Raw genomic sequence first — 115,343 nt, 5'->3', positions numbered from 1 at the left:
ACAGTTTGACTTGCCTTAACACGGCATTTTCAAGTGAAGGCGCATATATCCATATTCCAAAAAATAAATTGGTTGAGAAACCTATTCAGATTCTTCACTTTTCTTCAGGGAATGAGTCGGCATTAATGCTACAACCTCGTAATTTAATTGTTGTAGATGAGAATTCTCATGTTCAAATTATAGAGCGTCATCAAAGTTTAACAGACAACCCTGTATTAACTAATAGTGTTACTGAAATTTATGCCAATAAAAGAGCCATTGTTGATTATTATAAGGTTCAAAATGATAACGAAAATGCATCCTTAATTGATAACACGTTTATCAACCAAAAACAAGAGAGTGTAGCTTCAGTCCACACTTTTTCGTTTGGCGGAAAATTGACAAGGAACAATCTTAACTTTTTCCAAAATGGTGAACGTATTGATTCTACATTAAAGGGAGTCACTATCATTGGAAACAAACAGCACGTAGACCATAATACTTTAGTGCACCATATAGAACCTAATTGTGAAAGTCACCAAGACTACAAAGGAATATTTGGTGATACAGCGACAGGTGTATTTAATGGAAAAGTTGTTGTAAATAAAGAAGCTCAAAAAACCAATGCCTTTCAAGCAAATAACAACATTTTAATTAGTGATAAAGCCTCCATCAACACAAAGCCTCAATTAGAGATTTTTGCCGATGATGTAAAGTGCTCTCATGGTTGCACTATAGGACAGCTGGATGAAAGCGCAATGTTCTATTTGCGTTCTAGAGGAATTCCTGAAAAAGAAGCCAAAGCCCTTTTAATGTACGCATTCAGTAACAATGTATTGAGTTCTGTGAAAATCCCAGAAATCAAACAACGAATCACAAAAATCATTGCTACTAAATTAGGAGTGAAAATAGGTTTTGATTTATAAATTATGTTTGATGTTCAACGCATAAGGCAAGACTTTCCAATACTTTCGCGCAAAGTCAATAATAAACCCTTGATTTATTTTGATAATGCCGCAACCTCTCAAACCCCTAAACAGGTAATAGATGCTATAGTTGATTATTATAGTAATTACAATGCCAATATTCATAGAGGCGTACATAGCTTAAGTCAAGAAGCCACAGATAAATACGAAGAAGCCCGATTAAAGATAAAAGATCATTTTAATGCAAAACATAGCCATGAGATAATTTTAACCTCTGGCACTACTCATGGCATTAATTTAGTGGCACATGGATTTGGATCTATACTAAATAGCAATGATGAGGTTTTGGTTTCAGCTTTAGAGCACCACAGTAATATTGTCCCTTGGCAAATGTTATGTGAAGCCACTGGGGCAAAACTGAAAGTAATCCCAATGAATAACGAAGGTGAACTTGTGATGACCGAGTTTGACAAATTAATTTCTAATAAAACAAAATTAGTGTTTGTCAATCATGTTTCAAATGCATTGGGAACTATCAATCCAATTTCATACATCATTGCGGAGTCTCATAAGGTTGGCGCCGCTGTTTTAATTGATGGTGCACAGGCTTGTCCGCATATAAAACCCGATGTACAAAACTTAAATGTCGATTTTTATGTGGCCTCAGCTCATAAAATGTGTGGACCAACGGGTGTTGGAATGCTTTATGGGAAAGAAGAATGGTTGAGAAAACTACCGCCGTACCAAGGTGGTGGTGAAATGATTGCAGAGGTGACCTTTGAAAAAACCACTTATGCCGATTTACCTCACAAGTTTGAAGCCGGAACACCTAATATATGTGGAGGTATTGCTTTTGGTGCAGCCTTAGATTATATGAACACTATTGGTTTTGATGCCATCGCAAATTATGAACATCAGCTTCTCAAATACGCTACAAAAAAATTGAAAGAGATTGAAGGCCTTAAAATATATGGGATATCTGCTCAAAAAACCGCAGTGGTTTCATTCAATTTAGAAGGCATACATCCTTATGATATAGGTACAATTCTAGATAAAATGGGAATTGCGGTTAGAACAGGACACCATTGTGCTCAACCTATTATGGATTTCTTCAAAATTCCAGGAACCGTAAGAGCCTCATTTTCATTTTACAACACCATTGAAGAAATTGATTGTTTGATTGATGGTGTAATGAAAGCAAAGGACATGCTTTCTTAATAGCTCTCCCGATTAATCAGTTTTCATTTGAATTTAATTTGGTAATGCACTTTATCGAAAAACCAGTATGTTTATTTATGAAAAGTTAAAATTTTCTTAAAAAAATTATATATTCGGCAATATCTTAATTAAAAACTTAAATAAATGAAAAAATTATGTTTTAGTATGGCTGCACTCGCCCTGCTATTTTCTTCATGTGAGAGCGATCAAAATCAAAAATTAGATCAGGAGGCCGAAGTTGACATGAGCGACTTTTATGTTTATACTGATAGCGATGTTGAAGAATCTGGGAGATCGATTAATAATTCAAAAACATGCTACGCCATGGTGAACCTTAACCGTGATTTAAACGAAAATCCAGGGTTGGAAAAAAAGATGTATGATATTGAGTATCATACCAGAAAATTTATTGCTAAAGGCAAACCTAGCGATAAGGGTAAGCCAGGGGGTGGAGATTCAGGAGATGCTGATGTTGACGTTTTACCAATTGCCGATAATCTTGGTATCATAAACATTCCGGTCTACGTACATATCGTTTACCCAGATGCTAATGTGATTTCTAACAATCAGGTGCAATCACAAATAAATGTTTTAAATGCCGATTTTAGAAACCCAAACACAAATTTGCTACCTGAAGGCACTACTTTTGCCAATGATGCTACAGATGCTGGTTTTCAATTTACTTTAGCAGGAACGTTTAGGCATAATGATTCAAAATCGTCTTGGGGGACTAACAATTCTGTTAAATCTGCCTATCCACCAATTACTCCTGAGACTCATTTAAACATTTGGGTGTGTAATATTGGCGGAGGTATTTTAGGATATGCACAGTTTCCAGGTGGTAATTTAGCTACTGATGGTATTGTGTTAGGTGGAAATTATTTCGGAATCACGAGCGGATCTTACGGTTTAGGAAGAACAGCAACTCATGAAGTTGGCCATTACCTTAATTTACGTCATATTTGGGGAGATGGAAGATGTCGTCAAGATGATTTCGTGTTAGATACGCCAGATTCAGACGGGTCAAACGGAGGGTGTCCTACGTTCCCATCTGTAAGTTGTAAATCTGCAGATATGACTATGAATTACATGGACTATACTTATGACCAATGTATGTATATGTTCACAGATGGACAACGAAATAGAATGCGTGCAATTTTTGCGTCTGGAGGACCAAGAGCAGCTATGGTTGGAAATTAATTTTCTCATACTTTATAAAAAAAAGGCTCCATTTGGAGCCTTTTTTTATTTAGTTAACCATACCTGCCATGGTATTTTTGCCAAAATTAAAATTAAAGCCAGCGTATAAAATATAGCAAACGATTTAAATTTCGGTTTTGAGGTAAGTTTCTTTTTATGTTTAGAGTATCCCATAGTTATAAACACCAAGGCGATAATCATCGTTAAGGGATGTTCAATAATATTAGATCTTAAAAGTGAATTTTTCATCACTTCGCCCATACCTAGTTCACTTATAACGGTTAAATAATCGGCTGCAAAAAACAAAACAATGCCTATAAGTAATTGAATATGTGAAACAATAAGTGTGAACAAAGATATTCTAAAATCGAAAGCTCCAAATTCCTTATTTCCAAAGTATTTAATTAAGGCATTAAAAGTGGCTATTACTAGCATAAGTAATACAAGATAGGCCCAATAAGAGTGCAAAAATTTAACGGTTTCGTACATGATTATATTTTGAAATGTTAGTCTAGCAAATGTACTAATTTTAATTATCTAATGAAGAAAACTCATATTCGTGCTCAACTTTACAAATTCTTATTTTATACCAACGGTACCATTTAGTTTTCCCTTGCTTTTGGGCTTCAAGATGATCTGCTTGTTGCTTCCAATTTTTAATGGCCTCTAAACTTTCCCAATAGCTAACGGTAATACCAAGATCACTTCTCGAACTTTCTATACCCAAATATCCAGGTTGTTTTTTGGCAAGTTCTTCCATTTTATTGGCCATTTCGGCATAACCAGTAATGTTCTCTTTTTGAGTTGAAGTAAAAATAACGGCATAATAAGGCTTGAAATTTGGGCTCATATCCTGTGCCTTTTTTTACTCCATGTTAAAACTTTTACACCGGGAGAATAATGAACTCTTGTAGGAGAATCTTTTAAAAGAAAATTCAATTTAGGATAGTTAATTTCTAATTCGTCAATATTAAGGTTATATAAAGGCCATTCTAAATGATGAACATCATAAGTAATAATACTTTTTTTGTAATCTTGAAAAACGGCATAGCGTTCAGTTAACCAAACATCTATTTCATCTTTTATAATAGGAGGATTTTCAATTTTGTACGTAGTGTTAAAATAATTGTCCTGCTTACGATTAAAAGACATATAGTTAGTTTCAGTTCGCTTCATTTCAGCATACTCATATGGAAACCTAGACAAGGTTTTTAAAACTCGGCATGAGGATCTTTTACTGCCTTCCATGCTTAAAAAATAAACACCAGGTTTATTATTAAACCTAACATAAATTCTGATGTTTATTTCATGGAAATCAGAAATATGTGGAATTTTCAAAATGCTCCTTACACCAACATGATTCATGTTAAATGCAACAAGGCTAATCCAAGTCTTTCCATTAATAATATCTAGCTCAATTCCTTTTGGAAGAAGTTCTTGTATTAAAATTGGGTCTACTTCCCAGTGAAAAAAAAGTGCTTTATTCCATTCTTGATAGAATTTCCAAGGCCTAGTTGGGTGATCAAAGGGCCTGTGTTTAACCTGACTTAAAATATCTCTAGCCTTCAAGATAAATATCGATTATTGGTTACTCTATATAAATTCCTACAGTTAACTCTCCTTTGTCATTCATTGTTGCTCTGTACATCCCAGCGGTATTAAACTCTGCAACTAAATTGCCGTTTTTATCAACTGCTACAATACCTCCTGTGCCTCCCAAATTAGTTAATTTAGATTGAATAACCTCTTTAGCAGCAGCCTCTAATGTTATGCCTTTGTAGTCCATTAATGCCGAAATATCATAAGCAACCATACCTCTAATAAAATATTCACCCCAGCCGGTACTAGAAACCGCACAGGTGGCATTATTGGCATAAGTTCCAGCCCCTATTATAGGTGCGTCTCCTATTCGTCCCCATCGTTTATTGGTCATTCCTCCTGTAGAGGTTCCAGCGGCTAAATTTCCATTTTTATCGAGTGCGGCACAACCAACAGTCCCAAATTTAGAATCTTTAATATTTGGATCGTAAAATGCCTGTTTGTCATCATGATCCAATTCAGTTTTTTCAGAATCTTTTATTTTTTGCAAGGCTTTATATCTGTTTTCTGTATAGAAATAGCCTTGGTCAACAAGTTGTAAGCCCTGCTCTTTTGCAAATATTTCTGCACCTTTCCCAGATAACATCACATGCTCAGAACGCTCCATGACAGCCCTAGCCAAGTTAATAGGATTTCTCACGGTTGTAGTTCCTGCAGACGCTCCGGCATTGCGCGTTTTGCCATCCATTATGGAAGCATCTAGTTCGTTGGTTCCTTCATTTGTGAATACCGCACCTTTACCAGCATTAAATAATGGAGAATCTTCCATGACATTGATGGTTTTTTCTACTGCATCTAGGCTGCTGCCTCCATTTTTTAAAATGGTATAGCCAACACGAATGGCCTCTTCTAAAGTAGCTTTATAAGCAGCTTCCATTTCGGGAGTCATATTTTTCTTTAGGATGGTGCCAGCACCTCCGTGTATAATAATGGCAAAATCATTTGCTTTTAGTGCAGCACTATCACTGGCTTTTGTCTTATTATCAGACATGGCTGTAAGTTCTTTTTCATTTTTACATGAAAACAACGCTAAAGAAAGTAGAAGCAGAAGGGAAAGTTTTTTCATTGTTTAATTATGATTTAATTCAGCATTAAAGTTACACTATTTGCAAATTAAGTTTGACACAAAAGCGACAATTTATTAGTACCTTTGCCTCAAAATTTAATAATTCGCAAAAAATATATAAATATGCAGGTCGTTATTGATAATTTCGGAATAGAAAAGGCTTTAAAAACTTTAGGTGTTCAATCTATTAATCAGGGAACTTCAACAGGTTCTAATTGGTTTTCAAATGGAGAAGTTCTTGAAAGTTTTTCGCCAGTAGATGGTCAATTAATTGGCAAGGTAAAATCAACTACCAAGGACGATTATAGTAGGGTTATGGAAGCTGCAACTTCTGCATTTAAAACTTGGAGAACAATGCCAGCTCCACAGCGTGGTGAAATTGTACGACAGTTTGGTGATAAACTACGAGAAAAGAAAGAGGCTCTTGGCAAATTGGTGTCTTACGAAATGGGTAAAAGCTATCAGGAAGGTCTTGGTGAAGTTCAGGAAATGATTGACATCTGTGATTTTGCAGTGGGATTATCGAGGCAGTTACACGGACTCACAATGCACTCTGAACGTCCAGGGCATAGAATGTATGAGCAGTACCATTCTTTGGGTGTGGTAGGGATTATTTCGGCATTTAATTTTCCTGTTGCTGTTTGGGCTTGGAATACGGCTTTGGCTTGGATTTGCGGAGATGTTTGTGTTTGGAAACCTTCAGAAAAAACACCATTGTGTGGTATTGCCTGCCAAAATATTGCTGCAGAAGTATTTGCAGCTAATAATTTACCAGAAGGAATTTCTTGCTTGATAAATGGCGATTACAAAGTTGGGGAGTTTATGACTAAAGATAAACGAGTACCATTGATTTCTGCAACCGGATCAACCAGAATGGGTAAAATTGTTGCTCAAGAAGTTGCAGGAAGATTGGGCAAATCTTTATTGGAACTAGGGGGCAACAATGCCATTATAGTCACTCCTGATGCCGATATTAAAATGACTGTTATTGGTGCTGTTTTTGGTGCCGTTGGTACTTGCGGACAACGCTGTACTTCTACACGACGTTTAATTATTCATGAAAGCATTTACGACAAAGTAAAAAATGCTATTGTTGATGCTTATGGACAACTGCGAATTGGTAATCCGCTTGATGAGAACAACCATGTTGGCCCATTAATTGATACAGATGCGGTTAAAATGTATCAAAATGCTTTAACTAAAGTAGTTGAAGAAGGTGGTAAAATTGTAGTTGAAGGAGGCGTACTTTCTGGTGAAGGTTTTGAAAGTGGTTGTTATGTAAAACCGGCAATTGCCGAAGCACAGCCGCATTTTGAAATTGTGCAGCATGAAACCTTTGCTCCAGTGCTTTATTTATTAAAGTATTCAGGAGATGTTGAAAATGCCATCGATATTCAAAATGAAGTCGCTCAAGGTTTATCATCGGCCATTATGACGAATAACTTACGTGAGGCCGAGCGTTTCCTATCTGTTGCAGGCTCTGATTGTGGTATTGCGAATGTTAATATTGGAACTTCTGGAGCCGAAATTGGAGGTGCTTTTGGTGGCGAAAAGGAAACTGGAGGTGGACGCGAGTCAGGATCTGATGCTTGGAAAGTTTATATGAGACGTCAAACCAATACCATTAATTATACAACCGAACTGCCATTGGCTCAAGGCATTAAATTTGATTTATAAACTGTAGTAAACTAAAAACCTTGTCTAAAGTTTAGCGAACTAAACAGTAGCAAGGTTTGGTAGGTTTTGATTAATAGCAGTACTAATTTCGCAAATAAAATGCTACATTTCATCAAAAAACTATAAGTGGTATAAAATTGTGTGTAGTTGGTAAAAATGCCGCTTAACTATATTTAACTTTTCTTAAAATACGGTAAGTTTCTTTTAAAATAATATTGAGTTCGTCACTATAATTTCGTAGGATGGGTTTTACTTCATTAAGCTTATCTATAGCTTCATGAAACAGATTCAAATAACAAATTAGATAGGTGACTGGTAAATTTTTAAGATCGTCTTCTTCAGCTTTAGTAAGACTTAATCCTTTAGTAAGTTTGTCAACTATGGCGTTATTGGCGTTGTAGATATGATGCAATATGCGTTTATCATATTGTGGAGGTTCAAAAATTAAATTGGTTTCTATTTGATAATTTACATTGTTGTTAAAATGAATAATGGTTTCTTCTAACGGATAATATTTGAACGAATTTTGTAATCCTAAATTCACGTATTCAATAATCTTAAAATGATCATCATCATATGAAATGGAAACTTCATCTAATGTTGAAAAGAATAAACGCACTTGCTCATTAACCAATTCAATATCTACTCGAGAATAGTAGGTTTTGTCTTTTACAAACTTTTTTTGACCAGACCAGCAGAGCACAAAATATTCTTTAAATACTTTGTATTGAGGGTTAAAATCTTTACGCTTGTTCATGAAATCAAACACACCGTCTAAAGTATATTCAATATTATTTTGGGCATGATTTTCAATTGCTTCCACAATTTTTGAATTGACATCCTTGATTTCAATATCAAAAACCTTTGGCATGCTCATGCTTCCATCTCTAAAAAACACCGAGCCTCCATAGTATTTCCAAATGTTTTTTCTTAATGACGTAATTTTATTGATCGGTCTAATTGTGACCAAACCAACAACTTTGTTATCAGGTAAATGCGGGAAAGAAATATTTTCGTATTGTACTATAGGAGGATTTGTTAGGTAGGCATTTATTAAATTTTGAATTTTACTGTCATCAAAGAAATCAACACCAATTATAGCATTGTCGGCATCTTCAACACCAATAACTATATAGGAGTTGTTTTTAGGGTTGCTGTTAGACAGCGCACAGATGTGCTTTAGAAGCTTAGCTTTCCCTTCTTTTTCACTAATATCAATTTTACGCTTTTTATCATAAAAGCTGTTCTCATCGTTGTGAGCAAGAAGGCTTTTAATAAGTAGGCGTTTATTAATCATGGTTAAAAATGAGTCAATTCAGTCATTTAATTACAATTCTTTCTTAACGGTTGTACTATTGGCTTGCGCTGTAGGGAATACCAGCAAGTCGGCAATGTTTACATGAGCGGGTCGAGAAATTGTAAAGTATATGATATCAGCAATATCTTCAGCCTGAAGCGCTTTAAAACCTTTATACACAGAGTCGGCAATTGCATCTCCTTTAAAACGTACCTTAGAAAATTCGGTTTCTACCAATCCGGGATTGATGGCGCTCACTTTAATACCAAAAGGATTTAAATCAATACGCATACCTTCAGTAATTGCAAGTACAGCATGTTTGCTTCCGCAGTAAACATTGCCTTTTGGGTATACTTCTTTACCAGCCGATGAGCCAATGTTTATAATGTGACCAGATTTTCGTTCTACCATTTGCGGAATTACAGCCTTACTTACATAAAGCAAGCCTTTCACATTTATGTCCATCATAGCATCCCAATCATCCAAATCACCATTTTGGATCGGATCCAATCCGTGTGCATTTCCTGCATTATTTATAAGAATATCTATGGCACTAAATGGTTTTGGTAAGGATTGAATAGCTTTTGTAGTTCCAGTTTTGTCACGTACATCAAAAGTTAAGGTATGAATATTGGTTTGTGGGCTCAACTCTTTTTTAAGCTGGTCAAGACGTTCTTGACGTCTGCCACACAAAATAAGATTAATGCCGTATTTGGCAAATTCAATTGCCGTAGCTTTTCCTATACCGCTAGTTGCTCCAGTAATTAACGCCGTTGTATTGCTCATGTTTTTCAATATTATGGTACTTTATGTCCTTGACTGGCTGTTAAAATTAAAAACCAATCTTCAAGATCAAGGTTAATATTCAAGGCTTTAACCGCATTAGAAATGCGTGTTTTATCAGTAGTTCCTATTACAGGATGAATAGTGGAAGGGTGTTTTAATAGCCAAGCTAAAATAAGTTGATCTATGGTGGCATCATAAGCAGTTGTTAAATCTTCTAATTGTACTTTGATTCTTTGGGTTTGCTCAGAATTATCTTTGAATATGGATCCAAGTGGAGACCATGCCATTGGAGTTATGTTTTTTTGAATCATTTGATCTAGAGTACCATCAAACATAGCCTTATGTTGTGTAATTGAACACTCTATTTGATTAACCTCAATATTACTTTGGGATGAAATTAAATCCACTTGGGCGGGTGTAAAGTTTGAAACGCCAAAAGCTTTTATCTTTCCATCTTGTTTTAATTTAGATATTGCCTTTGAAACCTCATTGGGATGCATTAACGGACTAGGCCTATGTAATAAAAATAGATCCAAATAGTCAGTCTTTAAATTCTTGAGGGATGTTTCAGCAGACCAAATAATATAATCACTTGAATAGTTGTAATGTTTGATTTTGTTATTTCGATTTTCACATAAATACTGGATACCACATTTGCTTATTAGTTGAATAGCTTCCCTTTTTATAGAACTTTCAGAAAAAGCTTTACCAAAGTCAGCTTCAGTTGTATATCCCCCATAAATATCGGCGTGATCAAAAGTGGTAATACCTAGTTCAATACAATGGTTCATAAGTTCAATCATCTCCTTTTTAGAGAAATTCTTACCCCATTGGCCCCAGGTCATTGTGCCGGAAATAATTCTAGAATAATTCAAAGTAGTTGCAGTTTATAATGGTTTTTATGCGATTTGCGTATAAAATTACTTAAAACCTATTGAAAATGGTATAATTGTTTTTAATAATTAAAATCGATTATTGTATAGGCTTTATTTAACGCCTCACGGTTTTTAAATTGTAAATATTGTCTCTATATAATCTAAAACAGGAATGTAGCCGTATATACTCTACAAACCGAATTTAAAAACGAAAATTTTATGAAAACGTTCAAAAAACTAAACCTATTCTTTTTATCTCTCATTTTACTCACATTTTATAACTGTAATGACGACTCAAATGGACCTTCAAACGGAGAACCAGCAAGTATCACCATAAAGTTGGTTGATGGACCAGGTGACTATGATAAGGTAGTTGTTGAAGTTATTGATGTTATGATTAAAATGAATGACGACAGCGAAGATGAAGGTGGTTGGGAAAGTGTTGGAGCCACAGGAGGTTCTTACGATTTATTGGAATTAACTGGAGGGCAAAATGCTGTTTTGGTACAGGATTACGAAGTTCTTGCTGGTGAATTAAGTCAAATTAGATTAGTTCTTGGTGAAAACAATTATGTAGTAAAAGATGATGTTCAGTATGACTTAAAAACACCAAGTGCACAACAATCAGGGTTAAAACTTAAAGTAAATCAAACTTTAGAAGCTGGCTTCCTTTACAGTTTTGTATTAGATTTTGATGTTGATAAATCTATTGTAGATGCGGGTAATTCTGATAATATTATTTTAAAACCTGTTATTTATGCAAGTTTAGAGTTCGCATCTGGTATTGTTCAAGGAGCTATATCTCCGGCTGATGTTGATACAATGATTTCTGCTGAAGTTAATGGGGAAACCTATTCTACAATGACTGGTGAAGGTGGTGTGTTTATGCTTTATGGTATACCAGAAGGCACTTATGACCTCACTATTACTCCAGATCCAGAATCAGGATATCTTACTCAAGTAGTTAGTGTTGAGGTCGTGAATGGTCAAATTACAGATATAGGAACTATAGAGCTTCAAATGAATGGCGCTATAACAGGTACAATTTTAAATGCTGGTGCAGCTGTTGCAGCTACGGTTTCAGTAACAGTTGGGACTGAAGTTATTTCGGCTGATACTGATGCGAATGGCGTATTCTTATTAGAAAACATTCCTCCAGGTACCTATACCGTTACAATTACACCAGTAGATACTACTTTAACTTTTGCAACGATAGAAGCGACTGTAATTTCTGGAGAAACTTTAGACTTAATGGAGATTAATCCACAGCCATAATTTTTGACAAAAAAAGTCTAGTATAAATTTAAGGGGGGCACAATTGTGCCCCCCTTTTTATTTAACCAATCGTTAACAGTAAGTTTAACCAATCATTAACAGCGTTACAATAAAAATTTTAACAATTTGCAATGCTCAAATAAGCACAGTATATTCGGGCTTTTAAAACTAATTAATATGATGGAAGAAACAGCTACAATTGATATTAAGACCATTAATGAAAAGATAGAAAAAGAGAGCGCTTTTGTTGATTTGCTGACGTTAGAAATGAATAAGGTAATCACTGGCCAAAAGCATATGGTTGAGCGCTTACTTATTGGCCTTTTAGGACAAGGTCATATTTTACTTGAAGGAGTTCCAGGACTTGCAAAAACATTAGCTATTAATACCTTATCACAAGCCGTTGATGGGAGTTTTAGTCGTATTCAATTTACACCCGATTTGTTACCAGCTGATGTAGTTGGTACAATGATTTATAATATGAAACTTAATGACTTTTCAATTAAGAAAGGTCCTATTTTTGCCAATTTTGTACTCGCCGATGAGATAAATCGTGCACCTGCTAAAGTTCAATCGGCATTGCTTGAGGCCATGCAAGAGAAGCAAGTAACTATAGGTGATGAAACCTTTATTCTAGACAAGCCTTTTTTGGTTATGGCTACTCAAAACCCTGTTGAGCAAGAAGGAACTTACCCTTTGCCTGAAGCACAGGTGGATAGGTTCATGCTAAAAACGGTGATTGACTATCCTAAAATGGATGAGGAACAGCTTATTATGCGTGCCAATTTAAAAGGAGCTTACGATAAAGTAAACCCTGTAGTCTCTGTAGAACAAATTCTCAAGGCCCAAAAAGTGGTTAGAGAGGTATATATGGATGAGAAAATTGAAAAATATATTCTAGATATTGTATTCGCTACAAGATATCCCGAGAAATATAAGCTAGCCGATTTAAAGCCATTAATTTCTTTTGGAGCATCACCTCGTGGTAGTATCAATTTAGCGTTGGCCGCTAAATGTTACGCATTTATTAGACGACGTGGTTATGTAATTCCAGAAGACGTTCGTGCTGTAGTTCACGATGTACTTCGTCATAGAATTGGGATTACTTACGAGGCCGAAGCCGAGAATGTCACTTCCGAAGATATCATTAACAAAATCGTAAACGAAATAGAAGTACCTTAAAATTGACAATTGAAAAAAGGATAATTGATTATTAAGTTATAATTAATCAATAAAAATATTCAATAGACAATTGAAAAATGGATACTAAAGAATTACTAAAAAAAGTACGAAAAATAGAGATTAAGACACGCCGATTGTCTGATCATATTTTTGGTGGCGAATACCACTCCACCTTTAAAGGTAGAGGTATGACGTTTAGTGAAGTAAGACAGTATCAATTTGGTGATGATGTTCGAACTATTGATTGGAATGTTACCGCACGATACAGCGAACCTTACGTAAAAGTTTTTGAAGAAGAGCGCGAACTAACCATGATGCTCATGGTAGACATCTCCGGTTCTGAATTTTTTGGAACCGACGAACAATTTAAAAACGAAATAGTAACCGAAATTGCCGCAACTTTAGCTTTTTCAGCAACACAGAATAACGATAAAATTGGATTGATTCTATTTTCAGATGTTGTGGAACTCTATATTCCACCGAAAAAAGGACGATCTCATGTTCTGCGTATCATTCGTGAACTTATTGAATTCCATCCAAAAAGCAAGAAAACTAATATCGCCGAAGCCTTAAAATTTTTATCAAATGTGATGAAGAAGAAAGCAATTGTGTTTTTGCTTTCTGATTTTATGGATGATGACTATCAACATACGCTTAAAATTGTGTCAGGAAAGCATGATGTTACAGGAATTAGAATTTATGATAAACGGGAAGAACGTATTCCTAATCTAGGTGTAGTTCAAATGCAAGATGAAGAAACAGGAGAATTGGTACTTGTAAATACAAGTTCAAAAAGAATTCGAATGAACTATGAAAAGTATTATCGAGAGAAGTTGGATTATTACAATGATAGCTTTAAAAAATCTGGAGCCGGTATAATCGATTGTCGATTGGATGAGAGTTATGTGAGAAAATTATTAGGCTATTTTAAAAGAAGAGGATAATTAAAAGGTAAAAGGTAGAAGTGAAGAATAAAGAAATTATCAGCTATAAAATGAAATTAAACAAGTATTTTCTGTACGGTTTTAGAAAATCACTGTATATATCTTTTTTCTTTTTTGTCTTTTCTTTTTTCTCTTATTCACAAGTAACATCTTCAATAGATTCTACTAAAATCAAAATTGGTGCCCAGATTACTTATAAAATTCAGGTAGAATCAGATACTACAGATTTAGTTGTTTTTCCAGAAGGACAAACCTTTTCTCCATTGGAAATGATTGAATCTTATAAAGTTGATACTACCAAAAAGGCATCAAAATATAACCTTATTAAAAAATATGCCCTCACTCAATTTGATTGGGGGGTTTATACTATTCCAAGACAAAAAATCATTGTTGGTGACAAGACTTTTTTTACCGACTCTTTAAAGGTTGAGGTAAATAACATTGAAATTGATACCACAAAACAAGGGCTTTATGATATTAAACCTATCATTGAAGTAGAGAAAAGTTCAAGTGATTTCTGGATAAATTTACTTTATGTAGTTCTAATTCTTGCACTTGTAGCCGCACTTATTTATTGGTTTGTTTGGCGTAAAAAACCGCTTACCGAAGAAGAACAAATTGCGTTATTGCCACCTTATGACAGAGCCAAACTGGCTTTAAAAAAGCTAGATGAAAGCAACTATTTAAAAAACGCTGAAATAAAAGAATATTATTCTGAATTGACTTTTATCATCAGAAGATATCTAGATGAAAAGGTTTACGATAAAGCTTTAGAAAGTACGACGGATGAATTGATGCAACGTTTACGATTGCTTAAAGACGCCAATCAAGTTGATTTGAGTAACGATGATATAAAAAATTTAGAAACCATTTTTAAACGTGCCGATCTTGTAAAATTTGCCAAATCTTCACCCGATATTGCTTTAGCAGAAATCGACAGGAATACAATTGACATGGAAATTGACCATGTGAAAGAAGCCTTGCCTGAGCCAACTGAAGAAGAAAAACTCCTTGATCAAAAATATAAGGAAGAACAAGAGCGTAAAAAGAAACGCAGAAAAATTATTATTACTGGGGTTATAGTAGTAACACTTTTAATAGCAACCTTTGTTGGATTTAGTTTAAAGTATGGATTTACTTATGTAAAAGATACCATCATTGGTCATGAAAGTAAAGAATTGTTAGAAGGCGATTGGGTGCGTAGTGAGTATGGTGTACCGCCTATTTACATTTCGACACCTGAAGTTTTACAACGAGTTGAATCTGAAACTATAGATTCTATTCAAGCTGCAAAAACCACCTTCTTTACATATGGTTCTCTATTAAGTTCACTTAACATTGCCGTTAGTACATCAAAATTTAATATACCAGATTCAACTCAAATAGATCTTAATTTAGGTGTTGAAAATGCCCTACGCGTGCTTGAGAATAATGGGGTTAAAAATATTATCACAAAACAAGACCAGTTCATTACCCCAAATGCTGCTGAAGGGATTAAGGTGCATGGTACAGCAGATTTCCCAAGACCTTTAACTAATAATTTCGAAAAAGGGAATTATGTGTTCTTATTATTCACCAGCAAAAATATATTGCAACAGGTATTGTTGGTCTGGAGATCTGACGATGTGTATGCCGATCAAATTATGGAACGCATTTTGAATTCTGTAGAACTTAAAAAAGCAGAATAATGTTAGAAGGAATTGAGTTTTTAAATAAAGAATTTTTCTGGCTTTTACTACTATTGCCTTTAGCAATACTATGGTATGTATTAAAGCATAAAAAGCAAACAGCCGAACTTAAAATGTCGAGTGTTAAAGGGTTTAAAATTGCGCAATCGTGGTTGCCAAAACTGAAGCATGGGTTGTTTGTATTACGGTTATTAGCACTAGCATTATTAATTACTGCATTGGCAAGGCCAAGAACTTCAGATGAATCTACCAAAACTAAAACAACAAGAGGTATTGATATTGTAATGGCAATAGACGTGTCGGCTAGTATGTTAGCAAAGGATTTGTTGCCAAGTCGTCTAGAAGCGTTAAAGAAGGTTGCAGCCGAGTTTATTCAAGGACGACCAAACGATAGAATAGGAATTGTAGAATACGCAGGTGAGAGTTATACCAAAACACCCATTACTAGTGATAAAGCTATAGTGTTACGATCATTAGAAGATATAAAATACAATAATATTATTGATGGTGGAACGGCTATTGGAATGGGATTGGCAACTTCGGTTAATCGCATTAAAGATAGTAAGGCCAAAAGTAAAGTGATTATTTTATTGACAGATGGTGTTAATAATTCGGGGTTTATTGACCCTAAAATTGCAAGTGAATTGGCTTTGGAGTATGGAATAAAAGTTTACACCATAGGTATTGGAACAAATGGCATGGCTTTGTCACCAGTAAACATAAATCCAAATGGCTCCTTTCAATACGGAAGAGTGCAAGTTCAAATTGATGAAGACCTCTTAAAGGAAATTGCTGATCTCACAGGAGGAAAGTATTTTAGAGCAACAAACAACAAAAAACTTGTTGAGATTTATGATGAGATCAATAAACTTGAAAAAACAGAAATTGAAGAAATAAAATTCACTACTTATCAAGAGAAATATAGACCACTAGTGCTTTTGGCAGCGTTGTTTTTATTGCTTGAATTGCTGTTGCGATCTACAGTTTTTAGAAGTTTTGTGTAAAGGAAGATAGAAAAATAAGGCAAATAAATGTTTCAATTAGAAGAGAAAATATGGTTTTGGGTTTTAGCGGTGATTCCGTTTATCATCATTGTATTTTTAGTGCTGCAGTTATGGAAGTATAGAGTTCAAAAACGGTTTGCTAACAAAGAGGCCTTAAAACGTCTAAGTCCAAACCAATCAACTCTTAAGTCTGTTTTAAAGATCGTTGTGTTAAGTTTGGCGTTTGCTTGTCTGTCTATTGCATTAGTTAACCCAAAAATTGGAACTAAACTGGAAACCGTTAGAAGTCAAGGGGTCGATATCGTTTTTGCTGTTGACGTTTCCAAAAGTATGTTGGCAGAAGATGTAGCACCTAATCGATTAGAAAAATCAAAACAATTAGTCACACAAATCATCAATAATTTAATAAGCGATCGTGTAGGGATTATTGCTTATGCAGGCAAGGCATTTCCGCAGTTACCTATAACCACTGATTATTCATCAGCAAAAATGTTTTTGCAAAGCATGAATACAGATATGCTGTCTTCTCAAGGCACGGCTATTGATGAAGCCATAAAGTTAGGAATGACTTATTTTGATGATGAAGAACAAACCAACCGAATACTAATTATTATTTCAGATGGAGAAGATCATGGTGATTTAGCCTCAAGCTTGGCTGAAGACGCAGGTGATCAAGGCATTAGAATTTTCACAATTGGCGTTGGCGACCTTAAAGGAGGACCAATACCGATCAAACGAAACGGAATTGTGCTTAACTATAAAAAAGATAACGACGGCGAAACGGTAATTACAAGATTAAATGAAGAAACCTTGAAAAATATCGCCAATAAAGCTAATGGTGCTTATATCAATGGAAAAAACACAAGCAATGTTGTTGATGAGATTAAGGATATTTTAAGCCAAATGGACAAAAAAGAGTTTGAAGCTAAGCAGTTTGCCGATTTCAAAGACCAATTTCAATGGTTTTTGGCTTTTGGAATTTTCTTTTTGTTTATTGATATCTTCTTTTTAGAGCGTAAAACAGGATGGTTAAAACGATTAAATCTATTCAACGAAAATTTTTAGATATAGTTAAAACATGAAATTTATAAAATCTTTAACGGTATCAAAATCAGTAGTTTCATAAATTAGGAGGCTAATATGAAGAAAATAGTACTATATATAGCAGTTTTAATAAGTGCTTTGTCATTTGCTCAAGACAAAGAAAAGGCACAGCTATTGGCTGAAAAAAAGGCCAACGATTACGTATATGAAGCCAATGAACTGGTAAATGAGGATAATTTTATTTCAGCTGAAATGGAATATAGAAAAGCCATTTCAAAACAGCCCAATACTGTTGCAGGAACCTATAATTTAGGGAATAGTTATTATCATAAAGGTAATTTTGATGAAGCCCTTTGGCGTCATCAACAAGCAGCCAAAAATGCGACCGATAAATCTGAAAAGCATAAAGCATTCCATAACATTGGAAATATTTTAATGCAAAACAAACAATGTAAAGAAGCTGTTGAAGCCTATAAAAATGCATTGAGAAACAACCCTTCTGATGATGAAACACGCTATAATTTAGCACTGGCTAAAGTGTGTGCAGAGCAACAGCAGGATGAAAATAAAGACGATAAACAGGACGATAAGAAAGATCAAGATCAAGATAACAAAGATCAAAATAAAGACCAACAACAAGAAAATCAAGATCAAAAGGATCAAGGAGATCAAAAAGAGGATAAAGGAAAAGATAAGCAAAATGAAGAAGGTAAACCTAAAGAAGATCAAGGGAAAGGAGATCAAGAACAAAAACAACAACCTAGACCTCAACAACTATCTCCACAACAAATTAAAAATCTTCTAGAGGCAATGAATAATCAAGAACAAAAGGTTCAAGAAAAAATAAATGCCGAAAAACAAAAAGGAGTTAAAGTTAAAGCAGAAAAGGATTGGTAAATCTAAATCCATAATCGAAAGTTGAATCATGAAACTTTTTAAACACATAGCAATTGTTCTATTGTTTTTAGCGTCAAGTTTAGTCACTGCCCAAGTTAAGTTTGAGGCAAAAGTGAGTAAAAATAAGCTCGGAATCAATGAGCGTTTACGTGTTGATTTTGAAATGAATCAAGATGGGGATAATTTTGTTCCGCCAGATTTTGAAAACTTCACTGTGGTTGGCGGTCCAAACACTTCGGTCAGCCATTCCTGGTTAAATGGTGTACGTGCATATTCTAAAATTTACAGTTATTTTTTGGCTCCAAAACAACGCGGAAAAATCCAGATAAAACAAGCTACTATTGAGATTGAAGGAGAAATTTACAAAACACAAGTCGTTACTGTAGAAGTCACTCAAGCTGTTGAACAACCAAAAGACGGTAATAATGCAGAGTATATAGCTTCGCAAAATATCCATTTAGTGGCGGAGGTCTCAAAAGACAATCCCTATCTCAACGAGGCCATTACAGTGGTTTATAAGTTATATGTTTCACCAGACACAGGAGTTGATAACTGGCGTGAAATCGACAACCCGAGATATAACGATTTTTGGAGTCAAAATATAAATATTAAAGGGATTAAAGTTGAAAACGGAAAGTTTAATGGAGAAGACTACAGGTATGTCGTTTTGCGAAAAACAGTACTGTATCCACAAAAATCTGGTAAACTTGAAATAGAACCTTTAAGTTTAGATGTCGTTGTAAATGTGCCCACCAATAAGCGAGATTTTTTCGGACAACGTATCATGTCTCAAGTCCACAGAACCATTTCTGCGGGTAGTAGAACCATAAATGTAAAACCTTTGCCAGAAGCCGGAAAGCCATTGGATTTTAGTGGAGCAGTTGGAGATTTTAGATTTAACGTCATTACTTCAAAAACAGAATTGAATGCTTCAGAGTCACTTCAAGCTAGAGTGGAAGTCACTGGAAATGGAAATCTAAAGTTATTTCAGCTTCCTAGATTAAATCTTCCAAGTTCATTAGAGGTTTATGAACCTGAGCATGCCGAAAATGTCACAACAAATTTAAATGGAATGCAAGGATCCATATCCGATAGTTATACTATTGTACCACAATTTAAAGGTAAATACCCTATCCCAAGTATTTCATTTTCATATTTTGATTTAAAAACCGAAAGTTATAAGCGTATCTCATCGGGTGAAATCGTAATTGATGTTTTAGAGGGACCAACTAATTCTTCTACTGCCGACAATAATTTTGCAGTGAATAATGGTTCTAAAAAAGAAGTGGTATTAAGTAATGATCAGTTCGCTTTTGTAAAAACCGATGCAAATTTAACATCAATTGAACCAACTTACTTCTTTAAATCGACCTGGTTTTGGAATTCACTTCTTCTACCTCTTTTAGCTATTCCCTTGGTTATTGTATTGCGTCGTAAAAAAGATGAACGTGACGCTGATGTGTATGGGAATAAAATTAGAAAAGCAGATAAGTTGGCAAAGCGATATTTAAGTGAAGCTAAAAAAGCATTAGGAAACAAAGAAGCTTTTTACATTGCTTTGGAAAAAGCTTTACATAACTATCTTAAAGCAAAGCTTAGAATTGAAACGAGTGAATTCACTAAAGATAAAATTGAAAGTTTATTGTTGAAGCGTAAAGTACAGCAAGAAGTTGTTGATGAATTTATTGGCCTATTAAAAAACTGTGAATTAGCTAGGTATACCCCAATTACCAATGTTGAAATGCAGCAGGATTATGAAAAAGCAGCTAGAACTATTTCATTAATTGATAAACAAATTAATTAAAATGAAACAGCTCATATACATATTTAGTTTTTTGTTCTGTACAGTTGTAACAGCACAAAATGAAACTTTATTCCAACAAGGTAATGCACTTTATAATGACGGAGATTATTCTGAAGCGATTACTAAGTACCGAGCCATTTTAGATAGCGGGTCACACTCTGCCGAGTTGTACTTTAATCTCGGTAATGCCTACTATAAATTAAATACAATTGCTCCTAGTATTTATTATTATGAAAAAGCCCTTCAACTAGCACCTAATGATAAAGACATTCTAAACAATATTGCCTTTGCAAGGAATATGACTATAGATGCCATAAGCCCAGTTCCCGAGGTTGGGTTTACAAAACTTATAAAAAATGTTACCAACTTATTGAGTTTTGATGCTTGGGCTAAAGTTGCAGTGGGTTCGGTTATACTATTTGTGCTGTTGTTTTTAAGTTATTACTTTTCATATTCAACTGGTAAAAAGCGACTAGCATTTATTAGCAGTTTTGTTGTAATTATAATGGCATGCCTAGCTCTTTCGCTAGCGTATCATAAATACAACCTAGAACAAAGCGATCAACCAGCTATTGTTTTTGCAAAGGAAACTCAAATAAAAAACGAACCAAATTTACGTAGTGCAGAGGCATTTAAACTTCACGAAGGAACAAAAGTTCAAGTTTTAGATACTGTAGATAATTGGAAAAAAATTAAAATAGCTGATGGGAAAACTGGATGGGTTTTGAGCGAGGATATTAAATTGTTAAAGAATATTTAAAAATAATTTAACAATTTAATGCCTTCAGTGTATTATATTTGCATTTCTAATTAAAAGGATGAATAAAAAATCAATTGCAATTTTTTTTACAGTATTATTTTTGGCAATTATTACAACGCCAACAATAATTTCTGCAATTGATAAATCCGTAGACATTTCAGTATTTTATTCAATGTCTGAAGAGGAGGAGAATCATAAGGTTGCAAATAAATTATTTGAAGCCTTATTCACAAAACCAAATCCTGTACATTATTATCTTACGTCAGCGGCAGTGGAAAACAGTTTGGGATATTATTATAAAACCTATCCTAAACCTCATCTTAATCTCATTTCACCACCTCCCGAAGTCCAATTATTATAATAATCTTATTTTGGGTCTTACTTTAGACTCCATGTCAAAAGCGCAAGCTTAACATATAATATCTTTAAATTTACAGAAATACAATTTAAAGTTAGTGCTATTGTTATTATTGCTATAACAGATATCACTTAGCAGCATTAAATTTATACATTAACCATTAACCTAGAAAAAAAGGAAAAATGAAAGCACATACTAGAGAAACACAGGCTACAATGACGCCACAAAAGTCATTACAATATTTAAAAGAAGGAAACGTAAGATTTCAAAATAATTTAAAAGCAAATAGAAATTTATTAGAACAAGTTAATGATACCAGTGACGGACAATTCCCGTTTGCTACAATATTAAGTTGTATCGATTCGCGCGTTTCGGCAGAGTTGGTATTTGACCAAGGCTTGGGAGATATTTTCAGTGTACGAATTGCAGGTAATTTTGTAAACGAGGATATTTTAGGAAGTATGGAATTTGCATGTAAGTTAGCAGGAACCAAATTAATAGTTGTGTTAGGACACACAGCTTGTGGAGCCGTTAAAGGCGCTTGTGATGATGCAAAGTTAGGGAACTTAACTAGCCTTATTTCTAAAATTAAACCAGCTGTTAATGCAGTAGAAGAACCTAAAGAAGAAAGTTTAAGAAATTCAAAAAATTCAGAATTTGTTGATAATGTTGCACGTAAAAATGTGCAGTTGACTATTGACAGAATTCATGCAGAAAGTCCAATTCTTACAGAAATGGAAAAAAATGGTGAAATAAAGATTGTTGGAGCAATGTATGATATTAATACAGGAGCAGTCAATTTTTTTGAATAAAAATGAATGTTTTGAGTAAAAAAAGAACACTAATAAACCTAAATTTAGCGGTATTTATTGCAATGTTATCCTTTCCAGTTGTAGCCAGTGGGCAAGACAGCAATTTTGGGAATTGGATGATGTATTTTGGTAATAAACAAATCAATTCCAAATGGAATTTGCATCATGAAGTGCAATATAGAAACTATAATGCCATTGGTGATTTAGAGCAATTACTGCTTCGTGCTGGATTAGGCTACAATATTACAGAAAGTACTAATGTATTAGTTGGCTATGGCTACGTTTTATCAGAAAATTATATAGGTGATACTAACGAAAAGTTTCAAGTTAACGAACACCGTATATATCAACAAGTCATAAGCAAGCAAAAATTTAATGGGATATCTGTACAACATCGTTACCGATTCGAGCAACGTTTTGTTGAAGATGACTTTAAATTAAGGTTTCGCTATTTTTTAGGAGCCAATGTGCCCTTAAGCAAAAAGGAAACCAACCGATGTTATTTATCGGCTTATAATGAAATTTTTATAAACACAGAGTCTAAGGTATTTGACAGAAATCGATTGTACGGAGGTTTTGGATATAAAATTAGTGATTCAGTAAGAGTAGAATTAGGTTATATGAACCAGTTTTTTGAGACTGGAAGTCGAGATCAGTTAAATTTGATCACATTCGTAAATTTTTAAAATTTAAACCAACAAAAACATAACATATGAAAAATTTATTTTCAAATATTAAAGGGGATGCCTTTGGTGGAATTACCGCAGGGATTGTCGCGCTACCTTTAGCACTAGCTTTTGGTGTGTCTTCAGGTTTAGGTCCAAGTGCAGGATTATATGGAGCCATATTTTTAAGTTTCTTTGCAGCTTTGTTTGGAGGAACAAACACACAAATTTCTGGACCAACTGCACCAATGACTGCTGTAAGTATGGTAATTATAGCAGGAATAATTGCAGCCAATGATGGAGATGTCAATAAGGCATTACCCGCTATATTAACCGTATTCTTATTAGCTGGTTTATTCCAGGTAGGATTAGGAGTTATTGGACTAGGAAAGTACATCAAATATATTCCATACCCCGTGGTCTCGGGGTTTATGACGGCCATTGGAGTTATTATTTTGGTTACACAAGTATTGCCATCTATAGGTTATTATCCAAAAGATGATGCTGAATTTGTAGAACAATTTAAACCACAAGCCCAAGAACTGATTTTGGAAACTATTTTAAGAGAAGAAGCTGGTGAAGGCATTTTAGTTTTAGATAATTTTAAAGAAACCATTAATAGAGCTGAACAAATTACAGATGAGGATATTTTAAAAGAATCTAGAACCTTGGCTAAAAATGAAGCATCGGGAGTTTTAGGAGCTATAAAAGTATTCCCCAGGGCCATTCAACAAATTAACTGGTTAGAATTAATTTTAGCATTAAGTACAATTTTTATCATTTATGGGTTTAAACGTATTACTACTAAAATCCCAAGTACTTTAGTGGCCTTAATTGTTGTTTCAGGGGTTGCAATTGCTTTTGGGCTAAATTATAGGCCAATTGAAGAAATTCCAGCTGGAATCCCTACGCCTAATATGGAAATTTTTACATCGTTTAGTATAAGCGGTATTACACCATATATTTTTACAGCCATCACCTTGGCGCTTTTAGGTGCAATCGACTCGTTGTTAACAAGTGTGGTTGCAGACAATATGACTAAAACAAAGCATAAGCCAAACAAAGAACTTATAGGTCAGGGTATTGGAAACAGTATTGGTGCCATATTTGGTGGTTTACCTGGTGCTGGAGCAACCATTAGAACGGTGGTAAATATTAAGTCAGGTGGAAAAACCAGATTATCAGGAATGATTGCTGGATTAATGTTATTGTTTATTTTGCTGGCCATTGGACCTTTAGCTTCTCGAATTCCTGCTGCTGTTTTAGCTGGAATTTTAATTACAGTAGGTATAGGTGTCATGGACTATAAGGGCTTGAAAGCAATTCCAAGCTTACCAAAAGACATGAAATTAGGGCCTATTAAATTAAGTTCTGAAGTAGTAGTTATGCTCGTTGTTTTGGCTTTATCCACGTTTTGGAATTTAGTATATGCCGTAGGTATTGGGCTTGTCATTGCATCTTTAATGTTCATGAAGAAGATTGGAGATTTAACTGCGCAACGCTCAGATGTTAAACCTCTTAAAAAAGAGAAGTATTGGGAGGATGAACTCGATTTTCCGGAACACTTAAAAGAAGATGTATTTATTAAGCATATTAAAGGGCCATTATTTTTTGGGTCAACTAGTGATTTTCAGCAACTAGCTGCGCAAATTCCGCCAAAAGCGACTGCTGTTGTAATTAGGATGGGTCGAATGCAATACATGGATCAGTCAGGGCTTTATGCTATGGAAGATGTTCTAGTAGATTTAAGAAAACAAAATATAAATGTGTTATTGGTAGGTGTGTTGAGCCAACCAAAGTATATGATGGAACGTATTGATATTATCCCAGATTTAATTCCTAAAGAGCATATCTTTAGCAATTTTAAAGATTGTTTGACTTGGATAAAAAATAATGTTAAACATCAAGAATAGTGATAATCTAAATTAAAAAAGCCGCTCATATTTAAATGAGCGGCTTTTTTGTTTTAATTATAATGGTAATCAACTACTAGATTTAAGCTGTGGCATTCAATGGTGCCCAATGTGAACATAACATTCCGGGGGCTGCCTTTTTGGGGTTTGCACAGGTTGTCGTTTCATATCGTGCACAAGTGCTACAATTAGCATCATCCTTAAGTGCTGCCTTCATTTCAAAGTTATCACAGGTGTAACTTGAATTAACCTTTACACCATGTTTTTTACAGATTTGAGTTGCTAATAGATTCTTACAGTTAGAGCAACTATTCCCTAGTCGTATAGCCATGATCAACGTTTTAATGATTACAGTTAAAGATACGAAGCAATATGATTAGAATCAATTTAAATAACTGACAAACAACTATTTGCGTTTTTATGTTAAAATGAGTTGGCTATTCAGTTGTGTCTTCAGGGAGTAATTGTTCTTCCAACACCTCTTTTTTTTCTAGAATGATTGGAAAAATTGCAGGGACCAAATCTTTAATTGGTTCATAAAGCATTGATTCTTCAATAGAATCTTCATCGGTAAAAGGAAGCGCTTTGTTCATGCTGTCAAAAATAATAAGTACAACACTTAAAATCACTGCGATTTTTAAAGTGCCAAAAACGGCTCCTAATACTTTGTTAATTAAACCCAAAGCGGCAAAATCTGCTAGTTTTGTTAAGGCTTTTCCTGCCAAAGCAATAACCATAACGATCACAATAAAGGTAATTGCAAAAGCTGTAATATTTACCGTTTTCTCATTCCAGTCAACCTTCGACATTAAAAAATCTGCAGCAAAATTACTAAAGTGTATAGCTCCATAGACACCAGCTACCAAAGCCAAAAGTGATGCTACTTCAACAAAAAGACCTTTGACAAATCCTCTAATCAATCCAAAAAGGAGCAAGGCTAATAAAATGATGTCTAAAATGGTCATATCAATAAGATTTAAACAAATATAAAATAATAGTAACACTTTGGTTTATTAACTTTGCGACTTTAAATTTATTATGTCAAGAGACGAACAATTAAAACAACGTTGGGAGCTAGTAGTTGAGAAACTATCAGCGCAATTTTCAGATGGTGAACGGCTGGACTTAGATGCAATTATCTATTTAATAGGCGTGCAGGAGTTGGGGCAATTACACAAAAAATTCAAGAAGGATCACAAACTTGATTTGATGCATATTGCCATTTGTAAAGTGTTATCACCTTATGGGTATTATGAATTTGATTATGTTGATGAAGATGGTTGGCCACATTATAAAGTTTTGGAGCAATTACCTCATTTAAAAGCAGGAGAGCAAAGTGTATTAATGAAGGAAGCCATTGTAAACTATTTTCTTGAAACCCAATTTATAGAATAGAATTATTAAATTTGCAGTCATTTTGGATTTGACACCATGATAGAAAAGATAAAAGAACTTATTACCGAGGCCGAGGGGTTTACAGCACAGTCTAAAGAAGAGATTGAGGCGTTTCGTATAAAGTATTTAGGGAAAAAAGGATTGCTTAATGAGTATTTTAAGGAGTTTAAAAATGTAGCCAATGACCAGAAAAAGGAATTTGGACAAGTGATTAATGCTCTTAAAAAAACTGCCGAAGATAAAGTAACTACACTAAAGGAGGAGTTAGAAGGTAAAGAAGAGATTAAAGGAATTTATGGAGATCTATCTCGACCAGGTGAACCTATTGAAATTGGAGCACGTCATCCAATCTCGATAGTAAAAAATAGGATTACCGATATCTTTTCAAGAATTGGATTTAATGTAAGTGAAGGCCCTGAGATTGAAGATGACTGGCATAATTTTACAGCATTAAACCTACCTGAATATCACCCAGCTCGTGATATGCAGGACACCTTTTTTATTCAAACTAATCCGGATATTTTATTGCGAACCCATACAAGCTCTGTACAAGTGCGTTATATGGAAAATAACAAGCCACCTATCAGGACTATTTCCCCAGGGCGTGTGTATCGCAACGAAGCTATATCGGCACGTTCACACTGCTTTTTTCATCAAGTAGAAGGACTTTATATTGATAAGGGTGTAAGTTTTGCAGACCTAAAACAAACATTACAATACTATACTACCGAAATGTTCGGGAAATCTAAAATACGTTTGCGTCCTTCTTACTTTCCTTTTACAGAGCCTAGTGCCGAAGTAGATGTGTATTGGGGCCTAGAAACCGAAACCGATTATAAAATGACCAAGGGAACAGGTTGGTTAGAAATTATGGGTTGCGGTATGGTAGATCCTAATGTTCTGGAAAATTGCGGAATCGACTCTAAAGAATACTCTGGGTTTGCCTTTGGTATGGGTATAGATCGCCAAGCCCTATTATTACATCAAATTAGTGATATCAGGTTGTTAAGTGAAAATGATATACGCTTCTTGGAACAGTTTAAGAGTGTGCTTTAATAGTTAATTACTCCTTCAAAGTCTCTTCAAACAACTTAAATATACGGCGGTACTCATCAGACCAGCTTGAGGCCTCAATAAATCCGTGATCTTCTAAAGGGAATACCGATAACTCCCAGTTTTCTTTTTTAAGTTCAATTAAACGCTGTGATAAACGCACAACATCTTGAAAATGTACATTGCGATCAATCATTCCATGTAACATCAATAAATGTCCTTTTAAGCCTTCTGCAAAATAAATTGGAGAACTGCGTTGATAAGCTATTGGGTCTTCAACAGGAGTATTTAGGATATTGGCAGTATAGCCGTGGTTATAATGCGCCCAGTCGGTAACTGATCGTAAGGCCGCTCCACTTTTAAAAGTGTCGGGTGAGGTGAATAATGCCATCAAAGTAATAAAACCACCATACGACCCACCGTAAATACCCATTCGGTTTTTGTCAATGCCCAATTCATCCACTAAATATTTGGCGCCATCAAGTTGATCATTTAAATCTTTTCCACCCATATGACGGTAAATGGCGGTGCGCCAGTCACGACCGTAACCTTCACTTGCTCTAAAATCGATGGCTAGTACTGTGTAGCCATTATCGGCCAGAAAATTATGGAACATATACTCGCGGTAATAAGATGGCCACCAATAATGTACATTTTGGGTATAACCTGCGCCATGAACAAAAATAACCGCTGCCCCATTTTTCATGTCTTCTTTAGGCTTATATAGGGTTGCAGGAACTTTTACACCATCTCGTGCAGTAAAATACACAATTTCAGAGTCCATCCAATTGTAAGATTCAAAATCATTAGTAGTTGAGTTAGTAAGTTGAACCATTTCAGCACCAGCTTTATTTGGCATTACATATAATTCCCATGGCTTGTTGGTATATGAATAGCGAATGGCTAACTGTTTTTCATCTGGTGAAATCTTGACTTCATGTCCTCCTTTTTTCGAAGTGATTTGCTTCATTTCCCCACCAGAAACCGGTAAGTGATAAAATTGTTGTTCGTGTGGACTTACCTTGTTGCTAGTTATGAAAAATGTTTTTCGATCTTTAGATAAGGTTACATCAAGAATTTCAAAATTGCCTTGCGTCAATGCTTTAATTTTTCCAGAAGATACATTGGCGGTATATAAATGGGCATATCCCGTTTTTTCAGATTTAAACCAAATCGTTTCATTATCTATCCAACCAATAACACCATTTGAGAACCAACCAACACCTGGTCCTCCAATCCAAGCATCATCATGCTGGTGATCTAGCTGTTTTAGGTTGCCATTGGAAAGGTCTACTAACATGATCCAACGGTCTTTGTAATCTCCAGAAGTTATGTTAACTACAGCTTTTCCATCCCCTGATAACACGGGATTACTTATGGTAACGCTTCTTGGGTTCTCATAGGTGTCCTTATATTCTGAAGGATTTTCGGCGTATTCCTTAAGGTACTTTGGTTTGTTGTAAATACCTTCTATAGAATCGGTTTTGATTTGGTAATTCTTGCCAGTATTCAAATTTAAAATCCAAGATTCAAATGTGTATTGAGGGCCTCCAACTTTCGCACGTGTATTCAAATCTGTCGTGTAGCCACTTTGGGTGACAAAATCTGGTACAATCGTGTTTTTATCATTAGGTGCGGTATATAAACGATAGACTACATAATTTAAATCGGGAGTTATTGAAGCGCTTCCCATACGTTTATCACCTGTATAAGTAGTTTCAAGACGATCATATTGTGATTGCTCTCGTCTGTAAGCTTGAGCGTCATCTTCATTTTTGCGTTTTCTTAAAATATCAAAATACTTTAATTGGTCATCTTCCAACCATTGGTCCTGTTCACTTAATTTAGGTTCTTTTTTCTCACGACCAGCTTTAAAGTTTGTTAATTGAGTAGTACTACCTGTAGCAATATCCCATTTAAAAAAGTTATCGTCCAACTCATAAACAATCGATTTTTGATCACCGGAAAATTGTGGATTAGATTCCCTGCTCGTTGTATTTGTGATACGCTGTGTTGAATAATCACTAGTGTTCATCAAAAAGAGATCACCGCCTTTACTGTAAACTTTCCACTTAAAATCTTTTGAATAATCACCATCACTTGGTCTATTTTTTAGTTCTTCAAATGATAATTTGTTAATCTGTTTAGATTTGATGTCAACACCATAAGTTGAACGAATGGTATCTTGATTAGGATTCCAACTAAAATAAATGGTTTTACTATCATCAGACCAATCAACATTGGTTGGTAAATAGCCTACAAAATCTTCCCCTTTCATAATTTCATCAATGGTTAGGGATGATTGATTTTGAGAATAAACGTTGCTAAATAGCGAAGATAAAAGAAATAGGAGTAAGCTAAATTGTTTCATTTTGACTTGGTGATGCTTATTATAATGAATTATTTTTGCAACTAATTTAAAGCATTTAAGCGTAAGCAAGAAGTAAGATGAAAAAAGATATTCAAATTCCTAAAGTTAGTGATGTATATGTGGCAATAGTATACGAATTTAATGCTACCTATAATTCAAATGATTGGAACGCCTATATTATTAACAATAAAGATGTTGATTTGGAAACGGTGCTAATTGTCTCTAAAGGATATAGTGAATCTAAAGAAACACCACTTATGCGCCACACGATTAAAATGCTACCAGCAAGGAGTTATGCAAAAATTGAATACCTTCAAGATGAAGTTCTAAAACTTAATAATGAATTTAAAATCACTTTTTTTGAAGGAAACCAAATGTTTGACAAAACCTATGTGTTTAGGAAGAATACTATTAACAGTAGAGCTTTGGAAAATTTGCCTTTAATGAAAGAGAAAGGTGTGTTGAAAAAGTAAGTTAATCCAATTTTTCTGTCAATTTTTGAAATACCTTTTTCGGGTTTTTCCCTTCATAAAGAATGTCGTAAACCGCATTAATAATATGAAGTTTTGTCTTTTTCTTGTTTTGCTGATTCAATATATGTGCACTTTTTGTAGCATAGTAACCTTCGGCCACCATACTCATTTCCATTTGTGCCGATTTTACGGTATATCCTTTCCCAATCATATTGCCAAACATTCGGTTTCTTGAGAATACCGAATATCCTGTAACCAACAAGTCTCCTAAATAGGCCGAATTGTTAATGTTACGCTTCATTTTATGCATTTTTTTAATAAAACGTTTCATTTCTCTAATGGCATTGCTCATCAACACACTCTGAAAATTGTCACCGTAGCCTAAACCATGTGCAATTCCGGCCGCAATGGCATAAATATTTTTGAGCATCACCGCATATTCTGTACCAATAATATCGTCACTGATTTTAGTTTTGATATAGTCACTAGACAAATTTTTTGCTATGGCTTTTGCTTTTTCAGCATCTGCACATGATATAGTTAAATATGATAAACGCTCAAGGGCGACTTCTTCGGCATGGCATGGCCCAGCAATAACCGCTATGTTTTCAAAAGGTACTTTATAAATATCATGAAAATGTTCGCCTAATAATTTGCCAGATTCAGGTAAGATTCCCTTTACTGCCGAAACAATTATTTTATTTGAAATATCAACAGAAATTTTTTCTAATTCGCCATGAATAAAAGCTGAAGGAATAGCAAAAATCAAAACATCAGCATATGCAACAGTTTCGTTAATGTCGTTGCTTAATTTTAATTGCTCGAGGTGAAACTCTACAGAACTTAAATAATTTGGATTATGCTGTTCTTTTAAAAGATGTTCTTTAGTATAAATGCTACGCATGTACCAACCTACTTCATCTAAATTTTCACATAACATTTTTACTATTGCCGTTGCCCAACTTCCGGCTCCAAAAACAGCATATTTTAAGGGTTTATCCATAATTTTTATTCAATTCAACACTTCAAAAGTACATAAAATCTAACTCTTTTAACGATGTTTAGAAATGATGGGTTTAAATTTTTGGCACGTGTTTTGAAAAGCTATAAACATGAACCCTTAAAAACGATGGATTATGAAGATTATAAAATTACTTTCAGGATTTGCTTTAGTAGCAACACTTTTAACCTCATGTTATTCAGAAGTTATTATTGATGACCCAATAGACCCAGCACCTTCAATTTCTTTGAATCAACTTTTAAATTCGCATGAATTATGGTATGTTGATCTCAATCAAACGGCTGGTTACGGTGAAACGCCATTTTTACAAATTGCCTTTACACTTTCATTTAGAAGTGGGACACTTTATGCTAACAATAATCTGGTTGGATTTGGTAGTCAAGGTAATGGTTTTGGGATTCCAGTTGGCAATTATAATACTAGCAATATGATTTTGGATATTTATCATGATATTGATGGTTATCAAAGTTTTGATGTATATCAAATCAACAACAATACTATTGAGTTATACAACCCGTTTAATGATACCTCCTATTTCCTAAAAGGATATCAACGTAGTAATTTTGATTATGACTTTGTTTTTTATGATAACATTCATTATTTTTTGCAAGAATATGAAGCTTGGGAAAAAACCTACACAAGTCAAATGGGAGCTATAAATGAATTTGATAATGAAAATTATCTGCAGTTTTTAGCAGGAGGAAATGATTCTGAATTCAGAAGTTCGCAGGATGAAAACGTCTATGATCCTAACAACATTTACTGGGATTATACAGGCGTTTATGGTGTTGGAGATGTCACAAATAATATGTATCTTAAAACATTAACTTTAGATTATGATTATTTTGACAATGAATTCTTTGAATTGAACGTTATTAATGATGAAACTATAGAGTTATTCCACCCAAATTCAGGTACAACGTACGAGTTTAAAGGTAGAGGATATATACAATTTATGAGAACTTCTGGTGGAGCTTCCAAGACTTCTAAATCAAGTGGAGAGCTTAAAAAGCGTAAACAGAAAACAGAAAAGACAGATAACCCTAGAGATAACAATAGAAACTAGATTTGGTTGGTTAACTAGTTTCTAAAACGCCCGGCTAATTTAGCTGGGCGTTTCTTATTTTTATAAAGGAATTATTTTTTCTTAAGAACCTTAGTTAGAGCTTCTAGATCATAAGGTTTTGAAATAATTATTTTGTTTTTGTCTAATAGGATATAAGTTGGAGTCGCATTTACATTATAAGCTTTTACAATGGTATTATTCCATTTTTCTAATCCCAGAACATGAATAAAATTAGGATAGTTTTTAATTTCCTTTTGCCAATTTTCAGGTTCATCTTCCAATCCAATTGCAATTACTTGGGTGTTTTTTGGGACTAAAGAATTAACTTTTGGGAGTTCCTCTAAACAATGACTGCAAGTACTGCTCCAAAATATAAGTAAGTATTGTTGTGCGGTATCAAGGTTATACAGGGTTGTTGATCCCTCATTTTTGTATTCTGAGATTTCAAAATCCTGTGCTTTATTCCCAACCGAATTAGATTTATAAGAGTCCAAAACTTCAACAAGTTGATCATATTTCAATTGTTTGGCCAGATCCAAGAGGTAATTGTTTGTGATATAATTGGCCATTGCTTCGTTTTCCAATTCTGTAAAACGTTGCCAAACCATTTGCAGCATGGTTACCTTAACACTACCATGTGATTTTTCCATGAATCTAACAAGGTTGTCTACGTCTTTTTTATAGCCTTCATTGTTCGCAGATATTGTCATACCAAACACATAGGCCATAACCCTATCAGCCAAAAAATCAGAGCTTTGCAGTAATGAATTACTAAAATCTACTTGGTCAAAATAAGTGTTTTTTAAATGTTTTGAATAGGTAGAAATATCTTCAAAGGATTCAGGCGTATATGGTTTATTGGCTCTGATAAATGTAGAAGCCATTGTGCCAATAGACGCTTTTTCATATGCCTCCTGGGTTTCTCTTAACGTTTTAAAAATATCTTTAAAAGCATTTTCGTCTGAACTTTCTTTTGCATAAAAATTACCAATTGCCGTGTTGACCAAAGCCATACTTTTGGTATATGATGACCACAATTTGTTTTCATTTGATTCTGTAAACTCTAACCCTTTTTCAGTGTCGAAAGTCAATCCAATATTTTCCTTGCCATTATAAATAAAGTCGAAGTTATAATCTTCGGGCGGTAATGCATAAACCAATTTATATATGCCCGGAATTACCGTAGCATCTAGAGTTATGGAGAAGCTTCCGTCAGATTTTACCTCACTTTTATTCATATAATTGGTGCCATTTGGCGTAGCTTGATAAAGTAATACATAAGTATAATCACTTGCTGGAGAAAATACCCCAGAAATTTGATGTTGACCAAACACAACCGCTGGTAAGAGCAGTATTAAAAACAATATTTTTTTCATAAATGAGAGCTTATAAATCTATTCTACAATTGGATTTAAAACGGCTAAGGCCTGTTTTACAGATTTAATATGCTCAAAGGTAAGTAATAATCGCAAGCCGTTGCGTGTTTGCTTTTCTTTCATTTTACAGGCTTGTGGATTTCTTTGAACATACTGTAAAACATTGGTAAATCCTTGGCTTTGATAAAATGGACTTTGCTGGTCTGTGATAAAATAACCAACTAATTTGCCATGCTTCATAACGACCTTTTCAAATCCAACTTTAGATGCAATCCATTTAATGCGAACACTATTTAATAAGTCAACTACTTGCTTCGGGAGTTCACCAAATCGATCTTTAATTTCAGCTTCAAATTTTTGAAGTTCTTCTTCGGTTTTAATAGTGTTAAGTTGTGTGTAAAGGTTTAATCGCTCGGTTATATTATTGACATAGTCATCAGGAAACAATAATTCAAAATCACTGTCAATAGTGATGTCTTTGACATATGCTTTGTCTTTTTTGTCATCATGATAAAGGTCTTTAAACTCGTTTTCTTTCAGCTCCTCAATAGCTTCATTCAGAATTTTTTGGTAGGTGTCAAAGCCAATTTCGTTAATAAATCCGCTTTGTTCACCGCCTAATAAGTCACCCGCCCCACGAATTTCAAGATCTTTCATGGCAATATTAAAGCCACTGCCCAACTCGGTGAATTGCTCCAAAGCCGTTATTCGTTTACGAGCATCGTTAGTCATAGCAGAATATTCAGGGGTAATGAAATAACAAAACGCTTTTTTATTGCTTCGCCCAACGCGACCACGCATTTGGTGTAAGTCACTTAACCCAAAGTTATTCGCATTATTAATAAAAATGGTATTAGCGTTTGGAACATCTAATCCACTTTCAACGATTGTTGTGCTTACTAAAACATCAAATTCACCGTTCATGAATGCTAACATTAATTGTTCTAGTTTTTTGCCATCAAGCTGCCCATGACCAATTCCAATTTTTGCGTCTGGAACTAAACGCTGAATAAGCCCAGCAACCTCTTTTATGTTTTCTATTCGATTATGAATGAAGAAGATTTGCCCTCCACGTTGAATCTCATAAGTTATAGCATCACGTATAGTCTCTTCACTAAATCGAATCACATGACTTTCAATAGGGTAGCGATTTGGGGGTGGTGTTGTAATTACAGAAAGATCACGAGCTGCCATTAGACTAAACTGAAGCGTTCTTGGAATCGGCGTAGCAGTGAGCGTTAATACATCTACATTTTCTTTTAGAGTTTTAAGCTTTTCTTTAACCGCCACACCAAATTTTTGCTCTTCGTCTACAATGAGAAGCCCTAAATCTTTGAATTTTACATTTTTATTGACAAGCTGATGGGTACCAATAATTATGTCTACTTTGCCTGACTCCAGACCCTCCAAAGTCTCCCGTTTTTCTTTAGCGGTTCTAAATCTATTGACATAATCAACAGTCACAGGAAAATCTTTTAACCGCTCTGTAAATGTTCTATAATGCTGATACGCTAGTATGGTAGTAGGGACCAGAACAGCAACCTGCTTACTGTTATCAACAGCCTTAAATGCTGCTCTTATGGCTACTTCGGTTTTACCAAAACCTACATCACCACAAACCAAACGGTCCATTGGGCGATCACTTTCCATATCAGTTTTAATGTCTGAGGTTGCAGTACTTTGGTCTGGTGTATCTTCATAAATAAAAGACGCCTCCAGTTCGTGTTGCATATAACTATCTGGATGGTATTGATGTCCTTTTTCCAGTCTGCGTTTGGCATAAACCTGAATAAGATTAAAGGCAATTTCCTTGACTTTGGATTTGGTTTTTTGCTTTAAATTTTTCCAAGCAGCACTGCCTAATTTGTAGATTTTGGGAGGTTTACCATCTTTTCCGTTAAACTTGGTGATTTTATGAAGGGAATGAATGCTTAAATAAAGCACATCGCGTTCGCCATAGATAAGCTTAATGGCTTCTTGTTTCTTACCTTCAACCTCAATTTTTTGAAGACCACCAAATTTACCGATACCATGATCGATATGCGTAACATAATCGCCAATTTCTAAATTGGTGAGTTCTTTGAGTGTGATAGCCTGTTTTTTGGCATAACCATTTTTAATGTGAAACTTGTGGTAGCGCTCAAATAATTGATGATCGGTATAACAGGTGATTTTAAGATCATGGTCAATAAAGCCTTGGTATAAAGAGAGTACTACGGTTTTATAATGTATATCCTGTTCTAAATTTCGACTTCGTTCGGCACTTGCATCTTCAAAAATATCATGAAAACGTTTAGCTTGTTGTTCACTTACGCAGGCAATATAATTAGTATATCCTTTATCAAAATTGGTGTCTAAATCATCCATTAACAAATTGAACTGTTTGTTGAATGATGGTTGTGGAACAGTATTAAAGTTTATAACTTGTTCTTCAGATGTGCTTTTGGTGAAATAGGAGTGAGAACCACATTCTACTACTGTAAAATCTAACAACTGTCGTTTCAAAAGTTCAGAATTACAAAACAGCTCTTCAGGAGTAGCATGACTCAATTCGGAAGATAAGGCAGTAAAAGTTTCTTTTGCTTTCTCAAAAAAATCATCAATTCGGTTAAATAAAAGCTCTGTATTTTTGGTAAACACAACAGTTTTAGAGGCCATGTACTCTAGAAAGCTTTGTCTTTTTTCTTGAAGAAATTTATTGGCAACATTAGGGATGATTTGAACTTTTTTGATTTTTTCTGTCGAAAGTTGAGTTTCAACATCAAAGGTTCTAATACTATCTATTTCATCTCCAAAAAATTCAATACGATAGGGTTCGTCATGAGAAAATGAAAATACATCTACAATACCACCACGAACTGAAAACTCACCAGGTTCCGTTACAAAATCAACTCTTTTAAATTTGTACTCGAACAATACTTCATTAACAAAATCAATTGACAGTTGATCACCTAATGCAACTTTTAGGGTGTTTTTTTCCAATTCTTTTCGAGTGACGACTTTTTCAAAAAGCGCATCTGGATAAGTAACAATGACAGCTGGCTTTTTCCGGGAATTGATTCTGTTTAAAACCTCGGCACGTAACAGTACATTGGCATTGTCAGTTTCTTCTATTTGATATGGACGTCTGTAGCTTCCGGGATAAAATAACACATCGTTTGGGTTGAGTAAAACCTCAAGGTCATTTAGATAAAAAGCGGCTTCTTCTTTATCATTAAAAATCAGCAAAAATGGTTTTTCAGCCTTTTTGAAAGTCTCTATCAAAACCAACGACAAAGATGAACCTACAAGTCCTTTTAAATGAAGTTTTGGGTGATGTGTAGAGGTGCCTGAATTTTCAAATTGAGCAATAGATTTGTACAGATTTTGCGTTTGCAAAGCCTGCGCATACCTTTGCGAGAGATGTAATTTACTCAAGTCAACATATTTTGTGCAAATATAAAATTTTGTTGAGGAGTTTATTGATAAAAACTATTATTAAAATTATATTTGTTGCGTAATAAAAAAGAAAATATATGTCATTTTTAGATTTATTTGATAGTGGCTTTAAGAAAAGAAATGAGGATCACTTTGCTGCTATTGTAAGAGTGGCAATGGATGATGGAATTATTTCTGATGAAGAGAAAAAATTTATTGATAGGTTAGCTAGAAATTTAGAAATAAGTGATGCCGAGTACAAGCAAATTTTAAAAGATTATCAAACGCACCCTATAAACCCGCCAACTTCATATGATAGACGTTTAGAGCGACTTTATGATTTGGCCCGAATGGTTTATGTAGACCATATAAAAGGGGATCATGAAGAGATTATTTTAAGAAAAATTGCAGTTGGGCTTGGATTCTCACATGAGAATGTGAAATATATTGTTGATAAGGCATTGACTTTGGTGGCGAACGGAGTAGACATCGAAACCTTTATGGAAGAAATAAAAAATATGAACAGGTAATTTCTGTTTAACCAAAAAGAAAGAAGTGAACCTAAAAAGTTCGCTTTTTTTATTTCAATGAATTACGCATGAATTCTTCAACCTTTTCAACCATATTTTTACTGCCACAGAAAAATGGAGCACGTTCGTGTAATGCGGTTGGCTGGATATCCAAAATTCTACCGAAGCCATCACTCGCCTTTCCATGTGCTTGTTCAGCAATAAAAGCCATTGGGTTGCATTCGTAAAGTAATCGTAATTTTCCGTTCGAATCTTTCGAACTTTTAGGATACATAAAAATACCTCCTTTAATCATGTTTCTGTGTATATCAGAAACCATAGACCCAATATAACGGCTAGTATAAGGTCTATCGCCCTCTTCCATTTGACAGTATTTGATATAATCTTTTACACCTTGAGGGAAGTGCGTGTAGTTACCTTCATTTACCGAATATATTTTACCATCTTCAGGAAATCTCATATTTGGATGTGATAAATAAAAGGTGCCAATAGCAGGATTTAATGTAAAACCATTAACACCTGCACCTGTAGTATATACCAACATGGTAGAAGTTCCGTAGATCACATAACCTGCAGCCACTTGTTGATGGCCCGGTTGTAAAAAATCTTCGAGTGTAACTGGAGTGCCTACAGGTGTAACACGTCTGTAAATCGAAAAAATAGTACCAACAGAGACATTCACATCGATATTTGAAGATCCATCTAAAGGGTCGATTAAAACCACATATTTATTTTGATGATTTTCGTCTTGACTGTTTATGGCTATAAAGTCATCTTCTTCTTCACTAGCAATCCCGCAGACAATATTTCGATTGATTAGGGTTTGAATAAATTTTTTATTGGCATAAACATCTAGTTTTTGCTGATTTTCTCCTTGAACATTAACCTCACCCGCTGCTCCAATTATATCTACCAAACCAGCTTTGTTGACATCATGATTAACTACTTTAGCAGCTAAACGAATCGAATTGATTAACCTAGAAAGCTCTCCAGAGGTGTATTTAAATGAAGATTGATTTTCTATAATGAATTCGCCTAAAGTCTGATTAGTTTGAGACATGATATGTTTAAAATTGGTTTATGCAAATATCTTATTTTTTTGACCAACTACAACGTTTTCGTGGAAGATTAATTAATCTAAATATTCTAGTTTAGGTTATATTTGCACCAAAATTTTCAACGATGACATTTTCAATACGTAAAGCTCTTAAAACCGATATGCCTCAAGTACTTAATCTCATTAAGGAATTGGCTGTTTTTGAGAAGGAACCTGATGCCGTTGAAGTCACCGAAGCTGAATTGATTGAACAAGGATTTAGAGATCATCCCGCATTTCAATGTTTTGTAGCAGATGTCAATAATAAGATAGAAGGAATTGCCTTGGTTTACAAGCGTTTTTCGACATGGAAAGGCGAAGTATTGCATTTAGAAGATTTGATTGTGAGTCAAAACATGAGAGGGAAAGGTCTTGGTGAAGCGCTTTTAAATCAAGTTGTAATCTATGGTAATCAGTTAGGTGTAAAACGTATAAGCTGGGAAGTATTGGACTGGAATGAGCCCGCCATTAAGTTTTATCAAAACAAAGGGGCAAATGTTATGCGTGATTGGAATGTTGTACAATTAGACGAACAAGGCATAAAAAATTATTTATCAAAATTATAATATGAGAGTATTTAAATTTGGAGGCGCATCGGTTAAAGATGCCGATGGGGTGAAAAATATGGCAAAAGTATTGCAAACTGTTGGTTATGACAATACACTTATTGTAGTTTCTGCAATGGGAAAAACCACAAATGCCATGGAAGGGGTCATTCATAATTACTTCAATAAAAAGGAAGAATTGCAAAGTTCACTTCAAGAGGTAAAAAAGTATCACAACGCTATATTATTGGATCTATTCGAAAATGAGCAACATGCTGTTTTTAAAAAAGTGGCTAGCTTATTTGATGAGTTAAAAGGGTTTTACGATCGCAATAAATCTCCAGATTATAATTTTGTTTACGACCAAACTATTGGCTATGGTGAGTTGGTTTCGACCGTCATTATTAGCGAGTATTTAAATCATATCGGACTAAAAAACAATTGGATTGATGTTCGTGAAATGATCAAAACTGATAATTATTATAGAAGAGCAAATATAAACTGGGAAGAAACCCAAACCCAAATCACCACAAAATTTGATAAAAAAAGTTTGAATGTAACACAAGGATTCTTGGGAAGTGATGCCAATAATTTCACAACAACTTTAGGAAGAGAGGGTAGTGATTATACAGCAGCTATTTTCGCCTATTGTATTAATGCCGAAAGTGTAACAATTTGGAAAGATGTCCCCGGAGTTTTAAATGCTGACCCACGTTATTTTGAAAATGCTCAATTGCTGAATAAGATTTCTTATAGAGAAGCTATAGAGTTGGCATTTTATGGCGCTTCGGTTATTCACCCAAAAACCTTGCAGCCTTTGCAAGGCAAGGAAATCCCTCTTTATGTTAAATCGTTTTTAAATCCTGAAAACCCAGGAACCATGGTGGGGAAAGGGATTGGTTTAGAACCCGATGTGCCTTGTTTTATCGTTAAAAAAAATCAAGTGATGATTTCATTGTCGTCTCTGGATTTTTCATACATCGTAGAAGAGAACATTAGTGAAATATTCAACCTTTTGCACCAATATAAAATGAAGGTAGATGTCATTCAAAACTCGGCTATCAGTTTTTCAGTGTGTGTAGATAACATTTATAATAATCTCGATAAACTCCTTCAACACTTAAAGGCAAAATTCAAAGTAGATTATCAAGAAGATGTGTCGCTTTATACGATTCGGCATTTTAATGAAGAGTCTATCAAAAAACTAGAAGAAGATAAAACCATTTTATTGAAGCAAGTAACGCAAGGGACAGTACAAATAGTAACTAAATAAACTATTTAGTACATTTACACCTATGACCAAACAACAGGATACTGGATTAGTAACAGCAAAAGAAGTCGCAAAAGCCATACAACTAGACAAGTATGGTGTTTTAGGGACTTTTTTTGGATGGTTATTAATGAAGTTGCTGAAGATATCCACGCTCAATAAAATCTATAAACGCAATAAACATCTTGAAGAACTAGAGTTTTTAAACGGAATTTTAGACGATTTTAAAATAAAATTTGAAATCCCTGAAGAAGATTTAAAACGTCTCCCAAAAGAAGGCGCTTATATTACAGTTTCTAATCATCCCTTGGGTGGAATTGACGGTATTTTACTCTTAAAGTTAATGTTGGAACAACGAAAGGATTTTAAAATTGTAGCCAACTTTTTATTACACCGTATAGAGCCTTTGAAACCGTTTATCATGCCTGTAAACCCTTTTGAGGATAGAAAGGATGTGAAGTCAAGCATTGCGGGATTTAAAAATTCTATTTTACATTTAAAAGAAGGGCATCCGCTCGGGATTTTTCCGGCAGGAGAAGTTTCAACCTATAAAGATGGCAAATTGGTGATAGACAAGCCTTGGGAAGAAGCTGCAATGAAACTAGTTCAAAAGGCAGAAGTCCCTGTAGTTCCTATTTATTTCCATGCCAAAAATAGTAAGTTGTTTTACAAACTGTCTAGAATAAGTGACACCTTTAGAACAGCAAAATTACCCTCGGAGTTGTTAACACAAAAAAATCGCACGATTAAAGTTAGAATTGGTAGGCCAATTTCGGTCAATGATCAAAAAGAACACACCACTTTAGAAGAATTTTCAGAGTTCATTCGGAAAAAAACCTACATGTTATCTAATTCTTTTGATGGCAAAGGCAAATTTTTAGATAACATTCAGTCCACGCTCAAAGTTCCAAAACCACCAAAACGCATTGTTACTCCGGTAAGCTCTGAAACCATGTGTAAAGAAGTTGAAGCGCTTCGCCAAGGTGATCACAGATTGCTTATTAGTAAAAATTACGAGGTGTTTTTAACTGAAGCTAAACTCGTCCCAAATATTTTGCGTGAAATTGGAAGGTTACGTGAAATCACCTTTAGGGAAGTAGGCGAAGGTACAAACGAAGCTATAGATTTAGATGCCTTTGACAATTATTACCACCATATGTTTTTATGGGACAATGACACCAACCAAATAGCGGGAGCTTATAGAATGGGTCTTGGATCTAAAATTTTCGCGGCCTATGGTATTGATGGGTTTTATTTGCAGGACTTGTTCCGTTTTGAACCCGAGCTCTATAAAATGATGAGCGAGTCCATAGAAATGGGCCGCGCCTTTATTATTAGTGAATACCAGCAAAAACCTATGCCTTTATTTTTACTTTGGAAGGGCATTGTTCATACCACATTACGTTTTCCGGAGCATAAATATTTAATCGGTGGTGTAAGTATCAGCAACCAGTTTACGAACTTCTCAAAATCATTGATGATCGAGTTTATGAAATCCCATTACTACGATCCTTATGTGGCACAATATGTTCACCCCAAGAAGGAATTTAAGGTGAAGTTAAAGGATGCCGATAAAGATTTTGTTTTTGATGAAACCGAAGCCGATCTCAATAAATTTGACCGAATCATTGATGAGGTCGAGCCAGGGAGTTTGCGCTTACCGGTGCTGATTAAAAAATACATCAAACAAAATGCAAAAGTGGTAGCATTTAATGTGGACCCCTTATTTAACAACGCGGTGGATGGCTTAATGTATATTCGAATTGCCGACCTACCTGAAAGCACTGTACGCCCGGTAATGGAAGAGTTTCAAGCCGAACTGGAACGCAAGTTTTCCAGCAATGGAGAAAATTTAGAGGCATAACTACAAATTTTAACACCAAACGTTAAAGTTTTATTGAAAATACTATTTTCGTTATGGTTTTTCCGTACTTCCCAGTATTGACATGGCTTTTAAGTCTACCATTTTACAGAGCCTTATATTAAAAAATTACCGTGTAAATTGTGAGAGTATTTTTTTTTTTTTCTACATTAGCCATGTCTGAAACAGATTTCTGTTTAGTCTATACAAAGAGCTGTTGAGGACACTAAATTGCAATTTTACAAGCGCTTGTTTTTTACTCTCTTAAAGAAATTAATAGCGAAAAAGTAGGGATTTAGACTATCCTTATCAAATATAGACTAAAACTCATAGACTAAATTTATAGACTGCATAGACAAAAAAACGTTTAGGTTATTTGCGTGCAGTAGCATTACACCTTAATAAATTAACATTATTTATTAAGCAGACTATGTATTGCACATTTTTAACCTATTTAATATTAACAACAAATGAAAACATTAACATTATTTTTCTTAATTGTATTTACAACCCTATTAACTGCCAATGCCCAAATAACCAAAGGGAATTGGATGGTTGGGGGAAGTGCTAATTATGGTTTTTCTAAGGGTGAAAGTTCAGGTAACGGATTTAGCTCAAGTGGAAAAGCCTCAGGCTTTACCATTGCACCTAACATAGGTTACTTTATTAAAGACAAGTTTGTTATTGGTGCAGTTCCTTCTTTTAGTTTTTCTAATCCTGAAGGCAGCAATAATAATGGAACGAGCTATGGAATTGGGCCCTTTGCAAGATATTATTTTTTAAAACCAGAAAGTAAAGTGAATTTGCTAGCTCAAATAAGGTATGGATTTGGTAAAGGAAAAAGTCAAAGCAGTCAAGGTTCAAATACTAACGGTTATGGGTTAAAGGCTGGCCCAGTTATTTATTTTAATAGTAGTGTAGGTTTAGAATTTACTTTAGATTATAGCTATTCTAAAATCAAAAGTGATAATTCTGATTATGTCGCTATTTTTAAAAATTTAAACTTTGGTTTTGGTTTCCAAATACATTTAGAAAAATGATTTTGATGTTTTTTTAACATTTAAACGTTATGAAATAAAAAACCTTTTTTTTTATTGATTTTATTCTTAGTTGAAGTAAAATTATATGGTCAAGTAACGGTTGCTATTGAAAGCGTATTAGTAAACAATCAGACAACTGTAACTAATTGTAATACAATAGATTTTGGAACAGTATCAAGTAATAGTTTAAATTTTAGTTTTAAACTAACTAAACCTTTAAATCAAGTTGTTGGAAATGGTCCTATAAAAATTATGTTTAAATATTCCAGTGCTTCAACTGGGAATCAAAGAAATAGTATTACAATACTGTCAGGTTCTTGGAATGATGATACTTTCAACAATATATCGACTTACCAAAGTTCAATTCAGACAAATATATCAGCAAGTGAAATTCAAGTGTCTGGTAGCTCTGTTTATTTACAATATACATCTTCAGGTGGTATTAATTATGATAGTACTTGTGAATACCCCCTAATCAAAACACCTCCTCCTTCGTTCACGCTAATCCCAACAAGCGTTAGTTTATCTTGCGGTGATACAAGTTCGAGAACATTTACGGTTACCCCGGCAAATATCCCGAGCGGTGCAACGGTAACCTACCAATGGAGCTATACTGGCTGGTCATTAATTAGCTCAACGGCTACTTCAATAACGCTCCAGCCAAATTCTGGCACTTCGTTACCATCTAATGTTTCGGTAACACCATTTATTAACGGTGTTGCTCAAACACAAAAAACTTGTGTTGTCAGTCGTGCTCCATTTTCACCTTCAGCAACACTGGTAGGAAGTGACATATTGTGTTCAACCGGAACTTACACAATTAATAATATGCCTAGTAATTCATCGGTTACCTGGAGTTCATCAAACATCTATGTAGCAACCATTACACCAATAAATAGTACCCAAGCCACCTTATCAAAAACGGGGTCTGGTATTGTTACGGTAACGGCAACCGTAATCAACGCTTGTGGGCAACAAAAGACATTTACAAAAAATGTAACCGTAGGTTCGGCAAATGTAGATTACGTTGTATTTACAAATGGCGTGGGAGGCACAGATTATTTCTGTACGAGCCATACTGGGAATGCGTACGAAATTTTACCACATATTTCAGGTGCTACGCACCAATTTAGATTAAGACAATACCCCAACCTAAATATTGTTTATACATCAAACACCATCACTGGAAATACAGGTACTGTCAATTATTACCCTTCACCAGGTTGGTATGTTTTTGAAGTGGCAAGAACAAATTCTTGTGGCACAACCGATTGGTTTGGCACCGAAGTTGAATTTGTTGATTGCTCTCAACAAGGTGGTGGCGGCGAAATGGAATTCAGGATATCCCCTAACCCAACTTCCGAGACTTTGACAATTTCAAAAAAGCAAACCAAAGAAGACAAAAATACGCCAAAGCCCGAAGCGGATGATAGTTCATCATACAAACTCTATGATTTTAATGCGAATCTCGTAGATCAGGGAATCTTTATTAATGAAACCATAATTGATGTTTCTGGCTATAAAAAAGGAAAATATATCCTGAAAATTGATTCTTTGAAAACATCCAAAACTTATCAAATTGTTGTTGAATAAGCAGTAGCTTTTGAGAATTAAAAAACTTAACCAAAAAAATATCCAATGAAAAGAATTTTAAACATGCTTTTCATTGGATATTTTTTTGATTAATATTTTAAAAATTTTCCGAAACAAAAGTTTTAAAATAAGCCTTAATCTCATTTCTAGCTTTCAAAAACGCCTTATGTTTTTCGTCTTCAGAACCAACTACTTTTGAAGGGTCAAAAAAGTTGTGATGTAAGCGTACAGCATTTTTACTAGGAATAAACGGACAGTTTTCATTGGCATGATCACAAACTGTGATGATGTAATCAAACTCAATAGTTTTATAGTCGTCAACATGATTTGAAGTATGGTTGGAGATATCAATCCCATCTTCTTTCATGATGGCAACAGCGCCTGGGTTTATGCCATGGGTTTCAATTCCAGCACTATAAATGTTGGCTTTACCGTTTGTGAATTGATTTAAATAACCATGAGCCATTTGGCTTCGACAAGAGTTTCCGGTACAAAGTACAAGTATGTTTTTCATATATTGTTTACTAAATTAATTTACTTCTTCGTTCTAAAAAATGGTTGTCGTACCATTTGCCTTTGAGTTTACCTATTTTTTCTCGTATTCCAACAATTCTGAAACCACATTTTTTATGCAAATTGATGCTGGTCAAATTTTCAGAAAAAATACCCGCTTGTAAAGTCCAGTATCCAAGTGCTTCGCTTTCGGTGATTAAACCTTGTAAAAGCGTTTCTCCAATGTTTTTGCCCCTATAAAGTTCAGAAACATATACACTGACTTCGGCAACGCCTCTATATACTTCTCGTTTAGATACTTCTGATAGTACTGCATATCCTACAACAACCTTGTTGATTTCTGCAACAATTCGGCAGTCTTTAATGTGTTTCTCATCCCAAACGGACCAATCGGGGACTACCGTTTCAAAAGTTGCCAATCCAGTAGCGATACCTTCGGCATAAATTTTTGAAACAATAGCCCAATCGGTTTTTAATAAAGGTCTAACAACAATTTCCATCTGGAGAACAACAAGGTTCTACATTTAAACCTACTGGCTGCAAGACTGCTTCTGAAATTCCACAAGCCTCTTTAGCTTTACAATCGGTTTGTTCAACACCTAATTTGAAAATGAGTTGTTTTGCTTTAATTTCAAAATCATTTATAAATAATTGAGCCGTATGAAACCTAGCGTTGCTATATTCTATTTTAATTTCGGCATCAAGTACGTACGGCTTCATTTTACCAACTTTTTTTAGAATAGCCAAGGCTTTGTAAACACTCATGTATTCAGTCTTTCCTATTTCTTTTGGGCTTTCCCAAAGTTGGATAATGGTTTCTTTCCATGTATCGGTTTGTGAACCGCAATCTACTGAATCAATGCTAAGGTGTTTTACCTCTGTAATGTGGTAATTGGCGCCCACTAAGTGTCCAGGCGCATATTCAAACACCAATGATTTGTCTTGATGTTGCTCTAATAATTGAAATAATTCAAGTGTTTTCATAATCTTTAAAATTTAAACAAATAACCATATAATATTGATTAGGCAAAATTTAGGATCAAAGCCCCAAATGAGTTGTAATACAATGAGCGATACAGTTATTATAATTGGTTTTTTGTACTTAATAATACGTGTTTTCAAAATTTAACAGCAATTAGTTTGAGTGGTGTTAAAAAACGAGTTCAATAGTTCTTGAAAGGCTCTAAAACGATCAATATTTAAACAATAACAGAGACTTTTACCTTTATAATTACCATGAAGTAGACCTGCATCATTAATCACTTTAAGATGTTGCGAGATAGTAGGCTGTGCTAAACCAATTTCATCAACAATATCATTACAAATGCAGGACTCTTGTTTACTGATATATTGCAATATGGCCACGCGTGCTGGATGTGCAAACACTTTGGCAATCATGGCAATATCGGTTATGTTTTGATCGTAAATATCGAGTTTTGTCGCTCCCATAAAACTAAAATTATAGGGCAAATATACAATTAAATTGTAATATTGCAATATTACGATGATAAAATTTATTAAAATAGCCATAATAGTATTTTATTATGGCTTTAAATTATGTTTAGAACCAAGGTTTTTTGCCCACTTGGTAAGTGTTGTAAAATTCTTCGTCAGATTTGGTGAGATAGATAATACCTTCGATTAAGCCTAGTACTCCCATAACCCAACCTGCTAATCCACAAGTTAAGACGCCTAAGATAATAGTGACGATCAAAATAATGATTCCTTCTTTATTATAGCCTAAAACAAATTTATGAATACCAAGTCCACCAAACAAAATACCCAGAACACCTGCTAAAAATTTTTTTATTACTTTCAGGTGCTGTACTAAAGGTTTCTTTTGCAGATTCTGAAAATTCTTTGGCTGTTTTTTTCGCTTCTTCTTTGGCTTCACCCAACATCTCGTTAAGGTCGTCGTTTAAACTTTTAACATCAGACATATCTAAATAATTTTAAATTGCTTTTAAAGATACTAAAAGCTTAAGAAATTGAATTCAATAGATTATCATCCATAATTATCTGAACAACATGATTAGCCCACCAAGAGCAGTTATAAACAGAATAAAACGCCTGTAATTGACATTGGATATTTTTTTTACGATCCAAATTCCAAATAAAAAGCCTAGAATGATTATTGGAAATAATACGGTATTTAAAACAAGAGAATCTACAGAAACTGTTTTCCAAACCAATAAATGAAAAGGTAGTTTAAAGATATTGATGATGAAAAATAACCAAGCAGCTGTTCCAATAAATTCATTTTTGGGCAAACGCATGGCTAGAAAATAAATATTAGATATGGGGCCCGCTAGATTCCCTATCATGGTTGTAAAGCCTGCAAAAAATCCTGCCGTTATAGCAAATAGGGGATGTGTTGGTATTTTTGTGGATGTTTTACTTTCGGTATAGAGCATTATTAGCACAGATGCAATAATGATTATGGCCATGATGTTTTTAAAAAGCTCTTCAGAAATATCGTTTCCAATCCAAACGCCAACCAAAACCCCAATAACCATCCACGGCATAAGTTTCTTTATGTAATACCAGTTAGCATGCCTATTATAATAAACCACTGCCATAATATCTGCACCTATAAGCATTGGAAGTAAAATACCTGTTGAAGTCTTTTCTCCAAATACAAAGGCAAGCATGATGACCAGAACAATCCCTAAACCTTTTATGCCTGACTTAGATATGCCCAATAAAAAAACGGCGAAACCAATCGCAACCCATTGGAAAATGGATAAATGATATGATTGAAGTATTTCAGTGAAAGTCAATACGTCTTAAGGCTTACAAGAATAGGAAACTAATTTACAAAAAAGCACTATCAAAGGGTTCCCACAGTTCAATTTTGTTGCCATCATTATCTAGAATCCAACCAAATTTGCCGTATTCAAATTCTTGCATTTCACCCACAATGGTCACGCCTTCTTCCTTTAATACTTTTAATAGTTCTTCCAGATTTTCGACTCTATAATTAAACATAAAGTCTTTTTTGGAAGGCTCATAATACGAAGTGTCCTTCCCAAAAGGACTCCATTGGGTTGAGCAGTCATTCCCTTTTTTGTCTTTCCACCAGAATGTACATCCATAGTCATCGGTATTAAAGCCTAAATGTTTTTTGTACCATTCTTTTGTACTGTTTGGATCGTTTGATTTAAAAAACAATCCTCCAATTCCTGTGACGCGATTTTTCATTAGTATTATTTTTTTATAGCCGATTCATAGATTGTTATCCAATCATCAACCGTCATTTTTTTACATAATTCAGCAATTAATTCATAAGGTATGTCTTCAAAATACTTAAATCGAATACAGCTTTTACCCATATCCAATTTACGTTTGGAATGTTTTGGAAATTCAGAAACAAACCAATCATATAGTTGGGGATTGGCGTATAAACCCATATGGTATAAATTCACCGAGTTTTTTTGAGAAGCAAAACTCATAAATGGCAAAGGCTCTTTAGGCGTACAATGGTAGCCATCAGGATAAATGGAATGTGGCACATAATAACCAACCATGCCGTACTGAATACCTTCTTCAAACCCTTTAGGTAGGTGGTCATTAATAGTTTTCCGCAATTTCTCTAATGTACTTTTACGTTCTTCAGGAACTTGGTCAATATAATCCTCTGGTGAGTTTGCCTTGTATTGCATGATTTAAACGTGTTGGTCTATTAAAATAGTATTACCATCGGGGTCGAAAAGCACAATACTAGCTGGGCCCGTTGTGGTTTCATCTGCCTCGGTTTCAAGTTTTATCTGGCTACTCTTTAATCTTTTTTGAATCGTTCTTACATCATCAAATGTTTCCAAAGTGTTGGCATTCTCATCCCAACCGGGATTGAAGGTTAAAATATTTTGCTCGAACATACCTTGAAACAGTCCAACCAAAGCGTTGCCATTTTTCATTATAAGATAATTTTTATCCATGTCACCAGCAAAGGTTGTAAATCCTAAATGTTCGTAGAATGTTTTTGAAGCCTTTAGATCTTTTACACTTAAACTAACCGAAAATGCACCTAATTTCATAATATTTATATTTTACGTTGAAGAATTAATCCTGAAATCAATGCAATAACAAATCCAATAATTAGGACTGTTACAAACATTAATATGGCCATAAATCCAGAGCCCCCATAATCTTCCATTTGCCTGGTAAGTTCAGCTTTTTTTAGTTCAAGTTCATCGCCTGATAAGGTTGCTTCCATGGTTTCAATAGAGCGTTCTAAATATTCTGAAGCAAAATCAGGATTTATAGAAGTAGTATAGATATAATCAACTATACCAATGCCTAAACCAACAAATGCCGAAATAAGTACGCCAATGCCTACGGCTTTCCAAAATGAGACACGTCCGTTGTTTACTTGGTCTCTATAATGTCTAATTCCAAAATAAACAAACGATAGTGAAGCTATCATAGTTAGGTATCCAAGAACTTCTTGAGATGAATAACTAAGTTCTTGACCAAACCAAAGCACAAATAAAAAACAGATCATTGCCGTAAAAAGGCCATAGAGTCCGTATTTAATTACTGAATTTTTCATTGAGATTTTAAATTTTTAGTTTCAATACACCAAAACTAAATCGATTATGGAGAAAGGAGCTCATACTAAAGTACCAAAATACTGGTACTTTAGTCTAAAAGTATGAATTTTATATGATTTGAAAGTCTTTAGCAATCTGTAAAGCCTGAGTTCGTCGCTTGGCATTAAGTTTTAGCAACAAATTAGAGACGTGTGTTTTTATAGTACTTTCGGTTAGAAATAGTCTTACAGCTATTTCTTTATTAGACAATCCTTGAGAAATCCCTTGAAGCACCTGATATTCACGATCAGTAATTTCTAAATCTTGAATTTTTTTATGATTGATTTCTTTGGAATGGCTTTCTTTGGTTTTCAAGCTTTTTTTATGGATGAAGACACCTACAAAAAAGAATACAAAAGCAACACTGGCCACAATGATTTCAACATTAGCATCTCCTGAAACTATAGCATAGTTACTTATTTGAAATAATAAGAGTAGAGCAAAAATGAGTAGACTAAAAACCAGAACAGTTTTCTTCATACTCAAAATTAGGAAAATTTTGCCTTAATTTTATCTATTATAGTTTGTGCCAATTTAGCTTTGCTTTCAATGGTCCAACCAGCAACATGTGGAGTGAGAATTACGTTTTCGGCCTGAATTAAATATCGAAAAGCTTCAGGCATTTCTGAGGAAAACAACTGTTCAAACGATGATTTTTCATATTCAAGCACGTCTAAACCTGCGCCAAGAATTTTTCCGGATTTTAGAGCTTCAACCAAATCATTGGTGACTACACTTTTACCGCGAGCAGTATTTAAAAACCAAAATGGTTTAATAAAACCATCAATGAATTTGGCATTAATCATGTTCAAGGTTAAAGGCGTTTGTGGAGTATGTAAACTAACTATGTCAACACGTTTTTGAAAGTCTTGTAGAGCAACCTGAATTGCATTTTCATCGCCAACATCATTTTTTATATCGTAGCACAGAACAGTGACATCAAACCCGCGAAGTTTTTTGGCAAAGGCTTTTCCCATATTGCCGTAACCTATAATGCCTACGGTTTTACCATCAAGCTCTAAGCCTCTGTTAGCTTCACGCAACCACATACCCTGTCTAACTTCACGATCGGCTTTATTTAGCTTATTAAACAACGAAAGCAACATCCCTAGAGTGTGTTCACCAACAGCATTGCGGTTGCCTTCTGGAGCAGCAATGAGTTCAACACCTTTTTTTGCGGCATAATCGCCATCAATATTTTCCAAACCTGCTCCAACGCGACCAATGAATTTTAAATTGGTAGCGGCATCCAAAAAAGATTTATCAATAGTAAAACGACTTCTTATAATAACACCATCATAGTCTGAAATCTTTGCTTCAATCTCCTGCTTTGATGAGGTATAATCTTCATCATTTATAAATCCTAAAAGATTTAGTTGATCAATTAATAAAGGATGATTTGTATCGAGGTGAAGGATTTTCATCTAGATTTTAGGATAATGCGTTTGAGTTTTTTCGTGTTTTACATTGCCCGTATGTGCTGTAGAAAGTTTTTCGAATAAAAGCACATGTACTTCTTCATCATCTTTTGTGCAAGGGTTATGCTCAACTCCTTTAGGGACTACAATAAGTTCTCCTGCTTTTACAATTTCTGTTTTGTCACGAAACTGCATATATAAGGTTCCTTTTACAACTTGAAAGAGTTCGTCTTCATGCTCATGGCTGTGCCAGACAAATTCACCTTTTAATTTGGCTAAAATCACCTGCATATCATCAACGATAGCAATTTGATGCGGATGCCAGTTTTTGCTGAATTTTGTAAATTTTTGCTGAATGTTAATTGGTGTCATTGACCTTTAATTTAAATCCCTAAAATCAATTTTGCAATCCAGAAATAGATTAAAATTCCAAAAATGTCATTACTTGTAGTGATAAAAGGACCCGTAGCAATTGCAGGGTCTATGCCTCTTTTATCAAGAAATAGTGGTACAAAGGTACCAATAAGGCCTGCAACTATAATTACGGCAACTAATGAACTTGAAACTGCTAATGCAGTATTCATATTTCCATCGACAACCCATACAAATAAGAATAGAAAAATAGCAAGAATAGTACCGTTTAAAGCCGCTAGAAGCATTTCTTTTATTAGGCGATTATTGATACTGCCTTTTAAATCGTCGTTTGCTAATCCTTGAACTATGATCGCTGACGATTGTACACCAACATTTCCTGCCATCGCTGCAATTAGAGGTGTAAAAAAGAAAAGGACTGCATATTTTTGAAAGGAGTCTTGAAACCCTTCCATTATTAAAAAGGCACCAACGCCACCTATCAATCCTAAAAATAACCAAGGTAAACGCGCTTTGGTTAAATCAAAAATACTATCATCGGCTTCGACATCTTGGGTAATACCCGCGGCTAATTGATAATCTTTATCAGCTTCTTCCTTTATAACATCTACAATATCGTCAATGGTAATTCGCCCTAATAGGGTTTGATTGTCATCGACTACCGGTATGGCTTCAAGGTCATATTTTTGCATCACTTTAGCAACGTCTTCTACATCATCATGAACATTCACATAGTCTACATTAGAAATGTAGATATCGGCAATTTTATTATCACTTTTTGCAACAATTAAATCTTTCAATGAAAGGCGACCAATGAGCTTATTTTGTCTGTTCACCACATAAATGGAATGCACTCGAGTCACATCCTTGGCTTGTCCTCTTATACGGCGCATACATCCAGCAACGGTCCAAGTTTCATAAACTTTTACTAGCTCTTTAGCCATAAGTCCACCCGCAGAGTCCTCATCATAAGCTAAAAGTTCGGTGATTTCGGCTTTGTGCTCTTGGTCTTCAATGTTTGAGATAACTTCTTGCTGACGGTCTTCAGGAAGTTCGGCAATGATATCGGCAGCATCATCGGTGTCTAGTTCTTCAATTTCTTCGGCGATTTCCTTGGCCGATAGGTTTCGAAGTACTTTTTCTCGAATGTCTTCATCAAGCTCCATTAAAACGTCGGAAGTGGTTTCCGAATCCAGAAGCTTTATAATATAAATAGCCTCTTCGAGATCGAGTTCGTCTAAAATCTCGGCAATATCAGCATAGTGAAACTCATTGAGCAATTTGCGAAGTTCTCTATCTTTTTGTTCTTCGATAAGTAACTTCACCTGCTCAATAAGTTCGTCAGTAAGCTCGAACTGTATGTTGTCTTTGTCTTCTGTCACGCCAAATATTATTGATTTTCAATCTCTTGTGTAAGTCTAATAAACTCTAAAACGGCTAATTGTTCTGGACGTTTGTCAAATATAACATTTGCTTTTAAATTATCGGATAAATTGAAGGTTTTTAAACTGTTACGAAGTGTTTTGCGACGCTGCTGAAAAGCTGTTTTAACTACTTTAAAAAATAGAGCTTCGTCACAGGGTAAGTTATAATTTGTTTTTCGCTTAAGTAATAACACTCCTGAGTCTACTTTTGGAGGTGGATTAAAAACTGAAGGTGGTACGGTAAATAGGTATTCGGCATCATAAAAAGCTTGGGTTAAAACGGATAGAATACCATAGACCTTACTTCCTTCTTTAGAACAAATGCGCATGGCGACTTCTTTTTGGAACATGCCCGAAAATTCAGGGATTTGATGGCGTAGTTCTAAAGTTTTGAAAAGAATTTGCGATGAAATATTATATGGGAAATTGCCAATAATGGCAAATGGTTTTTGCTGAAATACAAGACTTAAATCGTATTTTAAAAAATCCTTTTCAATAATACGATCTGCGAGATGTAAGTAGTTTGCTTTTAAGTAGTCAACAGATTCTGTGTCAATTTCAATGACATGTGTAGTTATATTTTTTTTAAGTAAATATTTAGTGAGAACACCCATGCCAGGGCCAATTTCCAATACATCATTGTAGCCTTCTAAAGATAATGAATTGGCTATATTTTCAGCTATACTTTCGTCTGTTAAAAAATGCTGTCCTAGATGTTTTTTGGCTTTTACAGACATGTTATTTTTATTTAAAGGTCACTGAATACTCATCTACAATTTGAAGTTCTGTTCTGAAGGCCAACATTTTATCGGCAAACTTTTTTAATCCTTGACTTCGCAGTCGTTCGGCATCTTCTTTATAATAAGCATCCAAACTTGCCCGAGAAGTAGCGCGATACTGCACTGAATAGGTGTGTCCTTCCATCTCGTCAACAAGTACTTTTGTAAAAGTTGCCTTTTCAAATTTTCCTGTACCCAAAACTTCAGGGATATGTTCCTGTTTCATCCAATTTAACCATTGATCATGAATACTGTTTTCAATGGTTATAGTGACATTATATATAATCATAGTACTATAAATCTTTTGCAAATAACAGGAGTTCTACTCCATCTTCAAAGGGAATCACCTTTTTTTCATAAGATAAGCCTAATTTTTCTAAAAGTTTGATAGAATTTTGATTAGTAGGTAAGGTAATTGCTGTAATTCGATTTAAATTAAATTTTTCTTTACCTAGATTTAGTATTGCAACCGATGCTTCAAATCCATAACCTTTGCCTTCATAATCTGGTAACATGGCAAAGCCTAGATCAACATCATCTAAGGATTCACGTTTAATTAATCCACAAGTGCCTATTGGTTTATTGCTTTCATTTTTTAAAAGTAATTTGTAAAACCCAAAACCATTTTCCTTATAACTTTTTAGGTGTCCATTTTTAATGCGTTCTTTGGAGTCCTTTAGGGTTTTGGTGTTGCGGTCGCCAATATACTTTATCCAATTAGGTGAGTTGACCAATTCCAAAAAGAATTTGGCATCGTGTAAAGTGAATTTTGAAATCACGAGACGATCAGTTTCGATAATTGGCATGAGGCTCTAGTTTATGGCGTCACCGCGTAGCATTCTGAATTTTTTTCTTGCTTCTACAAAATAGATGCTGTCCTGATGGTCAAATATAATTTTTTCATACAGCGGTTTAGCTTGTTCAGGGCTCCCCAAAACGTTATTGTACAATTCAGCTAAAAAATAATAGGCATCATCGGCCAAAATCCCATCCCTATAATTCGCGATTATGGATTGGTAATTTGAAACTGCTTTGTCAAATTTTTTCTGCTTTTCAAATAACTGAGCTTGTTTTAATAAGGTTTGATCTATTATGCTTTCACCATTATGTTCGGTTAATATGGTCTCTAAAAGAGCAATGGCTTCACTGTTTTTATTTTGAAACGCTAATAAATCGGCTTTGGCATATAATTTCAAGGCTACGTGAAGTGAGTCTTCGTATTTATTATCCGAAATTAAAAGTTTTAAATCCAGAGCATCATTGGCAATAAGCTGCGACGTCGAGGATTTTAGGATTTTAAGCTGTGATTCTGCCCAATCAAAATCACCTTTGTAATAACTAGTTTTTGCCACCTTAAATCGGGCTTCTTGGGAAATAGTACTGTTTTTTAGATTGGCTTGGATTTGTGAATAGTAAATAAGCGCTTCATTAAATTTCTCCTGAAACACTAAAATATCACCTAACAGCAATTTTACCGTGGCTTGTTGAAAAGGCGAAAGATTGAGTTTTAGACTTTCTTTTAAAAATGATGTGGCTTCTTCAGGTTGGTGCATATGAAACGCTAGAAAATTGCCATAGGCCAATTGAAGTGCCAAGGTTTGTTCAAAAGTTCCATAGTGTTTGAACAGGTTTTGGTAAGCATTCGAAATTTCCGGTAATTGATTACTCGTGGCATTTGTTGTTTTAATGTCTAACAAGTATTGATGGGCTAAAAGCTGGGTTTGAATGTCCTGACTGTTTTCAAGAATGTATTCAAAAACAGCGTTGGCAGTTTCATATTCCTTTTCATTTAATGCCGCTATAGCCAAACTAATAATGCGATCTAAACTTTCTAGTTGACGCTTATATAGAGCTTTTTCTTGTGTGAATGATTTATCGAATTCTTTTTCCTGAACAAATAACCAGCTTAATAAATCGTACCAATAAATATCTGGGTCAGACTGCAGTTTTTTAAGCAATAACTTTTTTAGAATGATATTGTTTTCATTGTCCTTATTCTCTGAAACGAAATCACTAAAAGCACGTTTTGCAGAATTTAAATCGTTAGGTTTAGCTTCAACATAATTGATGTAACTCGAAAACATGCCTTCAATATCTCCTTGTTCTCCGTAAATGCGAGCCAATTGGCTATTGAAATTAGAATTGGGCATTAACTCCATTCCTCTTTTATAAACCTTAATGGCTTGCTCTAAAAGTGAGTATTTTTCAAATTGCCCTGCAATACTAACCGTGTAAACAGGATTGGTCTCGATGTTTGAAATAGCTTCGTTATAGTAATTGGATGCTTGTTGAAGACTATCCTGAAGCTGGTAATTATAGCCAAGTTCTACTAATAAGGGAGGAAATTTGCTGGTTGAAAGCCGATTTAAAATAATCTGATGGGCTTCTTCGTAACGCTCTAGTTGCTGAAGCGTTTTGATCATTTTATTGAAAATGTTGTAATCGTTTTTTCCAGCATACAGTTTTTGATAGGAGATGAGTGCTTTTTCAAATTCTCCACGATTGAAGTAATCATCGGCAATGTCAATGCTTCTGTCCTCGATTTGTGAAAACATAATCGAAGTACATAGTAAACACATTATTAGCGATAATCCCTTCATGATTGTAATTTATGTAAATATAACAAAAGGAAGATTTTATTATTGTGAATGTTTTTATAAAAAAAATGCCCAAACAGCGTTTGGGCATTACCAATGAAAATAAATGTGCTATTAATCATTATACTTTAAAAATGATTCAATTATCTCTTTTGGTAAACTCTTAAAAAGTTTTATGTATTGTGCTTAAGGTGTTAAAAAAACACTTTGCTCACCATAACAAGTAAGGTAACGAGCAGCACGATGCGTTTCACATTTTTCATAATAAGTAGGTTAGTTCTTATTTGGAAGTCTAACTTCAAAAAAAATTGATAAAAATCAAAATAAATCAACAAAAATTCGTTGAACGACGTCTTTTTTGATCACTTAAACGAATTATTGTAAATAAAAACCTACAAAAACTAAATTTTATCAAATCCAGTATAAGGAATTAAAACGTCTGGTATTTGAATGCCATCAGGTGTTTGATAGTTTTCTAAAATACCCGCAAGAACCCTAGGTAGGGCCAAGGAACTTCCATTAAGTGTATGGCACAATTCATTTTTGCCGTCAGCATTTTTAAATCGAAGTTTTAAGCGATTGGCTTGAAACGTTTCAAAGTTCGATACTGAAGAAATCTCCAACCATCTATCTTGCGCTGTTGAGAATACTTCAAAATCGTAAGTAAGTGCAGAAGTAAATCCGAGATCGCCACCACAAAGACGCAATATTCTGTAAGGTAATTTTAATTCGTTTAGTATGCCTTTAACATGCTCGACCATTTCATTTAAGGCATCATATGAGCGTGTGGGATGCTCAATGCGTAAAATTTCAACCTTATCAAATTGGTGTAAACGATTTAAGCCACGAACATGAGCGCCATAGCTTCCAGCTTCTCTTCTAAAACAAGGTGTGTAACCCGTAACAGCAATTGGCAGATCAGACTCATTTAGTAAATTATCTCGAAATAAATTAGTAGCTGGGACTTCAGCAGTAGGGATCAAGTATAAATTATCCTCGGTAACATGGTACATTTGCCCTTCTTTATCAGGCAATTGTCCAGTGCCAAAACCAGAGGCTTCATTCACCAAATGTGGTAATTGGTATTCGGTATAACCGGCTGCCGTATTTTTATCTAAAAAATAAGAAATTAAAGCACGTTGAAGTTTTGCACCTTTACCTTTATATACTGGAAAACCTGCGCCTGTAATTTTATTGCCGAGTTCAAAGTCAATAATATCATAGGTTTTGGCGAGTTCCCAATGTGGTAAGGCACCATCATGTAATTTAGGGATTTCACCTGCTCTAAAGACCTCTTCATTATCATCTTCCGTATTTCCGGCTGGAACAAGATCATTAGGAACATTAGGAATTTTATAAAGTAATGCATTTAAATCTTCAACCTTTTGATTAAGTTGATCAGACAATAATTTAGAATCTTCTTTTAATTGTGTGGTCTGTTCCTTTAGTGCATTTGCCTTTTGAGCTTCCCCAGATTTAAATAAATTCCCTATTTCTTTAGATAAATTATTAGATTCTGCCAAAATAGTATCTAATCTGGTTTGTAGAGCTCTTCGGTCCTCATCTAAAGCAATAACTTCATCGATCATTTCAGTGGCATCAATATTACGTTTTGCCAATTGCTTGATAACAGTTTCTTTATTTGATCTAATAAACGGTACTTGTAACATTATGGGATAAATTTAAGCGACAAATTTACACAATTGCCCTAAATTTAATCTTGTTTTGAAGGTAAAATCCACGAGCTGTGTTTAAAAGGTTCCCATTTAACATTTGCGAGATCTACGTCTGGATTTATAAACGGTTTAATAGGATTGTCATTAACTTTTAAATAGCTGTTTACATAAACTTCTATATCCAATCCGTTTTTTGCATAACTGCGTTTTAGATATTGTGCAAATTGCCACATCATATCAGGTTTAGTTTTGACATTTCGGATTTGCTTCGCCGTAAGATAGTCTTCCAACTTAATAGGGATTTCTACTTTTGAAGCCTTGTCGATTACTTTAAAGTTGGTAATACCGGATCTAGATCGAAGCATCATTCGCCAGGATAAACGATGGCCTTCTTCGGTCCACAGAACATCATCTTTTATGAACCAATGCCTTAAAGGCAAGGCAATTTGAATGATAAAATATAAGGTCAAAATGACTACGAATGGCTTTTTGTGGTTTGGTAGTATTACTTCATCACCTTCATAATATGTCTTCTTTTTTAAAAATACCTGTTGAATGGTTTTAGGTTCAAAAAAGAACAGACACAAAGCCAATGACATGTAAGGAAAAATTCCGATTTGGAATACAAACGAATTAAATAAGTGAAATACGATTGAAATAATAAACGCCCATTTACGAGTAGGCTTCCAAAGTAATAATGGGATTATTAATCCATCATACAAAATGCCTCCATAAGCAATGATAGCCTGTAACCATCGCTGTTGCAAAAGCTCACCAACAAGTGCATAACCTTGCTTGTCTTTCATTAAAACCTCTATAACAGATAAATTTAACCAGTCTGGATATAATTTGGCAACAGCCGCATAAGAATAGACGATGAGCATTTGTGCTATGAAAATCCATCTACACCAATTAGGCATAGCATTACTTTTGATTTCAGGCTGCAGTTTCGCGTCTAAAGATAGATACCTGTTGGCAGGAACGATGGCCATAAATGCGCTTAACAAAATCAAAAGATAATAATGGTTATTGTATGACGATTTTTGCATGAAATATGTGACAGACCAAAGAAGTGTAAACCCAATGATACTCCATCTATATTTGTAGCCAACCATAATGCCTAAACCTAGAATTCCCATAATAGCATAGTACATATACATCCAATTACCGGGAAGTGGTTGAAGCCATTGAAACGAAATAAATGAAAAGGTGAATTGAGGATCTATAAACGTGTGTTTGACCCAGCCTGTAAAAATGGCGCCAAAACTTTCTACAATTACCAGAAAACCGAAACATACCCTAAACACTATTAATGTACTATTATCAATATGTTTAAACAGGAATTTGTTCACTAGGTGATATTAAGGTATTCTAATGCTGTAGATTGATCTTTTTGTAATTGCAACTGCAAGGCTTCAAGGGATTCGAATTTACGCTCATCCCTTAAACGCTCTAAAATTTCGACTTTAAGGTACTGGTCATAAAGACTACGGTTGAAATTAAAAAAATGCACTTCAATAGATTGTTTTGAACCATCTACTGTAGGATTGGTGCCAATATTCATCATACCATAAAGCAATTCGTTTTTTAGAGTGCATTTAACGACATAAACACCATTTTTTGGAATGAGTTTGTAATCTTCTTTGATGTAAATATTAGCGGTTGGGAATCCGATTTGCTTCCCTATTTGCTTCCCTTTTACCACCTTACCAGTTAAAAAATAGTTGTAGCCTAAATATGCATTGGCTGTGTTTATATCGCCATGGGCTAGTGCTGTCCTTATTTTTGTTGAACTTACGGCAACATCTTCAATGTCCTGTGCTGAAATTTGTTCTACTTCAAAGCCATACTCATGCCCATATTTGATGAGGTCTTTAATATCGGCACTTCGTTTTTTTCCAAACCTGTGGTCATAACCTATAATGATGTGTTTGGCATTAAGCTCTTCGACCAATACTTCCCGCACATAGTGTTCAGCTGTATAACGTGCGAATTCTTTGGTAAACTTTTTAATAATTAAGTGGTCTAACCCTAAATGCGATAAAATTGCTTTTCGCTCATCAATGGTATTAAGTAATTTGATATCTACACCACTCTGTAAAACAGCCCTTGGATGAGGAAAAAAGGTTAGTATCAATGAAGAAAGTTTTTTCTCTTTAGCACGCTCAACCAATCGTTTAATAATTTTTTGATGCCCAATATGAACGCCATCAAAGGTGCCAATGGTGATTACAGAAGGTTCGTTTTTATATGATTTTAGGGTTTTATGTAATTCCAATGCCGTCGATTTTTTGTAAAAATAACCATTAAACTATCAATATTAAACAGAGGATTGAAATTTCAATCCTCTGTTTAATTAATTTTGAATTCGAATTTATTTTTTGATAAAAGGAATTGCTATTGACCTGCTTCCTTTTGAGATTTTAATAAAATACATGCCATTACTCAAAATGGATGTGTTTATTTTCAAGTCTTCTACCGTAGTAATTGATTTAGAAAATATGGCTTGACCTAACATGTTATAAACTTGAAATCCATTTGGTAGTTGCCTTGGATTTAACATAGAAATGGTTAAATCATTTTGGGTAGGATTTGGGTATATCTTTACTCTATTAGTTTTAAAATAATCGTCCATACTTAATGCAGTGGTAGACATGGTTGTTGTTTCAGAAAAGGCAAAAGAACCACCGCTTACAATCAATGTATTATTGTCAGTCCTCAATTCATACGAACCTATGCCAAAATCACAGCAAATACCATCACCTTGAGTATCCGTAATGGTAAAGGTATAACATTCGTTAGCTACGACATCAAAGGCTTCTATAAAGGTTTTATTATCATCTGCAGGAGAATCATAACTACCACTATATAACAGGGTGTTACTGCTATTTTTAAATTCCCAGTCTATTTCATTAGCAAAATCATCAGTATTAAGTGTTAAGTGTATCTGAGTTGTATTTTCATATGTGACCCCATTAAAGCTCTTTGCATCTCCATCATTACAGCCCCTTTGATCGGTATTTGTTTGTGATACCGTAACATTAAGGATATTATTTCCAGGGGGTGTTGTCATTGATGGCAAGCTGATGGTTTCGTGAGCTTCTTCAGACAAAGAGCCTGTCCAATTTTCAACCATAGAAGCTCCGCCATTTAAATTATATGTAATGGTGGCAGACGTCAAAGGTATAGTTCCAAAGTTTGTTAGAATTACTTTTGGTGAGAATGTGCCTGTGCAAGCTTCCAGGTTTATACTTTCAATTTTTATACTACTATCATAGTTAACAGCTGTGCGGCTATCTGGAACAGTTGAATTGGCTAATGATAATCTAGCCCCGGATAAAGCGGCATCCATTCTCGCGCTCTGATCATTAGTGAAAATATTCATACAAGCGTCATTAGAATAATCCATATAGTTTTCAATCATGTCTAGTCCTGGATCAGCTGGACAAGAGTCTGGGATTGTTGTGGGGCATCCATAATTTGGATTTAAAACGGCAGGTGTATCATCACAGAAGTCACCTGGTGCTGAACAACTGCCTTCATCTTGAAAGGTATGGAATAATCCTAAAAAATGACCAACTTCATGGGTAGTCGTTCTTCCTAAATCGAATGGAGTAGAGCCGTTTAAATTTACTCCAGGTGCATCATTCGAGCCAAAATATTGGTGTCCCATCACAACGCCATCCGTATCAGTAGGGCCTCCTGGAAATTGTGCATAACCTAATAAATTGCTGCCACTTAAAGTTACCGTCCACATATTTAAATACCTCGTGGAATCCCATATAGTCATAGGTTTTAAAATGGTTTCAGTATTTGAATTAGGAACATCAGGACCATGCCATGTTGTACTTATGTTGGACAGGTCATATCGTTCAATTCCTGATGTAGTACACCCATTAGGAGATTCTTTTGCCAAATAAAATTCAATATTTGTATCGGCTCCATCAGGATGTGAATTTTCTCCTCGTGTTCCAGTCATTTTTCTAAAATCTTCGTTGAGTACTTGAATTTGAGATAATACTTGAGCATCTGATATGTTTGCACCAACCCCAACCGCAGTTCCGTTGTGGATAACATGAACAACAACTGGTATTCTCACTAATGTAGCACCATTTGCAGAGAGTATTCGTGATGCTTTAAGTTCTTTTATTTTGTTTTCAAGTTTCTTTTCAAAACTTTTACTACCCATCATATTTGGGTATTGTTTTAAGAGTTCGGCATTGTATTCATCAGAGGAGCAACGATGTATTCCGTTGGGCGTAGGTTTAGAGGCTTTTTTAGAGGTTGATTTTTCTTGAGCTTCCAAAATCCCTGAACATAAAAAGCAAGCCAAAACAAAAATGGAAAGCGCAATTTTTTTCATAGGGCAATTCATAATAGCCTATAAATATATGAATTTAAGTGTTTTGTTCTAAAAATATTTAATTTCAGACCCCTTAGCACTATTGATTTAAAACTAATTAGGTGCCATTGAAAGTGTTCATGGTAATAGCAATACCAGCAGTGCCAAATGACTTTATTAGCTCTACAGACTTTTCTAGGCGTTCAGGCAATTTAAGGTTTTCCTCATCGGTCCACTCTCCTAAAACATAATCTACTTGCCTTCCTTTACTGAAGGTATCACTAATTCCAAATCGAAATCTGTTGTAATTTACAGTTTGCAATTTGTCTTGTATATCTTTTAGTCCGTTATGGCCACCATCACTGCCCTTGGTTTTTAATCGAATGGTACCAAACGGTAAGTTGAGATCATCAGTGATTATTAACACATTTTCTAGAGGTGTTTTTTCTTTTGTCATCCAATAAACAACAGATTTTCCACTTAAATTCATATAAGTACTAGGTTTTAGTAAAGTAAATGTGCGACCCTTGAACTTATAAGTACAAATGTCTCCTAATTTTTGAGTGTCGAAAACAAGTTGTTCTTTTTCAGCTAAATAATCAAGGACTTTAAAGCCAATATTATGTCGTGTGTTTTGGTATTTTTCACCAATGTTCCCTAATCCTACAATGAGAAATTTTTTCATATGGTCGTTTACTTCATGCTTTACTGAAGAATTTTCTTTTTTAAATAGGTTAAAGAAGAATTTTAACATGATGTTAATTTGTGTAAAAATAAAAAAGCATCCTGAATTAACAGAATGCTTTTAAATTATATCAGAACTTAAGATGTTATTCTTATGCTTCTGCAGTAGCTTCAGCTGCTGGAGCATCTCCTCCTTCAGTTGTAGCTTCAGCTCCTTCTTCTAATTCTTCTTCATCTTCAGCTTCAAATTCAGCAATACTAGCTCTAGAACGTCTTACTTGACATACTACAGTGTTGTCTGGATGTAAAAATTTGTAAGCATCGTTTTCTAATTCGGTAATGTACAATTTGCTTCCAATTTTTAAAGGCGTAATATCGGCTTCAATAAAATCAGGTAAATTAGCAGGTAAAGCTTTTACTCTTAATTTACGTTTGTTTTTACGAAGTACACCTCCATTTAAAACACCTTTAGATACTCCAATAATATGTACTGGAATGTCCATAGTGATTTCTTTGTCGGCAAATAATTGATAGAAATCTACGTGTAAAATTCTATCAGTTACAGGGTGAAATTGAATGTCTTGCATGATTGCATCATAAGTTTCACCATTTTCTAAATTAATTACAACAGTATGCGCATTTGGCGTATAAACCAGATTTGAAAATGCTAATTCTGTTGCCGAGAAATGCACTGGTTTATCTCCTCCGTATAATACGCAAGGAACCTGACCAGCATTACGTAAGGCTTTTGTTGCTTTTTTGCCCACGCTTTCTCTTTGAGATCCATTGATTGTAATTGATTTCATTGTTTGTGTTTATATTAATATTAATTACATTATAAATTTGGAACTTATTGACTTGTTGTAATGCACATTGTGCATGACATCTGCAAAAAGTTCGGCGCAGCTAATCACTCTTAATTTGCTGCTCTTTTGTTTTAAAGGAATTGAATCTGTTACAATCAATTCTTCAAGTTTTGAGTTTTCTAATCGTTCATAAGCACTTCCAGATAAAATGGGGTGAGTGCATATTGCTCTTACACTTAAAGCACCACGTTCCATCATTAAATCTGCAGCTTTAGTCAACGTTCCTGCTGTATCTACCATATCATCCACTAAAACAACATTTTTACCTGTAACGTCACCAATGAGTTCCATATGTGAAATGACATTAGCTTTAGCACGTTGTTTATAACATATTACAACATCACTTTCTAAAGCTTTAGAGTAGGCATAAGCTCTTTTAGAACCACCCATGTCAGGTGAAGCAATAGTCAGGTTTTCTAAATTCAAACTTCTTAAATAGGGTAAAAACACCGTAGAGGCAAATAAGTGATCTACAGGTTTTTCAAAAAACCCTTGAATTTGATCGGCATGCAAATCCATAGTTATAATACGGGTTGCTCCTGCGGCTTCCAACATTTTTGCGACTAGTTTAGCAGCGATAGGTACTCTAGGTTTATCCTTTCTATCTTGTCTAGCCCATCCAAAATAAGGTAATACCGCAGTAATGTGCCTTGCCGATGCGCGTTTTGCTGCATCAATCATCAACAACATTTCCATTAAATTTTGAGGTCCTGGATGCGTAGAACCAATTATGAAAATTCGTGTGCCTCTAATGGATTCTTCATATGATGGTTGAAACTCGCCATCACTATAGGTTGAAGTGATCACATTACCTAATTTTACACCAAAAGTCTCCGCTATTTTTTCAGCTAGTTCTCGACTCTGATTGCATGCAAAAATTTTAGCTTCTGTAACTACATTAGGCATTGATAATATGTTGTTTTGTAGCGTATTGAAACGCTTTTGTTAAATGAGGTGCAAATTTAGGAATTTATTTGGACTGCAAAAGTATAAAAGCCAGTATTTTTAATTGTTTGTGATGATTTTTTTTCTAATTTTGCAATCCGAATTGCTCAAGTGGCGGAATTGGTAGACGCGCTGGATTCAAAATCCAGTTCTTTCGGGAGTGTGGGTTCGATTCCCACCTTGAGTACTAAAGCCTTTATTTGAAAAGATAAAGGCTTTTTTTATTTTCATTATATTCCTTAATGTTGCAACGTAATTCGGAAATATATCTCCAATTAACCCCTTTCTTTGGTCTTTGTTCGTTGCGTAATGTGATTTAATTAGCCAGTTGACTTTTCAATCCTAAATTATGGGTTTAATTATCAGTTTATTTTAATTTCAAAGAATTCACTTTGATTACCAGTTCTATCAACGGCTGTAAGGCCTATTTTTAGTAATACTTTATCATTGCTTTTAGTTGCTAAAGGCAAAACAAATGAAGTGTCTTTTCTGTCTAAAATAGTATGTTGCCAGTCTATGTCTTTATACTGATAATATAACACCCATCTAAATACGTCAAATTTTTCTGAATGCTCCCAAGAGATAAAAACATTGTTCTGATTTTTATTTAAATGAACTTCGGGTTTTAAAGGAGGTATATTATCTAGCCATGGAGAAGAGGGGACTAGTGATTGATTATAATAGGGGCCAAATTGTAATGATTTAGATAAGGTATCGTTTTTTACCAATGGGGCTATACTCCAATGGATTGTCCCTTTACTTTTAGGGAGCATCCCCCTAGTTATCATTATTTGATTTAAGGTTTCATCAGCATTTTGCTCATTTGCTCCTGTATAGGCACTTATTCCTGGCCATAAATGTCGTTGCTTTGAATTTTGACTTTGCCACCATCCCAATAGGACAGGAAAACTCTGGTCTATTCTATTTATTTTCCAATATAATTGGGGTGCGAAATAATCGATCCATCCTTCATTAAGCCAGAGTTTAGCATCTGCATATAAAAGTTCGTATTGATCATAGCCTTTAATTGATTCAGGATACCCTGGTCTCCATATACCAAATGGGCTTATTCCAAATTTCACATAGGGTTTAACCTTTTTTATTTCAGTATAAGCTTTTTTTATAAAAGTATTTACACCTTGTCGTCTCCAATCAGCTTTTGACAGTAATCCTCCTTTTTCAGTATACTTCTCCCATGATTTAATGTCGGGAAAATCTTTACCATTATTATAAGAGTCATAAGGGTAAAAATAATCATCAAAATGTATCCCATCAATATCATATCGCTTCAATAGGTCCAGTACTACCGCTAAAGTTCTATCTTGAGTTCCTTGAAGTGATGGGTCCATCCAGTACATTCCGTTTTCTAATCTTACAACTAGTTCTGGGTTCGTTTTAATAACTGATTGTTCACTTATTTCTCCTCCTGAAGTATGATGTGCTCTATAAGGATTAAGCCATGCATGTAATTCTAATCCTCTTTCATGAGCCGCTTGTATCCAAAAACTTAAAGGATCATAAAATGGTTCAGGGGCCTCCCCTTGTTTTCCGGTTAGATAAGATGACCATGGTTCTAACGGACTTGCATACATAGCATCTGCTTGTGGGCGTACTTGAAAAACTACTGCGTTAAAATTATTTTCTTTCAAACAATCTAAAAGCATTAATGCTTCTTTTTGTTGTTCGTTTACAGATAGACCGGGTTTGCTAGGCCAGTTAATGTTGGCTACTGTGGCTACCCATGCGCCTCTAAATTCTTCAATATTATAAGGGGTTTTGGGATTCCATGGAATTAACTCTTCTTGAAATGACAAAGCAAACTCTTGGTTATTAGTACTTGTAGGTTTAGAAGATTTACACCCTGTAACTAATATAAAAAACAAGAAAATTAGTGAAATGAACTTCATAATTGATGTAAGGAATAAATTTTTCTAAAAATGAAATCTTATCATTTGCTGAAGATTAAACCCCTGATTTTTGCTATAATTATTTTTTTAATATTCCCATTTCACAAAAGCTTCCATAGCCGCATAATGAGATAGGCCTAATTGGTCATATAAATCTGCCGTTTCCTTGTTTCTGTCTTCAGCTCGTTGCCAAAATTCTCTACTATCTGATCCTTGAAAGACGACACCATCTTTTTGAGATTGGTGCTTAAATATTCCTTTTCGTTTTTCTAATACCTGGTCAGGGCCCATTGGTACGGCCATATCAATTTCATCAACTCCCCATTCTTGCCATGCACCTCTGTATAACCAGACCCAGCAGTCCTTCATGTACTTATTAGGTTTTAATGTTTTAACGGCCTCAAAAATGGCGTCTAAACACACTTTGTGAGTTCCGTGAGGGTCGGCTAGATCACCCGCGGCATAAATTTGATGAGGTTTAACTTTTTCAATTAAATTCATTGTTATTTGGATGTCTTCTTGCGATAAGGGCTTTTTTTCAATACTCCCTGTTTCATAAAATGGTAATTCCATAAAATGAATTTGTTGATCTGGTATACCAACAAAATGACAGGTTGCTCGAGCTTCTCCTTTTCTAATTAATCCTTTGATATATCTAACTTCTTCAATGTCTATTTCACTAGATTTTTTGTTTTTTAGAAAAGCAACTGCTTTTTTATAAATATCATCAGCTTCTTCGCTTTTAATCCCAAATTTGGCATTATAGTCACATACAAAACTTGCAAAACGTAAAGCTTCATCGTCTGCAACTGCAATATTTCCCGATGTTTGATAGCCCACATGAACTTCGTGCCCTTGCTCATGTAAACGCTTAAATGTTCCTCCCATGCTAATGATATCATCATCAGGGTGGGGGCTGAAAATAAGGACTCGTTTTTTAGTGGGCTCTGCACGCTCTGGTCGTTTACTATCGTCGGCATTAGGTTTTCCGCCTGGCCATCCTGTAATAGTACTTTGCAGTTTATTGAATATTTTAATATTTATGTCATAGGCCGGGCCTGAATCTGCCAGCAAATCACTCATTCCATTTTCAATATAATCGGCATCGGTTAACATTAAGATGGGTTTTTTTAAATGTAATGCAAGGCCTAAAACGGCTTTTCTGATTAATTTATCAGTCCATTCAATTTTTTCTACTAACCAAGGTGAGTTTATACGTGTGAGTTTTGAAGCAGCAGCTTGATCCAATACAAAAATGGCATTATTGTGTTCCTGTAAAAACGAAGCTGGTACCTGATTAATAACTGGGCCTTCAACTGACGCCCTAATGATGTTTGATTTACTTTCTCCCCAGGCTAAAAGTATTACTCTTTTAGCTTCCATTATTTTCTTAACGCCAAGGGTTATAGCAGTTCTGGGAGTATTGTTAAGTCCCGAAAAATCATTGCTGGCAGCAACTCTTGTTATGTGATCTAAGGCCACTAAACGCGTTTTAGAATTTTGTAATGAACCAGATTCGTTAAAACCAATATGTCCGTTACCACCAATACCTAATATTTGCAAATCGATACCTCCTAACGATTCTATTTTAGCTTCGTACTGATCACAGTAGTCAGCAATTCGTTCTTTAGGTAACATTCCATCTGGGACGTGACAATTTTCAGGTAAGATATCAACATGGTTGAACAGCAATTCTTTCATAAATCGTACATAGCTATTAATCGAGTCTGGCTCCATAGGATAATATTCATCTAAATTGAATGATATTACGTTTTTAAAACTTAACCCTTCTTCTTTATGTAAACGAACCAATTCGGCATAAAGCCCTTTTGGTGTACTTCCTGTAGCCAGTCCTAAAATGCAAGGCTGTTTTTGAGATTGCTTTACCCTTATTAGGTCTGCTATTTCTTTTGCTACAGCTTTAGAGGCGGTAACTGAATTCTCGTAAACTATAGTCCCGATGTTCTCAAACCTTTTTTCGAAACCTGTTGATTTGTCAATTGTGCTCTTTAACATTTTGCTTCTTCTTTAATTTTAGTTTTATGTTCTTTTTAATGAATTATTCTTTTTAATATGACCTATTGATGTAGCATTTTTTACAAAAGTGCCTCTCTTAATATACTCACCGGATGTTTTGAGTTTTTACGAGTTCCATCCATTATTTGATGTCTGCAACTTGTACCTGAGGCAGCAATTATGGTGTCTTTTTCAATATTTCTGATTTTTGGGAACAATGTATCTTCACCTATTTGCATACTAATATCGAAATGCTCTTTTTCGTAACCAAATGATCCTGCCATACCACAGCAGCCAGAGTTAATAATTGTTACCTTATACTTTTTAGGAATTGATAATACTTTAAATGTTGGCTCCATTGTGCTTAAAGCCTTTTGATGGCAATGACCATGAATTTTTAAAACCTGTGGTTTAGTGGTAAATTGGTCTGATGAAATTTTGTTGTTTTTGAATTCTCTAAACAAAAATTCTTCAATTGTGTAGGTATGTTCTGCAATTTTTTTTGCCGAAATTGAATCGCTTGCTAGTCTTATATACTCATCTCTAAATGTCAGAATTGCAGAGGGTTCTATACCAACCAACGGGCAATCTTCGGTTATGTGGTTTTTATAATGGTTTACATTAAAATCTGTAATGGTTTTGGCTTTGTTTAAAAGACCTTTAGAGATAGCGCTCCTTCCACTCTCTTGATGGTTAGTGATATTCACTTTGTAGCCTAGTTTTGTTAAAAGCTCTATGGTGTCTATGCCAATACCAACATCATAATAGTTAACAAATTCATCTATAAAGAGATACAATATACCTTTGAAATTTGACCCTGTTGAGAGTCTCTTTTCATTTTTCTTGTACCAACTATGAAATGTTGTATGATGTAATTTTGGAATACTCCTTTTTGTTGAAACACCTAAAATTTTTTTAGTGCTTTTAGCATTTAATATATAATTGGTAAGACTTGGGGCAAGACTTCCTATTTTATTTAAATTGGCCGAATGAGCAAATAATTTTGCTCTAATTGGGACGCCATTTGATTTATAATATTGGTGTAAAAACTCAGCCTTTAATGTTGCCACATCTACATTGCTTGGGCATTCACTTGCGCATGCTTTACAACTTAAACACAAATCGAATACTTTATGAAGTTCTTTATGATTGAATTTATTTTTCTTTTCTGAATTAGTTAAAAACTCCCTGAGTGCATTTGCGCGTGCACGGGTGGTGTCTTTTTCATTTTTTGTGGCTCTGTAACTAGGGCACATGGTTCCTCCTGCTTCAGGGAGCTTTCTACAGTCACCCGAACCATTGCATTTTTCAGCAGCTCTTAATATCCCTAAACTATCTGAAAAATCTTGAATAGTTTCAAAGTTTGGTTCGTCTCTATTCACTTCATATCGAAGGTTTTCATCCATAGGGAAGGGATCAATAATTTTGCCCCTATTGAAAATATTATTTGGATCAAAGGACAGCTTTATTCTTTTCAGAAGGGCATAATTTTTCTTACCAATCATTTTAGGAATAAATTCGGCTCTCACAATACCGTCTCCATGTTCACCACTAAAAGACCCGCCATATTTTTTTACAAGCTCTGCGGTTTTATTGGTAATTTCTCGAAAAAGCACAAGGTCTTCTTTCTTTTTTAAATTTAGAATAGGGCGTAGGTGCAATTCACCTGCACCGGCATGGGCATAATAAACAGCTTCTTGACCAAAATCTTTCATCATTTGTGAAAATTCTGAAATGTAATTTGGTAAATCATGTAATTCTACGGCCGTGTCTTCAATACAGGCCACCGCTTTATCATCACCTACAATATTCCCTAATAGACCTAAACCAGCTTTTCGAAGTTCTAAAGCTTGATGAATTTCATGACCTGATAGTTTAGGAAATGCATATCCTAGTTTGTTTTTTTCTAAATCTGCAATTAACGCGTTAGCTAACTTAATAGATTCGTTTTCATCATTTGTACAGATTTCAAACATTAAGATGGCTTTTGGATCACCTTCTACAAAAAACCTGTTTTTAAGCTGTTCTCTGTTGTTTTTAGTACAGTCTAGAATGGTTTTATCCATTAATTCACAAGTGTATAGATCGTGTTTCATGGCAATAACAACGGCCTCCATACTTTCTTGAATACTTGAAAAATGTCCTGCCACGATTATGTTTTTGGCAGGGGGTAGATTATCTAATTGTAATTTGATTTCTGTTGTAAATGCAAGTGTCCCTTCGCTACCAGCTAGTAACTTTGAGAGGTTTATAATAGAATTGCTACCTCCAAATAATTTTGAATTTAATAATTCGTCAACTGCGTAGCCATTATTTCTTCGGTGAATTGAACTTTTGGGATATTCGCGTTTAATTTCTGCCTGATTTTCAACATTAGTAAGTTCATTGAATAAGCTCTTGTAGATTGAACTCTCTAATGTATTTCCATCCATTTTTGAGAAATAATCTTCGCTTTTTAACTCGCCAAAAACTGCTTCGGAGCCATCGCTTAATATTGTTTTAAGTTCAATTACTTTGTCTCTTGTGACGCCATATTTAATTGATGTAGTTCCTGAAGAATTATTGCCAACCATACCGCCTATCATACATCTATTACTTGTTGAGGTGTTAGGGCCAAAAAAGAGTCCATAAGGCGCCAGAAAATTGTTCAGTTCATCTCTAATAACCCCAGGTTGAATAGTGACGGTTTTATTATTCTCATCAAAATCTATAATCTTAGTGAAATATTTTGAGATATCAACCACAAGTCCATCACCCACACATTGACCTGCTAAGGAGGTTCCTGCAGCTCTAGGGATAAGAGAGATACTATGAGTTGTTGCAAAATTTATTAATTTCTGTAGGTCTTCATTGGTTTTTGGGTAGGCTACACCTAAAGGCAATTTTCTATATACAGAGGCGTCAGTAGCGTAAATTGTCTTATGTAGCAAATCGCAAAAAAGGTCGCCTTCTAAATCTGCTGATAATTCATTTAAAACTCGTGCTAAACTGACTTCCATGATTTTTAATTATATAATAAATATTTTTCTCTGACTTTTTTGAATGATTCCAGACCAGGTTGCCAAGACTTTTTAATTTCTTGAACTGTTAATCCATTTTCAATTTGTTGCTGCAAGGTTTTAGTCCCTGCTAATCTAGTAAAGGATTTATTAAAAAACTGTTCTTTTTGAGGTGATGATTTATAAGCTTCTATTAACCAACTTAGATTAATTTCGCTTAATTTTTCAGCATTTGTTAAGTCCCTTCCAAAGCATAACTGCCCTTGGTGTTTTGGAGTTTTTGACCCAAAATTAGGTTGTGGTGTGAAACTATAATCAAAAGATTGCTCGGGTAAAAAAGGAGCGCCAAAAACTTGAAATTGTGTTTCAGTACCTCGACCACAACTTATTGTTGTGCCTTCGAAAAAACATAAACTAGCGTATAAATTAATAGAGGTTGCATTTGGAAGATTAGGAGAGGGTTTAATAGGTAAATCATATTCAGAATGATACGTATAATTTTTTAAAGACACCACAGTTAAATCACACTGAATGCCATTCTTTAACCATTTTTCACCATTAATCATATTTGCGTATTCACCAATAGTCATTCCATAAACAATAGGGACAGGGTGTAGTCCTACAAAACTTTTAACCTCTTCTTCTAACAAAGGACCGTCAATATAATGACCGTTAGGATTGGGTCTGTCCAAAACGAGAACAGGAATATTTAGTTCAGCACAAGCTTCCATAACATAATGAAGGGTTGAGAGATAGGTATAAAATCTAACTCCAACATCTTGAATATCGAAAATCATCACATCTATATTTTCGAGATTTTTTTTCGAAGGCTTACTATTTTCACCATAAAGCGAAATAATAGGTAATCCAGTTTCTGAATCTATTCCATCTGTAATATGTTCGCCCGCATCTGCCACTCCACGAAAACCATGTTCTGGTGCAAATACTTTAGTAACATTAATATTTAATCTAAGTAAGGAATCAACCAAGTGTGTATAATCATCTTGGGTATTACCTTTAAAAATTACCGATGTTTGATTGGCGGCTATACCAACGTTTTTCCCTTTTAATTTAGACAAATACAAATCTGTTTGGTTAGCTCCAACAATAATTAGATTCTCGTTCTGAACTTCTTTTATAACTTCGGTTTCAGAGCTCGTGTTCTTTTTCGAATTAGAATTACATGATAACCATGCAAAAACAAATAATATAACCGTGTATTTCATATTGATTAATTTAGTTTATAATGTTTTGAGACCTTAAAAGGTATTATTTTAAATTTAATTTAATTATTTTAAAGGTGGCTTGTTTACCCAAATCATCTTGAACCTTTAAAAAATAAATCCCGTCACTTAACTCACTAATATCAATTGCATTGGATTCAGGATGCTCTTTAATAATTAATTTGCCTAATACATTAAGAATTTCAATCTCACTAAATTTTATACCCTTATGATTAGTTATATGGATTAAATTTTTAGCAGGGTTTGGGAAAACCTTAATGTTATCTTTTAAATTGGGATCATCGACTGAAGCTGTTGCGCCAAATTTTGTATTTATTAAATTCCAAAGTTCTGGACGTGTACCATCATAGTTTAAAGCCCACATTCCAACGCCTCCTAAATTATTAGCTATCGCCAAATCAAATTTTTTAGAGGTGCTTGTTTCATTATCTGCCCAAACTTGATTCCAATTCGTTCCATCATGCCATGTATACCAAGGGGATTCAAAATCTGCATTCCAGATAAAACCGCCGTGATTATCGGCATCAGCTTCGGTATCTCTAAATCTCGTGGAGCTAACATGCGAAATAGTAGCCGATTCTGAAACATTTGTAGCGGTTTTCCAGTGCTGCCCGTAGTAAGGTACAGCTAAAATTAATTTTTGAGGATTTTCAGCAGTAGGTACAGCATAGGTGCCTGTTTCAATTGATCGTTTAACAAATCTTTTCCATGATGTATGGTGTGTTAAAGGGGCAACTGGTCCAGAATTAGCGCTACTAGCGGAGGTGTAATCATAGGCCATTACAATAAGATAGTCAACACTATTTACCAATTCATCCATAATCCATCCTCCCCAATTTACTGCAGGACCATCAACTGAAACTTCTTTACCTGGAAGTTCAGTGTGAATGTAGTTGGTGAGATTTGCCATAAATGTATTGAATTCTGCTCCTCTGTGTGCAGAAGTCATTCCTTCAAAATCTATATTGACGCCATCCAGATTATAAGTTTGAATAATACTTTTTATATTGGCGAAAAACGTTGCCTGTTTAGAAGAATTTGTAATCATTTCCCATGCTACTGCATCAGCGCCATCAGCACCACCAAAATTAACTACCGTCATAACTACTTTTACTCCCTGTGCATGGGCGGCATTAATTTCTGTGGTCCATGGCCATCCGGCAGGGGTTCTTATAGAAGCGTCTAATTGTACCAAAAAATCAAAACATGCCAAGTGCGTTAATAAGTCGTACCTTATATTGGCATGAGCGCCATTACTTTGTTCCCAATAAGGTAAAAATCCAAAAACCATTTTACTTAATGTGGTTGTTTTACTCTTTTGTAGACCAATAATACCTGTCTCTTTAGAATAAGATTTTTTATTTGATTCCATTAAATTACCAAACTCTTCCTTTTGCAGTTGATGAGCTCCTTTGAGAATTGGTTCTTGAGCTAATACAGAATGAGTGTAAAAAAGAGCACAAACAAGATAGAATCTAAGTTGATGTTTTTTCATATTTTAATTCTTAATTGGTTAAACTTATTGATACTAATTCTTAATTTCAATTCCATGGTTTTGCTGATAATCAGCATTTATTGAAGCAGGCAACTTGCCAATTGCATTTAAGTTATCCAACATTATCTTGGCAGAAATTGTTTGTGCCAATTCTGAATTTTCGTAAGAAATAATAATGCCATTAATAGGTTTTAGTGCAAGCTCTTTTAAACTGTATTGACTGGCAAAAACATTTAAAATCACATGGTTAGTTTTAGAAATTTTTTCAATTAGACTTTTATCTTCATTTGAAATGGTTTTAGTCTCTCGGTAATTTAAACGATGATAGCCAATGATAACTTTGTCATAGTTCTTAAGTGCTTTTATTATTTCTTTTTGAGAGGTTGCATTAATTTCGTCAATTGAAATGTCAGATTTTAATGTTGAGATAAAGGCTTTTGAATCGCCGTCTCCCAATTTCAAGAATGCTATTTTTGCTTTAGTTTTTGCCTTGATGGGTAAACTATGATTATCATTTTTAATAATTGTAATAGCGTTGCTCATTGCTAATTCATTAATGATGACATTGGTCTCGTCATTTAAATCCTCTACGAGCTTATTAATCTCAATTGGGATAAATTGATTTAAATTAACATCGTATTTAGCTCCGAGAATTTTTTTAACCGAATGTGCTAATCGCTCTTCACTGATATCATTATTTTCGTAGGCTTCTATGATTTTAGAAATTGCTTTGGGAGCATTTTCAGTAAATAACAATACATCGTTACCTGCTTTAAAAGCAGCTAGGTCTATATCTCCAGGTTCTTTATAATTTGCGGCGCCTTTCATATTTAGGGCGTCTGTAAAAACCAGACCCTTAAAGGCTAGTTGTTGTTTTAGCTTGGTTGAAACAATATTATAGGATAAAGATGACGGCAATCCATCTATTTGTTCTAGGCTAGGTACATTTAAATGTGCTACCATCACTCCTGAAATATTCTTTTTAAACAACGCTCGATAAGGATGAAGTTCAATAGAATCAATTCGCTCTTTAGAAAACCCAACGGTTGGTAATGTTTTGTGAGAATCGGTTGCAGTATCTCCATGTCCTGGAAAATGTTTAGCACAAGCTAATATACCTTGGCTTTGCAAACCCTCGGTAAATGCAAGTGCTTTGTTTGTAACGTTTAACTTATCTTCTCCAAACGATCGTACTCCAATGATTGGGTTATTCGGGTTTGTATTAATATCAACCACGGGAGCGAAATTTAAATGAACGCCCAATCGTTTGCAATGACGCCCAATTTGATTTCCAATTTGTTTTATCAAACTGTCATTTTGAATAGCACCTAGAGTCATATTATATGGAAATCTTGACGTACTATCTAAACGCATATTTAAGCCCCATTCGGCGTCCATGCCAATTAGTAAAGGTACTTTTGATATAGATTGATAAGTGTTTGTTAATTTAGCCTGACGTACTGGGCCGCCTTGGAAGAATATAAGCCCACCAATACCATAATTATTAATTAGACTTTGAATAGAATCTACATGGCTTTTATCACGATTTGAATAAGTAGCTACCATGAACAATTGCCCAACTTTTTCTTTTAAAGTCATGTTTGAATAAATACTATCAATCCATTGGGTCTTATTATTTACTTCCTTCAAATTGTTATGATACCTATCTGGGAAAAAACCCAATAAAAATAAGGAGAGGATTCCGGTGATTATAATTTTATTCATTTGTATTTAGATTAAAACCATCGATTGCATTTCTAACACTTTTGTATTTAAGCAGCAAATTGGTAGCTGTTTGTTCATCAACATTTAATTCAAACATTATCATTCTAACACCTCTCTTAACCAGCTTTTTGTTTGAAAGTTGCATATCAACCATTTTATTACCTTTTACTCTCCCCAACTTTATCATAACGGTAGTGGATATCATATTTAGTGCAAGTTTTTGAGCAGTTCCAGCTTTCATTCGGGTGCTACCAGTGAGAAACTCTGGCCCAACAATTAATTCAATGGCATAGTCTACCTCTAATGATAGAGGTGATTTTTCATTGCATGTTATACAGCCTGTAATGATATTATGTTCTTTTGCTTTTATAACTCCGCCAATAACATAAGGTGTAGTTCCTGAAGCAGCTATGCCAATGAGCACATCATTTTCATTAATGTTGTATTTCTGTAAGTCTTTCCATGCCAACTCGGTATCATCTTCGGCATTTTCAACTGCCTTTCTTAATGCAATATCGCCACCTGCAATTAAACCAATAACCAAATCATCTGGAACACCAAAAGTAGGAGGGCATTCAGAAGCATCTAATACTCCCAATCGACCACTTGTGCCTGCACCTATATAAAATAAACGCCCGCCATTTTTCATTTTACCGTGAATGATATTCACGAGTTTTTCAATTGAAGGTATGGCCCTTTCAATTGCACGAGGAACAGTTTTGTCTTCATTGTTCATATTTAGAAGTAGTTCAAATGTGTTCATTTGTTCTAGATCATCATAATCTGAAGTTTGTTCGGTTGTTAGATTATTTGTCATATTAAGAAAAAATTTTATCTACTTCGACTTGTTTTTTTGTCATACTACCTTAAGTGTATGTTATGTTTTATATTTAGTTTTTTTAAAATTACTGTTTGTTCAAAATCACCGTTTTGTTGTTTTTTACAAGTATTAGGCATAAAACGGTTAAAAATGCATTAACAAAGATGTTCATGAATCCAAAATCAAACTTAAACCAATCAATGAAAAAATCATTTAAGAAGTAGGTTGTTATAGGCATTAGAACACATATATAGGGAACGGCTTTATCCCGTATTTTAATTTTGGTAAAAATTCCAAATAGGTAAAGCCCAAGTAATGGACCGTAGGTATAACCTGCAACTTTAAATATTGTTGAAATCACATCGCCTTTACTTTGAGAAAACAACATAATAATTGTAAATATGACTACTGAAAACCCAAATAACACACGATTTTTTAACTTCCTTTTTTCATTTGAATTTTTATGTTGGATATCTAAAAAATCGTGAGTAAAGGACGTCGTTAGTGCTGTTATAGCAGAATCGGCACTTGAAAATGAAGCAGCTGTGATTCCTAAAATAAAGCTAATACTAGCTATGGTTCCAAAGTGATTTAAGGACAACATAGGGAATAAAGTGTCTGTATTGATAAATTTTCCATTTTCAATATCTAAATGAATACCAAATTTTTCGGCATATAAGTATAATAAAACACCCAGCCCTAAAAACAAGAATTGAGTAACTGCTAATATTAAGCTAAAGACTAAAATATTTTGTTGAGCCTCTTTTTTGTTTTTACAGGTTAGCGTTTTTTGCATCATATTTTGATCTAAACCAACCATTGCCACAGCAATTAATACACCTGAAATAAATTGCTTAAAAAAATTGTTTCCTGAATTGAAGTCCCAATCAAATACCTTAAAATATTCGTGTTCAACTACAGAAGAAATGGTTTCAGTTAAACTTAAATTTAAGGAGCCTTTTACTACATAAATAGTTACTACTACAGCCAACAATAAAAAGAAGGTTTGCAAAGTATCTGTCCAAACTATGGTTTTAATTCCTGACTTATGCGTGTAAATCCAAATGAGGATGAGGATAATGAGTACAGTTATAAAGAAAGGAACACCAAAAGCATCAAATACAGCATATTGTAAAATTTTAGCTGCAAGCAACAATCTTAATGCGGCGCCAAATGATTGAGATATTAAGAAAAATAATGATCCGGTTTTATAAGCCCTAATACCAAATCTGGTTTCTAAATATGAATATATTGAAACCAATTTTAAGTCATAATAAATGGGAATGAGAACGTAAGTTATAAATACATAGCCTACCACATTCCCAACAACAAATTGTGCGTAATAAAAGTAATTAGTGCCTACCATTCCAGGAATAGACACAAATGTTACACCTGATAGTACGGCACCTATCATTCCAAATGCCACAATCTGCCAAGGAGATTTTCTGTCTCCAGTATAAAATGAATCGTCACTAGTGTTTTTAGAAACTACATGTGATATTAACATTAATACTCCAAAATAGGATGCTATGATTACTAAAATTAGTGCTGCGCTCATTATATTATTTACTTTATCTGGTTTTGGATTCTAGGCTTTTGGAATGCAACTCTTTTTTAAAAGATTAGTAATTTTATAATAGAGTAATATTAAATCTACAAATGGCGTGATTAAAATTGCCATTGGTAGATGTTATTGGGTGCAATTAAAAGTTACTGATTTAATAATTTAATTATGGCACTTTCAGTATTATATTAATCGAGGTTTGCTATAGTTTAGAATTGTTAATTACTATTTTATTAGTTAAAAAAGCACAGGCTTATTAAAGAAGAGGGGTGAGAGGAATAAATTGATTTCTCTCACCCCAACTACTAACTCAAATTAACAAAACAATAAATAATTATGATGACAATGGCTCTTCGATTTACTTGTTTAAGAAAAACCTGATTCATCACTTACTTTTTTATACTACTCTTTGTCCCACCACATTCTAGTTAATAATCCATCGCCACCTTGTCGAGTAATTGCTTCTTGAACGTTGTCGGGATTGTTTAACTTTTCAGAGCCAGGATATGGTAACCTTCGTGGAATTTTTCCACCTGTAAGGGTTTGAGCAACATTTGCAGGAACCAAGACTGGGTATCCAGAACGTTTCCAGTTTGAAAATGTTTCTAAACCATTCCCAAATGTAGCAACCCAATATTGCTCATTTATCATTTTTAAAGCTTGTGAAGGAACAAATGGATTTGCTGCTAAATAATCATTAATTTGGGTTTGTGAAATATTAACACCATGGCCGTACATTGATAAATATTGCATAGCAGCAGTAACACCTGCATTATAATGAGCTTCAACATTTCCTCCAGCTAAGCCCCATCGTTCAGCAGCTTCAGCTATCATTAATTCAACTTCGGCATAAGTTTGGAAGAAAAATGGCGCATCATAAATAATAATTCCAGAGCCTCCAAAAATATTAATGTTAGGTTTTGAATTTGCTGTGCCTCTGGTAGGGTTATTGATGTCTTGACCAAATTGTAATGCAAAATCTGTATTACCATCTACGGTAGAACATAACACAGACACACGTGGATCATTTCTGTCTTTCATAAAGTCCATAAGAGTTTTAGAAATTTTGACCTGAGTTGACGCACGTGATGTAAAACATTTTGTAAGCGGGTTTACATTAGGTCCTCCATCATTTGGTGAGTTTTCATACTTTGTGTAAGCTATATCAGCATTACTAGTCATAACGCCGCCATTAATAGCTTTTGTTGCCCATGATTTGGCAGCAGCGTCATCAACCTTAACCATACGCATTGCTAATCGTAACATAAGTGAATTGGCAAATTTCTTCCATTTCGTTACGTCGCCTGCAAAAAGTAGATCTGCAGAACCGTAAGAGCTTTGTGAGCCAGCGGCTAGTGTTGTTGCAGAACTTTCTAACGTTTCTAGCATGTTTAAATATATGTCACTCTGCTTGTCATATTTGGGAAAACGAATACCTTCTAAGAACCCTTTGCCGGCTTCACTATATGGGATATCGCCATATGCATCAGTAATTCTACTAAATATGAGGACTTTTTGTATTCTGGCTATTGCCAGGTCTGTAGCGGCAGTTGGGGCATTGCTAGCTTCTAATTGAGCTTCTAAATCTACTATATTTTTAACCGTTGTTTTAAATTGCTCTTCAAACAGCCAGTGAGTATTACCTTCTTTATAAAGAAATGAAATATAAGAAGTGTTATTGAGGTGTTGAACATTTTGCATTAAATGAATAACATTCCAAAACAAATATGCAACATAATTACTACCTCCAGTGTGTAGCTGGATATAGGTTAGTTTTGTTGATGGATCAAGTTGTGTTGGTTTTGTAGGGTCAACGTTTAGCTCCTCAAAGCCCTGATCGCAAGATCCTAATGTTATAGCTATTGCTAGTAAAATAAGTATTTTTTTCATTTTAATTTTTTTTAAAATTTAACATTTACAGAAAAACCATAACTTCTAGTTGATGGGATACCAAATCTTTCAATCCCTTGAGAGTTTAGGTTATTTAATGCGGCTTCTGGATCCACATTATCAATGTCTTTAGATAAGAAGAATAGGTTTCTTCCTATTAAGGATAATCTTAAGTCATTTATAGAAAGGTTTTTCAATATCTTTTTTGGTAAGCTATATGAAATACTTAATTCTCTAAACTTAATGAAATCGGTGCTGTAAACGAACTCTTCAGATATACCAGCACTTTCTTCTCCAATAAAACCATAATATGATCTTAAGTTTTCAGGAGCTACGGTTCGAGTAAATGGCTCGCCTGTTGCATTGTCAATTCCGGTTACTACTAAACCATTTTCACGACCTTCTAAGGTTTTTTTATGTAATCCTCTCAACATTAATTCTCTGTTAGTTCCAGAATGTACGCTTCCACCAAATTTTGCATCTATTAAAAACCCTAGAGACACGTTTTTATAGCTGAATGAATTTGATAAGCCCATAGTATAAGGTGCAACACCTTTTCCTAATATTTTATTTTCTCCTTGAACAGGTTTTGGGATTGTACCACTTATGTCATAAATAATATTTCCAGCTTCATCTCTTTTATAAGACGAGCCATAAATAACACCATAATTTTCTCCAACAATATGAGAAATGATAGCGGTTCTAGAACGCGTTTGACTGCCATCGACATTAATTGGTGTATCTTCATCGTCAGTATGAACAATTTTACTATCGTTATAACCTAGATTGAATGATACATTCCATGAAAAATCATTATTCTTAATAGGAGAACCACCAATTAAAAACTCTAGCCCTTTATTCTCTAATTCACCAATATTTAGAATTGCAGAGGTAAATCCAGATGATTGTGACGCGGCTGCTCTAACAATATCATTGGTTGTTTTATTTTCATAATAAGCGATATCTAAATTTAGACGATTATTAAAAAATCTACCTTCTAAACCAAACTCAAGCTCATTTTTTTGAAAGGGTACTAAATTAGGGTTAGGGATAGAATTGCCGTTTAGTTGACCAAATGATTGCCCTTGAAAAGACCCGGTAATTGCATAATCTAAATTTAAAGCATAGGCATTGCTAGCACCACCTGCAACTTGAGCATAACTAGCTCTTAATTTAGTATAGGTAAATGCTTTAGGTAATTTTAAGGCCTCACTTAACAATAAACTACCACTTAAGGACCAATAAAAGTCATTATTAGGCGTTTTTTTGCCAGGGAATGAAAGTGTCGAAAACCAGTCATTTCTTCCTGTAAACGTCACATATAAGAATTTGTCGTAGTCTACCTCAAATGAACCATATATCGAATTAGTTTTGGTTTTAAAATAGCTGTTTCTTGGTTCAGGAAGAGTTGTATTGTTTATATCTTCTAAACCAATAACAATAAAGCCTCTACCAAGCGCACTTAGTTGTTCAAATGTTGATGTTCTTGAATTAGCACCAATTATAGAATTTGTAGATATTTTGCTAGTGATAGCCTTGTCTATACCAAGCATGATATCAGCATCTACCGAAGTGTAGGTTGATTTGCTTTGAGACATTTCACCACCAGGACGATACGCCGTTCCGTATGGTGTCACATTTCTTCTAGATAAATCATAGGTGTCAATACCCGCTCTACCAGTTGCATATAACCAATCAGTTAATTCATAACGTAAAGTTGTAGATGCAGTAAACCTGTTTTTCTGGTCATCATTATTAAAATTATTAACTGCCCAATATGGATTAGAAATGAACTGACTAGGCTGAAATAAAAGTTCAGTGCCTTGTTCGTTAGAACCAGGTTTTAAATCGTAAATATTTAAACTACTTGGTAATACATAAGCCACTGTATTTGCATTTCCTGGAGTATCTCCAATACTAATTCGGTTATGCACTTTTTCAATTACATATTTTGTATTAATGGTTGAGGTTAATTTGGGGTTGATTTGTGACGATGCGTTAAGTGAAAGCGATTTTCTGTTTAGTGTAGTTTTTGGAAATATGTCCTTGTTATCTAAATTAGAAAAAGAAAAACGGTAGCTATAACCATCACCTCCTTTTGATAGTGCTATGGTATTCACAGCAGTAGTTCCTGTATCATAAAATTTATCAAGGTTATTGCCGGTATACGAGTATGGTCTTTTTACACCATCCCAGTTATATACTGGTGTACCATCCATTAAATCTCCCCAAGATTGTAGTGAACTTACAAAAGAATCGTCAATAGCGTTTTGAGGATTTGCAATTTCAACAGGGTTATTGTTTACGTCGTACTCGTATCCAGGTTTTAATCTGTTATTCCCTTGTCCATATTTTGTTTGTAAATTTTGAAGATCAGTATTTATTTTGTCAAACGTATAAGAGTTTGAATACTCTATACCTAAAGTATTCTGGTTTTTCCCAGATTTGGTAACTATCATAATAACCCCATTAGATGCTAAAGAGCCATATAATGCGGCTGCCGAACTTCCTTTTAACACAGAAACCGATTCAATATCGTCAGGATTGATCGTTGATATATCATCACCACCGTCTCCAGTTCCATTATTAGTAGGGCCAACAACAGAGCCATTTGTATTATTAATTACGGGAATTCCGTCAACAACGTAAAGTGGCTGATTATTTCCTGTCAATGAACTTGCTCCACGAATAATAACTCTACTTGAGCCAGCAGCACCTGTACTACTTGTTGAAATATTTACACCGGCAATTCTACCTTGTAAAGAGTTAATGGCGCTTGTGGTTTTTACCTCTGAGACGTCCTTACCGTCAACTTTGGTGAGTGCGTAACCTAAAGCTTTAGACTCTCTTTTTATTCCTAAAGCTGTTACAACGACTTCGTCAAGACTAGTAGTATCCTCTTCTAATGCCACATTAACTATTTGATCTTCTCCAGTTAACATAACAGAAACAGTTTTAAACCCAAGAAAACTAAAAACAAGCGATTTTCCTGTAGGGTTTTCTGCTTCAAACGAATATTTTCCATCAAAGTCTGTGACACCTCCTTTTGAAGTACCTTCAATAGCAACATTTACACCTATCAATGGAATACCGCTTCCTTTGTCGGTAACTACACCCGATATAGTTATTGATTGCGCAAAAGAACTTTGCACTAAAAATAACGCTAACAAGGTGATTAATTGAAAATAATAATTTCTCATATGGGTTAAAATTTAAGTTAATCAACGTAAAAATAGAAATAAAAAAACAAAACACGTAAAAATTATGCAAAAAAATGCATGTTTAGTTCAATTAGTTCGAAACTTTAACACATATTCTCGAAACTTGCAGGATTTTACTTATATTTTTATAAAGACTTTGTTTTTAAAAAGCAAAAAACAGATAAGCCAAAACATTAAAATATGGGTTATGGCAAATAGTAAAGACCCATTCATATTACCAGCAATTGGTACAAATATTTGGCTATATAAATATTTGTACCCAGATAATTCTTCATTTTGAACAGGGATATGAATTAAATAACTCATTGTTTTTACATAAAGACCGGAAAAAACAAAAATGAATAAGGGATTCATTCCAAAATGAATAAAGGGTTTTGCCCAAGTCAAAAGACCTTTAATATCAATGATGAAGATTAATAGGGCTAAAAATATTGTACCTAAACCTGCAGTGAACAAAACATATGAACTTGTCCATAATGCTTTGTTAATTGGGAGTATAAATCCCCATAAATACCCTAAACAGGATAGGCATACGCCAAATACTAAAAGTTTTTTTGCTTTTGTTAAAACCTCTGCGTGTTGGCTAATAGATTGGCCAACAAGATATCCTAAAATTACCGTTGCCACTGAAGGAATGGTTGATAGCAGGCCTTCTGGATCAAACGGAATACCAAAACCATTATAAATATGTTTGTCTCCAAAAACTAGCAAATCCAACTTTCTAACTATATTTTGTTCTAAAGTATAAGGATAAAGGGCTGATCCAAAATACAATAAGGCCCAATACCCTAAAACAATAATTCCCAATGCAATTAATAATTGCTTTCTATTAAGGCTTAAACATATTACAGCACCAAACGCATAGGCTAGAGCTATACGTTGTAAAACACCCATTACCCTAACCTTATCAAAGTCAAAAAAAGGATATAAATTGAGTAAAAATCCTAAAAGAAATATAATCAGTGCCCTTTTAAGTATTTTGAAGAATGTTGGTTGAGATAGCTTGGTGTTATACTTTTCAAAAGAAAACCACGCAGAAACTCCTACAATGAATAGAAAAAAAGGAAATACTAAATCTGTAGGGGTGCAACCATGCCAATCGGCGTGCCTTAAAGGTGGATAAACATAAGCCCAGCTCCCAGGCGTATTAACCAATATCATTAATAAAATAGTTAACCCTCTTAAAACATCTAAAGAAATTAGTCTATTTGATGTGCTCATAATTTCATATTTTTATCGAACTAATTGTAAAAGTGTATTTTAAATGCATGATTTTTGTATTATGCAAATATAATCCTTAAATACTGCAAAAAATTGCATACTTTTAATTTATTTTGCAGTATTGTCGAAAAACGGCTATTTTTTAATAACCATATTTATGAAGAAAAAGGAACGTCAGAAAATAATAATAGATGAGGTGAGTATTAACAGGAAGGTTAGTTCTAGTTTTTTGTCCGAAAAGCTAAATGTTTCTGAAGATACTATTAGAAGAGATATTCATGAATTGCATGGTAAAGGATTGCTTACCAAAGTTCATGGTGGGGCAATTTCAACGATACAAAAATTATATCATTATAATGAAGATGTTATCTATAATAGAGAGAATAAAATTCGAATAGCACAAAAAGCAATTTCATTAATTCGAGATGGCATGGTTATAATAATGAGTGGGGGAACCACAAATTTAATGCTGGCCAAACTATTTCCAAAAGAACTTAAAGCAACTATCTATACCTATAGTTTGCCTATTGCTATGCAATTAATTGAACATCCTTTGATAGAGACTATTTTTATTGGAGGTAAAATACATAGAAATTCTATGGTGACTATCGGTATTGATGTGATTCAATATTTATCAAATATAAGAGCAGATATTTGTTTTATGGGTGTTAGTGGCATAAGTATTGAACAAGGAATAACTGATGAGGGCTACGAAGTCTCACTTATTAAAAAAGCAATGATTAATTCATCAGATCATATAGTTTATTTAGCAACATCTAATAAACTAAACTTAAGACATCGTTACGATGTTTGTAATATTAACGAAATCGATATGGTAGTTACAAATCTTGACTCAACAGATCCTGCACTTGAAGATTATCAGAAAGCAGGATTAAATTTATTATGATAATAAAAACTAATAAAACAAAGATAAATTAAAATCACAACAACTCACAAGATAGTATCGCTCGCAGCAATAGACTAGGTATAAGCGATTGAAATAATTTAGTCTTACATTTATGCAGTTAACTATTTGTTTATTCCTCTAATTATTTCTAAAACCTCTTTCACGTTGGTTTCTAATAATTGATAATTACTTGTAGCCAAGATCTCTTTAGTGATTAATTGCGATCCCATCCCTACACAAGTTACGCCGGCATCAAACCAAGCTTTCAAATTCTCTTGAGTAGGAGAGACACCACCAGTAGGCATAATACTGGTCCAAGGGCAAGGTCCTTTTATTGCTTTAATAAATTTAGGGCCATAACTATCTCCAGGGAATAATTTAACAATTTCGCAACCTAGTTCTTCGGCTTTTGCAATTTCTGAGAGTGTTCCGCATCCTGGTGACCATAAAACTTTGCGTCGATTACAAACGATAGCAATATCTTCTCGCAATACAGGTGTCACAATAAAATTGGCTCCTAATTGCATATATAATGAAGCAGCTCCTGCGTCAGTTATTGAACCTACACCTAAAATCATTCCAGGGAGCTCTTTAATGGCGTAAGAATTAAGTTCCTTAAAAATATCATGGGCAAAATCACCTCTCGCTGTAAATTCTAATAATCGAGCGCCTCCATCATAACATGCTTTTAAAACTTTTTTACATAACTCTAAATCATGATGATAAAATAAAGGGACTAACCCCGTGTCTTTCATCACTTGTGCTACTTCAATTCTTGTGTATTGTGCCATTTTATATTATTTATCTTGATACTTTTCCTGTTGCATCACCATCAATCATATTTTCTACTTCTTTTACAGAAACTAAATTATAGTCTCCAGAAATAGTGTGCTTTAAACAGCAAGCGGCAACTGCAAAATTCAAAGCCCTTTGCTTATCATTGGGGAGGTTTAATAATCCATAAATTAATCCACCCATAAAGGCATCACCACTACCAACACGATCTACTACTGGGGTTACATCCTTGACATCGGCGGTATATAAATTTTGACCATCATATAGCACACCACCAATTCTTTGGTGTGAGGCACTAACAGAATAGCGAAGGGTTGTTGCTATAGTTTTTAGGTTAGGGCATTCATTAAACAATTTAGTATACAATGCCGGAAGTGAGTTTTGATCTTGATAATTAGGGTTTACTTTATCATGTCCGAGCATAAAAAATGCGGTATCAATATCACCTAATATGATATTGCTATATTTTAAGAGTTCAGGCATTACCTCACTAGGTGATTTGCCATATTGCCATAATTTTGACCTATAATTTAAATCAGAAGAAATTGTTATTCCTAATTCATGGGCTACTTTTAAAGCTTGTAGACATTCCTCGGCAGCAGATTCTGAAATAGCTGGTGTGATCCCGCTCCAATGAAACCAAGTAGCATCCTTTAATACAGACTGCCAGTCAATTTCTCCTTTCTTTATGGTTGCCATTGAACTATTACTTCTGTCATATACAACATTACTCCCTCGAGTTCCTGCGCCAGTTTCAAGAAAATAAATACCTAATCGGTTTCCGCCGTAAATTATATTTTTAGATTCAACGTTGAATTTACGCATCTCTTTTAAAGCGCAAGCACCAATCTCATTATTGGGTAACCGGGTTATGAATTCGGACGGTACCCCATAATTGGCTAATGAGACCGCGACATTGAATTCGCCACCGCCATAGGATGCTGCAAAAAATTTGGCTTGTGAAAATCGCAAATGCCGTTCAGTTGAAAGGCGTAGCATAATCTCACCAAAAGTAACTACTTTACTCATTTCTAATTGTGTTTAGAGACCTAGTTCTTTTAAAAAGTCCCACATTTTCTTTTCATCTTTGGTAAATTTTACGTGTTTACCAATTGGAATTGTAACAAATTTAGCTTTTATACCTAAAACTACTAGTTTTTTGGTGAGTTTTTCAGCTTGCGAATAGGGAACTATTGGATATACACTTCTGTGGACTGTAAACACTGGAGGACTATTTTTATAGATAGGGTATATAGGAGAAACTGATTTCACAAATTTTTAATTTCCAAATTTTCCCTAACCATCGTTTAGTAGATGTCTCCGTTAGGACAATATTTTTGGTGTCAATTTCAATACTTGGGCATTCTAATCAAATAAATTAGAGCTTATATCTTTAGCTAAATGCTAAACCTCCATTAATATCAATGTTATTACCAGTTATAAACGTAGCGTCTTCAGAAGCTAAATACGCAACTAAATTGGCTACTTCTTCAGCTGTGCCTTCACGTCTTAATGGCGTATTTTCAGCCACTTTTTTCCTAATATCATTTTTGGTGAAATCATCATGAAATTTTGTAGCAATCATTCCTGGACAAATAGCATTAACACGAATTCCTTTTGGCCCAAGTTCTTTCGACATTGCTCTAGTAAATGTACTTATAGCACCTTTTGAAGAACTGTATAAAGAAGAACCTCCACCACCACCATCTCTTGCCGCTTGTGACGACAAGTTAATTATAGAGCCTCCTTGTCCCATTAAAGGTTCGAATGCTTGCATTACAAAAACAGTAGATTTAAAGTTTACATCTATAACTAAATTATAAAATGTCTCGTCGAGTTCTTGCAATGTTTTACGGGCAAATAGTCCGCCGGCATTGTTGACTAAAATATCAACCTTATCTCCAAAGGCTTCAACTGTTTTAGCTTTTAAATTTTGAATTTCATTTAGTTTGGAGACATCAGCTTTTAGTGCTATAGCTTCCCCTCCTAATGATTTTATTTCTTGAACAGTTTGGTTAGCTCCAGCTTCAGAATTATAATAGTTTACAACAATTTTGGCGCCTTGTTTTGCAAGTTTAATAGCTATTGCTCTGCCAATATCTCTGGAACCTCCTGTTACTACTGCTACTTTCCCTTTTAAATTACTCATATTTTATTTTAAATTCCTAAACCTTGACCTCCTGTTATTTGAATGGTTTCTGCAGTCATAAACGATGCATTTTCACTCGCCAAAAATGAAACAACTGAAGCAACTTCTTCTGGCTGCCCTAATCGCCCTAATAATATATTGTTTTTCCAAGACGCGAACACTTCTGGTTTAGAAGATTTGATTTCCTTATGGAAAGGTGTGTCAATAGTACCAGGAGAAACTGCATTTACTCGTATTCCGTATTCGGCTAGATCCTTGGCTAAAGCTCTAGTTAATGCATGTACTCCTGCTTTAGATGTCCCATAGACACCAGCTCCAGGTCCTCCAGCATTCCAGCCTGCAATGGATGTATAGTTTATAATTGATGCATTATCACTTTTCTTTAGATACGGAATAGCGGCTCTAGATGCGAAAAATGTTGAATCGAGATTTAATGCCATCACGAATCTATAAAATTCGGTGGTCATATCTTCAAACCTAGACCTGCCTCCTAGACCACCTGCATTGTTTACAAGGACATCTATTTTGCCGTATTTTTCTCCTATTTTATTAATGTTTGAGGTTACTGCAGATTCATTAGTGACATCAAAACTGTAATATTCTGCTGTGATGCCTTCTGCTTTTAGTTCTGCAATTCTTTTAGCACCTTCTTCATCTTCAATACCATTTAATATTACAGTATATCCATCTTTTCCTAATCTTTTGGCTACTTGAAATCCTATACCGCCTGTAGCGCCTGTAACTACAGCTATTTTATCATTTAAATTACTCATTCTTTATGTTTTTTTATTAATTATTTTCTACTGGTCCAATCTCTTTGCAAAATTTATAAACAGAAAACACCCCTAATGGTACCATTACTGCAATTAACACAAATGCTGGTGTATATGATGTTTTTGTAATTACTGGAATTAAAAAATTCATAATAATTACCGAAAATATACCTACTGTTCCTCCAAGACCTGCTAAAGTGCCAACAGATTTTCCACTGAATAAATCACTTGGCATGGTTTGTATATTTGATATCGCAAATTGGAATCCAAATAATACAAAGGCCACAATTATCACAAATTTTGTTGGTGTGTCTGCAAAAAGTATGGTTGCTATTAAACCTAAAAACATCATCAGTCCACCAATCCAAATAGTTCGTTTACGAGACACATCAACTGAAAGCCCTTTATTTATCCATTTTCCAGTAAATAGACCTCCACTAAGACTTCCTATTGCTGCACCTACAAAGGGTACCCAAGCGAACATTCCTATTTCTTTAACATCAAACCCATACGTGTTACTTAAGTAAATAGGCATCCACCCTACAAATAACCACCAAATAGGCTCGAGGAAAAAACGAGACATTAATACCGCCCAAGATTCTTTATGTGATAGTATTTGCTTTATACTTAACTCAACACCGTCATGATCTTCTTGTCTACTTGCATATCGTCCAGATATGATATGTTTACGTTCTTTTTCGGTGAGCCAAGGGTGCTCATTGGGTTTTTTTCTATTGAAAATTAACCAAGGAATAATCCAAAGCATTCCAACACCACCAATTATTAAGAAGGTAGTTTTCCATCCAAAACCTATATAAAGAAATGCAATTAAGGGAGGTGCTACAACCGATCCCATGGATGCTCCGGCATTAAAAATACCTTGTCCAATTGCCCTTTCTTTTACTGGAAACCATTCCGCATTGCTTTTAACTGCACCTGGCCAGTTTCCTGCTTCAGAAACACCTAGTAACACCCTAAAGAAACTTAAGGAAAGAAGCCCTCGCGAAAAGGCATGAAGCATTGACGCTAAAGACCAAACAAAAATGGACACTACGTAACCCATTTTAGTTCCAATCTTGTCGTACATTTTTCCTGAAATGGATTGCCCCAATGCGTAGGCCACCATAAATACATTTAAAATAATGGCATAATCTAGATCATCCATTCCAAGTTCGTCAGACATGCCTGGCCACATAATAGCCAAAGCAGATCGATCAATATAATTGATTATGGTTGCAAGACCAATTAATCCAATTATCCACCATCTTAATCCTTTTAGTTTCATAAGTTTCGTTTATATTATAAAATAGCAATCCACCTATAAGTACTCATTTTGAGGACTCTATATACAATTATTAGGTTAATCTATTTTTTTGGTAGTAAAAAATATCAATGAGAAAATTCTCAAAAGTAAAATTTACTTCCCTCCATTTTAATATTTTTAAGAAAACAATCGTGCACTTTATTTTCTTACAGAATTTTTAAATATTATAGCAATACTGGTATAATATTTTAAAATGATCTTTCATTTTTTGTTTAGCAGCTTCTGGATCTCGACTTCTTATGGCTTCCAAAATAGCTTCATGTTCTTTTATGCCAATAACTGGTTGATTTTTATCACAAACATGGTATTTTTCAAAATTGGTGATTATTCCAGGTGTGATAATTAGCATGAATGTATTCATGGTACTATTCCCTGCCGCTTTTGCTATGGCTAGATGAAATAATAAATCTTCTTGCACTGCATTTTGACCATTTAACACTTTTTTAGTATAAGCATCTAGAGCTTCGCGCATTTGAATTAAATCTTCAGGTGTTCTTCTTAATGCAGCTAGTCTCGCTGTTTTAAGTTCAAGCATAATTCTAGTTTCGACTAAAGATTTGAAATCGGGTTTATCAAGGCGTAAAATATCTTCAATCATTCCATTAAGCGCAATAACACCAATATTTGCCACAAAAGTTCCACTTTGGGGGATTGACTCTAACAATCCATAAAATTCTAACTTTTGAATTGCTTCACGGACACTGCTTCTAGAGACCTCAAACTTTTCAGAAAGCTGTCGTTCAGAAGGTAATTTATCACCAGGCTCTAAATTTTTATGATTAATTAAATCTCTAATTTTTGAGATGATTTCCTTTTGGATAATGTCGTTTTCCGTTTTAGTAAGAATTTCTAACTTCATAGTGTATAAATGGTTAACCAGATTCGCGCTAAATGTATAAAAAAAACAGGTATTAATTAAATGTTGAAGCGCTTTACCGATCGTTTAAAGACCGGTAATTCACTTCAAACTAACTAACTCAATCTAATCATTATTTTTAATGTGTTACTTCTAAACTGTAATATTTTACTTTTGCAAAAGCACCTTCATCTCTACTTTGAAAGTAATTGCCGGCTTTAAAATAATTCTCAAATACGCCCCATTTTCTCATATGGACATTTTCGTAAACTTTATATTCTGAATTATTTAAAACCACCACCATTTTTCCTTCTGATACTTTTACTTCTAATGTAAACTTTCTAAAGCCTACTTCTTGTTCAAAATTGAAACCTTCGTCATCATCCCAGGCTTCTTCATGCAAAAGTACATCTCCTACAAGACTTGGATTTTTTAATACTTTTGTTTTTACTCTAATTTTACCTTTATCCCAATATATTTTTAGTATTGGAGGTGCATTATTGTCTTTTTGACCTATTAGATCGCGTTGCTCATCAGTCAATCGACCGTGAATTTGCATTATAATTACTCTATGGTACTTGCCGTTTTTGTCTTTAGTTACGTCTTCAACAGCGAGCTTACCTTTTAGTGTACCGCCTTGAGCAAAAGTCCAGTTGACATTATTGTTGCCAGGTTCCATTTGCTCACGTAATTCAGATCGTGAATATTTTGTATTTGCCGTGGTACCTTCACTTGGATATGCATAAAATACCAAGCCTCCATCAGTTGAATCGTTATACATATACGGTATCAACCTTTCATCACTACCATAGTTTAAAATTTCTGGTGGTTCAATGGTAGTTGCACGACCTTTATCATTTAATTCAGGAGTAGTTACACTCCAATGACTTAAATCAATATCTGGGAGCTTGTATTTTTTCCTTTTTCCTTTTTTTTCAGTCTTTGCATCCGAATCTGTTGTGCTACTTTCATTATTTTGAGAAGTAGCACTAACAGTTATACATAGGATCAATACCATTGACGCTATAATTTTTTTTCGGAAGTTTTTCATGAACTATAACTTAAAGTTTAGGATATACCTTAACATTATCGACGTATAAATCAACTGGCGTCACAGCCCAAAGCCAAATGGACACTAGTCCAGAGGCATTTGATGTAAAATCAACTTTAACCGTTGTAAATACTGTTTTACCTTTAACTTCAGATCCTACATAAGTCAATAAAGCACCACCGGCTTGAGATTGATTGTAAGCATCAACACCGTCGGTAAAATGACCGTCGAGAATTTCGGCAACAACTCTTCTACCTCCAATTGGATCGGTTGCAGCATCATCTTTAATTGCATATTCAAATTCTAAAGTATATTCCCAGTTAGGAGACACTACAATAGCTTGGTAAGCATGTCTTGTATTAGAAGTAGTCCATTCAGCTGCTGATCTGGTCATATTCCATTTTGCGCCTCTGGTTTTAGATCCATTGTCGGTGCCGTCATAACGTAACCAAGATCCATCACTACTAGATTCAAAACCATTACCTGACCATCCATTTGAAAAGCTAATTTTCCAACCATTGCTGCTATCTTCCATATCACCATTTATAATTGTTGGTGTAAGCGGCACAAATAAATCAACCACTTCAACTTGTATAGTTTTAGAAGCTGACTCGCCATTGGCATCACTTGCAGTTAAAGTTACAGGATAGGAACCTTCTCCTGCAAAAGTATGACTAGGGTCTTGTGCTGTTGAGGTTGCACCACTTCCAAAATCCCACAAAAAAGTGTTAGATTCTGTTGCAAGGTTTGTAAATTTAATAGTTTTAAAATCATTGGCGTCAGGAACATAAGAGAAATCTGCCGTTGGCAAAAAATTATCTACTTGAGAACCTGCCTCTGGGAGATCATCTCTAAAAAGCTCGTCACCAACACAACTAGATATAAAACTAGCTGTGAGTAAACTTAAGCACAACATGGTTGTCTTAAATAAGATATTTGTTTTATTCTTCATAATTAAATTTTTTAAATATTAATATCCAGGGTTTTGAGTTAAAAGGCCACCACTAATATTTATTTCTCTTGCCGGAATAGGTAGCAGAGATGCCTTTCTTGAATCATAGATATACCCCATTTGTGTTGAATGCGCACTCAATACCTCATCTAAAACGCCAAATCTTTTTAAATCAAAATAGCGTTGATTTTCAAATGCTAATTCTACACGTCTTTCACGTAAAAGATCCTCTTTGGTTACACTTGCTATAGCGTTTGGAGCTGTACTTGGGAAGGCTCGATCTCTTATTTTTCTAAAAGACTCTAAAGCACTTGGGTCAACGGTAGCTGCACCTCCGGCTAAAATTGCCTCTACGTGCATTAAAAGCACATCGGCATAACGTAAAGCAATATAATCGTTACCTGCATCTCTTGCACTTCCACCATAGGTAGGTGCTGAAAGATTAGAAAGATCTGATCCATCTGGTAAATATTTTGTTACTTCAGTTTCATCTGGGAAGGTCACATAAGAGACCGCAGTTCTAATTCCACCAATCATATCAAAGTCTGCAATTAAGTTTGCATTCACGATATTTTGACCATCTTCTCTTCCTTGACGACGTGCTCCAGAAGTAAATTCAGATGAAAAACTTTGGCTTTCATTAGGATTTCCCGATGCATATTGAATGGCAAAAATAATCTCACTATTCAATTCTGAATAAAATACATCGTGATAATTAGGTCTTAAAGTGAAATTTCCACCGCTTATAATCGCTTCGCATAATTGTTGAGCTCCGGTATAATTGCGGTTAGGTTGTGTTAAATACACTTTTGCCAATATACCTTGGGCAGCAGCTCTTGAAGCTCTTGATTTGTAGGTGTTGTCCAAAACATTAGCCGCTTCTTGTAAATCGGCAACGATTTGTGTGTAAATCTCTGCTACTGGAACCCTAGTAAACGGTGTTACCTTATCTACAGGTGATATTACTGAAGTCACTAAAGGCACATCTCCAAACAACCTAACTAATTTAAAATACGCATAGGCTCTTAAAAATTTAGCTTCGGCAGTATATTTTGCTCTATTGGCTTCATCAGCTATATCAATATAGTTCAAAATATTATTGGCTCTAAAAATAACTTCGTACATAGACTGATAATAATCTTCAGATTCCACATTATTAGCATTAACTACATATCTGTGAAAATCAGATTTTGATCCCTCTAGGGTCTTGTTTCTGGTATTATCGGTACGATGTTCGGTTAAAAGATGCTCAAACTGGACACCTCTGTTGGCTCTAGTTAAACTAGTTTCTGTGTTTTCATTAACCCCTTGTAAGGCGTCGTAAATTCCTATTATTCCTGACAATACATCTGCATCACTTTGGAAAAAGGATTCCAGCGTAACTACAGTATCTGGCAATGGATTTAAAAACTCATCAGTATCACAGGAAATAAAAAACAACCCTGTAATGGAAAAGACTAAATATTTTATATGTTTCATAATTTGTAAGTTTTATAATTAAAAGTCAATGTTCAGACCAAGGGTTACCGTTTTGTATATTGGTGTACCAGCTCTTTGTGAACCGTAAGCTCTAGGATTACCATTATCATCGTGTTCTGGATTGAAACCGTGGTAATCATCAGCAGTGATATAAATCAAATTTTGAGCAGTAGCATATAATCTAATATCTGACACGCCTATTTTAGAGGTTACATCCTCTGAAAAGTTATACCCAATATTTACATTTCGTAAAGAGAAGTAATCTGCACTTGCAATAACTTCACTCGTTAATACTTTTTCTTGAATAAATGATTCGTGTGGCACAAGACCATCGGCAACTGCTTGTGCAGCACCACCACTTCTGGTTGCATTTCCAAACCAGTTAAAGAAATATTGATCTCCTATATTATTGATTTGTGCACCAAGGCTCCCTTGTACCATAAAAGAGAAATCAAAATCTCCAAATTTAAATTCGTTGGTAAAACTATATATTAAGTCTGGATATGGATCACCTAAAATAGTTTTGTCATCGGCAGTAATAATACCATCTCCATTTAAATCTTTTACAATAGTATCTTCAGCTTGACCGTTGATTCTATTCCAAGGTGTACTCACATAGGTTGTTCTAAATTGAGTTTCATTGTATTTATCTGTGTCAACTACATATCCCCAATATGAAGATATTGGCTGGCCGATTCTATTAATCCATTGTGAATTTCTACCATAATCATCTTCTATCAAAGCATTGTTAGAATCACCAAAACTCAACAATTCATTTTGGTTGGTAGAAGCGATAAACGTGGAATTCCAAGAGAATTTCTCATTAGTGACATTTTTTGTTCTTAACTCAAATTCCCATCCTCTGTTTTGAACTTCTCCTAAATTCACTATACCACTTGTAAATCCAGTTATATATGAAACAGGATTTTCCAATAATAATTTATCACTAGTTCTTTGGTAATAATCTAATGAGCCTGAAATACGGTTATTAAGAAACCCGTAATCTAAACCAACGGTTAATTCTTCAGAAGCTTCCCACTGTAGTAAAGCATTTGCAATATTAAGCGGTGATACTCCACTTGGGATGCCGTTTCCAACAACAGCATTACTGTTTTGTAAGAGTGCTAAATAGGGCCATACATTAACGACCTCGCTACCCACATTAAAATTTTCAGACCCTGTGAGACCAAAACTAGCTCTAAACTTTAAATTGTTGAAAAAATCACTATCTCTTAAGAATTCTTCTTTAGCCACATTCCAACCTACAGAAACCGCAGGGAAATTACCCCATTTAGTAGCAGTACCAAAAACAGAACTTCCATCACGTCTAAACGAAGCAGATATTAAGTATTTGTCGGCAAAGGCATAGTTGATTCTTCCGAAATAACCTATTTTAGTTAGTTCAGTATTAACTTCCGTAGCGATAATACTTGTAGGAAGTGCCCCTTGAATATTTTTAAGATTATCGTTGCTATAACCACTACCTTCTATTTGACTAGATTCAGATTTTCTTTGCTGTACAGTAAAACCTGCTAATACATCAATTTCATGATCGCCAAAATCTTTACTGTAGTTTAAGGTATTATCTGAAATCACTCGAGTACGAAATCTATTATTCACACTATAGGCAGCTCTACTGTTTCCAGAGGCATGATGTTTGGTGCCATCCCATCGAGTTCGCTTTCTTTGTTCTAAAGTAACCCCAAGCGATGTTTTAGCTGTAAGACCATCTAAAAGTTCAAAACTTAAATAGGTTGACCCATATAATTTGGTGTTATAATCATAATGCTCTCTTTCAACATATTGTGCATATGGGTTTGAATCACCTGAAGTACGAGGTCTACTTGAACCAAATCCATCATTAGGATCAATATCTATATTACGTAAATGATTCTCATAGAAGTAATCTCCAACACCTACGTCTGGATAAGCGCTTCTATTTATAAACTGAAGTGTTTCAGCTGTATGATAAATAGGTAGCCAAGGTGATTGACGAGTTGGGTTATGGATAGATGTTGGTAATCGTCTTTGCTTAGTATACGATGGTGTAATACTAAGACCAAATTTCGCTCTCTTACCTAAAAAATCAGAATCCATTTTTAGATTTCCTGTATATAATTTGTAGTCATCTGTAATGACCACACCTTCATCGCCAAGATATCTTAAAGAAGCACTAAATTTTGTGCTCTCTGTTCCTCCACGAGCAGCAAACGAATGACTTGTAATAGTTCCTCCGTCAAAGAATACATCCTGCCAATCTCTATCAATTCCAGTTGTTTCAACTAATAAAAGGGCATACTGTGTTTCATTTGTTAGTGTACCCGTTGCAGCGCGCTCTATTTCAGCCCACTTTCTTGTATTTTTTCTGTAATCATCACTTCCATGGGCTTGTTTGTAACCTGTATAGGTTTGATAGCTGAATTTTGTTTTACCAGCTTTACCACTTTTTGTAGTGATTAAAATAACCCCATTGGATCCTTCACTACCATAAATGGCAGCAGATGCAGCATCTTTTAATACCTCAAAAGATTCAACATCATTCATGTCAAGGTTGCCAAGAAATTCAGAGCTTACTACAACGCCGTCAACGACTAGTGCTGGTCCTGAATCGGCTGTAATAGATCCAACCCCTCTAATAGTAATGGTTGGAGCACCTCCAGCTTCTGCATTAGTGGCTTGAATGTTTACCCCTGATACTTGACCAATAAGAGCATCATCAACTCTGGCTACTGCAATTTGATCTAAATCTTCGTTTACAACCTTTGAGATAGCTCCTGTTAAATGCGATTTCTTTTGTGTACCATAACCAACTACAACTACTTCATCAAGTTGACTAGCGTCTTCTGCGAGAGCTATGTTGATGGTTTGTTGATTAGCAACAATGACTGTTTTGGTTACATAGCCTAAAAAGGAAAATTGAAGAACATCTCCAGATTTGGCTTGAATTTGATAGTTACCATCAAAATCTGTAGAGACTCCAGTAGTAGTACCCATAATAATAATGTTAACACCCGGTAATGGCAGGTTGTCAACTTCGGAAACCACAGTACCGCTGATGGTAGATCGATCTTGAGCTATAACCGCAATGTTCACTAGAAGCATTACGATTAATGTTAGCTTAGTTTTTAAGTTCATAATTAATTGTTTTAGTTTTAAACTTGTTAGTGTAAAGTAGTCACCTAAAAACATGTTATTGCATGATAACGGTTAGTTTAGTATTTTTGCAGTAAGCATGTTGTTTAAAGTAGCTACATGTAATTTTACTTCCCTCCAAAGAAGTAATGACTTAAAAGGATAGGCGTGCACCTGTCCTTTTTTTAAGATTAATTAACTGGTTAACCAATCTGGTTTACCAAATATATAGAAAATATTCTTATCTCCAACTTTTTCTTAAAAAAAGTTTAAAATTTTATGATTTTCGCGAATATTTCTTACTTAAAATGAAATTATTGCATGAAATCTTCACGTATTGGGCTAAAAACATCAATTAGTTTTCCGGCTTTTTTGCAAATTGCCCCGTGCATGACATTAGGTGGTATATAAAAAGCATCTCCCGCTTTCATTAGTTTTGTTTGGTCTCCAATGGTAAGTTCAAATTCACCGCTAACCACATAGGTAACTTGCGAATGATAATGTTGATGCATAGGGCCAACGCCACCTGCAGAGAAGTTGACATCAACCAACATGATTTTGTCATCATATCCCATTATTTTTCTTTGAACTCCTTCACCAACGGTTTCCCACTGGATTTCATCTCCCATTAAAAATTCTTTACTTGCTCCAAATGTTTTCATAATTTAATTATTTAATGTTTTGGAAAGTGAAGGGACCAGTCCATTGGTATTCCTTTCCATTTATACTTATTTGATGTTTTTGTGTTTTTTGATTATTTGTATTAGAAATTATAAACAGTTTTGAATGTTCATCTTTGGTCCAAATGGCTACAGCGGTATAATATGAATCATCAAATAAAACTTCCAATTTCTTAATATTACTATAGGCGTTTATAGCCAATTCTGAAACTGGACTATAAGTGCCATGAGATTCTATAATTGACACAAATAGTGCGTCTTTTGAATTTTTCTTCCTTAGTATCAATGCTGGATCACGACGTAGGTTAAAATTGGGATCATTTGCTCCAACTCTTGCTAAGTGCAATTCGTCACCCTGTGAGGTCACTGTTGTTAAGGTATAAAATTTCCCATTGAGAAGCCAATTTAAAGTCGAATTGTTACCATCTGAAATCCCTTTACCTTCACTATATAAATGCTGGTAACCATTAGCTGCCCCAAGAGGGGCTAAAGATTTCGGAGCACTGTACTCAAAATTAGTCTGCATAAGTTGACCCAAATAATAAAAAGGGAAGTCATACTGATTTGGTTTATTGGAAGTGACCTTAACAATATCCAAAACGAATGGTTTAGTTAAACTGCTATCTTTTATCATGGCCATGGTTCTATGCATTTCAGTTCCGGGATAGGCATTTTTCTCCTTGGCACTTACAACTTGAAGATTGCGATTTCCAATATCAAATAGGTATCCTTCAGAATGGTACATACTTCCTATTTCATATTCGCCATTAAAATGAGAGGCTTCATTTTGAACAACCGTATTATGTGCAATAGTTTGTTTTGCCCAAGTGGTATTTTCTTTCAAATAATTCCCCCCACCTTTTTGTTCAATATTTACAAAACGAGCCAATCCATAATCTTGAAGGACTTCATTACCATCTTCATACATTGAATACGATAATTTATCGTAGTGACCGTGACTTAATCCTTGAGCTGCATATTTAAACACTAATTCCATAGGTTCATTTCTCAAAATCCCAATACCCCCTTGATCACCATTTGGACCATCACGAAGTTCGATTGAGGATTTTACAAAAGGTTTTGCCTTATTTAATTGAAGATCATTTGCAACTGACATTCCTGAATCATCCAAAACTACGCGATCTTGTTTTTGGGCAATACTTAAAAGTTGTGGGTCATTCCCTCCAAAATGATAGGCAATATCAACAGCCGTAACCAATTCTCTTGAATAATATGACATGCCTTTTTGCGCATCATTAATAGGGAAGAAGTCCCCATCGGCATCAGACAAATTGATAAGGGTCTTGACCGATTTTAAAAGCACGCTATCCTTATATTGAAAAATTTTGAGCTCTGGTTTTTTGTTTTGAAGAGCCTCTGCGAAAATCAAAAAAGGATACATCGCATAGCGCTGGTAATAGGGCCCTTCAGTATAATAACCATCTGGTGAAAAGGGCTCATCAAGGTTTGCGAAGAAGCCTACTTTTCCATCCTTATTAATGAAACCACCATCATTGTCCTTCATATTAGCATCTAGATTCACATTTTTTATACCGTAAAGCGCGCGTTGTAATAAGCTATCATCATCCATAACCAAGGCAATCATTCCAACAGCAACATTGCCCCAGGTGCTGTGATTATGAACACGATTAAAAAATTGTGGATTTTCTATGGAAATGAAATCAGCAAATGGCTTAAATAGGTCATTTTCCAAAACATCTCGTTCTTCTTTAGATAACCAATTATAGATGCAATCATAGGCCTGACTTGTATAAACGAGCCAGTTTGAATCATTAAGGCATTGCCAAAATAATTTCCCTCGAGCATATGATCTGGTTTGAGGATGAACCGGTAAGGTAGGATAAAGTTTGGCGTACGCCATGAGCATATCACGGATATAAATGGCATATTTTTCATCATCCAGAATCTGAAACAGTACACCCGCTTTTTGAAGTATCAAAAAATTCTTTTTATGACGTTCGTGGGTATATCCACCCGAAAAATCTTTAGGAACTGGAACATCTATCCCAAGTGCAATTTCTGCATCAACTTCTGCTTTAGTTTCTTCAAGAGATTTATCAAAAAGCGGGGTTTTTCCAAGTTGTGATTTTATGGAATTGACACCGTTAGCCGTAAGAATTAATTTAGGATGACTTGGCTCTGATGTGTTTAATGTTTCAGGTGCTTGACTAGTGTTACATGATGTAAGTAAAAAACAACAGGTAGCAGTCAAAATACTATTTAATATAATTTTCATATCAATTTATTTGTAGAGTAATCCTAGGTCATAACCATCTGTAGCACGACCTTTCAATGGAGACTTGTCATTCAATTTATAACTTTCCTTCAAAAAACTAGGAGCTTCTTTCCAAAGATTTTCTATGGTATATTTTTGGTCTCCGGTAACATCTATTAATTCAGAATTGAAAAAGTTGTTGTTTAGCACCTTAACGATAGGTTCGCCTACCACCAAATGCATTTTCAACCCTTTGGTATTTTGAAAAATGTTATTCTGAATTTCATTCACCTGAACTCCATATAATGAAATGGCGGCGTTGTATTTATTTCGTTTACCATGTCCTACGTTATCCAATACATTATGGTCAATTTCTAAAAAGGGACCAAAAGTACTCTCGTCTGTTCCTCCTCTATAGAGTCTTAATGCGGCACCTTGCACATCTTTGAAACTATTGTTTTTTATAATTACATACTCTGCATTGTAGGCGCCAACATCGTCAGTTTCCTTATCCAAAGCAACAATATGACCTGTAATGTTTTCAAATCGTGAATTTTGAATACTTAAGGTATCGGCAAAGGTGTTTTTGGATACTTTAACGACATCAAAGGAGTGATTGACAACTAAATTTTTAAATGTGCAATTGTCGATAAACAACTTGTAGTTATCTATCATTGAATTTTTACTCGTTCTAATCACTGTATTTCCGGCATAATCTGGCGATTGAGCACCATCAAAAGTTATTCCTTCCAAAGAAAGACTGCCGCCATTTTGAATTTCAAAAGCCGCCATTTTTTCAAATAAAACGATTGCTTCCTTATCGCCTAGAGTCTTGAAGGTTAGGGGATGAGGTATGGCTACAGTTTTAGTTAGCCAATAGGTTTCTCCTGCTTCAAGTGCGATGACATCTCCTGCTTCAGATGTTTTAATAACATCATATAATGTATTTATGCCTGGTTTTACTTTAATGGTTTTTCCAGAATTAAGAGCTGCTGGGTTAACATCTTTAGAATACCAACTAACGCCTGTATTTTCTTTGGTAGCTATGTTTGGGCTTATAGTTATTTTCGTTTTAATAGCATTGGATTCCGGGATTAAAAATCCTTGCTCATTCTTTACCAATTTGATTTCTGCATTTTCGAAACCGTTCGGGATTGTTTTATCAACATTTTTACTGGTAATATTATTTTTAAATGTGACACCACTTATATCGTCATAAACTGTGAACAGATTGGATTTTGATTCGTGATAGAATATATTATCTGTAATACTAGAATTGACAGGTGGAGCACTTCTTTCGGCATCGCTTCCCGCACATAATTGAATGTTGTCACAATTAATAAACGTGTTATTTTTTACAAGGGCATCAGTTACTTGCACATAACGGTTAGGTGGTGAATTTGGTACGCCATTCATCATTACAAAAGCGCCTCTAAATCGGTAACCAGTCAATCCAATATGGTAATTGTTAATAACCGTTTGTTTTTCATTAATGACACGTACACCTCCAGTACTTGGTTTTCCATTACCTATAAACACATTGCCATCGACCATGGTTTCGTTTCCGTGGCGCATGGTTAAGGTTCCTGTGCATTCAAAAAACGTATTGTATTTAAATGTATTTTGACCAGATTTGTTAGAAATAATTTCATGTTCACCATTACATCTATCAAAATAATTGGATTCTACCAGTGTATTAGAATTTTCCAACGCATTATGGCTGGTTCCAATTCTTAAGGTTTCGCCACCATTATTACCAAAGGTAGGTCGTGGCCCAAAGTAGTTGTGATCTATTTGATGATGATTTGCTCTGCTATCTTCAGTATCTAAACCTACAATCATTGTGACACCTAAATTCTTTTTGCCTACAATATGATTATGGTCTATTCTGTTATTTTTTCCATAAATGGCTATCCAATAATCTTGCTCATCGCGTTGAGGATTGCTATAATTATCAATTACACATTCGGTCAAACGGCAATTATTTGACACCTCATTTTCACTTTTTCTAAAAGAAATTACCTCGTTGGTAGGGGTATATCCATTGACGAATATTAAACCTTTCACAACGAGGTATTCTCCTGCTATTCTCAAATTTGAAGCGCCTTCAAGAGTGACTTTGCCTTTTTCTTCCACTGTTAGAGTGATAGGATTTTCGGCTGTTCCCTTGGCTTCAAAGAGCAATTCTGTATTTTTCCAAACACCATTGGCCAGTGTTATGACATCCCCCGGTTGGGATTTGCTTACCGCTTGATTAAACTCATCAATAGTTTTGACAACTCCTGAATTGCTTTTAGGGCTTGAACAGGTATATAAAACGATAGCAATAAATGCATAGTATATGTGCTTACAGTGTTTAAAATTCACAATTTTGATTTATTCTTTTATTATTTTTTTAGTAATCGATAACTTATCGGAATATATTTTTAAGAAATACATGCCTCTAGATAAATTTGAAATGTCAATATTATCGTTAGACAATTGGGTTTGAGAAGTTACGCTTTTACCCAAAACATCAAATACTTCTATTTTAGAAATTGGATTTTTTTGAGATTCAATTACAATATAGTTTTTGGCTGGGTTAGGGTATACTTTCAAATCAAACATTTTGTTTTGTGCAATGCTTAACGTAGCATCTGAAATTTCCAATTCGTTTGAGTAATTAAACGCCTTATCAACGGCATATACTTTGTAATAGGTTCCTGAAACATATGGCTCCATAAATGAAGTAGCGGTTCCAATATGGGCTACGGTTCCTGTAAGTCCTCCTGTTCCGTTAGTAGTGGTATTACCTACTTTGTAAATGCCATTTTGGTTGGGGTCATTGTCCGCGTTTGGCATTGATGAGTATCTAAATACTACATAACCTCCACCATCTACACCTCCGGCTGGTGCTGCCCACCCAATGGTAGCTGTTCCAGCATTATTAGCATAAGTTGGACCTGTTGGATCATTTGGAGCCGTCGCGTCATAAGCACCAGCATAAACTACAAAATCATCAAAAGTAACTAATGTTTCATTGCTCCCTGACATCCTAGCCACTGCCCAGTTTGAAGCATTGAAAATAGCGCCTGTAGTCCGGGTAGCATAGGCTTTGGTATATGAACCTGCAACAAATGTTGTTGCATCTATTTTGTTACCAGCACTCCCGCCGGTAGTGTTGTTCAAATAGATGCCGGGGTCAAGATCGTCACCCGGGTTAGAGTCAGCTTTATAAAAAAACTGAATGGTATATTCTGTTGAGACTTGGAATGTAGGTGAGGTAGTTGATATACTCTGTAGTCTTAAATTGTCACCAGCAGAAGCCAATAACTGCATTGATACCGAAAAAGTTCCGGATCTTGCCTTTGCAGCATCATTTTCTATCTCTCTTACGGCTGCTCTGGATGAAGACGATACTGTCCATTCTACTTGAGGGGTACCAGCTTCAGCGGAGCCTGCATTACCAATAGTGCCTGCGGTTTGGGCTTCTAATCCTCCATCTATTTCAGGAAATTCTCCAATAACCTGTTGGGTCCATGCGAAATTAAAACACAAACAGAACACCAAAAGGCTGTACAGTGTTTTAAAATTTTGTGTTGTAAAAAGTAGTTTTGTTTTCATAAAAAAAGTTCTAAAAGTTAATAATGATTAGTGTGTAATATCAATAGTTTCGATTTCTTCAGAAAATGCAGCAATATTTTCATTGGTTGAAGAGCAACAAAGAAAGGCGCTAAAAAAGATGGCTGTAAACCCACCTGTTTTAAATTGTAGTACTAATGTTTTCATCAACAAATTCTATGAATTATTAATTGGTTAACCAGATTGGTTTACCAAAAATATACATATTTATTTATTAAACAAATAAAATCGAATAAATTTATGTGTTTGATGGATTATTTAACTTATTAGGGGATAAATACTTACAGAAAATCAAATAATGCTAAAATTCCGTTATAAGAAATAATACAAGAGAACAATAAGGCAGAAAAAAGACCAACATTCACAAAAATAGAAGTTTTATATCCTTTCATAATTTTTTTGTTATTGACCATTAAAATTATACCTAAAACTACAATAGGCAGAACAAATACATTAAACACTTGGGAAAGGATTTGCATTTCTATGGGATTAGCACCAAAAATAGGGACTATCAAGGCCACAAGACAAGCTATGAATGTGACAATCCTAAATTGCCTTGAACTGGTATCCAATTCACCCGATTGATAATCGGCCAATAATAAGGGCGCTATTAATAAGCAAGGAAAAATAGAAGATAATCCAGCACTTAAGGTCCCAAAAAAGAAAATAGTAACCGCTAAATTTCCAGCTACCGGTTCAAGTGTATTTGCCATATCCAGAACTTTGGTGACTGGTTGCCCCTGATGAAACAAAGCGCCGCAAGCTACAGCCATTACAGAAGCACTAATGATAAAGACCAAAATAGCGGCTGTGATGGAGTCTTGTTTTTGTTGTTTTAAATTATCTATGGTCCAACCTTTACCTCTAATAAAAAGGGGTCTTGATAAAAAAGTGGCCGCTGCCATGGTGGTTCCTACAAAAGCAGCTACCATCATTTTGCCTCCCGGAACCGATGGAACAGAAGGAATTAATCCAGCGATAACATCTTTAGGCAAGGGATAAACAAAAAACAATGATATGATAAATGACAGCCCCATGAAAGTCACAAAAATGACCAATATCTTTTCAAAAAATGTATACTTACCCACGAGCATCAAGGCATAAAATACACCAATGATCAAAATGGCAATAGTTAGTACAGTTTCATATTGAAATCCAACCAAGCCTTCAAAATACATAGCTAAAATTTCATAAATAATATTGGCTGAAATGCCTAATATTCCCATTAAGGAATTCCATTGACCAAATGATATTCCAATTATAATTAGAATTGCCAGTATTTTTCCTCCCTTAATATGTTTTTTAAACCCATATAGGGCAGTCTCTCCCGAAATTAATGCATAGTTCCCATATGCAAACATGAGCACTCCAGAAAATAAACAACTTAATAATAACACCCACAATAATTGCATACCATAAGTACTACCAGCCACAATCATTGAAGTGACACTACCTGTTCCAATGGTATACCCAATGGCAAAAATACCAGGACCGAAGCCTAATATTATAGCGATAATTTTTTTTATTACAGATAATTTGTTTTTCGATGTTGACATAATTCATTTATTATTCTGACTGTTCAATTGATTTTGTAGGATATGATCTCTCCTGGTTTAATTAAGGCTATAGGCCCTAAAGGCATTGATATGACCTTGCCCAACAAATCTAGTACCTGAAAGGAGGACTCTTAATTTTCTGTTCATTATTCCAAATTTGGGTTTTCTCCTTCACCAACCGAACCATCTTTAAACCAAACTTCTGTATAACTTCCATTGGCGTATTGTTTTGCTATATCTCCTCCATATGTTTCTGATTTAGTGGACTTGCCGTTTGCTTGGTTGTAGGCACCTTGTTTAAAAAACTGCTTTTCCCCGGCATATGCATTTTCACGTTCAACACCATCACGTCCTTTTGAGGCATATACGTTTAATATTTGTTGAGGAATATCTGATTTTTTGGCAAAATCTGATTTTAATAAGTTTTTGGTGAATGTTTTAGGCTCATGTCCTTCACTAGTAAAAGTTAGATACATGATACCTTCGTAAACGTTGACTTCATAACTAAATTCTTCACCTAATGCAATACCATCTTGTGGCTCTTCAGGATAAGTAGAAGAATCCGGTCCTACAACCGAAAAATCATGTCCCCAAACCGCTGTTGAATAATCCCATCGGCCATCATTACTGCCTTTTGTGTTTATTTCATAGTTCCAAAAAACAGAACCCTTATCGTGTTCTGGAAATTTTTTATAAAATATTTTTAAAGGTTCGTTTTCGTGACCCTCATCACTATGAATCTGCCCAACAACTACCGAGAATGAAGAAGAAGCCGTTGCATCACCAGTGGTTGATACATGTTGTACTTTTAACCTTCCCGTTAATTTTCCTCCTGTTTCTGGTATCCAACGTGATTTTTGACCTAATTCCGATCTTGTATTGCTTGAATTTGGTGAGGTAATACCTGAATTGGGTGCTTTGTATACTACCCAGTTAGAATTTCCTTCATTTTCAACATAAAAAAAACCTTCTTTCTCAAAATTCACTAAATTTTCGGAGCGTGTACCATCTCCTAAAAGGATACTCCATTCGTCCATAAATGGAATCACATCACTCGGATATTTTTTAGCTTCACTTTTCTCTATTGGTACTTCTGAAGTCGATTCTGGCTTGTTTTTACAAGCGAATATTACTAAAAGGGATAATAATACAATTGCTGGCTTTTTCATTTTATTAATTCAATTTTTTTGTTTTAATACATTAATTTCAATTCTAAATTTTGAACAATTTCTATTCTTCCCGAATTTTTAATTGAATTATCTACGGGTTTTTGTCCTTTTTCACCCCATAAAATGGCAATGAATTTCACAGGGTTATTTTCAAAAGTATTGTTAGATAATTCCACATTAACAATACCTCTGTTTTTTATTAATATTTGGTCTTTTTGCGTTTTACCGCTATTGGTTACGGTATTCTCATTAAATTTCAAATAACCTCCAATGGTAGATTCGTCATAACCTCCACGATAAAAGTCCAAAATGGTACCGCCAATGTTATCAAAATATGTGTTGTTTATAGTCACAAACTCAGCATTGTAGTCACCGCCATTATTGGTTTCTTTGTTTAGCATGAAGCCATTGTCACAATTTTTTATTGTTGAATTCGCCACTGTAATAGAATCGGCAAACGATCCTTTTGAAACTTCCAAAACCGATTTGAAATTTGAAATATCAACATTTTCCAATTTCAGGTCATAAGCTTTGCTCATGTTTTTGTCCAAAGTTGTAAAGGCATTTTGTGCTTTATTTCCCGTGAGAATGACGTCTTTTAAAATTAACTTGCCTTTTGGATGCATTTCAAACGCGGTCTTTTCTGAAGAAAAAATCAGTTCTACCTTGTTGTTCTTGTCATTTGAAGCAATGGTGATTTCCTTGTTGATGGGTAAGGCGGTATTTAAATTATAATGACCACTGTTTAGCAAAATAATATCGCCTGAAGTGGCTTCATTTAGTTTGGACTTCAATTCTTCGGCAGTTGAAACGTTAAAGGTATTGATTTCGGCTCTCGATACTTCAGCTTTAAACCATTGGGTTCCATATTTTGATTTGTCGATCAAAACCGTGTTTTCAGGAACTGGATTTACTATAGCGCCTATACTATTTTGTGTTGAGGTTCTTGCTGTTCTAAAAATATCTTTTGAAATAGATTCAAACTCAAATCCTGCATAAATGTCATTTATATTTTCTGAAGGGACTATCAAATGTTCAGACACTTTATTTACTGAAATGGCTTTGGTCACCAAACCTTCAGGTTGGACTTCACTTTTGTTTTCACTAGTGGTGATGTTGTTTTTAAAAGTAACTCCATCCACTTTATCATAATTTATGATGGGGTATTCATCAGGAACTTCATTGTAAATAAGATTGTTTGCCATGACAACCCGCTCTGGTCGTGCTGAACGTATTTCGGATGGAGGTAATACTTCGCTTTGGCTCACGTTGGATCCTACACTAAATTGCCAAGGTGATTTACAATCTATAAATGAATTATAGGCGATGACCGCATCCGTGACTTGGTTGTAACGGTTGAGTGGTGACTTTGGAATACCATTCATAATGGCAATGGGGCTTCTAAACGATTCCCCTTTTAATTTGTAAAAATAATTGTTGGTCACCCAATGCCCAGTGTTTATAATTCGAATTCCGCCGATAAATTTAGAATTGTCATTGCCAATAAATATGTTACCATCAATAGTGGCGTAATTACCATGGCGCAACACTAAGGAACCTTCACTTTCAAAAAATACGTTGTTTCTAAACTCATTGAAATTGGATTTGCTTGAAATAACTTCTACTTCGCCATTGCATCGGTCGAACAAATTGTTGGCAACGATGGTGTGGGATGGTGTCATCGAAGTATCACTGGCGCCTATTTGAATGGTTTCACCATGAGGGCCACCTTTTCGAGGTCTTGGTCCAAAGTGATTGTTAACGATTTGATGGTAATTTTTGATGTGTTCATTACCCTTTAAAAATACTCGAATAGTTGGTCCAAAATTGGATTTACCAGCAATATAACAATGGCTTAATTCGTTGTGTCTGCCCCAAAACTCAACCCAATGGTCAGTAACATCACGGTCAGGTTGAGTAAACTCTTCAATGACACACTGCGTGATTTTGCTATGATTTGCGATGGTATCATTACTGATTTTGAATTGAATTATCGATTTTGAAGGGGTATATCCATTTTTGAAATATAGGCCCTTCACTTCCAAATACTCGCCACCCAATTTTAAACTTGAAGCCCCTTCAATGGTAACTTTGCCTGGAGTTTCAGCTTTTAATACAATGGGCTGATCTTTTGTGCCTTCGCCATAAAATTTTATTTCAACATCTTTCCAAATTCCGTTTGCCAAAATAATATGATCACCCGCTTTACAGTTTTTTAAAGCCTCATTTAATTCGTTGATGTTTGTAACCTTTAAACTTTTAAATTTTGTTTGTTCTTGACATGTCATTAGCATAATCAAGCAGCTAAATCCAAATAAGATTTTTTTCATAAGTTATTTATTTTAAGCATTATTCCATAAATTTTGGAGTGTCTTTAAGTCCTTTTTCATAGCATCAAAAACCACTTTTTTATCTACTGAAATTTCAGTGTTTCCTTTTTCGGCTCCACCTAAATCATACTCAAGATGTAACGAAACGGGTGGGTTTAATTTATAACTTTTAAGTAATTTGAAGTAGCCATCAAAATCAACCATGCCTTCTCCAATAGGCACATTAATGGCTTCCCATTTACCGTTCACTCGTCCCCATTTATAATCTTTTAAAACGATTACTTTTATGTTAGGGTGCAAGAGTTTCAAACCGTTTTCCCAAGAATAGCCACCTTCAACCATGGCATGCCGAATATCGTATTGTGTGCCAAAGTAATCGGGATCAACAGTTTCTAGTAATTTTTTCACTTCCCAAAATGAAGCACCTACATGGGTTCCGGCATGATTTTGGTAGCATCCTACAAGTTCTAATTTTTTGTTTAAATCACCAAGCTTCTTAATTTCTTCTTGATACTTAAGAAGAGAAGCTTTCATGTTTTCATCGGTCGTGTATTTAAACCAATTGGTTCTATAAAATTTAATGCCCATTTGAGATGCAGAATTCAAAATATCAACATCTAAAGGGTTATCAACACTTTCTATACTGGTAGTAATCATGTTGCATTTTGAACCCGCTTGACGAATAGCATTAATCGCAGCGGGTAAGTCTTGTTTGACTTGTTCTGGAATCACATGGCCTCCAGGTCTAACTGTTAAATCTACACCGTCAAAACCCATTTCTTTTGCCATAGCACCAGTTTCATTGTAATCTAAAAACTGAAGATGTTTTGAAAATATATTTATAGACAGCTTGTCTTCAGATTGCACTGCCGCTTTAACGGGATTAGTAAACCCTAAAATCGGAATAGAAGCTGCCGATAAGGTGGTTAATTTAACAAAATCTCTTCGAGGCATTGATTTATATATTTTATTGCTGGGCATACGTCTCTTATTTTTTTAATGTGAAACAAGCATCATCTTGGATTGTTTGTTTTGAGCATTATTAGATATGGTTATTATATAAGCGCCATTGGAAATAGAAGATACATCTAGCTTTATTTCTGTTTCAATGGATTGAATCTTTTTTTCTAATACTTTACGACCATCCATTCCAAATACCTGTACCAAATCAATATTGTTTCCATTATGTTTTATGGTTAATATATCTTTAGCTGGATTAGGATACATTGAAATCTTATTATTTAAATCATAATCATATGTAGAAAGAGAATTTGCTTGACCGTAGAATTCAATTTCGGTAATATTATTCCAAACACTCTTTCTGGTATCACCTGCTGTGTTAAATCTTCCGTAGCCTATTAATTTCACATATCGAGCATTGGCTGTAAGTTGGTACTGATCATATTCGTCATATACCCCAGTTGTTGTTGTGATTAGTAAATCACCGGTAGTTGGCAATGCCTTAGTAAAATCACCTGTATCTGTTCCTGTTGTGGACACCCAAATTTGTAAGCCATAAGGGTCAGCTTTATTGTCAGTCGCGATTTGTATTAAATCGAGTTGATATTCTTCACTTAAATCGTAAATCACATATTCACCATCACCTTTATAATCTCCTGACACAAGAGCACCATCGTCTGCAGTCCAGTGCGTGTTAAAATTTTTATCTAAAGTTTTTGAGGCATAGTTAAACTTATCAATTCCATTCGCTTCTTCTTTTGAAAAAGAGTGGATAGTAACGGGATCTGACGCATCTCCCGTATTAATTAGGTCATAGAGTTGTGTTAAATCTGCACCTTCTTGAGTTAGGCTTAAGGTTTTTACGATATCATCACCTCCTGGCTCTTGAGTGAAGGTTACCGAGCCGGTGCGGTTATTTGTGTCGGTATTTTCGGTAACTGTTACTGAAACAATCGCATCGCCAGAAGCCGAATTAGTGTCAATAGTTATCCATGCATCATTAGAAGCAGCTGTCCAACTAACGTTAGCCGTAACTGTGACATTGTAACTCCCGGCATCAAAAGTTAATGTTGGGAGACTACTCACAATTAAGGACTCGGGTATTTCAATGGTACAATTGCCATCAGCTATTGATGTACCTAAATGATTAACAAAACAAGCGCCAATTCCATAGCCCACCATAGCATCAGTTATTGGAGCACTGCTTATGGTTGCCCCTTTGCCTGACGCCCCTGAAAATGAGAAAATTTCTCCATCTGGGGTGGCTGTAATCCCAGTGTTTTCAGTAAACCCTGCATTGGTTGCGCCTAAAGTTGTTCCTTTAAATTCATTGCCTGAATAAGTTAGTCCAACTCCTAAATCTGCATATGCAGTAGCGGTATTACCAGATATAACTGGAGTTGTATTTGGATTAGAATCGGCAAAATAAATTAAGTTATTAGCAACTGTACCAGTTGGATCGGTTGTCCCAGTGTTAACATTGTAAAACAATGGAGCATTAGTGTTTACAATGGTGTTATTAGATAGATTGAGATTTGTAACTTTTTGATAACCATTAGTCATGCTTGTTGATGAACAAACAACAGCACTACTATCGTTTCCTCCTAAAAATGTGATACCATTATTCCAAATGGCATTATCATTTTCGGTAATACAATCTTGAATATAATTATTGGTAATTGTTTGGTAACTATCTACAATTCTGATGCCGCCGGTGCCTTCAACATTTTCGCCTAAAAAGAAATTTCCATCGACTGTAGTGTGTGAGCCATGGCGAAGTACCAAAGAGCCTCTACATCTTCTGAATGTATTATTAGTATACGTATTACCTTTACTTTTATTGGTAATGATTTCATTTTCACCATCAGCCTGAACAAAATAATTATTGCTAACAAGAGCATTACTATTCACGTTTTGATATTCACTTGTACCTATACGTATGGTTTCACTATCACCAGAATTAGTTAATGAAGGATCAATTTTCGCATAATTATAGAAATAGTTATTGCTTATAATATGCCCAACTTCATCGCAACGCGTATTTGGTGTGCCACTGCCATCAGGAGAAGCATTGTATCGATATTCAGCTAAAATTATATTTCCAGAAGTTGTTTTATTCAAAAACGAACAGTTAATGACGGTGTTATTATTTCCATACAATACTATCCAATTATGTTTTACACTTGTTCCGGGAGCACTAGTACCTTGCAAACCATCGATGACACAATTTTGAATGGTGCTATTGTACGCATAATCAGAACCATCCCTGAATTCAATAAAATTGCTAGCACCGTCACCGCCTTGCCAGTGAAAGCCATCAACAATACAGTGATCGCCTCCAATTTTTAATTTTAACCCCCCCGTAAACTTTACTCCTCCAGGGGTGGCTGCTTTAAATGTAATCGGCATCGCTGCAGTCCCAGTCGTAGGAATGAATTTTATCATTTCATTAGAAGTATAGGTGCCATCTGCTAATATAACCGTATCACCGGGGCCAAGAGAAGCAGATAACGTTGTAAGCTGTGCTGGATCGGTAATATTATGCGTGGTTTGAGACCACAAGTTTGATGTGGAAAACATCATGATTAACACAGTTAGGGCTTTTGAAAGCAATTTTAAACTGGGGCATTTAAAAATAGTAATTGTTTGCATTAATGTTAAGATTTTAAATTGGTTAACCAGATTGGTTTACCAAATATATGTATATTTGTTTAATAATTATTAATTTAATTCATAAATTAACATTTAGAACACTGTATAATGAATTCATTGTCAAGCGCTCACAGAGATAAATTGCATAAAATAAGTACAGCAACACTAGCAACTAGCTTATTCAAAAGAGGATTGAAAAATCAATTTATCCAAAATGTTGTTCCACTGAAAAAGGGGAGAAGCAATATGGTTGGGGAAGCTTTTACTCTACGCTATATACCAGCCAGAGAAGATTTAAATCCAATTACTGTATTCCAAGATCCAAACCATCCACAACGGGTGGCCGTTGAACAATGCCCAGAAGGCGCAGTGCTGGTGATTGATAGTAGAAAGGATGCGAGGGCTGCTTCGGCTGGATCGATATTGGTAACACGTTTAATGAAACGCGGAGTGTCAGGAATTGTTACTGATGGAGGGTTTAGGGATAGCAAAGAAATTTCAGAATTGGATTTTCCAGCCTATCACCAAAGACCTTCTGCGCCAACTAACCTAACCTTACATCAAGCTATTGATATTAATGTGCCTATTGGCTGTGGTGACGTAGCTGTGTTTCCAGGAGATATTTTAGTTGGCGATGATGACGGTGTCATGGTTATTCCGCAGCATATCGCTGAAGAAGTAATTAATGAATGTATCGAAATGACCTTATTTGAAAATTTTGTAATTGAAAAAGTCAATGAAGGAAGATCAATACTAGGGCTTTATCCACCTACAAACAAAAAAAGCTTGGAAGATTTTGATGAGTGGAAGAAAACAAATCATATATAACAAAAGTAAGTAACTATCTACTTTAAAAGAATAACCAAATTATGGAAGTGTTTACAATCTAGTGTCTAATTCTTCAGCATTTTTTTTGTTACAACTGTTCTAAATCCAGTATGGTCTGATCCAGAATCTGGACTCATCCCCATTCTGGCAGAAATCCTAAAACTTGCACAATAGGACGCATGACATAAAAAGGATCCACCCTTAATAACGCGCTCTTTTTGGTAAGGATTACTAGGGTTAAAAGCCTCACGCGCACCTTTAGGATTAACTATTGGTTTTGAAGTTCCAAGTTCATTGTAGTAATTCACATTGAATAGATCACTGGTCATTTCCCAAACGTTCCCTAGCATATCATAAATACCAATACTATTTGGAGGGTAGGACTTTACAGGTGCAATCAGTTCAAAACCATCTTTAGATTCATTTTTAATAGGGAATAGGCCTTGCCAAGTATTTGCTTTTTCATTTAAAACTTCTGGATTGTTTCCCCAAGTATAAATTTGATTT

Annotated in this window: 102 protein-coding genes and 1 tRNA gene (2 of these 103 cut by a window edge); 30 read left to right on the top strand and 73 right to left on the bottom strand. The window is 34.8% G+C overall.

Features of this window, described 5'->3' with window-relative positions; all coding sequences use genetic code 11:
- From sufD to ACFO5O_RS10260, 3 genes are all read left to right on the top strand, one after another.
- Positions 1-905 carry the 3' portion of a Fe-S cluster assembly protein SufD gene (gene sufD, locus ACFO5O_RS10270; protein WP_387963451.1) on the top strand. 409 nt of this gene lie to the left of the window's left edge, so only the last 905 of its 1,314 coding nucleotides appear in the window; the start codon falls outside the window, past its left edge; the stop codon is at positions 903-905.
- Positions 906-908: 3 nt separating this feature from the next.
- Complete coding sequence (locus tag ACFO5O_RS10265) at positions 909-2,123, top strand: aminotransferase class V-fold PLP-dependent enzyme (protein WP_387963449.1); 1,215 nt, start codon at positions 909-911, stop codon at positions 2,121-2,123.
- Positions 2,124-2,267: 144 nt separating this feature from the next.
- Positions 2,268-3,323 (top strand): zinc metalloprotease, encoded by a 1,056-nt coding sequence (locus tag ACFO5O_RS10260; RefSeq protein WP_387963447.1) that lies wholly within the window; start codon positions 2,268-2,270, stop codon positions 3,321-3,323.
- A gap of 45 nt (positions 3,324-3,368) precedes the next feature.
- Here ACFO5O_RS10260 and ACFO5O_RS10255 read toward each other — a convergent pair whose 3' ends face one another.
- Genes ACFO5O_RS10255 through ACFO5O_RS10240 form a run of 4 tightly spaced genes read right to left on the bottom strand, consistent with a single transcriptional unit; the run spans position 3,369 to position 5,988 of the window.
- Positions 3,369-3,812, bottom strand: a complete 444-nt coding sequence (locus ACFO5O_RS10255; protein WP_387963445.1) for a hypothetical protein — start codon at positions 3,810-3,812, stop codon at positions 3,369-3,371.
- 40 nt (positions 3,813-3,852) lie between these two features.
- Positions 3,853-4,173 (bottom strand): antibiotic biosynthesis monooxygenase family protein, encoded by a 321-nt coding sequence (locus ACFO5O_RS10250; RefSeq protein WP_387963443.1) that lies wholly within the window; start codon positions 4,171-4,173, stop codon positions 3,853-3,855.
- Positions 4,170-4,892, bottom strand: coding sequence for a YqjF family protein (locus tag ACFO5O_RS10245; protein WP_387963441.1), 723 nt, complete (start codon positions 4,890-4,892; stop codon positions 4,170-4,172). The genes ACFO5O_RS10250 and ACFO5O_RS10245 overlap by 4 nt, the downstream gene beginning before the upstream one ends.
- A 19-nt stretch (positions 4,893-4,911) precedes the next feature.
- On the bottom strand, positions 4,912-5,988 hold the full coding sequence (locus tag ACFO5O_RS10240; protein WP_387963439.1) for an isoaspartyl peptidase/L-asparaginase family protein: 1,077 nt from the start codon (positions 5,986-5,988) through the stop codon (positions 4,912-4,914).
- Positions 5,989-6,111: 123 nt separating this feature from the next.
- Here ACFO5O_RS10240 and amaB point away from each other — a divergent pair, with 123 nt between their 5' ends.
- Positions 6,112-7,665, top strand: a complete 1,554-nt coding sequence (amaB, locus tag ACFO5O_RS10235; RefSeq protein ID WP_387963437.1) for an L-piperidine-6-carboxylate dehydrogenase — start codon at positions 6,112-6,114, stop codon at positions 7,663-7,665.
- 163 nt (positions 7,666-7,828) lie between these two features.
- Here the strand turns inward: amaB and ACFO5O_RS10230 are convergent, their stop codons facing one another.
- Genes ACFO5O_RS10230 through ACFO5O_RS10220 form a run of 3 tightly spaced genes read right to left on the bottom strand, consistent with a single transcriptional unit; the run spans position 7,829 to position 10,623 of the window.
- Positions 7,829-8,962: an ATP-binding protein gene (locus tag ACFO5O_RS10230; RefSeq protein ID WP_387963435.1), complete on the bottom strand. Its 1,134-nt coding sequence runs from the start codon at positions 8,960-8,962 to the stop codon at positions 7,829-7,831.
- Between the two features lie 30 nt (positions 8,963-8,992).
- Positions 8,993-9,748: an SDR family NAD(P)-dependent oxidoreductase gene (locus tag ACFO5O_RS10225; RefSeq protein ID WP_387963433.1), complete on the bottom strand. Its 756-nt coding sequence runs from the start codon at positions 9,746-9,748 to the stop codon at positions 8,993-8,995.
- 11 nt (positions 9,749-9,759) lie between these two features.
- Positions 9,760-10,623 (bottom strand): aldo/keto reductase, encoded by an 864-nt coding sequence (locus ACFO5O_RS10220; RefSeq protein WP_387963431.1) that lies wholly within the window; start codon positions 10,621-10,623, stop codon positions 9,760-9,762.
- A gap of 219 nt (positions 10,624-10,842) precedes the next feature.
- Here ACFO5O_RS10220 and ACFO5O_RS10215 point away from each other — a divergent pair, with 219 nt between their 5' ends.
- From ACFO5O_RS10215 to ACFO5O_RS10155, 13 genes are all read left to right on the top strand, one after another.
- Positions 10,843-11,898, top strand: coding sequence for a DUF4382 domain-containing protein (locus ACFO5O_RS10215; protein ID WP_387963429.1), 1,056 nt, complete (start codon positions 10,843-10,845; stop codon positions 11,896-11,898).
- Between the two features lie 180 nt (positions 11,899-12,078).
- Positions 12,079-13,080, top strand: coding sequence for an AAA family ATPase (locus tag ACFO5O_RS10210; RefSeq protein WP_387965113.1), 1,002 nt, complete (start codon positions 12,079-12,081; stop codon positions 13,078-13,080).
- A gap of 77 nt (positions 13,081-13,157) precedes the next feature.
- Positions 13,158-14,024: a DUF58 domain-containing protein gene (locus tag ACFO5O_RS10205; protein WP_387963427.1), complete on the top strand. Its 867-nt coding sequence runs from the start codon at positions 13,158-13,160 to the stop codon at positions 14,022-14,024.
- 50 nt (positions 14,025-14,074) lie between these two features.
- On the top strand, positions 14,075-15,712 hold the full coding sequence (locus tag ACFO5O_RS10200) for a hypothetical protein (protein ID WP_387965111.1): 1,638 nt from the start codon (positions 14,075-14,077) through the stop codon (positions 15,710-15,712).
- Positions 15,712-16,716, top strand: a complete 1,005-nt coding sequence (locus ACFO5O_RS10195) for a vWA domain-containing protein (RefSeq protein ID WP_387963425.1) — start codon at positions 15,712-15,714, stop codon at positions 16,714-16,716. The genes ACFO5O_RS10200 and ACFO5O_RS10195 overlap by 1 nt, the downstream gene beginning before the upstream one ends.
- A 27-nt stretch (positions 16,717-16,743) precedes the next feature.
- Positions 16,744-17,781: a vWA domain-containing protein gene (locus tag ACFO5O_RS10190; protein ID WP_387963423.1), complete on the top strand. Its 1,038-nt coding sequence runs from the start codon at positions 16,744-16,746 to the stop codon at positions 17,779-17,781.
- A 75-nt stretch (positions 17,782-17,856) separates the two neighbouring features.
- Positions 17,857-18,657, top strand: a complete 801-nt coding sequence (locus ACFO5O_RS10185) for a tetratricopeptide repeat protein (RefSeq protein ID WP_387963421.1) — start codon at positions 17,857-17,859, stop codon at positions 18,655-18,657.
- Between the two features lie 28 nt (positions 18,658-18,685).
- A complete protein-coding gene (locus tag ACFO5O_RS10180; RefSeq protein ID WP_387963419.1) occupies positions 18,686-20,461 on the top strand; it encodes a BatD family protein in 1,776 nt (591 codons plus the stop codon).
- A 1-nt stretch (position 20,462) separates the two neighbouring features.
- Complete coding sequence (locus ACFO5O_RS10175) at positions 20,463-21,221, top strand: tetratricopeptide repeat protein (protein WP_387963418.1); 759 nt, start codon at positions 20,463-20,465, stop codon at positions 21,219-21,221.
- Positions 21,222-21,279: 58 nt separating this feature from the next.
- Complete coding sequence (locus tag ACFO5O_RS10170; RefSeq protein WP_387963416.1) at positions 21,280-21,582, top strand: hypothetical protein; 303 nt, start codon at positions 21,280-21,282, stop codon at positions 21,580-21,582.
- 179 nt (positions 21,583-21,761) lie between these two features.
- A complete protein-coding gene (locus ACFO5O_RS10165; protein WP_387963414.1) occupies positions 21,762-22,391 on the top strand; it encodes a carbonic anhydrase family protein in 630 nt (209 codons plus the stop codon).
- Positions 22,392-22,393: 2 nt separating this feature from the next.
- Positions 22,394-23,077, top strand: coding sequence for a DUF2490 domain-containing protein (locus ACFO5O_RS10160; protein WP_387963411.1), 684 nt, complete (start codon positions 22,394-22,396; stop codon positions 23,075-23,077).
- A gap of 26 nt (positions 23,078-23,103) precedes the next feature.
- Positions 23,104-24,969 carry a SulP family inorganic anion transporter gene (locus tag ACFO5O_RS10155; RefSeq protein WP_387963409.1) on the top strand — a complete coding sequence of 622 codons (1,866 nt, stop codon included), beginning with the start codon at positions 23,104-23,106 and terminating at the stop codon, positions 24,967-24,969.
- Positions 24,970-25,051: 82 nt separating this feature from the next.
- Here ACFO5O_RS10155 and ACFO5O_RS10150 read toward each other — a convergent pair whose 3' ends face one another.
- Positions 25,052-25,300 carry a hypothetical protein gene (locus tag ACFO5O_RS10150; protein ID WP_387963407.1) on the bottom strand — a complete coding sequence of 83 codons (249 nt, stop codon included), beginning with the start codon at positions 25,298-25,300 and terminating at the stop codon, positions 25,052-25,054.
- A 106-nt stretch (positions 25,301-25,406) separates the two neighbouring features.
- On the bottom strand, positions 25,407-25,934 hold the full coding sequence (locus ACFO5O_RS10145; RefSeq protein ID WP_387963405.1) for a CvpA family protein: 528 nt from the start codon (positions 25,932-25,934) through the stop codon (positions 25,407-25,409).
- 73 nt (positions 25,935-26,007) lie between these two features.
- Between ACFO5O_RS10145 and ACFO5O_RS10140 the strand changes: the two genes are divergently transcribed.
- On the top strand, positions 26,008-26,364 hold the full coding sequence (locus ACFO5O_RS10140) for a hypothetical protein (RefSeq protein WP_387963403.1): 357 nt from the start codon (positions 26,008-26,010) through the stop codon (positions 26,362-26,364).
- 36 nt (positions 26,365-26,400) lie between these two features.
- Positions 26,401-27,420, top strand: coding sequence for a phenylalanine--tRNA ligase subunit alpha (gene pheS / locus ACFO5O_RS10135; RefSeq protein WP_387963401.1), 1,020 nt, complete (start codon positions 26,401-26,403; stop codon positions 27,418-27,420).
- A 7-nt stretch (positions 27,421-27,427) separates the two neighbouring features.
- On the opposite strand, the gene ACFO5O_RS10130 is transcribed toward pheS, so the two are convergent.
- A complete protein-coding gene (locus ACFO5O_RS10130) occupies positions 27,428-29,788 on the bottom strand; it encodes a S9 family peptidase (RefSeq protein ID WP_387963399.1) in 2,361 nt (786 codons plus the stop codon).
- Between the two features lie 77 nt (positions 29,789-29,865).
- Between ACFO5O_RS10130 and ACFO5O_RS10125 the strand changes: the two genes are divergently transcribed.
- The gene (locus ACFO5O_RS10125; protein ID WP_387963397.1) at positions 29,866-30,261 is read left to right on the top strand and encodes a hypothetical protein; all 396 of its coding nucleotides are present in this window, start codon (positions 29,866-29,868) and stop codon (positions 30,259-30,261) included.
- Position 30,262: 1 nt separating this feature from the next.
- On the opposite strand, the gene ACFO5O_RS10120 is transcribed toward ACFO5O_RS10125, so the two are convergent.
- A complete protein-coding gene (locus tag ACFO5O_RS10120; protein WP_387963395.1) occupies positions 30,263-31,264 on the bottom strand; it encodes an NAD(P)H-dependent glycerol-3-phosphate dehydrogenase in 1,002 nt (333 codons plus the stop codon).
- A 133-nt stretch (positions 31,265-31,397) separates the two neighbouring features.
- Between ACFO5O_RS10120 and ACFO5O_RS10115 the strand changes: the two genes are divergently transcribed.
- Entirely contained in the window at positions 31,398-32,348 is a 951-nt protein-coding gene (locus tag ACFO5O_RS10115; RefSeq protein ID WP_387963393.1) for a nicotinic acid mononucleotide adenyltransferase, read from the top strand.
- Between the two features lie 71 nt (positions 32,349-32,419).
- Here the strand turns inward: ACFO5O_RS10115 and ACFO5O_RS10110 are convergent, their stop codons facing one another.
- Both ACFO5O_RS10110 and mfd read right to left on the bottom strand, forming a co-directional pair.
- On the bottom strand, positions 32,420-33,724 hold the full coding sequence (locus ACFO5O_RS10110) for a TlpA family protein disulfide reductase (protein WP_387963391.1): 1,305 nt from the start codon (positions 33,722-33,724) through the stop codon (positions 32,420-32,422).
- Between the two features lie 18 nt (positions 33,725-33,742).
- Positions 33,743-37,141 (bottom strand): transcription-repair coupling factor, encoded by a 3,399-nt coding sequence (mfd, locus tag ACFO5O_RS10105; RefSeq protein ID WP_387963389.1) that lies wholly within the window; start codon positions 37,139-37,141, stop codon positions 33,743-33,745.
- Positions 37,142-37,239: 98 nt separating this feature from the next.
- Between mfd and ACFO5O_RS10100 the strand changes: the two genes are divergently transcribed.
- Positions 37,240-37,671: a TerB family tellurite resistance protein gene (locus ACFO5O_RS10100; protein WP_387963387.1), complete on the top strand. Its 432-nt coding sequence runs from the start codon at positions 37,240-37,242 to the stop codon at positions 37,669-37,671.
- A 49-nt stretch (positions 37,672-37,720) separates the two neighbouring features.
- Here ACFO5O_RS10100 and fbp read toward each other — a convergent pair whose 3' ends face one another.
- Positions 37,721-38,731, bottom strand: coding sequence for a class 1 fructose-bisphosphatase (gene fbp, locus ACFO5O_RS10095; RefSeq protein WP_387963385.1), 1,011 nt, complete (start codon positions 38,729-38,731; stop codon positions 37,721-37,723).
- A 122-nt stretch (positions 38,732-38,853) separates the two neighbouring features.
- Between fbp and ACFO5O_RS10090 the strand changes: the two genes are divergently transcribed.
- The 5 genes from ACFO5O_RS10090 (at position 38,854) to ACFO5O_RS10070 (ending at position 45,076) form a co-directional block, all read left to right on the top strand.
- Positions 38,854-39,333 carry a GNAT family N-acetyltransferase gene (locus ACFO5O_RS10090; protein WP_387963383.1) on the top strand — a complete coding sequence of 160 codons (480 nt, stop codon included), beginning with the start codon at positions 38,854-38,856 and terminating at the stop codon, positions 39,331-39,333.
- 1 nt (position 39,334) lies between these two features.
- Positions 39,335-40,585, top strand: a complete 1,251-nt coding sequence (locus ACFO5O_RS10085; RefSeq protein ID WP_387963382.1) for an aspartate kinase — start codon at positions 39,335-39,337, stop codon at positions 40,583-40,585.
- 22 nt (positions 40,586-40,607) lie between these two features.
- On the top strand, positions 40,608-42,446 hold the full coding sequence (locus ACFO5O_RS10080) for a GNAT family N-acyltransferase (protein ID WP_387963380.1): 1,839 nt from the start codon (positions 40,608-40,610) through the stop codon (positions 42,444-42,446).
- A gap of 467 nt (positions 42,447-42,913) precedes the next feature.
- Complete coding sequence (locus tag ACFO5O_RS10075; RefSeq protein ID WP_387963378.1) at positions 42,914-43,483, top strand: hypothetical protein; 570 nt, start codon at positions 42,914-42,916, stop codon at positions 43,481-43,483.
- 54 nt (positions 43,484-43,537) lie between these two features.
- Entirely contained in the window at positions 43,538-45,076 is a 1,539-nt protein-coding gene (locus ACFO5O_RS10070; RefSeq protein WP_387963376.1) for a T9SS type A sorting domain-containing protein, read from the top strand.
- Between the two features lie 97 nt (positions 45,077-45,173).
- Here ACFO5O_RS10070 and ACFO5O_RS10065 read toward each other — a convergent pair whose 3' ends face one another.
- The 26 genes from ACFO5O_RS10065 to ACFO5O_RS09940 form a co-directional block, all read right to left on the bottom strand.
- On the bottom strand, positions 45,174-45,590 hold the full coding sequence (locus ACFO5O_RS10065; protein WP_387963374.1) for an arsenate reductase ArsC: 417 nt from the start codon (positions 45,588-45,590) through the stop codon (positions 45,174-45,176).
- A 10-nt stretch (positions 45,591-45,600) separates the two neighbouring features.
- Entirely contained in the window at positions 45,601-46,089 is a 489-nt protein-coding gene (locus tag ACFO5O_RS10060; RefSeq protein WP_387963372.1) for a GNAT family N-acetyltransferase, read from the bottom strand.
- A complete protein-coding gene (locus tag ACFO5O_RS10055; protein ID WP_387963370.1) occupies positions 46,073-46,573 on the bottom strand; it encodes a DUF6428 family protein in 501 nt (166 codons plus the stop codon). The genes ACFO5O_RS10060 and ACFO5O_RS10055 overlap by 17 nt, the downstream gene beginning before the upstream one ends.
- Before the next feature lie 141 nt (positions 46,574-46,714).
- Entirely contained in the window at positions 46,715-47,038 is a 324-nt protein-coding gene (locus tag ACFO5O_RS10050) for an ArsR/SmtB family transcription factor (protein WP_387963368.1), read from the bottom strand.
- Positions 47,039-47,150: 112 nt separating this feature from the next.
- Entirely contained in the window at positions 47,151-47,366 is a 216-nt protein-coding gene (locus tag ACFO5O_RS10045) for a TM2 domain-containing protein (RefSeq protein WP_387965109.1), read from the bottom strand.
- Positions 47,341-47,529, bottom strand: a complete 189-nt coding sequence (locus tag ACFO5O_RS10040; RefSeq protein ID WP_387965145.1) for a DUF883 domain-containing protein — start codon at positions 47,527-47,529, stop codon at positions 47,341-47,343. Before ACFO5O_RS10040 ends, ACFO5O_RS10045 begins: the two co-directional genes overlap by 26 nt.
- 75 nt (positions 47,530-47,604) lie before the next feature.
- Positions 47,605-48,369 (bottom strand): sulfite exporter TauE/SafE family protein, encoded by a 765-nt coding sequence (locus ACFO5O_RS10035; RefSeq protein ID WP_387963366.1) that lies wholly within the window; start codon positions 48,367-48,369, stop codon positions 47,605-47,607.
- A gap of 34 nt (positions 48,370-48,403) precedes the next feature.
- Positions 48,404-48,790, bottom strand: a complete 387-nt coding sequence (locus ACFO5O_RS10030) for a VOC family protein (protein WP_387963364.1) — start codon at positions 48,788-48,790, stop codon at positions 48,404-48,406.
- Between the two features lie 5 nt (positions 48,791-48,795).
- Complete coding sequence (locus ACFO5O_RS10025) at positions 48,796-49,251, bottom strand: DUF1801 domain-containing protein (protein ID WP_387963362.1); 456 nt, start codon at positions 49,249-49,251, stop codon at positions 48,796-48,798.
- 3 nt (positions 49,252-49,254) lie between these two features.
- Positions 49,255-49,626, bottom strand: coding sequence for a VOC family protein (locus tag ACFO5O_RS10020; protein ID WP_387963360.1), 372 nt, complete (start codon positions 49,624-49,626; stop codon positions 49,255-49,257).
- A 5-nt stretch (positions 49,627-49,631) separates the two neighbouring features.
- Positions 49,632-50,141: a DUF4199 domain-containing protein gene (locus tag ACFO5O_RS10015; RefSeq protein ID WP_387963358.1), complete on the bottom strand. Its 510-nt coding sequence runs from the start codon at positions 50,139-50,141 to the stop codon at positions 49,632-49,634.
- 109 nt (positions 50,142-50,250) lie between these two features.
- Positions 50,251-50,661, bottom strand: coding sequence for a response regulator transcription factor (locus tag ACFO5O_RS10010; protein WP_387963356.1), 411 nt, complete (start codon positions 50,659-50,661; stop codon positions 50,251-50,253).
- Between the two features lie 8 nt (positions 50,662-50,669).
- A complete protein-coding gene (locus ACFO5O_RS10005; RefSeq protein ID WP_387963354.1) occupies positions 50,670-51,605 on the bottom strand; it encodes a 2-hydroxyacid dehydrogenase in 936 nt (311 codons plus the stop codon).
- Positions 51,606-51,971 (bottom strand): cupin domain-containing protein, encoded by a 366-nt coding sequence (locus ACFO5O_RS10000; RefSeq protein ID WP_387963352.1) that lies wholly within the window; start codon positions 51,969-51,971, stop codon positions 51,606-51,608.
- 11 nt (positions 51,972-51,982) lie between these two features.
- On the bottom strand, positions 51,983-53,353 hold the full coding sequence (mgtE, locus tag ACFO5O_RS09995) for a magnesium transporter (protein WP_387963350.1): 1,371 nt from the start codon (positions 53,351-53,353) through the stop codon (positions 51,983-51,985).
- 8 nt (positions 53,354-53,361) lie between these two features.
- The gene (rsmA, locus tag ACFO5O_RS09990) at positions 53,362-54,132 is read right to left on the bottom strand and encodes a 16S rRNA (adenine(1518)-N(6)/adenine(1519)-N(6))-dimethyltransferase RsmA (RefSeq protein ID WP_387963348.1); all 771 of its coding nucleotides are present in this window, start codon (positions 54,130-54,132) and stop codon (positions 53,362-53,364) included.
- A 7-nt stretch (positions 54,133-54,139) separates the two neighbouring features.
- Positions 54,140-54,463, bottom strand: coding sequence for a DUF4286 family protein (locus tag ACFO5O_RS09985; protein ID WP_387963346.1), 324 nt, complete (start codon positions 54,461-54,463; stop codon positions 54,140-54,142).
- A 4-nt stretch (positions 54,464-54,467) separates the two neighbouring features.
- Positions 54,468-54,980, bottom strand: a complete 513-nt coding sequence (locus ACFO5O_RS09980) for a GNAT family N-acetyltransferase (RefSeq protein ID WP_387963344.1) — start codon at positions 54,978-54,980, stop codon at positions 54,468-54,470.
- A 6-nt stretch (positions 54,981-54,986) separates the two neighbouring features.
- Positions 54,987-56,729 carry a tetratricopeptide repeat protein gene (locus tag ACFO5O_RS09975; protein WP_387963342.1) on the bottom strand — a complete coding sequence of 581 codons (1,743 nt, stop codon included), beginning with the start codon at positions 56,727-56,729 and terminating at the stop codon, positions 54,987-54,989.
- Positions 56,730-57,172: 443 nt separating this feature from the next.
- The gene (gene serS, locus ACFO5O_RS09970) at positions 57,173-58,441 is read right to left on the bottom strand and encodes a serine--tRNA ligase (protein WP_387963340.1); all 1,269 of its coding nucleotides are present in this window, start codon (positions 58,439-58,441) and stop codon (positions 57,173-57,175) included.
- A 44-nt stretch (positions 58,442-58,485) separates the two neighbouring features.
- Positions 58,486-59,799 carry an HTTM domain-containing protein gene (locus ACFO5O_RS09965; protein ID WP_387963338.1) on the bottom strand — a complete coding sequence of 438 codons (1,314 nt, stop codon included), beginning with the start codon at positions 59,797-59,799 and terminating at the stop codon, positions 58,486-58,488.
- The gene (locus tag ACFO5O_RS09960; protein ID WP_387963336.1) at positions 59,799-60,725 is read right to left on the bottom strand and encodes a bifunctional riboflavin kinase/FAD synthetase; all 927 of its coding nucleotides are present in this window, start codon (positions 60,723-60,725) and stop codon (positions 59,799-59,801) included. The genes ACFO5O_RS09965 and ACFO5O_RS09960 overlap by 1 nt, the downstream gene beginning before the upstream one ends.
- Before the next feature lie 96 nt (positions 60,726-60,821).
- A complete protein-coding gene (locus tag ACFO5O_RS09955) occupies positions 60,822-62,810 on the bottom strand; it encodes a M43 family zinc metalloprotease (protein ID WP_387963334.1) in 1,989 nt (662 codons plus the stop codon).
- Between the two features lie 97 nt (positions 62,811-62,907).
- A complete protein-coding gene (gene pth / locus ACFO5O_RS09950; RefSeq protein WP_387963332.1) occupies positions 62,908-63,543 on the bottom strand; it encodes an aminoacyl-tRNA hydrolase in 636 nt (211 codons plus the stop codon).
- An 82-nt stretch (positions 63,544-63,625) separates the two neighbouring features.
- Positions 63,626-64,279 carry a 50S ribosomal protein L25/general stress protein Ctc gene (locus ACFO5O_RS09945; RefSeq protein ID WP_387963329.1) on the bottom strand — a complete coding sequence of 218 codons (654 nt, stop codon included), beginning with the start codon at positions 64,277-64,279 and terminating at the stop codon, positions 63,626-63,628.
- A 24-nt stretch (positions 64,280-64,303) separates the two neighbouring features.
- Complete coding sequence (locus tag ACFO5O_RS09940; RefSeq protein ID WP_387963327.1) at positions 64,304-65,245, bottom strand: ribose-phosphate pyrophosphokinase; 942 nt, start codon at positions 65,243-65,245, stop codon at positions 64,304-64,306.
- Between the two features lie 144 nt (positions 65,246-65,389).
- Between ACFO5O_RS09940 and ACFO5O_RS09935 the strand changes: the two genes are divergently transcribed.
- Positions 65,390-65,471, top strand: a tRNA-Leu gene (locus tag ACFO5O_RS09935).
- Positions 65,472-65,646: 175 nt separating this feature from the next.
- Here ACFO5O_RS09935 and ACFO5O_RS09930 read toward each other — a convergent pair.
- The 11 genes from ACFO5O_RS09930 to ACFO5O_RS09880 form a co-directional block, all read right to left on the bottom strand.
- Positions 65,647-67,191, bottom strand: a complete 1,545-nt coding sequence (locus tag ACFO5O_RS09930; RefSeq protein WP_387963325.1) for a glycoside hydrolase family 10-like protein — start codon at positions 67,189-67,191, stop codon at positions 65,647-65,649.
- Between the two features lie 87 nt (positions 67,192-67,278).
- Positions 67,279-69,207: a glucosamine-6-phosphate deaminase gene (gene nagB, locus ACFO5O_RS09925; RefSeq protein ID WP_387963323.1), complete on the bottom strand. Its 1,929-nt coding sequence runs from the start codon at positions 69,205-69,207 to the stop codon at positions 67,279-67,281.
- Positions 69,208-69,287: 80 nt separating this feature from the next.
- Positions 69,288-72,206, bottom strand: a complete 2,919-nt coding sequence (locus ACFO5O_RS09920; protein WP_387963321.1) for an FAD-binding and (Fe-S)-binding domain-containing protein — start codon at positions 72,204-72,206, stop codon at positions 69,288-69,290.
- 5 nt (positions 72,207-72,211) lie between these two features.
- A complete protein-coding gene (locus ACFO5O_RS09915) occupies positions 72,212-73,432 on the bottom strand; it encodes an exo-beta-N-acetylmuramidase NamZ family protein (protein WP_387963319.1) in 1,221 nt (406 codons plus the stop codon).
- A gap of 43 nt (positions 73,433-73,475) precedes the next feature.
- Complete coding sequence (locus tag ACFO5O_RS09910; RefSeq protein ID WP_387963317.1) at positions 73,476-74,945, bottom strand: glycosyl hydrolase family 18 protein; 1,470 nt, start codon at positions 74,943-74,945, stop codon at positions 73,476-73,478.
- A 33-nt stretch (positions 74,946-74,978) separates the two neighbouring features.
- Positions 74,979-76,670, bottom strand: a complete 1,692-nt coding sequence (locus tag ACFO5O_RS09905) for a glycoside hydrolase family 3 protein (protein ID WP_387963315.1) — start codon at positions 76,668-76,670, stop codon at positions 74,979-74,981.
- On the bottom strand, positions 76,663-77,487 hold the full coding sequence (murQ, locus tag ACFO5O_RS09900) for an N-acetylmuramic acid 6-phosphate etherase (protein WP_387963314.1): 825 nt from the start codon (positions 77,485-77,487) through the stop codon (positions 76,663-76,665). Before murQ ends, ACFO5O_RS09905 begins: the two co-directional genes overlap by 8 nt.
- A gap of 88 nt (positions 77,488-77,575) precedes the next feature.
- Positions 77,576-79,048, bottom strand: coding sequence for a sodium:solute symporter (locus ACFO5O_RS09895; RefSeq protein WP_387963312.1), 1,473 nt, complete (start codon positions 79,046-79,048; stop codon positions 77,576-77,578).
- Between the two features lie 408 nt (positions 79,049-79,456).
- Positions 79,457-80,944 (bottom strand): SusD/RagB family nutrient-binding outer membrane lipoprotein, encoded by a 1,488-nt coding sequence (locus ACFO5O_RS09890; RefSeq protein WP_387963311.1) that lies wholly within the window; start codon positions 80,942-80,944, stop codon positions 79,457-79,459.
- Positions 80,945-80,955: 11 nt separating this feature from the next.
- On the bottom strand, positions 80,956-84,144 hold the full coding sequence (locus ACFO5O_RS09885) for a SusC/RagA family TonB-linked outer membrane protein (protein WP_387963309.1): 3,189 nt from the start codon (positions 84,142-84,144) through the stop codon (positions 80,956-80,958).
- A 138-nt stretch (positions 84,145-84,282) separates the two neighbouring features.
- On the bottom strand, positions 84,283-85,386 hold the full coding sequence (locus ACFO5O_RS09880; RefSeq protein WP_387963307.1) for an acyltransferase family protein: 1,104 nt from the start codon (positions 85,384-85,386) through the stop codon (positions 84,283-84,285).
- Between the two features lie 157 nt (positions 85,387-85,543).
- Between ACFO5O_RS09880 and ACFO5O_RS09875 the strand changes: the two genes are divergently transcribed.
- Complete coding sequence (locus tag ACFO5O_RS09875; RefSeq protein ID WP_387965107.1) at positions 85,544-86,293, top strand: DeoR/GlpR family DNA-binding transcription regulator; 750 nt, start codon at positions 85,544-85,546, stop codon at positions 86,291-86,293.
- A gap of 122 nt (positions 86,294-86,415) precedes the next feature.
- Here ACFO5O_RS09875 and ACFO5O_RS09870 read toward each other — a convergent pair whose 3' ends face one another.
- From ACFO5O_RS09870 to ACFO5O_RS09770, 21 genes are all read right to left on the bottom strand, one after another.
- Positions 86,416-87,084 (bottom strand): bifunctional 4-hydroxy-2-oxoglutarate aldolase/2-dehydro-3-deoxy-phosphogluconate aldolase, encoded by a 669-nt coding sequence (locus ACFO5O_RS09870; protein WP_387963305.1) that lies wholly within the window; start codon positions 87,082-87,084, stop codon positions 86,416-86,418.
- A gap of 10 nt (positions 87,085-87,094) precedes the next feature.
- Positions 87,095-88,117: a PfkB family carbohydrate kinase gene (locus tag ACFO5O_RS09865; RefSeq protein ID WP_387963303.1), complete on the bottom strand. Its 1,023-nt coding sequence runs from the start codon at positions 88,115-88,117 to the stop codon at positions 87,095-87,097.
- A 12-nt stretch (positions 88,118-88,129) separates the two neighbouring features.
- On the bottom strand, positions 88,130-88,360 hold the full coding sequence (locus tag ACFO5O_RS09860) for a hypothetical protein (protein ID WP_387963301.1): 231 nt from the start codon (positions 88,358-88,360) through the stop codon (positions 88,130-88,132).
- A 121-nt stretch (positions 88,361-88,481) separates the two neighbouring features.
- Entirely contained in the window at positions 88,482-89,237 is a 756-nt protein-coding gene (locus tag ACFO5O_RS09855; RefSeq protein WP_387963299.1) for an SDR family NAD(P)-dependent oxidoreductase, read from the bottom strand.
- Positions 89,238-89,245: 8 nt separating this feature from the next.
- The gene (locus tag ACFO5O_RS09850) at positions 89,246-90,010 is read right to left on the bottom strand and encodes an SDR family NAD(P)-dependent oxidoreductase (RefSeq protein ID WP_387963296.1); all 765 of its coding nucleotides are present in this window, start codon (positions 90,008-90,010) and stop codon (positions 89,246-89,248) included.
- A gap of 16 nt (positions 90,011-90,026) precedes the next feature.
- Positions 90,027-91,295 carry an MFS transporter gene (locus ACFO5O_RS09845; protein WP_387963294.1) on the bottom strand — a complete coding sequence of 423 codons (1,269 nt, stop codon included), beginning with the start codon at positions 91,293-91,295 and terminating at the stop codon, positions 90,027-90,029.
- A gap of 196 nt (positions 91,296-91,491) precedes the next feature.
- Complete coding sequence (locus ACFO5O_RS09840; protein ID WP_387963292.1) at positions 91,492-92,193, bottom strand: FadR/GntR family transcriptional regulator; 702 nt, start codon at positions 92,191-92,193, stop codon at positions 91,492-91,494.
- A gap of 136 nt (positions 92,194-92,329) precedes the next feature.
- On the bottom strand, positions 92,330-93,241 hold the full coding sequence (locus ACFO5O_RS09835; RefSeq protein ID WP_387963290.1) for a polysaccharide lyase family 7 protein: 912 nt from the start codon (positions 93,239-93,241) through the stop codon (positions 92,330-92,332).
- 10 nt (positions 93,242-93,251) lie between these two features.
- Positions 93,252-94,193 carry a PKD domain-containing protein gene (locus ACFO5O_RS09830; protein ID WP_387963288.1) on the bottom strand — a complete coding sequence of 314 codons (942 nt, stop codon included), beginning with the start codon at positions 94,191-94,193 and terminating at the stop codon, positions 93,252-93,254.
- Positions 94,194-94,211: 18 nt separating this feature from the next.
- A complete protein-coding gene (locus ACFO5O_RS09825) occupies positions 94,212-95,672 on the bottom strand; it encodes a RagB/SusD family nutrient uptake outer membrane protein (RefSeq protein WP_387963286.1) in 1,461 nt (486 codons plus the stop codon).
- 18 nt (positions 95,673-95,690) lie between these two features.
- Entirely contained in the window at positions 95,691-98,807 is a 3,117-nt protein-coding gene (locus tag ACFO5O_RS09820) for a SusC/RagA family TonB-linked outer membrane protein (protein ID WP_387963284.1), read from the bottom strand.
- Between the two features lie 311 nt (positions 98,808-99,118).
- Positions 99,119-99,466: a cupin domain-containing protein gene (locus tag ACFO5O_RS09815; RefSeq protein ID WP_387963283.1), complete on the bottom strand. Its 348-nt coding sequence runs from the start codon at positions 99,464-99,466 to the stop codon at positions 99,119-99,121.
- Positions 99,467-99,473: 7 nt separating this feature from the next.
- Positions 99,474-101,741 carry an alginate lyase family protein gene (locus ACFO5O_RS09810; protein WP_387963281.1) on the bottom strand — a complete coding sequence of 756 codons (2,268 nt, stop codon included), beginning with the start codon at positions 101,739-101,741 and terminating at the stop codon, positions 99,474-99,476.
- 6 nt (positions 101,742-101,747) lie between these two features.
- The gene (locus ACFO5O_RS09805; RefSeq protein ID WP_387963279.1) at positions 101,748-104,087 is read right to left on the bottom strand and encodes a polysaccharide lyase 6 family protein; all 2,340 of its coding nucleotides are present in this window, start codon (positions 104,085-104,087) and stop codon (positions 101,748-101,750) included.
- A 9-nt stretch (positions 104,088-104,096) separates the two neighbouring features.
- Positions 104,097-105,323, bottom strand: coding sequence for a T9SS type A sorting domain-containing protein (locus ACFO5O_RS09800; RefSeq protein ID WP_387963277.1), 1,227 nt, complete (start codon positions 105,321-105,323; stop codon positions 104,097-104,099).
- 27 nt (positions 105,324-105,350) lie between these two features.
- Entirely contained in the window at positions 105,351-105,488 is a 138-nt protein-coding gene (locus ACFO5O_RS09795) for a hypothetical protein (protein ID WP_387963274.1), read from the bottom strand.
- A gap of 134 nt (positions 105,489-105,622) precedes the next feature.
- Entirely contained in the window at positions 105,623-106,897 is a 1,275-nt protein-coding gene (locus ACFO5O_RS09790; RefSeq protein ID WP_387963272.1) for an Nramp family divalent metal transporter, read from the bottom strand.
- A 146-nt stretch (positions 106,898-107,043) separates the two neighbouring features.
- A complete protein-coding gene (locus ACFO5O_RS09785) occupies positions 107,044-108,066 on the bottom strand; it encodes a polysaccharide lyase family 7 protein (protein ID WP_387963269.1) in 1,023 nt (340 codons plus the stop codon).
- Positions 108,067-108,089: 23 nt separating this feature from the next.
- The gene (locus tag ACFO5O_RS09780) at positions 108,090-110,396 is read right to left on the bottom strand and encodes a chondroitinase-B domain-containing protein (protein ID WP_387963268.1); all 2,307 of its coding nucleotides are present in this window, start codon (positions 110,394-110,396) and stop codon (positions 108,090-108,092) included.
- Positions 110,397-110,408: 12 nt separating this feature from the next.
- Positions 110,409-111,350 carry a sugar phosphate isomerase/epimerase family protein gene (locus ACFO5O_RS09775; protein WP_387963267.1) on the bottom strand — a complete coding sequence of 314 codons (942 nt, stop codon included), beginning with the start codon at positions 111,348-111,350 and terminating at the stop codon, positions 110,409-110,411.
- A 42-nt stretch (positions 111,351-111,392) separates the two neighbouring features.
- The gene (locus ACFO5O_RS09770) at positions 111,393-113,939 is read right to left on the bottom strand and encodes a chondroitinase-B domain-containing protein (protein WP_387963266.1); all 2,547 of its coding nucleotides are present in this window, start codon (positions 113,937-113,939) and stop codon (positions 111,393-111,395) included.
- Positions 113,940-114,116: 177 nt separating this feature from the next.
- Here ACFO5O_RS09770 and ACFO5O_RS09765 point away from each other — a divergent pair, with 177 nt between their 5' ends.
- Positions 114,117-114,836, top strand: a complete 720-nt coding sequence (locus ACFO5O_RS09765) for a ribonuclease activity regulator RraA (RefSeq protein WP_387963264.1) — start codon at positions 114,117-114,119, stop codon at positions 114,834-114,836.
- A 65-nt stretch (positions 114,837-114,901) separates the two neighbouring features.
- Here ACFO5O_RS09765 and ACFO5O_RS09760 read toward each other — a convergent pair whose 3' ends face one another.
- Positions 114,902-115,343 carry the 3' portion of a formylglycine-generating enzyme family protein gene (locus tag ACFO5O_RS09760; protein WP_387963262.1) on the bottom strand. 641 nt of this gene lie beyond the right edge of the window, so 442 of the gene's 1,083 nt are visible here — the last part of the coding sequence; its start codon lies off the right edge, out of view — the gene reads right to left on this strand; the stop codon is at positions 114,902-114,904.

Origin of the sequence: Geojedonia litorea (assembly GCF_042654525.1) — a bacterium.
Classification (GTDB): domain Bacteria; phylum Bacteroidota; class Bacteroidia; order Flavobacteriales; family Flavobacteriaceae; genus Geojedonia; species Geojedonia litorea.
Note: the sequence above shows the minus strand (reverse complement) of the source record. Positions and strands in the feature narration are given on the sequence as shown.

Excerpts from the sequence above, each read along its gene's own strand:
- ACFO5O_RS10265 (WP_387963449.1), top strand. The coding sequence starts at position 909 with ATGTTTGATGTTCAACGCATAAGGCAAGACTTTCCAATACTTTCGCGC.
- ACFO5O_RS10260 (WP_387963447.1), top strand. The coding sequence starts at position 2,268 with ATGAAAAAATTATGTTTTAGTATGGCTGCACTCGCCCTGCTATTTTCT.
- ACFO5O_RS10255 (WP_387963445.1), bottom strand. The coding sequence starts at position 3,812 with ATGTACGAAACCGTTAAATTTTTGCACTCTTATTGGGCCTATCTTGTA.
- ACFO5O_RS10250 (WP_387963443.1), bottom strand. The coding sequence starts at position 4,173 with ATGAGCCCAAATTTCAAGCCTTATTATGCCGTTATTTTTACTTCAACT.
- ACFO5O_RS10240 (WP_387963439.1), bottom strand. The coding sequence starts at position 5,988 with ATGAAAAAACTTTCCCTTCTGCTTCTACTTTCTTTAGCGTTGTTTTCA.
- amaB (WP_387963437.1), top strand. The coding sequence starts at position 6,112 with ATGCAGGTCGTTATTGATAATTTCGGAATAGAAAAGGCTTTAAAAACT.
- ACFO5O_RS10230 (WP_387963435.1), bottom strand. The coding sequence starts at position 8,962 with ATGATTAATAAACGCCTACTTATTAAAAGCCTTCTTGCTCACAACGAT.
- ACFO5O_RS10225 (WP_387963433.1), bottom strand. The coding sequence starts at position 9,748 with ATGAGCAATACAACGGCGTTAATTACTGGAGCAACTAGCGGTATAGGA.
- ACFO5O_RS10215 (WP_387963429.1), top strand. The coding sequence starts at position 10,843 with ATGAAAACGTTCAAAAAACTAAACCTATTCTTTTTATCTCTCATTTTA.
- ACFO5O_RS10210 (WP_387965113.1), top strand. The coding sequence starts at position 12,079 with ATGGAAGAAACAGCTACAATTGATATTAAGACCATTAATGAAAAGATA.
- ACFO5O_RS10205 (WP_387963427.1), top strand. The coding sequence starts at position 13,158 with ATGGATACTAAAGAATTACTAAAAAAAGTACGAAAAATAGAGATTAAG.
- ACFO5O_RS10200 (WP_387965111.1), top strand. The coding sequence starts at position 14,075 with ATGAAATTAAACAAGTATTTTCTGTACGGTTTTAGAAAATCACTGTAT.
- ACFO5O_RS10195 (WP_387963425.1), top strand. The coding sequence starts at position 15,712 with ATGTTAGAAGGAATTGAGTTTTTAAATAAAGAATTTTTCTGGCTTTTA.
- ACFO5O_RS10190 (WP_387963423.1), top strand. The coding sequence starts at position 16,744 with ATGTTTCAATTAGAAGAGAAAATATGGTTTTGGGTTTTAGCGGTGATT.
- ACFO5O_RS10185 (WP_387963421.1), top strand. The coding sequence starts at position 17,857 with ATGAAGAAAATAGTACTATATATAGCAGTTTTAATAAGTGCTTTGTCA.
- ACFO5O_RS10180 (WP_387963419.1), top strand. The coding sequence starts at position 18,686 with ATGAAACTTTTTAAACACATAGCAATTGTTCTATTGTTTTTAGCGTCA.
- ACFO5O_RS10175 (WP_387963418.1), top strand. The coding sequence starts at position 20,463 with ATGAAACAGCTCATATACATATTTAGTTTTTTGTTCTGTACAGTTGTA.
- ACFO5O_RS10170 (WP_387963416.1), top strand. The coding sequence starts at position 21,280 with ATGAATAAAAAATCAATTGCAATTTTTTTTACAGTATTATTTTTGGCA.
- ACFO5O_RS10165 (WP_387963414.1), top strand. The coding sequence starts at position 21,762 with ATGAAAGCACATACTAGAGAAACACAGGCTACAATGACGCCACAAAAG.
- ACFO5O_RS10160 (WP_387963411.1), top strand. The coding sequence starts at position 22,394 with ATGAATGTTTTGAGTAAAAAAAGAACACTAATAAACCTAAATTTAGCG.
- ACFO5O_RS10155 (WP_387963409.1), top strand. The coding sequence starts at position 23,104 with ATGAAAAATTTATTTTCAAATATTAAAGGGGATGCCTTTGGTGGAATT.
- ACFO5O_RS10150 (WP_387963407.1), bottom strand. The coding sequence starts at position 25,300 with ATGGCTATACGACTAGGGAATAGTTGCTCTAACTGTAAGAATCTATTA.
- ACFO5O_RS10145 (WP_387963405.1), bottom strand. The coding sequence starts at position 25,934 with ATGACCATTTTAGACATCATTTTATTAGCCTTGCTCCTTTTTGGATTG.
- ACFO5O_RS10140 (WP_387963403.1), top strand. The coding sequence starts at position 26,008 with ATGTCAAGAGACGAACAATTAAAACAACGTTGGGAGCTAGTAGTTGAG.
- pheS (WP_387963401.1), top strand. The coding sequence starts at position 26,401 with ATGATAGAAAAGATAAAAGAACTTATTACCGAGGCCGAGGGGTTTACA.
- ACFO5O_RS10130 (WP_387963399.1), bottom strand. The coding sequence starts at position 29,788 with ATGAAACAATTTAGCTTACTCCTATTTCTTTTATCTTCGCTATTTAGC.
- ACFO5O_RS10125 (WP_387963397.1), top strand. The coding sequence starts at position 29,866 with ATGAAAAAAGATATTCAAATTCCTAAAGTTAGTGATGTATATGTGGCA.
- ACFO5O_RS10120 (WP_387963395.1), bottom strand. The coding sequence starts at position 31,264 with ATGGATAAACCCTTAAAATATGCTGTTTTTGGAGCCGGAAGTTGGGCA.
- ACFO5O_RS10115 (WP_387963393.1), top strand. The coding sequence starts at position 31,398 with ATGAAGATTATAAAATTACTTTCAGGATTTGCTTTAGTAGCAACACTT.
- ACFO5O_RS10110 (WP_387963391.1), bottom strand. The coding sequence starts at position 33,724 with ATGAAAAAAATATTGTTTTTAATACTGCTCTTACCAGCGGTTGTGTTT.
- ACFO5O_RS10100 (WP_387963387.1), top strand. The coding sequence starts at position 37,240 with ATGTCATTTTTAGATTTATTTGATAGTGGCTTTAAGAAAAGAAATGAG.
- fbp (WP_387963385.1), bottom strand. The coding sequence starts at position 38,731 with ATGTCTCAAACTAATCAGACTTTAGGCGAATTCATTATAGAAAATCAA.
- ACFO5O_RS10090 (WP_387963383.1), top strand. The coding sequence starts at position 38,854 with ATGACATTTTCAATACGTAAAGCTCTTAAAACCGATATGCCTCAAGTA.
- ACFO5O_RS10085 (WP_387963382.1), top strand. The coding sequence starts at position 39,335 with ATGAGAGTATTTAAATTTGGAGGCGCATCGGTTAAAGATGCCGATGGG.
- ACFO5O_RS10080 (WP_387963380.1), top strand. The coding sequence starts at position 40,608 with ATGACCAAACAACAGGATACTGGATTAGTAACAGCAAAAGAAGTCGCA.
- ACFO5O_RS10075 (WP_387963378.1), top strand. The coding sequence starts at position 42,914 with ATGAAAACATTAACATTATTTTTCTTAATTGTATTTACAACCCTATTA.
- ACFO5O_RS10065 (WP_387963374.1), bottom strand. The coding sequence starts at position 45,590 with ATGAAAAACATACTTGTACTTTGTACCGGAAACTCTTGTCGAAGCCAA.
- ACFO5O_RS10060 (WP_387963372.1), bottom strand. The coding sequence starts at position 46,089 with ATGGAAATTGTTGTTAGACCTTTATTAAAAACCGATTGGGCTATTGTT.
- ACFO5O_RS10055 (WP_387963370.1), bottom strand. The coding sequence starts at position 46,573 with ATGAAAACACTTGAATTATTTCAATTATTAGAGCAACATCAAGACAAA.
- ACFO5O_RS10050 (WP_387963368.1), bottom strand. The coding sequence starts at position 47,038 with ATGGGAGCGACAAAACTCGATATTTACGATCAAAACATAACCGATATT.
- ACFO5O_RS10040 (WP_387965145.1), bottom strand. The coding sequence starts at position 47,529 with ATGTCTGATGTTAAAAGTTTAAACGACGACCTTAACGAGATGTTGGGT.
- ACFO5O_RS10030 (WP_387963364.1), bottom strand. The coding sequence starts at position 48,790 with ATGAAAAATCGCGTCACAGGAATTGGAGGATTGTTTTTTAAATCAAAC.
- ACFO5O_RS10025 (WP_387963362.1), bottom strand. The coding sequence starts at position 49,251 with ATGCAATACAAGGCAAACTCACCAGAGGATTATATTGACCAAGTTCCT.
- ACFO5O_RS10020 (WP_387963360.1), bottom strand. The coding sequence starts at position 49,626 with ATGAAATTAGGTGCATTTTCGGTTAGTTTAAGTGTAAAAGATCTAAAG.
- ACFO5O_RS10015 (WP_387963358.1), bottom strand. The coding sequence starts at position 50,141 with ATGAAAAATTCAGTAATTAAATACGGACTCTATGGCCTTTTTACGGCA.
- ACFO5O_RS10010 (WP_387963356.1), bottom strand. The coding sequence starts at position 50,661 with ATGAAGAAAACTGTTCTGGTTTTTAGTCTACTCATTTTTGCTCTACTC.
- ACFO5O_RS10005 (WP_387963354.1), bottom strand. The coding sequence starts at position 51,605 with ATGAAAATCCTTCACCTCGATACAAATCATCCTTTATTAATTGATCAA.
- ACFO5O_RS10000 (WP_387963352.1), bottom strand. The coding sequence starts at position 51,971 with ATGACACCAATTAACATTCAGCAAAAATTTACAAAATTCAGCAAAAAC.
- rsmA (WP_387963348.1), bottom strand. The coding sequence starts at position 54,132 with ATGTCTGTAAAAGCCAAAAAACATCTAGGACAGCATTTTTTAACAGAC.
- ACFO5O_RS09985 (WP_387963346.1), bottom strand. The coding sequence starts at position 54,463 with ATGATTATATATAATGTCACTATAACCATTGAAAACAGTATTCATGAT.
- ACFO5O_RS09980 (WP_387963344.1), bottom strand. The coding sequence starts at position 54,980 with ATGCCAATTATCGAAACTGATCGTCTCGTGATTTCAAAATTCACTTTA.
- ACFO5O_RS09975 (WP_387963342.1), bottom strand. The coding sequence starts at position 56,729 with ATGTTTTCACAAATCGAGGACAGAAGCATTGACATTGCCGATGATTAC.
- serS (WP_387963340.1), bottom strand. The coding sequence starts at position 58,441 with ATGTTACAAGTACCGTTTATTAGATCAAATAAAGAAACTGTTATCAAG.
- ACFO5O_RS09955 (WP_387963334.1), bottom strand. The coding sequence starts at position 62,810 with ATGAAAAAAATTGCGCTTTCCATTTTTGTTTTGGCTTGCTTTTTATGT.
- pth (WP_387963332.1), bottom strand. The coding sequence starts at position 63,543 with ATGTTAAAATTCTTCTTTAACCTATTTAAAAAAGAAAATTCTTCAGTA.
- ACFO5O_RS09945 (WP_387963329.1), bottom strand. The coding sequence starts at position 64,279 with ATGAAATCAATTACAATCAATGGATCTCAAAGAGAAAGCGTGGGCAAA.
- ACFO5O_RS09940 (WP_387963327.1), bottom strand. The coding sequence starts at position 65,245 with ATGCCTAATGTAGTTACAGAAGCTAAAATTTTTGCATGCAATCAGAGT.
- ACFO5O_RS09930 (WP_387963325.1), bottom strand. The coding sequence starts at position 67,191 with ATGAAGTTCATTTCACTAATTTTCTTGTTTTTTATATTAGTTACAGGG.
- nagB (WP_387963323.1), bottom strand. The coding sequence starts at position 69,207 with ATGTTAAAGAGCACAATTGACAAATCAACAGGTTTCGAAAAAAGGTTT.
- ACFO5O_RS09920 (WP_387963321.1), bottom strand. The coding sequence starts at position 72,206 with ATGGAAGTCAGTTTAGCACGAGTTTTAAATGAATTATCAGCAGATTTA.
- ACFO5O_RS09915 (WP_387963319.1), bottom strand. The coding sequence starts at position 73,432 with ATGAAATACACGGTTATATTATTTGTTTTTGCATGGTTATCATGTAAT.
- ACFO5O_RS09910 (WP_387963317.1), bottom strand. The coding sequence starts at position 74,945 with ATGAAAAAACATCAACTTAGATTCTATCTTGTTTGTGCTCTTTTTTAC.
- ACFO5O_RS09905 (WP_387963315.1), bottom strand. The coding sequence starts at position 76,670 with ATGAATAAAATTATAATCACCGGAATCCTCTCCTTATTTTTATTGGGT.
- murQ (WP_387963314.1), bottom strand. The coding sequence starts at position 77,487 with ATGACAAATAATCTAACAACCGAACAAACTTCAGATTATGATGATCTA.
- ACFO5O_RS09895 (WP_387963312.1), bottom strand. The coding sequence starts at position 79,048 with ATGAGCGCAGCACTAATTTTAGTAATCATAGCATCCTATTTTGGAGTA.
- ACFO5O_RS09890 (WP_387963311.1), bottom strand. The coding sequence starts at position 80,944 with ATGAAAAAAATACTTATTTTACTAGCAATAGCTATAACATTAGGATCT.
- ACFO5O_RS09885 (WP_387963309.1), bottom strand. The coding sequence starts at position 84,144 with ATGAGAAATTATTATTTTCAATTAATCACCTTGTTAGCGTTATTTTTA.
- ACFO5O_RS09880 (WP_387963307.1), bottom strand. The coding sequence starts at position 85,386 with ATGAGCACATCAAATAGACTAATTTCTTTAGATGTTTTAAGAGGGTTA.
- ACFO5O_RS09875 (WP_387965107.1), top strand. The coding sequence starts at position 85,544 with ATGAAGAAAAAGGAACGTCAGAAAATAATAATAGATGAGGTGAGTATT.
- ACFO5O_RS09870 (WP_387963305.1), bottom strand. The coding sequence starts at position 87,084 with ATGGCACAATACACAAGAATTGAAGTAGCACAAGTGATGAAAGACACG.
- ACFO5O_RS09865 (WP_387963303.1), bottom strand. The coding sequence starts at position 88,117 with ATGAGTAAAGTAGTTACTTTTGGTGAGATTATGCTACGCCTTTCAACT.
- ACFO5O_RS09855 (WP_387963299.1), bottom strand. The coding sequence starts at position 89,237 with ATGAGTAATTTAAAAGGGAAAGTAGCAGTAGTAACAGGAGGTTCCAGA.
- ACFO5O_RS09850 (WP_387963296.1), bottom strand. The coding sequence starts at position 90,010 with ATGAGTAATTTAAATGATAAAATAGCTGTAGTTACAGGCGCTACAGGC.
- ACFO5O_RS09845 (WP_387963294.1), bottom strand. The coding sequence starts at position 91,295 with ATGAAACTAAAAGGATTAAGATGGTGGATAATTGGATTAATTGGTCTT.
- ACFO5O_RS09840 (WP_387963292.1), bottom strand. The coding sequence starts at position 92,193 with ATGAAGTTAGAAATTCTTACTAAAACGGAAAACGACATTATCCAAAAG.
- ACFO5O_RS09835 (WP_387963290.1), bottom strand. The coding sequence starts at position 93,241 with ATGAAAAACTTCCGAAAAAAAATTATAGCGTCAATGGTATTGATCCTA.
- ACFO5O_RS09830 (WP_387963288.1), bottom strand. The coding sequence starts at position 94,193 with ATGAAGAATAAAACAAATATCTTATTTAAGACAACCATGTTGTGCTTA.
- ACFO5O_RS09825 (WP_387963286.1), bottom strand. The coding sequence starts at position 95,672 with ATGAAACATATAAAATATTTAGTCTTTTCCATTACAGGGTTGTTTTTT.
- ACFO5O_RS09820 (WP_387963284.1), bottom strand. The coding sequence starts at position 98,807 with ATGAACTTAAAAACTAAGCTAACATTAATCGTAATGCTTCTAGTGAAC.
- ACFO5O_RS09815 (WP_387963283.1), bottom strand. The coding sequence starts at position 99,466 with ATGAAAACATTTGGAGCAAGTAAAGAATTTTTAATGGGAGATGAAATC.
- ACFO5O_RS09810 (WP_387963281.1), bottom strand. The coding sequence starts at position 101,741 with ATGAAAATTATATTAAATAGTATTTTGACTGCTACCTGTTGTTTTTTA.
- ACFO5O_RS09800 (WP_387963277.1), bottom strand. The coding sequence starts at position 105,323 with ATGAAAACAAAACTACTTTTTACAACACAAAATTTTAAAACACTGTAC.
- ACFO5O_RS09795 (WP_387963274.1), bottom strand. The coding sequence starts at position 105,488 with ATGAAAACATTAGTACTACAATTTAAAACAGGTGGGTTTACAGCCATC.
- ACFO5O_RS09790 (WP_387963272.1), bottom strand. The coding sequence starts at position 106,897 with ATGTCAACATCGAAAAACAAATTATCTGTAATAAAAAAAATTATCGCT.
- ACFO5O_RS09785 (WP_387963269.1), bottom strand. The coding sequence starts at position 108,066 with ATGAAAAAGCCAGCAATTGTATTATTATCCCTTTTAGTAATATTCGCT.
- ACFO5O_RS09780 (WP_387963268.1), bottom strand. The coding sequence starts at position 110,396 with ATGAAAAAAATCTTATTTGGATTTAGCTGCTTGATTATGCTAATGACA.
- ACFO5O_RS09775 (WP_387963267.1), bottom strand. The coding sequence starts at position 111,350 with ATGCCTCGAAGAGATTTTGTTAAATTAACCACCTTATCGGCAGCTTCT.
- ACFO5O_RS09770 (WP_387963266.1), bottom strand. The coding sequence starts at position 113,939 with ATGATGTTTTCCACATCAAACTTGTGGTCTCAAACCACGCATAATATT.
- ACFO5O_RS09765 (WP_387963264.1), top strand. The coding sequence starts at position 114,117 with ATGAATTCATTGTCAAGCGCTCACAGAGATAAATTGCATAAAATAAGT.